This is a genomic window from Adlercreutzia aquisgranensis (genome assembly GCF_943193145.1).
Classification (GTDB): Bacteria; Actinomycetota; Coriobacteriia; order Coriobacteriales; family Eggerthellaceae; genus Xiamenia; species Xiamenia aquisgranensis.
Genome location: NZ_CALPDA010000005.1, coordinates 57,422 through 172,764 on the forward strand (window position 1 = coordinate 57,422; position 115,343 = coordinate 172,764).

39 protein-coding genes and 1 tRNA gene (2 of these 40 running past the window's edge) are annotated in these 115,343 nt (G+C 64.0%); 4 read left to right on the forward strand and 36 right to left on the reverse strand.

The features are described from left to right. From NFR41_RS04170 to NFR41_RS04205, 6 genes are all read right to left on the reverse strand, one after another. Positions 1–1,053 carry the 5' portion of a PfkB family carbohydrate kinase gene (locus NFR41_RS04170; RefSeq protein WP_251230829.1) on the reverse strand. Its footprint begins 90 nt before the window's first position, so only the first 1,053 of its 1,143 coding nucleotides appear in the window; the start codon lies at positions 1,051–1,053; its stop codon lies beyond the left edge, outside the window. A gap of 230 nt (positions 1,054–1,283) precedes the next feature. Continuing rightward, the gene (locus NFR41_RS10495) at positions 1,284–3,122 is read right to left on the reverse strand and encodes a CAP domain-containing protein (protein ID WP_285833852.1); all 1,839 of its coding nucleotides are present in this window, start codon (positions 3,120–3,122) and stop codon (positions 1,284–1,286) included. 103 nt (positions 3,123–3,225) lie between these two features. After that, a complete protein-coding gene (locus tag NFR41_RS04190; protein ID WP_251230830.1) occupies positions 3,226–4,407 on the reverse strand; it encodes a dipeptidase in 1,182 nt (393 codons plus the stop codon). An 18-nt stretch (positions 4,408–4,425) separates the two neighbouring features. Then, positions 4,426–5,757: an ATP-binding protein gene (locus NFR41_RS04195; RefSeq protein ID WP_251230831.1), complete on the reverse strand. Its 1,332-nt coding sequence runs from the start codon at positions 5,755–5,757 to the stop codon at positions 4,426–4,428. A gap of 327 nt (positions 5,758–6,084) precedes the next feature. Beyond that, positions 6,085–7,464, reverse strand: coding sequence for an N-acetylmuramoyl-L-alanine amidase family protein (locus NFR41_RS04200; RefSeq protein ID WP_432762687.1), 1,380 nt, complete (start codon positions 7,462–7,464; stop codon positions 6,085–6,087). A gap of 224 nt (positions 7,465–7,688) precedes the next feature. Beyond that, positions 7,689–80,150 carry a hypothetical protein gene (locus tag NFR41_RS04205; protein WP_251230833.1) on the reverse strand — a complete coding sequence of 24,154 codons (72,462 nt, stop codon included), beginning with the start codon at positions 80,148–80,150 and terminating at the stop codon, positions 7,689–7,691. Positions 80,151–80,735: 585 nt separating this feature from the next. Here NFR41_RS04205 and NFR41_RS04210 point away from each other — a divergent pair. Further along, a tRNA-Leu gene (locus NFR41_RS04210) sits at positions 80,736–80,819 on the forward strand. Between the two features lie 500 nt (positions 80,820–81,319). Then, entirely contained in the window at positions 81,320–82,027 is a 708-nt protein-coding gene (locus NFR41_RS04215) for a helix-turn-helix transcriptional regulator (RefSeq protein ID WP_251230834.1), read from the forward strand. Here the strand turns inward: NFR41_RS04215 and NFR41_RS04220 are convergent. The 11 genes from NFR41_RS04220 to NFR41_RS04270 form a co-directional block, all read right to left on the reverse strand. Continuing rightward, positions 82,024–82,992: an aminopeptidase gene (locus NFR41_RS04220; protein ID WP_251230835.1), complete on the reverse strand. Its 969-nt coding sequence runs from the start codon at positions 82,990–82,992 to the stop codon at positions 82,024–82,026. The genes NFR41_RS04215 and NFR41_RS04220 overlap by 4 nt on opposite strands. 120 nt (positions 82,993–83,112) lie before the next feature. Continuing rightward, positions 83,113–84,117 (reverse strand): DUF1177 domain-containing protein, encoded by a 1,005-nt coding sequence (locus NFR41_RS04225; protein WP_251230836.1) that lies wholly within the window; start codon positions 84,115–84,117, stop codon positions 83,113–83,115. A 1,107-nt stretch (positions 84,118–85,224) separates the two neighbouring features. Then, complete coding sequence (locus NFR41_RS04230; protein ID WP_251230837.1) at positions 85,225–85,920, reverse strand: indolepyruvate oxidoreductase subunit beta; 696 nt, start codon at positions 85,918–85,920, stop codon at positions 85,225–85,227. Next, a complete protein-coding gene (locus tag NFR41_RS04235; protein WP_251230883.1) occupies positions 85,914–88,232 on the reverse strand; it encodes a thiamine pyrophosphate-dependent enzyme in 2,319 nt (772 codons plus the stop codon). The genes NFR41_RS04230 and NFR41_RS04235 overlap by 7 nt, the downstream gene beginning before the upstream one ends. Positions 88,233–88,346: 114 nt before the next feature. Next, positions 88,347–88,814, reverse strand: a complete 468-nt coding sequence (gene purE / locus NFR41_RS04240) for a 5-(carboxyamino)imidazole ribonucleotide mutase (protein WP_251230838.1) — start codon at positions 88,812–88,814, stop codon at positions 88,347–88,349. Positions 88,815–88,941: 127 nt separating this feature from the next. Continuing rightward, a complete protein-coding gene (locus NFR41_RS04245) occupies positions 88,942–90,192 on the reverse strand; it encodes an MBL fold metallo-hydrolase (protein WP_251230839.1) in 1,251 nt (416 codons plus the stop codon). A gap of 419 nt (positions 90,193–90,611) precedes the next feature. Then, a complete protein-coding gene (locus NFR41_RS04250) occupies positions 90,612–91,361 on the reverse strand; it encodes an anti-sigma-I factor RsgI family protein (RefSeq protein WP_251230840.1) in 750 nt (249 codons plus the stop codon). Between the two features lie 119 nt (positions 91,362–91,480). After that, positions 91,481–91,972, reverse strand: coding sequence for an RNA polymerase sigma factor (locus tag NFR41_RS04255; protein WP_251230841.1), 492 nt, complete (start codon positions 91,970–91,972; stop codon positions 91,481–91,483). Positions 91,973–92,080: 108 nt separating this feature from the next. Beyond that, positions 92,081–92,635, reverse strand: coding sequence for a hypothetical protein (locus NFR41_RS04260; protein ID WP_251230842.1), 555 nt, complete (start codon positions 92,633–92,635; stop codon positions 92,081–92,083). A gap of 137 nt (positions 92,636–92,772) precedes the next feature. After that, entirely contained in the window at positions 92,773–94,080 is a 1,308-nt protein-coding gene (locus NFR41_RS04265) for a Na+/H+ antiporter NhaC family protein (protein WP_251230843.1), read from the reverse strand. 301 nt (positions 94,081–94,381) lie between these two features. Further along, complete coding sequence (locus NFR41_RS04270; RefSeq protein ID WP_251230844.1) at positions 94,382–97,090, reverse strand: serine/threonine-protein kinase; 2,709 nt, start codon at positions 97,088–97,090, stop codon at positions 94,382–94,384. Between the two features lie 396 nt (positions 97,091–97,486). On the opposite strand from NFR41_RS04270, the gene NFR41_RS04275 reads away from it, so the two are divergent. Further along, a complete protein-coding gene (locus NFR41_RS04275) occupies positions 97,487–98,722 on the forward strand; it encodes a phenylacetate--CoA ligase family protein (protein ID WP_251230845.1) in 1,236 nt (411 codons plus the stop codon). Between the two features lie 221 nt (positions 98,723–98,943). Here NFR41_RS04275 and NFR41_RS04280 read toward each other — a convergent pair whose 3' ends face one another. From NFR41_RS04280 to NFR41_RS04365, 19 genes are all read right to left on the reverse strand, one after another. Next, the gene (locus NFR41_RS04280) at positions 98,944–100,146 is read right to left on the reverse strand and encodes a HipA domain-containing protein (RefSeq protein WP_251230846.1); all 1,203 of its coding nucleotides are present in this window, start codon (positions 100,144–100,146) and stop codon (positions 98,944–98,946) included. Positions 100,147–100,415: 269 nt separating this feature from the next. Then, on the reverse strand, positions 100,416–100,679 hold the full coding sequence (locus NFR41_RS04285) for a TM2 domain-containing protein (RefSeq protein WP_160662075.1): 264 nt from the start codon (positions 100,677–100,679) through the stop codon (positions 100,416–100,418). Between the two features lie 558 nt (positions 100,680–101,237). Next, positions 101,238–101,990 carry a TVP38/TMEM64 family protein gene (locus NFR41_RS04290; protein WP_251230847.1) on the reverse strand — a complete coding sequence of 251 codons (753 nt, stop codon included), beginning with the start codon at positions 101,988–101,990 and terminating at the stop codon, positions 101,238–101,240. Further along, complete coding sequence (locus NFR41_RS04295) at positions 101,980–103,077, reverse strand: PRC-barrel domain-containing protein (protein ID WP_251230848.1); 1,098 nt, start codon at positions 103,075–103,077, stop codon at positions 101,980–101,982. Before NFR41_RS04295 ends, NFR41_RS04290 begins: the two co-directional genes overlap by 11 nt. 147 nt (positions 103,078–103,224) lie before the next feature. Further along, the gene (locus NFR41_RS04300; RefSeq protein WP_160213171.1) at positions 103,225–103,776 is read right to left on the reverse strand and encodes a YtxH domain-containing protein; all 552 of its coding nucleotides are present in this window, start codon (positions 103,774–103,776) and stop codon (positions 103,225–103,227) included. Between the two features lie 352 nt (positions 103,777–104,128). Further along, complete coding sequence (locus NFR41_RS04305) at positions 104,129–104,497, reverse strand: hypothetical protein (protein WP_160213172.1); 369 nt, start codon at positions 104,495–104,497, stop codon at positions 104,129–104,131. Positions 104,498–104,827: 330 nt separating this feature from the next. Further along, positions 104,828–105,094: a ribbon-helix-helix protein, CopG family gene (locus NFR41_RS04310; protein ID WP_160213173.1), complete on the reverse strand. Its 267-nt coding sequence runs from the start codon at positions 105,092–105,094 to the stop codon at positions 104,828–104,830. Positions 105,095–105,448: 354 nt separating this feature from the next. Continuing rightward, positions 105,449–105,694, reverse strand: a complete 246-nt coding sequence (locus NFR41_RS04315; RefSeq protein ID WP_251230849.1) for a PIN domain-containing protein — start codon at positions 105,692–105,694, stop codon at positions 105,449–105,451. Positions 105,695–106,651: 957 nt separating this feature from the next. Continuing rightward, positions 106,652–107,356 carry an ATP-binding cassette domain-containing protein gene (locus NFR41_RS04320; protein WP_251230850.1) on the reverse strand — a complete coding sequence of 235 codons (705 nt, stop codon included), beginning with the start codon at positions 107,354–107,356 and terminating at the stop codon, positions 106,652–106,654. A 3-nt stretch (positions 107,357–107,359) separates the two neighbouring features. Then, a complete protein-coding gene (locus NFR41_RS04325) occupies positions 107,360–108,001 on the reverse strand; it encodes a hypothetical protein (RefSeq protein ID WP_251230851.1) in 642 nt (213 codons plus the stop codon). 193 nt (positions 108,002–108,194) lie between these two features. Beyond that, positions 108,195–109,025, reverse strand: a complete 831-nt coding sequence (locus NFR41_RS04330) for a hypothetical protein (RefSeq protein ID WP_251230852.1) — start codon at positions 109,023–109,025, stop codon at positions 108,195–108,197. Further along, the gene (locus tag NFR41_RS04335; RefSeq protein WP_251230853.1) at positions 109,025–109,696 is read right to left on the reverse strand and encodes a DUF5028 domain-containing protein; all 672 of its coding nucleotides are present in this window, start codon (positions 109,694–109,696) and stop codon (positions 109,025–109,027) included. The genes NFR41_RS04330 and NFR41_RS04335 overlap by 1 nt, the downstream gene beginning before the upstream one ends. Before the next feature lie 31 nt (positions 109,697–109,727). Continuing rightward, positions 109,728–110,219, reverse strand: a complete 492-nt coding sequence (locus NFR41_RS10615) for a DUF2712 domain-containing protein (protein ID WP_490393093.1) — start codon at positions 110,217–110,219, stop codon at positions 109,728–109,730. Between the two features lie 93 nt (positions 110,220–110,312). Further along, positions 110,313–111,215: a LysR family transcriptional regulator gene (locus NFR41_RS04340; protein ID WP_251230854.1), complete on the reverse strand. Its 903-nt coding sequence runs from the start codon at positions 111,213–111,215 to the stop codon at positions 110,313–110,315. A gap of 101 nt (positions 111,216–111,316) precedes the next feature. Next, positions 111,317–111,583 (reverse strand): ribbon-helix-helix protein, CopG family, encoded by a 267-nt coding sequence (locus NFR41_RS04345; protein WP_160213173.1) that lies wholly within the window; start codon positions 111,581–111,583, stop codon positions 111,317–111,319. A gap of 354 nt (positions 111,584–111,937) precedes the next feature. After that, positions 111,938–112,393: a PIN domain-containing protein gene (locus tag NFR41_RS04350; protein ID WP_251230855.1), complete on the reverse strand. Its 456-nt coding sequence runs from the start codon at positions 112,391–112,393 to the stop codon at positions 111,938–111,940. After that, positions 112,390–112,695 (reverse strand): type II toxin-antitoxin system RelB/DinJ family antitoxin, encoded by a 306-nt coding sequence (locus NFR41_RS04355; RefSeq protein WP_251230856.1) that lies wholly within the window; start codon positions 112,693–112,695, stop codon positions 112,390–112,392. The genes NFR41_RS04350 and NFR41_RS04355 overlap by 4 nt, the downstream gene beginning before the upstream one ends. Before the next feature lie 168 nt (positions 112,696–112,863). Further along, positions 112,864–114,522 (reverse strand): radical SAM protein, encoded by a 1,659-nt coding sequence (locus NFR41_RS04360; RefSeq protein WP_251230857.1) that lies wholly within the window; start codon positions 114,520–114,522, stop codon positions 112,864–112,866. Beyond that, positions 114,519–114,836: a hypothetical protein gene (locus NFR41_RS04365; protein WP_251230858.1), complete on the reverse strand. Its 318-nt coding sequence runs from the start codon at positions 114,834–114,836 to the stop codon at positions 114,519–114,521. Before NFR41_RS04365 ends, NFR41_RS04360 begins: the two co-directional genes overlap by 4 nt. Positions 114,837–115,138: 302 nt before the next feature. Here NFR41_RS04365 and NFR41_RS04370 point away from each other — a divergent pair, with 302 nt between their 5' ends. Further along, on the forward strand, positions 115,139–115,343 hold the start of the coding sequence (locus NFR41_RS04370; RefSeq protein ID WP_251230859.1) for a DUF3990 domain-containing protein. Its footprint extends 650 nt past the window's final position; the window shows 205 of its 855 coding nt (coding positions 1–205); the start codon lies at positions 115,139–115,141; the stop codon falls past the right edge of the window.

Genomic DNA, 115,343 nt, shown 5'->3' on the forward strand with positions numbered 1-115,343 from the left:
TTTAGCGAACGCCGCAGCCAGCGCCCCCAAGTGAGTGTCGCCCGCCCCAATGGTGTCCACCACCCGATCGGACGGCACCGGGGTCGAGGGAGCGAATACAACCCGGATCGCCGGGGCGGCGGGCGAAGCGGCAATCTCGTTCGCCTCTAGGGCCCCGCAGGCCGCATTCTGCGACGATACTGCAAGCCCTAAATCCTCTGCAGCTTCCATCGCGCTCGCGCGACCGTCCAGCGCCTCAGCTACTTCCCTGCTAGCCAGGCTCCCAGCCGCGCTCGCCCGCGTAGCTGCTTCCGCCGCCGGCACGAAAGCGTAGCTGCCCTGCGCGCCTGCGGTGACGATGCACACGTTGCCCGCCTCCTGCGCAATGCGCCGACCGGCCTCCTCCACCGTCGCACACCCCGTAAATGCCAGGGCCTCCTGGTCGTTCAGGTGCCAGAGAGGATGCAGGGCGTTCAGGCGCTCGATCAGGGCCGGAGGGAACTCGGTCAGCAACGGGCCGGGCCCGAAGAACAGCGGAAGCTGCGGGTGCCGCTCGAAGAAGCGGACGATGGCCTCGCCGCCCGGGCCGCCCACCTCGAAGCCCGACGCCAAGGCGCAGGAGAAGCCGCAAGCGGGGGCAGCGTTGATCGATTCGTCGTTCAGGCCAGCGGCCGGTTCGGCGCCCTGCTCGGCATCCAACGCGACGTCCAGCTCGGCGAACCACTCGTCGCGAAAATGGCGCTCGATACCCGGCAGCGTCACCATGGTGCGCTGGCCGTCGGGCTCCACGAAGCACACGCATGCGCCGCTGTCGTAAGCCGGGCCGCCCTCCGGATCGTTTGGCCCGAATAGGGAAATCCCCAGATCGGCAAGGTGCTTTTTCGCAAAGCCGGCGAACATGCCGCGCCCCAGCGGTGCGAACAGGCAGCAATCCGCACCCGCATCCAGCACTGCAGCCGCCGCATTCAACGCGCAACCGCCCAGCGTGGCGCCCACCTGCTCCACCACCACACCCTCGCCCGAAGCTGGCAGCCGCGGCACCTGGCATACCGCATCCACCATCACCGCACCCACCGCAAGCACCGTCCGGACAGCAGACGCTTGCTGCTGGGCGGGCGCGGGCTGCCGAGACGACGCAGGCCGCGGGGCAGTCGCTAGCTGCCGGGCGGATGCAGGCTGTCGAGACAGCGCAGACACAGGCCACGGGGCCGACGCAACTGCTACCGACCCCGTGCCATTTGCCGCGTACGTTAGCTTTTTGGCGGCATCATCCCCCATGTCTTCCCTATTCAACCGCACAACACCTAGGGATTGCAGTGGCCGCAGGGGCTGAAGCCCTGCCCCACTGCGGCATCGCGCGTGCTCAGAGCCACGAGGTTCGCCGCGTCGATCTTCTTCACGTAGGCGCAGGTGCTCGCATGGAATTTCATGGTGCTGCTGTTACCCACGTAAGCGGTGGTGACGGGCTGCTGGGAGGCCGGCTCCTTCGTGCGCGACTGGTCCCACAGGCCCGAGTCGTCAACGTAGTAGTCGCCAATCCACTGGTTAGTGGCCATGGCGCCACTAACTCCTACGTAGTAATTTCCTACCCAGCGGTTGGCCGCCATGGAACCGTCGCCGTTTAGGTAGTACCAGGTGCCGCCCACGTTCTTCCAGCCCGTTGCCATGTCGCCGTCGGCGTTGAGGTAGTACCAGGTACTGCCCAGCAGCTTCCAACCCGTAGCCATATCACCGCCGCTATTCAGGTAGTACCAGGTGCCGTCCACGTTCTTCCAGCCCGTAGCCATGTCGCCGCCGGCGTTGAGATAGTACCAGGTGCCGCCAAGGTTCAGCCAGCCGGTCTGCATGTAGCCGCTACCGTCGAAGCGATACCACTTCCCGCCGATCAGCTGCCACGAGCTGGTGGGATAGGTGCCGTCAGCCCACGCGTACCACCAACGGCTACCGCTTTTCACCCACGAGTTCGCATGCCAAACGCCCGAGCTGTCGGACCAATTCCACTCGCCGTTTACCTTGTACCAGCCCGTGGCCATGGCGCCGCTGTCGTAAAGCCAGTACCAGGCGCCGCCCACCGACTTCCAACCGGTAGCCATGCGACCGCCTGCCGAAGGATCCAGGTAGTACCATTCGCCGCCCACCGGCTGCCAGCCAGTGACCATAGCATAGTCGCGATCCATCCAGTACCAACCGGTGCCGTCGTGAACCCAGCCGCGCGCCAGGTAGCCGTCGGCATTGGCATAGCACCACGCGCCGTTGGCGGACAGCCAGCCTTCCGCCGGGCTGCCATCGGCGTAGATTGCCCGGTACACGTAATCCGAGCCGCTCCACTCCATCTCGAATGACGCAGGGAGATACTTCGCCGGCAGATAGGCCTCGAGCGCCGCGCGGAACTCGGCGACGGTCATAAGGTCATCTTCGTTGCCGCCTCGAACGCCATCGAACGTCTGACCATGGGCGGTACCGTAGATCCCGCTCGTCTGCTTGGCTACCGCGAAGCCCGTGGTCTGGTAGCCGGAGGCCACGATGTTGAGGTAATGCCCAGCCGCATCGATGTCGCCCGCGTCGTAGAGCTCCTTCTCCTTGTAGTACCAGCCGTCGAAGGGGTCGTAGTAACCCCAGGCCAGGTTCTCGCCCACGTTGTAGGCCTCCGAATGGCCGATGTTGTCGCGAGACCAGTTCAGCTGCACCTCGGCGATAGCCATAAGCTCCGGATCCACCTTGAGCGTCTGCAGTTTCTCGCCCTCTTGAGGGTCGTAGCCTTCGTCAGCGCGCAGCTGGTTGCACTCGTCCATGAAGCGCAGCGTCTGCCACAGGTTGTACAGGCTGGTGGCGTCGCCCTCGGCCCCTATGTTTGTGCAGCCGGCCACCGCCGGCGCCGGGTTCTCCAACACGGCCACAGCCTTCTCGCCCGCAGCACCCAAACTCTTGAAGAAGCCGAGCGACCCTTCGTCGATACGCTGTTGAACGGTGGCCTGACTCAGCTCGGCCGCCCAGGCGCGCACCGGCCACGGGCCCACCGCCGCTCCCCCAACAGTGGCACCGGCCACTCCCTGCACCAGCGCCGCACACACCAGCGCCGCTGCCAGCAGAAACGCCAGCCTTCCTTTCACAATCGCACCGTCTTGCCGCTTCGCATCCTGCATCGCGAAACCGTCCTTTTCTCTCTCGGCCGTCCTTCCGGCCCTCTCTCTGTCGGCATTATAGACCACAACACGCAAAGCCGAAACGATGGCGCACCTGCGCGGCTCAGAGCGCACTTGCGCGGTCGAAGAAGTCCAGGGCGTTGCGGAAGAAGATGCGCTCGGCCAGGGTGCTCCCATAGGCGCGTTCCAGCAGGTCGTAGAGACCGCTCACCTTGAAGCACGGACGCAACCAGTCGGGCACGTCGCAGCCGTCGTAGTCGCTGCCCAAGGCCACGGCATGCTCCCCGGCCAGCTCAAGCATGTGCTCCACATGGCGAAGCACCTGGTCGGGCGTGGCCTGGTCGGGCGTGTCCGCCAGGAAGTCCTGGAAGCAGTTGAGACCCACAACGCCGCCGCAGCGTCCTATTTCGCGAAGCTGCCAATCGGCCAGATTGCGCGGATGGTCGCACACTGCCCGCGCGTTCGAATGGGAGGCAGCGAACGGACGGGTCGCGCATGCGCACAAGTCGGAAAACCCCTGCTCGTTCAGGTGCGAAACATCCACTGCAATGCGACGCGACTCCAGCTCGGCCACCATACGCCGACCGAACGGCGTCAGGCCGCCCGGCGTATCGTTGCCGCTGCCGAGAGCGTTCGCACCGTTCCACGTGAGCGTAACCATGGCCGCGCCCGCCTGCTCAAGAGCATCCAGCCGAGCAAGCGCCGTGCCGTCGTCCTCCAGAAACGACGCCCCTTCCACCGTAAGCACCGCCGCCGACTTCCCCTGCGCCCAAACCGCTTCCACCTGCGAGGAAAACCCGCAGCTTGCTGGGCCATCATGGCGCAGCTCGGCGCCGGGACGAGGGCGAACCTGCTCGATCCGCTCGGCATTCCGCTCAAGCTCGCGACGAAACCTCCCATTCACGCGATTGAACAGCGCCCACGCCTCAGCGCCGCGCAGCTGGTCGGGTACGAACACTGCGAAGCACTGGCACCATCGAAGGCGACGGCCAAGCGCATCGGGCTGCAAGGCCGCCGCCTCGTCGCCCCCGCGCTCCGCCGCAAGCCCCGAAGATGCGCAGGCCGCCCGTCCCTGCTCCGCCCCAAGCCCCGAAGGCGCACCGGTCGCCAGCCCACGCCCCTCCATCCCCTCCAAGGAGATGTCGGCAACATTGCGCGCCAGCCCGGCCATGTCGGCAGGCGCCACCGAAGCATCGTGGGCAGCAAATCCGCCCGGCACCGAGAAATCCCCGTAGAACTCCAGCCGGTCAAGCGTATCGCAATGCAGGTCAAACATAGAAACCATGGCAATCCCCCTCGGCTGCTACTCGGCCAGCAACCACTTCCACGCCGGGCGCACCCGTATCGTTCCTTCGGGAACGACTATATCGCGCTCGTCGTCGAAGGTGATAATGAGGCATTCTTCCCGGTCGAATCGCGCCATGGCCTCTCTCAGAGCCGACACTTCTCTCTCACAGGTCTTGGCGTCGTCCATGGCAAAGCAAACCTGCACGAGCGTAGAAACCTCGTCCACCAGCGCATCGCCTTCGACAAAATCAACTTCTTTGCCCGAAGGAAGCTTCAACATAGCAATATCGCCAAGCCTCCCACTCAACCTCCGGCGCCGCAGCTCCAGATAGACCGCCGTTTCCAGAGCGAAGCACAACCCATCGGCAGTCGCAATCGACATTGCCCAGTACAGCCCCGGATCCGCCGAAAACAGCTTCAGCCCTCCCAGCCGTATTTTCTGAACCGAGTAGCTGAACTCGAACGTCTGATAGACCAGATGAGCGTCCTCGAACGCCTCTATTAGCTGGGTCACCGTAGCCCGCCCGGGACTGTAGCCCGCCTCCCGGCTCTTGTTATCCAAGCGAGAAATCGACACGTCCCGCGCGCTCGACGTTACCGCAGTGCGGGCAAGCGAGCTCGCAAACGCCGCATTCGAGAACCCGAACCGCTCGACCACATCGCGGGCGACCGTCAGCTGCGCATAGCTTTGAAGCAACTGGGCCCGCTCCATGTCGTCGAGTCCTTGCGCTGCGGGAAAGCCGCCTTCGACCAAGTACCCTCGCAGCGCTTTCTTAAGACTGGAGCCGAGCACCCGGCTATCAAGCGACTGGCCCCATGCTGGCTCTTCCCCCCACGCACGCAGATACTCGCGAAAGCTGTACGGAAGGAGCTCGTAGGAAATGGATCGTCCCCGAAACTCGGTTGCCACATCCTCGGACAGCATCCTCGAGGACGATCCCGTCACCCACATCGCAACCTTTTCCGTATCGAGAATGCGGCGAACAACTACGTCCCAACCAGGTACGTCCTGAATCTCGTCGAAGAACAGGTAGGCACCCTCCGTTCGGGCGCTTGGATTCATCTCGAAGAAGCATTCGAGCACGTCGCTTACAAGTGTTGCCGAAAGCGGCCGTAGGCGGTCGTCGTCGAAGTTGAAATAGCAGACTCTGTTCGCGCTGACCCCGGAATCAAGGACCGCCATGATCTCTTGGTAGAGGCGAAACGTCTTTCCCGAACGCCGCATCCCCACAACAACCTTTGCCGTGGACCCGATCTTGGGCTGCTGAATCTTTCCGAGCGCAAGGTCGCGCAAAACCAGCTCTTCCCTAATCGCCGGCAAAACGTTGTCGATGAAGTCGGTGAGCATGTATCGAACGGCAGCTTTTGCATCATCCATGGCGATCCCTTCCCAATGGTTAAACTGAAAATTATTTTATCAGTTTTAGTGAAAATCTGTAATAAACTGTTACAGATTAGGTGGATACGGTTGATAAAGCAGACTTCCCCATCCGAACCCTTGCACTCTCGCCAACAGCGCGAAATGCCTGATACCGAAAAACCCAATACAGCACGAGGGCCGCCCCTTTGGACGGCCCCAGTAAACGCTCGCCTAATCTCGACTACCGCAAGCTGGCCCCTATCCGGCACGTATCGCTATCGGAAGACGGCCGCTCGCCCTCGGTGCAGCAACCCTCTACGCGGCTGCTTCCTGCCGGCGGGCCTGCGGATCGTAGACGCCATCGGACCCCACATAGTACTTGCCGCCGTCGACCCAAGCACTTGTCGCCATGGCGCCATCAGCCCCAACCCAGTAATTGCCTATCCAGCGATTCTCGGCCATGTCGCCGCCACCGTTGAGGTAGTACCAGGTATTGCCGATCTTCTTCCATCCCGTCGCCATGTCGCCCGACGAATTCAGGAAGTACCAGGCCCCGCCAACCTTTCGCCATCCGGTGGCCATATCCCCTCCGCCGTTGAGGTAGTACCACGCGCCGCCGTTGTGCAGCCATCCCGTCTGCATCACGCCCGAGCCGTTCAGGTAGTACCACGTGCCTCCAAGGCTCTTCCAGCCGGTATGCATGTCGCCGCCGTCGTTGAGGTAGTACCAAGCCCCGCCATTGTGCAGCCATCCCACCTGCATGGCTCCCGATCCGGCCAGATAGTACCAGGTGCCGCCAAGGTAAAGCCATCCCACCTGCATGTAACCGTTGGAATCGAAGTGGTACCACTCGTCACCGATAGGCTGCCAGCTGTTCTGCGCATAGGTACCGTTTCCGAAGTCGAACCACCATCCGTTGCTGTCCTGCCTCCATGCGGTTTCGTGCCATACGCCGTTGGGATCCGACCAGTACTGCTGGCCGTTCGCCCAGTAGAATCCCGTACGCATAACGCCGTTCTCGCCGAAGTAGTAGCTCTCTCCGCCTATATCCTTCCATCCTGTAGCCAGCGTACTGTCGCTGTTGACGTAATACCAGTCACCATTGCTCATCTGCAACCAGCCAGGATTCTCGTAGAGAACGCCGTCGTCACCGAAGAGATAGACTCCGTTACGGTAGGGATCGTCCAGCTGCTCCCTGTCCCTGACTTCCTGTTTTCCCGTAAGCATAGCGCCACTATCCGAAAAGTAATAAACCTTTCCGCTAATGACCATCCACCCGGTAGCACTTTTCCCGTAGGCAAGCTTCGCACTATCGGCTTCTACAACGCTCTCCCCAAAGTAATAGGTGTCACCTCCGATTGTCTTCCATCCAACTTGCACAACGCCGTATTCGTCGGCCAAATACTTTCCCCAGGCCTCATATTTCCCCGTCATCAACGCTCCTGCAGGATACGCTTCGTCCCAACGCCCCCACCCGGAATACCATACTTCTTCCGTCCTATCATCGTCGATCGCAAAGCGATAGTACTTTCCGTCGATTTTATTCAAACCCAATGCAAGCTTGCCGTCCTGGTTCACATAGCAACGCTCGCCAGTCGGCAACTGAGCCCATCCCGCCTGCGAATACCAGGCACCATCCGCACCAAAAAGATAGACCCCCTCATACTCTGGAAGATAAACAGAGCCAGTCACCATGTAACACGGGGACGACCAATATGGAGCAGTTGCGCCGGCGCTGGCGCGGTACTCGCCTTCCGTGCTCGCGGGCCCTTGCGTCGGCTAGCAAAAGAAAGCCCCCGGTTGGGGGCTTTCCAGGTTGGTCACTCTTTCGCGCTTGCGGGCTCCCTCGCGCTTGCGCGCCTTACGCGCTCGCCAACCCTTGCGCCGGCCGGGTTTGGGGGCCGGCCGGCGCTTCGGGGTTACTCTTGGGTCTGCGCCTGCTCCTCTTCCTCCTTCTTGCTGCGGCGGCGGGCCACCAGCAGCAGAATGAGGGAGCCTGCGGCCAGCACCAGCAGCCAGTTGCAGCTGTTGTCGCCGGTGATGGGCAGGTGCGGCAGCCAGACGGTTATCTCGTCCAGCGGGTCGCGGCCGGGCTTCGGCAGCGGCTTGGGACCGGTCGGGTCGTCCGGATCGGGCGTCTTGTACATACCGAAGTCCACCGGCCTGCTCACTTCGGGCACCCAGTTGTACGGGGTCAGGAAGTTGTAGGTCTGGCCGTAGGCGTTCGGCTCGGTGCGACCGGCCTGGAAGTAGCCGAGCACCGCCATGGACGCCGACGAGGCATCGGCAGCCGAGCCGCCAACCGTGTGGTACATGTCGGAGTCGTCGGCATCGTTGCTGTTGTCGCCGTGCCAGCCGTCCACCAGCTCGCCGCCCACGTTCATAGGCACCCACTCGTAGCCGTCCGGCATGGTGGTGCGCACCCGGTAGATGTAGGGACGGTTCTGGTCGTCCACCATGGGCAGGCCGTCGAAGCGGTAGTCGCCGTTCTCGTCGGTCTCCATGGAAGACACCGCCTGCCAGCCGCTCAGCGGCTCCACGCCGGCAGCGCCCAGCTCCTTCAGCGACGTGGCCACGTAATCGCGACCGTTGAAGCCGAAGCCGCCCAGCACGTTGCTGCCCGTCGGGTTGGCGGCGCTGTCCACGGCCACCGGCAGCACCATGCGCTCCAGGTACACCGTATGACCGGGCACCGGCTCCCAGGTGTCGCCCTTCAGACCGTCCTTCTCGGGGTCGATGAACACCTTGCCGCCGATGGAGGCCAGGGCGAAGGGCACCAGACCCGTATCGTTGTGCTCGGAGTCCACGCCGCTGCGGATGACCCAGGCGGTGCCGTCGGGGCCCACCAGGTACACGCCGTTGTCGGTAGCCTCGGCGTAAGCATGCTCGGTCGAGGGCTCGGCCAGCACGATCATGCCGCCCTGCGGATCGGCCGGATCCAGGATCTTGGTCATCTCGTCCAGATCGCTGTCGGCGTTGGCGTCAGAGCCCTGGTTCATGAGCGTCACGCCGTAGTTCTTCGGCAGGTCGTCCACGTACACCCGGTAGCCGTACAGCACCATGGTCTGCTTGCCGTCGATGTTGCGGCGCCCGGCCACCTCGAGGTCGTCGAAGTGCCAGTAGCCGTCGCCGTCGGTGACCGCGTTGGCCTTGAAGCCGGTGTCCAGGATCCAGCCCATGGTGCCGTCCTCGCCAGCACCCCACCAGTAGCGCTCCAAGGTGATGGGCTGGTTCGGGAACATCTGCTGCTCGCCAGCGGCCCAGATGCCGTCGTGGTTGGTGTCCTCCCAGATGTAGCCGCTGATGGACGCCCGGGCGATGCGCACCACGCCGAAGTCGTGGTACGGGCTGTTGTGCCAGTTCACCTCGGAGTATCCATTGGTGCCCACCTGGTTCATGATCTGGTCGATGCGCTCGTTGTAGGCGTTGCGCAGCGTGGTGGAACCGGTGCCGTCGTAAACCGGCTCGCCGTTCTCGTTGCGGCCCACCACGTTGCCGAAGATCAGCTGCGCCTTGCGCTGGGCGGCCTTGTCGTCGCTGTCGGGCGACAGCTCCATCAGCTGCTGGTAGGTGGCGCTGCTGATCCACTCGGGCGTAAGACCCAGGGCCGCTGCCTCGGCCAGCTTCTCCTGCTCCGCCATAGTGGACGGGTCGGTATCGGAGATGCCCAGGTCGGACAGGCGCTTCTCCACGGCCGCCTTCAGCGTGGCCGAGCCGTTTCCGTCGTAGAGCGGCTTGCCGTTGGCGTCGTCGCCGGTGTAGTTGCCGTAGATGAGCTGGCTCATGCGGGCCTTCACGGGCTCGGCGCTGTCGTGGGTGAGCGTCAGCAGCTCTTCCTTGCTCATGCCGGCGATGGCGGCCAAGCTGTAGCCCAGGGCCTCGGCCTCGGCCACCTTCTGGTTGTCGGTCATATCCTGAACCGGCGTGGTGCCGATCTTGTCCAGCTCGCCCTGCAGGTACTCGTAGCGCGCGGCGTAGGCGGCGGCCAGAGCCGTAGAGCCGTTACCGTCGAACTGCGGCTTGCCGTCCACGTCGTCGCCGGTGTGGTTGCCGAAGATCAGCTGCGACAGGCGCACCTGCACCGGGTCGGCGCTGTCATGGGCGATGGCCTGCAGCTGCGCCATGGAGGCCGCAGCCAAGCTGTCCACGGTAACGCCCAGAGCCTCGGCCTCAGCCACTTTCTCGGCCTCGGTCATGTCCGCCACGTTCTGGGTGCCGGGCTCCACGGGCTCGGCAGGCTCGGTGCCGCCCTCGCCCTCGCCGGAGCCCTCGCCAGCGCCGTCGCCCTCGGCAAAGGTGCTCACCGAGGTGCCGAAGGCGGGCATGGGGTTGCCGGCCGCCGCTGCAACCGCGGTGCGTACCGCGGCGAACAGGGCCACGCCGGCCGCGGCCGTAGCCACCGGACGCTCGCTGTCCGCCGCCGCGGCCACCTTCGCAGCCACGGTGGAGGCGCCGCCGGAGATGACGCCGTTGTTGTGCATCAGGTCGTCCAGGATGCCCGAACCCTCCAGCAGCTCGTCGGCCACTTCCATGTTCTTGTATTCCTCGTAGGGACCGGCGGTGCTCATGCCCTCGTCGGGTTGGGCCAGCGTGGTCAGGATGATCAGGTCGCCCATCTCCTCGGTGGTGTGGCTCAGCGTCACGTCGAAGTCGTTGGGCCGCAGCGAGTCGGTGGCCATATCGTAGTTCGAGTTGATATGGTCGTCCTCGCCCACGTTCTGCACCGTCGGCTCGTACACATCCTCGTCCGGGTAGCTGATGATTTCCACCCGGTAGCCGTAGAGCACCTTGAACGAGGCGCCGGAGCCCTTCACCTGATGCAGGCCCGTGCCGCTGGCCAGGAAGGCCCAGTCGCCGTTGTACACCGTGTAGTTGAACACGCTGCCGGGAATGTTCACCGTGCCGTCGGCATCCTGGCGCACGCTGACCAGCGGCACTTCGCCGCCCACCAGCGCGTCCAGCTCGGCCTGGCTGGGAACGCTCGTCAGGCCGCCGCCGCCCATGCCGCCTTCCTCGGCCAGCACGGCCACGTCGCTCTGGCTGAAGCTCCAGTCGCGACGCCACACGTTCTTCTCGTCCTCGTCGAAGTCGTTGCCCTCGGCCAGGCGGAACATCATGGTGATCAGCGCGTTCTCAACGGCCTCGTTGCCCGGATGCTCGATGACGATCTGGCCGCTGCCGTCCGGCTTGTCCAGCAGCTCGCCGTAACCGTAGATGAAGAAGTAGTGCGCCCGTTCGAAGGCCTTCAGCTCCTCGTAGGTGCGCAGCGGCTTGCCCTCGGGCTTGGGAGCCTCGGGGGTTTCGGGCGCGTCGGGGTCGGTCGGGTCGGTGCCCTCGCCGCCCTCAGCGTCGCCGCCTTCGGAGCCCTCGCCCTCGCCAGAGCCGGGCGTGCCGGGTGTGGTGCCGGCGTCGCCTTCGCCCTCGTCGCCGTCGTCGCCCTCGGCCACGGCGTTGATCCAGGCGATCATGGCCTCGGGATCGTCCTCGTCCATGTTGATGATGAAGTCCAGCACCTCCTGCGACAGCTCGGTGTCGTCCACCGACGGGATGTCATCCCATGCGTCGCTGGGCGCCGATTCCAGACTGCCGATGCCGGTGGTGTCGTACCAGTAGCGGGTCAGGCGCACCAGCGCGCCCTTGATACCGGGCTCGGATTCCTCGTCGCCCTGCAGACCATCGGCGTCCACGTCGTCCCACACGCGACCGCTCAGGTACACCGGGTGCTGCAGGATCAGGCCCGCGTTGCCGGCGTGCTTCAGGTACAAGCGGTTGGCCAGGTCGTAGACGATGCCCTTGTACTCAACCTCGTAGGAGTCGTTGGCGAACTTCTCGCCCGACTTAGACTGCTGAGCCACGACGGCGTAGGTCTCTTCCATCGTGCCGTCCTCGTTGTACTTGCCGGACATGTTGGCATCGAAGCTGTGCAGGTCGGAGTCGATAGAGCCTTCCGGCGCATCCACGTGGTAACGCGACGCCATGTACTTGCCGTCCGGGTTGATGACGCGCACGGCGTAGCCCACCAGGTAGTGGTTGGCAGTGCCGAAGGACACCTCGTCGTCGTAGACGGGAATCTTGTTGCCTTCCTCGTCCAGCACGTACTCGCCGTTCTCGTCGGTCTTCCAGCTGGCGAAGCCGTTGGTGTACAGCGGGATCTTGTGACCGTTCTCGTCCAGGACGAACTCGCCGTTCTCGTCGGTCTGGTAGCCGGCGAACACCTTGTTGTAGTCGGTGCGCGGCTGGTAGACCTTGGAGATGTCGGCACCGGGATGAGCCGGGTCGGTCACGGCGCTGTCCACCAGCACGTAGCTGGGTAGGTCGTAGAAGTTGTAGTCGCCGCCCTCGTCGGTCTTCACCACGATTTGGTGGGCGCCCAGGGTATGGGTGCGGATGGTGCCGTCGGCGTTGAGCTGCACGCGCTCCAGCTCGTCGACGGGAACGCCGTTGTCGTCCAGCTTCACGTCCACGCCGTACATCGGGTTGCCGTCGGCATCCAGCACGACGTCCTGACCGTGACCGTTGACGCCCATGACCACCGTCTCGCCGTTGCCCACCAGGTTGGTGTTCTCAACCCAGGTGCCGCTCTCGGAAAGCTTCGGCAGCGTGCCCAGCTCAAGCAGCTTCTCGTAGCTGTACACACGGTCGGCGCGGACATAGTACACGGTGCCGTCGTTGCCGGCCAGCACGCTGGTGGTAGGCGCAGCCTTCTCGAGACGCAAGCTGCTCTCGCCGGTATCCTCGTCGGTCTCCCAGTAGAACAGGTTGCCTTCCAGGTCCTCGTAGAGCTGGTGCGTACCCGAGGTGTCCAGGTTGGGCACGAAGTAGAACTGGGTCAGCACCACCGTTACATCGTCGATGGGGTTATCGTCGGTGAACAGGCCGTCGAAGTCCTCGTCCAGCCACACCTTGCCGGTGAGGTTGGTGTGGTCCGGCGGGGCGAAGCCGGCGTTCATGGCCGTCTGCTTCTGGCCGAAGGCGAAGTCGAAGTTCAGCTTCACCTGGCTCGCGCCCGTGCCGCGGGTGGCCGTCAGCTTCTGGTTCTCGTAGGTGTCGTTGTCGGCGATGCCAGCCAGCACGATCTTGCCGTCCATGATGTTCTTGGACACACCGTCGCGCGGGTAGCCCGCGGGCTTGTTGTTCACGTGACGGCCGGAACCGGTCTGCAGGTTCTCCTCATCCCACTGGATGGGATAGTTGCCGGCGGTGTAGTCCTCCCAGCCGTTCTGCTGGCCTTCCTCGGTCAGCATGGGCTGGGCCTTGGAGTTCACGGCATCCTTGGCGGTGGTGGCCCACTGATGGCTGGTCACCAGCAGCGACACCATGCCGTCGGCGCTGTTGGCGCCGTTCAGCTCCACGGTGTAGCCGGCCAGGTAGTAGGTGTAGTTGCCAGCGGCGTCCACCTTGGCGTAGGCCGTGGGCAGCTGCGTGAACTCGTAGTAGCCGTCCACGTCGTAGGTCTGGTCGTAGTCGTTGCCGTCCTCGTCCTGGGCGGTGCCGTACACCTGGGCCGGGTTGGTGCCGGTCAGCATGTTCTGGGCGGCCGGGCCGTTCTCGCGAATGGCGTCGGCGGTGTTCTCCCAGGCCAGCCACGCGCCCTTCGTGCCGTCTTCGTTCACGGCCTCGGGATCGTAGTACCACTTCTTCAGGTACACGCGCTTGCCGTTGTAGCCAGCCTCCACGTAGTTGGTCTCCACGACCGCGCCGTTGTCGTCCAGGCGATCCTGCGGATACCACTCGAACAGACCGTCGTAATCCTCGTCGGCCCACACGTAGCCGGAAATGCTGAACTTCGGCAGGCGGATAAGGCCGCCGTCGTTGTGAGCGCGGTCGTCGCTGGCCATGTAATCGTAGGCCACCAGACCCGGATGCGCGGCGCTGGTCATGGGATCGGTCAGCGTAGCGGTCTGGTCGGCGTTGTTGGAAGCCGGCGCCCAGGCGATGTTGGACACGTTAGCCACCTTGCCGTCGGGCGTCATGCCGTTCACGTCTACCTGCTCCAGCAACACGATGTACTCGTTGGCCGCGGTCAGGTAGCTGTTGCGCTGCAGGTCCGAATCAGTGGTGTAGTCCAGGTCCTCACCCTTCACGTTCAACTTCGACTTCAGCAGCTGGCCGCTCACCACCCGGCGGTCGGTCACCTTCACCTTGTAGCCGTAAACCACCTTGGTCTGGGTTCCAGCCGGGTCGATGTTGCCGGCCGCATCCAGATACACAAGACCCATGGTGTCCAGGTCGGCGAAACGGTAGTAGCCGTCCTGCATGGTGCCCGTGGCTCCCAGGGTCTGACCGCACTTCAGATCAAGCTCGCTGGGCATGCCCAAGTTACCGCCGGTGCGCCAGTAGTCGTAGTCGCTGCCGCCCGGCACCTCGGAGAGGTTCTGCTTGTGGGTTGCGGTGCCGGATGCCAGGCTGGCCTCGCTCTCCAGGTAGCGCCAGTCGGCCATGCGCTCCCAGGCGCCCTTCTTCTCGTTGTAGAAGTAGCGCTCGATGTCCACCCGGTAGCTGTTGAGGCCCTCTTCGTCGGCATCCTGGACGCCGTCGTTGTCCTCGTCGTACCACAGGATGCCCTCGATGGACTGGGTGCCCGGATGCACCAAGCCCACGTTGCCGCCGGCCAGCGGGGTCTTGGTCTTGGTGGTCACCGCGTCCTCGCCGGTGCCCGTGGTGGACACGGAGAAGGGAACGGTCAGCCAGTCGTAGCCCACCGTGCCCGTAGCCGCCGCGCCCGTGGCCTCGTTGTAGAGCAGCTGGCTGGCAGCCACGTTCACGTAGTCGCTCTTGTACTTCAGGTTCGTCTTGGTATCGCCGGCGTCGTTGTCGCCAACGCTTGCCACCACGATGCGGGCGCCGGTGCCGGTGGAGCCCACGGCGGCATCGGGCGAACCGGCGCGCACGCCGTCCTGACCGGCCAGGGTATCCTGGTCGCGCAGCGGACGGCCGCCGGCCACGCCGATGCGCTCGTCGGTGCGGACGTCGGAGTCGGCGGACTCCTTGTCCTTGCCGGTGCCCTCGTGGTAGCGGGTGAGCATCCACAGGCCGTCAAGTACACCCTTGTCGTTATCGCCATCGGTGGTGGTGGCGTCGAAGCCGCTGATCTCCACCTGGTAGCTGGTCAGCCAGTACTTGTCGCTCCAGAACTGCTGGGACCCGGTGTTGCCCAGCGTGTCCTTCATCACCAGCGAGCCGTCGGCCTGGCGCTCGTAGGTGTCGATCTCGCGCACCACGTCGTAGGTGTTCTTGGTGTTGCTGATCACCGCGGAGGGCAGACGGTTGAAGGCATAGTGGCCAAGCTCGGTGCCCTTGGTGCCGTCGGCGGTCAGGGTGGTCTTGGTGCCGAAGCCCTTTACCTGCTCCCAGGTTCCGCTGTCGCCGTTTGCACCGGCGGGGGTGTACTTCCACTGGGTGATCATCATGGTGCGATCAGCCAGGCCGGGCTCGGTCTGCTCGTTGCCGTCGGCATCCAGCCAGGTGTCGCGGATGCCGTTGTAGGCACGGGCCTTCGCTGCCAGGCTCAGCACGTCGCCGGCTTCGGCCTGGTAGGTGTCGTCCCACACGTCGCCTTCGATGGAGGTGTAGGGGATGAACACCAGGCCCGCGTCGCCGCCGTTGCGCTGCGGCACGTTGGTGGAGATGTCGTAGACGATGGAGTTGCCCTTGTTGCCGAAGTACTCCTTGCGGTATTCCTCGGCCACGGTGCCGGTCACGCTGTGGGCCACGATGACCATGCCGCCGTCCTTCACAGCCTCGGTCGGGTTGCCGTCCGGGCCGATCACGGACACGAAGTCGCGGTTCTTCATCACGAAGTTCGTCGTGGCACCATCGGCGCTACGGAACAGATCGGACTCCACGCCCAAGAGCGAGTGGTCGGTACCAGCCGCATGATTGCGGGTCAGCGTGGCGGTCACGCCGTCTTTCACGGGCATCTTCGTCACTACGATACGGTAACCGGCCAGGTAGTCCTCACCTTCCCTGTCGTCGGTGGCCGGCACGAAGTTGCCGTCGGCGTCGAAGCGGAACTTCGTGGGCATGTTGGCGGTCACGTAGCGGCCCTTGATGGTGCCGTCGGTGCCGTCCATGGTGTAGCACTTGTTCAGGCCCAGGTCCTCAAGCTGAGCCTCGTACTCCACGGCGCGCACCCAGCTCCACTTGTCGGTGCCGTCGGCGTAGGCGCCCACCTTGGTGTAGTAGTAGGGGATCACCTGGATCTCCACGCCGGCAATGCCTTCCTCGGTGTCGGAGCGGATGCCGTCGTAGTCGGCGTCCTCCCAGATCAGGCCGACGATAGGTGCCGACGGAGGCTCGATAATGCCGCCGTTCATATGGGTTTCGTTCTTCGCGTAGGTCAGGTTGAACTCGACCGCGCGGTGGAAGGCGTCGGTGCCCACGTTGTAGCTGCCCGCCGCCGGCTTGTTGCCCGTGGCGTCCACAGTGGTGGAGCCGGCCAGCACGATTACGCCGTCGATGGCGTGGGTCTTGCCGTCGGAGTTGGACAGCGGGATGGCCACGTCCTTGCCGTCGGCCCCGGTCTCGATGTGGTCGGTCAGCGTTCCGTCAGCCGCCACATGACTGGAGCGGTACAGCGGGAAGTTGCCGGCGCCGTAGCGGTTCACCAGCTTGGCGTCGCTGGCGTTGGACACAATACCGCGGGCCTTGGAGTTCCAAGCGTCAATCTCGGGATCGAAGCGCGTGTCATCCTGGGTGGTATGCACCTCTTCGAAAGTGGTGAGGCTGATAGCGTCGCCCACCACCATGGTGGTGTAGCCGGCCAGGTACTCCTTGCCGTCCACGATGACGCGCACCGGCAGGTTGGTGAACTCGAAGTAGCCGTCCTCGTGGGCGGTGCCGGAGGCCACCGCAGCGTTCTTGCCCACGGTAGCGGTACGCGAGTAGCTATAGGTGCCCGTGGAGGCGTCATCCACGCTAGAGTAGCCACCCTTGACCGTGGGCAGCCAATCGCCCTTCGTGCCCGCAGCATTCACGGCCTCGGGGTCGAAGTACCACTGGCGCAGATACACGGTCTTGGCCACCGTAGAGGTGTTGGGGTCGGTGTAGTAACCCTGCTCAGGATCATATTCCTGCGGGTTGCCGTCGTCGTCAACATAGTCGCCGCCCAGGGTATTGTAGGCGCCGTCCTTGTACTTGTTATCGGACCACACGTAGCCGCTGATGATGCCGTAGGCCGGCTTCACCTCGCCCACGTCACCGCCGGCCGCAGCCTGCGGATTGGTCCAGTGGTAGGTGGCAGCAGCAGTGCTGTCCATGGCGCTGCCTGCAGGCACCGAAGAGGTGCTCTGAGCCAGCGGCGTGACGGGAGCACCGTCGGGTGCCGTGGTGCCGGCCAGGATGACCTGGCCCTTGTTGGCGCGCAGCGGGCTCACCGCGTTGCTGTAGCGGGTCTCCACGGTGTAGGCATCCTTGATTGAGCCGGTGCCCTTGGCATCCACGTCGGTGTCGGAGTCAACGGTCCAGGCGTCCTTGCCCTTGTAGGTGCCGGTGCCGGCATGGGCTGGGGTCAGATGCCACGGGTCGTCGCTGCCGTCGCGCAGGTTCTTCGTGTGCTTCACGTCCTTAAGCTCCACGCGGTAGGCCGCCAGGAAGTACTGGTCCTCGCCGGTGGCCTCGTTAGTGCGGACCACCGCGGTGGGCAGATTGTCGAAGACGTAGCGGCCCATGTTGGTCTCGTCCGCCGTACCGTCGGCTCGGGTGGCGGCCTTCTCGGTCACCACGGCTACGGCGCTTGCGCGGCCCGCCGCGTCGGTCACGGACACGCCGCCGCTCACCTGGGGCACGCGGACGCGATCGTCGGGAGCCACGGAGCCGGTCACCACGGCCAGGGCATTGCTCGGCTGGCCCAGCATCAGGTTCTTGGCCGTGGACAGCCAGTCGCTGCCGAAGGTGGAGTTCTGCACCCAGGCACCCTGGACGTCGGCCATGCTGCCAGGCTTCACCGTGGTGGTGGAGCCGTCGGCCAGCACCCATTCCACCGTGCCGGCGTTGGCGTTGCCCGGGTTGTCGGCAAAGACCTTGCTGGAAATCTGGGCGAAGGCCGACGCGTAGGCGGCGGTGTTGGGCACGAAGTACCACTGGGTGGTAATGACCACCTGGTCGGCAATGCCGGGCTCGGCCTGGCGCAGGTTGCCGTCCTCGTCGGTGGCAAGGCCGGTGTCGCGGATGCCGTCGGGGGCCACGTTGTTGTCCTTGGCGCTGTCGTCCCACACCCAGCCGGTGATGGTGGAGGCGGGCACGCGGTACAGGCCGGTGTTCACGTTGGTGCGGTCAACCTGGTAGGCCACGTCGTAATCAACGGAAGCCTTGGAGTCGGCGTACACCGCGGTAGCGGCCGTGGAGCTGTTGGCCACCACGATGAAGCCGCTGTCCTGGGCCAGAGCGCCGTCGGGCTGCTCGCCGGTGCCCGTGAACTGCGGGTAACCGGTGACCAGCTGACCGTTCGCCGCGTTCGTGCGGTTCACGTCGCGCTTGGCGTCGGAGTCGTTCATGCCGGTGTTGGCGGCGTCGGAGCTGTGGTACACGGTCAGCACCATGCCCTCGGGCAGCTGGGGCAGCGTCACCCGGTAGGCGGCCAGGGCCAGCGCGTCGTTGGCGGCGAAGCCCTCGGAGTCGTCCGTCGCCTTGCCGGCGGCATCGGACGCCGACAGCGGCTCGCCGTCGCCCTTAGAGAACTGCACGAAGGGCAGCAGCTCGCCGAAGGAGTACTCGCCGCCGGCGTCGGTGGCGGTCACCTTGGTGCCGGTGTAGAGCTGACGACCCTGGGCGTCCTTGGCCAGGGTCTCGCCGTCGGCCTCGTAGGTCTTCTCGCCGAAGGCCGGGTTCTGGATCCACGCACCCACCACGTTGCCGGCGGCGTCCTTCACCAGTTCGAAGGTGTCGTCAGCAGCGGTGTAGGTAGTGGCAGCCCGCAGCTCGACGCCGTCGCGGGTAATCGCAGCGGCATTGAAGGTGGCGCCGTCGGCCGAAGCCGTGCCGGCCAGGTAGTACCACTGGGTCAGATTCACGGTCTGGTTGGCCACCGGCTTGTCGTCGGCGGAGGTTCCCACCAAGCCGTCGAAGTTGCCGTCGGTCCACACCTGGCCGCTCACCGTGGCGGTGCCGAAGTAGCCGAAGCCGGCGGACAGCTCGTCCTCGTCGCGGCCGGAGGTCAGGTCGAAGGCCACGGAGGCGCCGTTGCGGGTGAAGGCGCGCTCGTAGGTGCCCTGAGTGGTCGGCTGGGTGTCGCCCAAGGTATCGTCCACCTTGTTGCCGGCCAGCACGATGAAGTTGTCCAGGGTACTGGCGGACTGGTTGGTGCCGGCCACCTGGCCCGCGCCGGCAGCGGCCTGGGCCTGGCCCGTGGAGGCCTTCCACGCCAGCGGGTAGTTGGTCGCGTCGTGCAGGCGACCGTCGGCGGCCGTGTTGGCCACGGTCACCTTCGAGGCGTCGGCCGACGCCAGGGTGGTGCCGATGGCCTGGGCCTCGGAGTTGTAGGAGGCGCCGTCGGTGGCCAGCGGCTGCTCGGCCTTGGTCACCGGGAAGTTCACGGCGTCGGCGCCGGTTCCGCCCTTGACCTCCACTGTGTAGCCGGCCAGGTACTCGACGCCGTCCACGGCCACGTACACCGGCAGGTCGTTGAACTCGTAGTAGCCGTCCGCATGGTCGCGGCCAGACCCCACCGCCGTGGCGGCGGCCACGGTGTCGAAGGTAAGGGTGTAGGCCTTGCCCGGGTTCTCCTCGGTGCCGGCCACGTCGGCCAGCTGGTGCCAGGTGCCCTCGGTAGCCGCGTCGGCGCCGGGCACGAAGTACCACTGCTTCAGCGTAACGGTCTTGCCCACCAGGCCGCGCTCGCTGTAAGAACGGCCGTCGATGGAGAAGCTCACCGTGTCGGTCACGCCGTACAGCGGCAGGCGCTCCTCGTCGGTGCCCACCAGGCCGTCGTAGTTGGCGTCGGCCCACACGTAACCGGAGATGCGCTTGGTCACGATGTCCATGAGGCCGCCGTCGTTGTGCTCGCGGTTCGCCGGCTTGGCCAGGTCGTAGAGCACCCGCACCGGGCGGTCGGAGCCGCCGGCCCACGCCACGTCGGTCACGCCGCGGTTCGGGTTGGCCACCGCGTTGGCGTCCACGGAAGCATCCGTGGCCGCAGCCGGCATGCGGCCGTAGATGTCGGCGTCGTTCTGGTTCGGGTTGTAGCCGTACAGACCGCCATGGACGTTGCTCGGCTGGCTTACCTTATATATGTCGTCGGTGGTATCGCTCACGTAGTCCGCATCGTCGAACACGTTCACCAGCACCGTGTACTCGTTCTCGCCCATCAGGTAGCCGCTGTCGTGCACCAGGTCCGAATCGGTGGTGTAGGTGGTGCCGTTCAGCGTGGTCTTCAGGGTGGAGGTCACCAGGTTGCGGCTGCGGAAGGCCTCGTCGGTCACGCGCACCTTGTAGCCGTAGACCACCAGCTTGGCCGTAGCGCCAGCCGTACCGGCGGCCACCTCGTTGCCCGCGGCGTCGAAGTAGCGCGTATCGTGGCTGCGCAGGCCCTCGAAGGTGTAGACGCCCTCGTCGGGATCGCCCGCGGCCCCGGTCACAGTGTTGGCCCACTCGTTGTCGGTGATGACGCCGCCGGCCACGGTGCCCACGCCGGGCACAGTGGAGTTGGTGGCGGAGGTGTAGCCGTCGCGGTAGCCCGCCGGATTGTCGGCCCAGGCGCTATCCCACGTCCAAGTAGCGTTGGCGTCGTCGAGCACGGAGTAGTAGCGCTCCAGCGACACCTTCACGCCACCGCGCAGCGGCTCGCCGGCATCGCGCACGCCGTCGTTGTCCTCGTCGTTCCACAGAATACCGCTTACGGTCTGCAGCGTCGGCTTGATCTCGCCGATGTCGCCGCCGTAGAAGTCCACGCGGCCGGCGCCTGCCACCTCGCCCTCGATGGCCATCCAGTCGTAGCGAATGCTGTCGGAGGCGTCGAAGGTGTTGCCGGCGCCGATCACGCGCACGCCGGAATTGGTGGCGGCGTCGGCGGCGATCATCTGGGCCAGCACGATCTGGCCCTCCAGCTGGCGGTGCGAGCTCTTGGAACCGCTGCCGTCGGCCTGGGTGGCGTCGGGGTTCTGGGCCACGATGGCCAGCGTGTTGCGGCCGGCGGTGGTGCCGCCGGTGGCGAAGGCCAGCTCGTCGACCACGTCGGAGTTCAGTGCCTTGTTGGCCTCGGCCTCATCGGCGTCGTCGTGGCCGGTCTGGTAACGGGTCAGCAGCCAGTGGTCGGTGCGCTGCGTGCCGTCCACGTCGTCGGATTCGGTGTCGTTGGTCTTCACCAGCTGCACGCGATAGGCCGCCAGGAAGTAGGAGTCGCGGTCGCCGTTGGGATCGGCCACGATCTTGCCGGTGGAATCCACGCTGGCCTGGATGACGGCCACGGCGGACAGCTCGTCGAAGGTGTAGACGCCCGCACCCTCAAGGGTGACGCCGTCGGCACCCAGGGTGCCGGCGCTTGTCTTCACCTGCACAATGCCGTCTCCCAGCGCCACGCCGCCCGGGATGGCCGGGTTGGTGCCGGTCAGGTCGGTGGTGTAGCGGTCGGTGCCGAAGTTCAGGTTCTGGCGCCACTCGCCAGCCTCGGGGTTGGACGAGTCGTAGTTCGGATCGTCGGCGTCGAAGGGCGTCCAGTACCACTGGGTGATGTTCACCGCCTGGTCGGGAATGCCGGGCTCGGCCTCCTCGTCCAGAACCGTGTTGCCCTCGTCGTCGAGCTTGGTGGCCTGCAGGCCGTCGTAGTTGTTGTCCTCCCACACGCGACCGGTGATGGTGGCCTTCTTCACGGGCACCAGGCCCACGTCGCCGCCGCGCTGGGCGACCACGGTGGTCTTCGTGCCGTCGGCCTGCTCCACTTCCACCTTGAACACGCCGTCCTGGGCCATGGTGGCCGGACGCGGCACGTCGTAGTACTTGCCGTTGTAGAAGACCGCACCGGTGGCGCCGTTCATGATGTCGTCGATCTGGTACTGGCCGGCGGCGGTGGTGCCGTGGGTATCCGGCGTCTCGGCCGACAGGATGATGTAGCCGTCCATGCGGTCGGTGCCGTCGGGGCCTTCGCCCTTCATCTCCTCGGCCACGTTCACGTAGTTGCCCGAACCGCGCACGGCGTCGGAGTCGGTGTCGCGGTTGTGCGTGGTCGGGTCGTCGCTGGCGTCGCTGGGCGCGTCAGCGAGATCCACGTTGGCGCCGTAATGCGGGAAGGCGATGGCGTAGTCGGGCTCCACATCGTCCACGGTGATGCGGTAGCTGGCCATGAACAGCACGTCGCTGGTCACCTGGGCCGCCTCGGTGGCGCTGGTGAGCACGTGCTGGTTGCCGTCGCCGAAGTAGGGCTGCACGTCGCGCAGCACGGCCGTGGTCTGGCCGTCGGGCACGATGGTGTCCACGTACACGAAGGTGGGCAGCTCGGTGAACAGGTAGTTCACATCGGCATTCGGAGCCGACACGAAGGTTTCCGTACCCGTCTTGGTGTTGCTCGGGTCGGTCAGGTCGTCGAAGTAGGTGAAGCTCTTGGACTTCACCCACACGCCGCCGCGCTCGCCCGCACCGTCGGTGAAGGTGTCGATCTCGGTGGTGTTGATGTCGGCGGTTTCCACGTAGCCGGCGGCGCGCAACGAGGCCAGCAGCGGGTTGGTCACGTAGGTGCCGTCGGCATTCTGCACGTCGGGCACGAAGAACCACTGCTCCACCTGCAGGCGGCGGCCGGTCAGCGGCACGTCCGCGTCGTCGAGCTCCTGCTGGGTGGCCGTGGACGGGTCGGCAGGGTCGTACCAGCCGTTGACGTCCTTGTCCTGGAACAGCAGGCCGGCGATGGCGCTGGTGCCGAACTGGCCGAAGCCGCCGTCCAGATGGCCCTCGTCGCGGCCGCGGGTCCAGTCGAACTGGGCCAGGAAGTTGGCGTCCTCGCCGTCGAAGCCGGGGGTGCCCTGCAGGTACACGTTGGCGTTGTCCACCTTGGCCACGTAGCGGTTGTCGCTGTTGGACACCACGTCGCCGGCCAGGATCACGAAGTTATGGGCGTTGTACTTCGTGTAGGTGGCCGAGCCGAACGGGATGGAGGCCTGGTACTCGGCCTGCACCGTCGCCTCGTTCCAGCGGATCGGATAGTTGTTGTCGGTGTAGGGCGCCAGGGCCGTGCCGCCGGCGATGGCGGAAGCGGACACCTGGGCACCGGTGCCGGCGTACAGCGTCTTCTGGGCCGTGAGCGCCTGGGAGTTCAGGGCGTCGCTGGCCGGGGACTTCTGCTGGTACAGCGTGGTGGGCATGCCCTGCATGGCGTCGGCGTCGTTGCCGCCGTACACCTCCACCGTGTAGCCGGCCAGGTACTCCTTGCCGGGCTGGGCCGGCTGGCCGTCGGTACCCGGAACCAGCGGGCTGGCGTAACGGGTGGGCAGGTTCGTGAAGATGTAGCGGCCGCGCTCCTTGTAGCTGTTGATGTCGGACAGGCCCGGCACGTCGGCCACGCCGTCGTTGGTGTGCACCCAGATGCCGCCCTGGCCGTCGGACACGGACCCGGCGATCTGCACGCCGGCGGTGGCCGGGTCGGCCAGATTGCCCTCGGTGGGCTTCACCGTGGAGTTGGCCACCGTGAGCGGGGTAATGGTGCCGTCGGCAGCCATGGTGTGGGTGGCATGGGTGTAGGCGTCGGCCGCGGTGCCGAACAGCGTGTTCTGCTTCCAGATGCCCGCTTCGTCGTCGAAGTACCACTGCTTGAGCACCACGCGCTTGCCGGCCAGGCCCATCTCGCCCATGTCCTGGATGCCGTCGTAGTCGGCGTCATGCCACAGCACGCCGCTGATCTTCTGCAGCTTCGGCGCGCGCAGGCCGCCGTCGTTGCCCGAAGGCGACAGGCCGAGGGCCAAGTCGTAAGTGGGCAGCGAGCCGTCGGCGCCGTTCGCCGCGTCGTTGTTCGGGTTGTTCGGGCTGGGCGCGCTCCAGCAGTTCGAAGGCGGCTGGTCGGCGCCAGACTTCGGACGGAGCAGTACGTCGTACTCGTCGTCGGCCATCAGGTAGCCGTTGTCGTAGACCAGATCGGAGTCGACCATCCGGTCGTCGCCCTGCTTCAGCTTGGCGGTGCCGTAGTAGCGGTTCCACCAATCCAGGTTGGTCACGCGAGCCTTGTAGGCGTAGATGACGATGAAGCGCTTCTCGTCGCCGTTCTCGTCGACGCCCTTCACCACCTCCTGGCTCTTCAGGCCGGCGAAGGTGTACTGGCCACGCTCGTCGGTCTTCACGGTGCGGTCCACCATGGCCGGACCCTGCTCGTAAGCGCCGGCCGCGTCGTTCCACGCCAGGCCCACGGTGGGGTTGGCGTCGTAGGCGGCCCACTCGGCCTCGGTGGCCCACTGGGACTTCTCGGCGCCGCCGGCCAGGGTATCGGCGTTGGCGGCCCACTCGTCGTCGCGCAGCCACGTGGTCTGGCCCGAGCCGCTCACGTAGAAGTAGCGCTCCAGGGTGACGTCCATGCCCACGGCCGGTTTCTCGTCGGCAGTGGGGTCGTCGTTCAGACCGTCGCCGTCGGCATCCACCCAATCCTGGATGCCGTTGTCCTCGTCGGCCACGTCCACGCCGTCGGTGTCGTCGTCGAACCACAGCTTGCCGGTGATGGACTGCAGCGCGCCCTGCAGCTCGCCCACGTCTCCGCCGGCGAACACGGCGGCGTCGGCCGCGGTCCAGTCGTAGATGACCTCGTCGGTGGAGTCCATGGCGCTGCCGGCCTCCACGGCCACGATGGCGCGGCTGCTGCCCTGGGCCGCCGCCGCGTTGGCGCCGCTCAGGTTGGTGATGCTGGCCAGGATGACCTGGCCGTCGTTGGCGCGGGTCTGCATGGTGCCAGCGGCGGGAGCCGCGTTGTTGTAGTAGCTGCCCTTGATCATGATGCCGCCGGCCACGCCGCGCTCGGCCTGGTCGTACACGTCGTAGACGTCGGAGTCCTTGCCGCGGTTGGCCTGCAGGGCAGCGTTGTCGTCGCCCGCCACGTGGTAGCGGGTGAGCAGCCATTCGTTGTCGAAGCCGTCCACGTCCTCGGTGTGGTTCACATCGGCCAGCTCAAGACGGTACGCCGCCAGGTAGGGCATGTCGAACTCGCTCACGTACACCGTGGGCAGGTTGTCGATGCGGTAGCGGCCCAGCTGGCTGTTGTCCAGCACGGTGGTGCCGTCAACGTCGTACTGGATGGCGCCGGTGGTGGTCACCAGGGCACCGTTGTCGGCGTAATCCTCGTGATACTCCAGCGGCAGGCCGGTGTTGCCGTTCGCGGCCAGCGGGACCACCGGGTCGCCGGCGGCGCGGGCAGCGGAGTCGCGGTTCGACGTGTAGCGGTCGGAACCGAACTTCTTGTTCTGGAACCAGTGGCTGTTGTTGTCCTCCGGGTTGGTGTGGATCGGGTCGTAGTACCACTGGGTGATGTAGATCAGCTGGTCAGCGATGCCCGCCTCGGTCTCGTCGCGCAGGCCGTCGTAGGTCTTCGGGTCGCTGTGGCCCAGGGTGGCGTCGTCCCACACCACACCCTCGATGGAGGCGGTGGGGGCGCGGAACAGGCCGGCGTTGCCGCCGCGCTGGGTGCCCATGGGGTTGGGCACGTCGTAGTCCACGATGCCCGAAGCGCCCTGGCCGTAGGTCTGCTGGTAGCGATGGCCGTCGCCAGCCACGGCGTGGTTGCTGGTCAGCACGAAGCTGTCCGTGCGCCATGCCGAGGCAACGCCGTCGAAGAACTCCTCGCGGAGGACGATGGAGCCCGGGCGCTCGGTCCAGGTGGCGTCGTCGGTGTCGATGATGGTGCCGGGGCCGGAGGGGTTCTCGGGCACGCGCACCGCGTCGGAGTCGATGTCCTCGCGATTGCTGCCGTTAGTCACGCCGGTCTGGCCCGCCGCGGAGCCGGGGCGGGTGGCCACGGTCTCGGTGCGGTTCGACGTGGTGGTGTGGGTACCGTCGGCGTTCACCGTGGTGCTGTAGGTGATACCGGTCGTGCCGGCCTCCACCGAGCTGTCCACGTTGATGCCCACATGCGCCACGGTCAGGCTGAAGTCAGGCGCGATCTCGGAGAGCACCAGACGGTAGCTGACCAGGTACAGGCGGTCGGTGGTCACAGCGTCCTGGTTCTCCAGCGGCGTAGTGTCGGGCTTGTCGCCAGGCTGGTACACCTGGGCGCCCGCGCCCTGGCCCTGCTCCACGTACACGAAGCTGGGCAGGCCCTCGAAGCGGTAGTCGCCGGCCACGGTGCCCGCCGCTGCGTCGGTCTCGGCGGTGGCGGCGGTGATGGGGGCAAAGCCGGTCTTGGCGGCATCGTCGCGAGCAGGCACCTGCACCCAGGCGCCCACCACGGTGCCGGAAGCGTCGCGCACCTTGCTGATCTTCGTGGAAGCCATCAGCTGGGTGCCATCGGCCACGAAGGCGCCCTGCTCGTTGTCACGGCCGCTCACGTAGTACCACTGGGTCAGCGTCAGGCTCTTGCCGGCCAAGCCGGTCTCGGTGACGTCGAACACGCCGTTGTAGTTCTTGTCCTCCCACACGCGACCGCTGATGTCGGTGGTGCCGAACAGGCCGAAGCCGGCGTTCATGCGCAGCTCGTCGTTGGCCGCGGAGAAGTCGAAGTCCACAGCCACCGTGGCCTCTTCGCTGTCGGCCGTGGCATGGCCCTTGGCCTGCACGCGGTTGGACGGGTGGGTGGCACCGGTGGGATCGGACTCGGTCTGGGCCTGGGCGGCCAGCACGATGCGGCCGTCCAGCGTGGCCTTCGTGAAGCCCTCCGCACCGTCGGCGCCGGCCAGGGTCACCTGGGTGGTGAAGTCGTTCCAGCGCAGCGGGTAGTTGCCGTCCTGGTAGACCGAGTGGTCGGCCTGGCCCCAGGCCACGTCAACCTTGGAGTTCACCGCATCGGTGTCCACGTCGTAGGTGCTGGTCATCTTGCCGTCGGCGTTCACCTGCAGGCGCGTGGCGGGCATGCCGTTCATGGATTTCTCGTCCGGCAGGGCCGCCGCGCCGCCCGTAGCCGCCGCGCCCTGGCCGAGCACTTCCAGGGTGTAGCCGGCCAGGTACTCCTTGCCCATGGTGGAAGGCGTCACCACGCCGTCGGCCTCGGAGCCGGTGGTGTGGGCCATCACGTAGCGGGTGGGCAGGTTGTTGAAGCAGTAGTAGCCGTCCACGGTCATGCCGTCCTGCTCAAGGCTGGCGGTGGTGGTCCACACACCATGCAGGTTGGCGTCGTAGTAGGTGTCGTTCGTGGTGCCGATGACCAGGGCATCGGGAGCGTTCACCGCGTCGGTGTTGGCGAAGGCGCGGGTGTACAGCTCGTTGCCGAAGCTCTCGTTCAGGCGCCACTGGCCGGTGCCGTCGCCGGACTCGCTGGGCACCCAGTACCACTGGCGCAACAGCACCATCTTGTTGTTGTAGCCCGGATCCAGCGTCACCGTAGCGTTCTCGGCGTCGGTGGCGCGGTCAAGGCCGTCGTAGGTGGCGTCGTTGAACAGGCGGCCGGCAATCTGAGCCTTCGGGGGCATGCGCACGCCGGCGTCGTTGCTGGCGCGGTTGGCGCCCAGGCCAAGGTCGTAGGTCAGGGTCTCGGCGGTCTTGGCGGAAGCCGGCGGCGTGAAGCCGTGCTTGCCCGAACCGTCGCCCAGACCGTACAGGTCGACGTCGTTCTGGTTCTCGTTCTTGCTGCCCAGAGCCACTAGGTGGTTGGTCACCGGGCTCTCGTTGGTGATGACGTTGAGCAGTACGTCGTACTGACCGTCCTCCATGAGGTAGCCGGTGGCGGCCACCACGTCGGAATCCACCTTGTAGTCGTTGCCCTCCTGGTACTTGGCCACGCCCAGGAACTTGTCCCAGAAGCGGTAGTCCACCACGCGCAGGCGGTAGCCGTACAGGGTGATGGTCTGCGTGCCGTCCTCGGCAACCGTGCGCTGGTAGGCGGGCAGGTTGTCGAAGCTGAAGCTGCCGTCGGCGGCGGAGGTCACCTCGCGGGACAGGCCCAGGTCGTCGTTGACCAGCGGATTGGCCACCGGGTCGATGTCGTAGGCGTTCCAGTTGGTAGCCCACGTCTCGTCGCGGGTCCACTGGGCGTCGCTGGCCACGGCGAAGGAGCCGTCGGCCTGCTCGGCAGCGTCCACGGTGTAGCGCTCGATGGCGATGCGCAGGCCCTCGTAGCCGTGGTCCTTGTCGTTCTCGTCATGGATGCCGTTGCCGTTGAGGTCCACGTAGGCGCGGATGCCGTCGTTATCGGTATCGCCAAACACCATGCCCGTCACGCTGGCCAGCGGCGTACGCACCTGGCCGATGTCGCCGGCCTGCACCGGCACGGCGGTACCGGAGTCAAGGCCCAGGTTGTCGCCCTCGGTGTCGGTCACGATGCCGTCGGGGTTGCGAATCCAGTCGTAGGTCTCCACCCCGGCGCCCATGCCCTCACCGGCGGTCAGGGTCACGTAGGCGTCCTGGTTCTGGGTGTCGCCCGCGTCCACGCGGTGGGCCAGGATGATCTGGCCGTTGTTGTTGCGGGTGGTCTGCACGCCGCCGGCGTTGGTAGCGTCGGAGGCGCTGCCGATGTTGCCGGCAGCCAGCTCGTCGGCCGTGGTGTCGGCGTCGGAGCCGTCGCCTTCCTCCACCACGCGGCTGGCCACCACGATGCCGCCGGTGGTGCCGTTCTCGCCGTCGGTCTTCAGCGCGCTGGCGATGTCGGAGTCGGCCTTCACCGACCAGCTGTTGTTCACCGCGGTCACGTCGGCCGCCGCCACGTTCTCGTTGGCGGTGCGGGCCGCGTCGGAGCTGTTGTGGTAGCGGGTGGGCACCCAATAGTTGTCCGAGCCGTCCACGCTGTTGACCGCATCCTCGTGGTAGAGGTCGACGAGCTCCAGGCGGTAGGCGGCCAGGTAGTACTGGTCGTTGTCGGTCACGTACACCGTGGGCAGGTTCTCCACCAGGTAGTTGCCGTCCTGGTTGGTAGTCACCTCCAGCACGCCGTCCATGCCCTCCACCACCGCAAGCGGGGTCTTGGGCGCAGCGGCGTTGCCGTCGTAGATGTAGGGCTTCGCGTCAGCCTCGTCGGATACCAGCTCCTTGGTGGAGGTGTAGCGGTCGGCGCCGAAGGCGGTGTTGCGCACCCACTCGCCGGCGTTGGCGTCCTCTTCGGTGGGAGCCGGCACCCAGTACCACTGGGTGATGGTCAGCTTCTGACCGGCCAGGCCGCGCTCGCCCTCGTCGAAGATGCCGTTGTAACCGGTGGTGTAGTCGTAGGTGCCGGTGGTCTCGTCCAGGATGCCGTTGTCATCCCACACGGTGCCGGTCAGGCTGGTGCGCGGCACGTACACCAGGCCCGCGTCGCCGCCGCGCTGGTCGCCCATGGGCCGCGGCACGTCGTAGGACACGGTGTTGTACACCTGCTTGTACTGGTAGGTGAAGGTGGGGTTGGTGACCTCGCGCTCGGACACGATCACGTAGCCGTCCATGCGCCAGTTGGCGGCGGAGGCGGCCGAGCCGTCGCGCGGGTCGTCGGTGGACAGAATCAGGTTGCCCGCGCCGTCCTTCACATAGGTGTTGTCGAAGAACTCGGGCATGATCTGGATGAGCTTGCCGTCGGGGTCGCGCACGGCGTCGGAATCGGAGTTCTCCGGCGCATTCCCGCCGGTGGCGGTGTTCAGCGTGGCCAGATCGTTGAAGTGCTTCTGGGTGTAGTTCACGCCCACGTGGGCCGTGGTCAGGCTGAAGTCGGGGGCGACCTCTTCCATGGTCAGGCGGTAACCGGCCATGAACAGCTTGTCCACGGAGGCCGGATACGCCTCGCCGGCGGCGTTGATGGACGTATCGTTAGGCTGGAGGATCTTGAACGGATTCTCCTCGGAGCCGTCGCCCACCAGGTACACGAAGCTGGGCAGCTGGGTGAACTCGTAGGTGCCCGCCGACTGGCCCGCCACCGGGGTCATGGTGGTGGTGGACTTCGGACGGCTGAAGGTGGACACGGTGCTGTCCGCGCCGGCGCCGATGACGCGCACCCAGGCGCCGTCCTCGGTGACCTCGGGCTCGCCCGCAGCGGTGCGCACGATCACGTTCTGCACGCGGTCGATCTCGAAGATGGCGTCGCCGTTGCCGTCCACCGCAGCCTCCAGAGCGTCGATGAGCTCGGCGTCGGCGGTGTAGAACCACTGGGTGATGGACAGCGTCTTGCCGCCGAGCACTTCCTCGCCCGGGTTCAGGATGCCGTCGAAGTTCTTGTCGCGCCAGATCTTGCCGGAGATGGTGGTGTAGCCGTACTCGCCGAAGCCGCCGTGCATGCGCAGCTCGTCATGGCCGCGGCTGAAGTCGTAGTAGACCGTCTGGTCGGCGTCGGCAGCGTTCACCTCGCCGGCCATGGTTCCCACCACCGCGTTGGCGGAACCGGCAGCGGCGCCGTCGCGGGTCTCGGACACGTAGTACTGGCCCTGGGTGCCCTTGGCCTCGGCGTTGCCGGCCGCGTCCAGGGTTCCGGCCGCAGCCTCGTTGGTGGCGCGGGCCGCCAGGATGATCTTGCCGTCCAGCGTGGACTTGGCCGTAGCCGGCTCCTCGTTGGCCGTCACCTCGGTCACGCTGGGATCGGCCATCTGCTGGACGGTGAGCTCGGTCCAGCGGATCGGGTAGGTGCCGTCGGCGTAGTCGGTGAAGTTCAGCGCGGTGTTGCCGCGGGCCGCTTCTTCGCTCACGGCCTTGGAGTTCACCGAATCGCTGGCCACAGATCCCATCTGCCACAGGCTGGCGGGCAGACCGTAGATGGTCTCGCCCTTCGCGTCAGCAGCAGAGCCGCCCAACACCTCCAGGGTGTAGCCGGCCAGGTATTCGTTGGCAGGCGCGCCCAGGTTGGAGGCCACCGGGGCCACCGGCTCGATGCCGGCGTCCTCGTCGCCCTCCACGCCGTCGATAGCGCCGTGACGCGGCTCCACGTAGCGGGTGGGCAGGTTCTCGAACAGGTAGTTGCCGCCCAACGACGTGTACAGGTTCACGCCGTCGACCACGGTAAGGGCCGCGTCGTCGGTATGCAGGTACACGTAGCCGTTCTCGGCGGTGGCGCCGGGGATCACCAGGGTGCCGGCGTTGGCCACCGGGTGATCGTCGTCCACGTTCTCGCCGGCGCGCACATATATATCCTCGGTGGTGCCGAAGGCGGTGTTCTGAATCCACTGCCACGTGGTCACAGCATCCTCGCCCTCGCCCACGGTGACGGGAGCGTAGTACCACTGCTTCAGCATGACCTTCTTGTTGGCCAGGCCCTCTTCCATGCCGCTCACGGTCATGCCCGCATCGGAGGTGCTTTCCACCTGGGTGTTGTCGATGCCGTCGTAGTTGGCGTCGTGCCACAGGCGGCCGCCGATCTGCTCGGCCACCGGCATGCGCAGGCCGGCGTCGTTGCCGGCGCGGTCGGCACCGCGAGCCAGGTCGTAGTCGATGACCTCGTGATAGGTAACCGCCTCGCGGGTGGTGCCGGCAGCAGCCACGTCGGACTGCTTCTTGGAGTACACGTCGGTGTCGGACAGGTAGGGCATCTGGGCGCCGGCCTGGTCATGGCCGTAGCGGTCGTCGCTGTTCTGGTTGGCGTTGTTGGCGTTGGCCACGTCGCCGTAGTTACGGTTCGGGCTGTCGGCCTCCACCACGTTCAGCAGCACGTCGAACTCGTGGGCAACACCGTCGGCGTCGTAGGCCATCAGGTAGCCGTCGCTGTGCACCAGGTCGGAGTCGGCCTGGAAGTCGACGCTGCCGAGCGCGTAGCTGCCGCCCTGCAGATACTTGGCGCTGCCGTAGTAGCGGTTCCACCAGTCGGGCTCGGTCAGCCGTGCACGGTAAGCGAACACCACGCGCTTGGGAGTAGTCTCGGGACGCACGATGCCGGGGAAGTCGGGGTCGACGACTTCCTCTTCGCGCTCGTCGACCACGTTGCCGTCGGCGTCGAAGGCCATCCAGCCCTGGGTGCGCAGGCCGGTGAAGGTGTAGGTGCCGTCCTCGTCGGTGAGCACCGTGCGGTCGCCGCCGTCGTAGCTGGCGGTGAAGGCGCCGGTGGTGCTGTCGAAGCCCAGACCCGTGGACGGGTCGGCCTCGTAGGCGGCGTACTCGTCGTCGGTGGCCCACAACGGGTCTGCCTGCCAGCCAGCCTCCTCCTCGCCCACCACCATGTAGTAGCGCTCCAGGCTCACCTGGATGCCTTCCATGAGCGGATCGGAGTCGTCGGAGGTGCGCAGGCCGTCGTTGTCAGTATCGTTGAACACGATGCCGCTGATCTGCTGCACCGACGGGCGAATCTCGCCGGCGTCGCCGCCGTGCACCTTCTGGACCTGGGTCTCTTTCAGCTGACCGTTCTCGTCCTGTGCCAGCTCGGTGCGAGTGCGCGGGGTCAGGTAGTCGTAGGTGACCAGCACATCGCGCACGTTGGCAGCGGAAGCGGTACCGTCGGCCAGGGCGTTCTCGGTGATCACGTCGGCCAGGGGCACCGTCACGCGGGCGTCGTTGCGGTTCAGGTCGTTGGTCTCGGCGTTAGTGGGAGCGCCGGTCTCGTCCACGGCCTCGCGGGCCAGGATGATGTGGCCGCTATGGGCGCGCACGCCCTTCTGGGTCACCGAGGAGGTGGGCTCGGGAGGCATCTCGCCCAACACCGGCTCGGCATCGAAGGCGCTCGGGTCCTCTTCCCACTTCGCGTGGGCCTCTTCGTACTCGCTCTGGATCTTGGCGCACTCGGCACGCCACTTCAGGTACTCGGTGCGGAAGGCGGCGATCTGCGAAACGCTGACCACCTCGTCCTGGGCGGTGAAGGCCATGGCGCCGGCGCTCACGGCCTTCGGCGCAGCCTCCTGGGCGTTGCCGGCGTTCAGGTCGGAGTCGTCGGAGGCCTCGTAGCCTTCCTTGGCCGTCTTGTGGTAGCGGCTGATCAGCCACTGCTCGTCGTCAGTCACCGTGTCGGTGTCGAAGTCGTCGTAGAAGCCGTCGCCCATCTCCACGCGATAGCTGGCCAGGTAGTGGTTGCCGTCCTGGCTGGAGAAGGCCGCGGGCAGCTGGTCGAAGCGGTAGGTGCCCACCAGGCTCTCGTCCACGTAGGTCTCGGTGGTGAAGGTGGGGTTGCCGTCGGCGTCCACACCCTCCACCGTGCGCTCGACAGTGCCGTCGGAGGTGAGCACGGCGATGACGCCCTGCTCGCCCTCCACCTGCCACGCACCAGTGGTACGCGGCTCGTAGGTGGCGGGAGACTCCTCGGTGGCTTCGGTGACGACGTTGCCGGTGTGGCGGTCGGCGCCGAAGAAGGTGTTGCGGATCCACAGGCCCTCGACAGTGCGGTACAGGTTGGTGGTGTCCGCCTCGGCCGGCGAGGTGGCGACCACGTGGCCCTTGCTGGGCAGGCCCTCGGCCTTGGCGGCGTCGTCCATGGCCTCGAAGGCAGACAGCTCCACGTCGGTGCTCAGGTTCAGGGCCTCGTACTCCACCTTGGAAATCATGCCGGTTTCCACGGCGCGATCGAGCAGCTTCTGAGTCTTCACGGCCTGCTTGGCCTCGGCGGAAAGCTCGTCGCTGGCGTCCACCTCGTCCCAATCGGCAATGCCGTCGGAGGTGACGGGCACGAAGTACCACTGGGTCAGGCGCACTTCCTGGCCGGCGATGCCCGGCTCGATGGTCTGGGTGGTACCGGCGGGCAGCGCGTCGCCCTCGGCGGGTGCCGCCACCTCTTCGCCGTTGGCGTCAACGTAATAGGTGTCGCGGATGCCATTGTAGGAGCGCTCGTCCTCGCCCAACACGGAGTCGTCCCACACCGCGCCGTCGATCTCGGAGCGGGGAATCTTCACCAGGCCGGCGTCCCAGTTGTACAGACGGTCGGCGTCGCCCAGGTTGTACACCAGCGAGGTGCCGGTGGTGGCGTTGGGCATGAGCAGCTTGCCGGCACCGTAATCCTGCTCGGACTCGTACTCGGTCTTCTCGGTCTGGTAGTACTTGAAGGCGGCCTTGTAGTCGCTGTACTCCTTGTTCAGCTGGTCGGAGATGGCCTTGGCCACGTCGTAGCGCTCCACAGCCTGGTCGTAGCGCTTCTTCAGCTCGTTATAGATGACCAGGTAGCCGGGGAACTGCTCCGCGGTCAGCTCGACGACCGTCGGGTAGACCGTGGTCTCCTTGTCGTTGACGATCTCGGTATGAGACTCGTCGATAGAGAACTTGTAGGTGGTATCGCGGCCCGCGATGACGGTGCCGTCGTCCTTGGGCAGGCCGTAGGCGTTGGTGTAGTTCTGGATGGTCTTCTGGATGGAGCCACCGCTGTCGCGCAGGATGATGCTCTTGGTCACCAGCCACGGCTGGGCGTAGGGATCGGTAGCGGTACCAGCTCCCTCAGGGGCCACCAGCTTGTTATTCTCGTCGTAGTAGGCAAATCCCAGCACCGGCGCCCATTCCTTGCAGAAAGCCAGCCACTTGGTCCACCACAGATCTTCCTGCAGGTCGGTAATTTTGTCTTGCAGGTCGGCCTCGAGGTCGGAGTAGTTCGGCCAAACGGGGTTGCCGTCTTCGTCGTAGCGCACGGGCTTCACGCCGGCCTGACGATAGAAGTTCTCGGGCTCGAACTCGGCCGGATTGAACGCCTTGCTCTGCGGGTCCTTCAGCTTCAGCTCGTCGGGCGACGGCGGCAGCTTCGGCTCCGCGGGGATGGCGCGGCGCAGGCGGCTCGTCTGGCCCTGCAGCTCGGAGAGCACCGTCTCGGTCTCGGCGGTGTCGGTGAAGCGGTTCCCCTCGCCCAGCACCTTGCCGGTCTGCTGCACGTTGTTGCTGTCCATGTACTTGTAGGTAACCACGGGAACGCCCGCTGCCTCCAGCTGGGCCATGGTGCCGTAGAGCACGATGTCCACGGCTCCGCCCTCATGCTTGGCCAGGCCGGCCGCCGGGGTCTGAGCGCACACTTGGCCGATCTGGAAGCCAGTGGGCGGGGTCAGCATACCCTCGGTGCAGGTGACGCGGCCCACCTTCAGACCCGCAGCCTCGATCTTGGCCTTGGCATCGGCGTAGAAATCGCGAAGCACCTGCGGCGAGGTCTTCTCCGGCTTCACGCGGCTGACTTCCTGGAAGGTAATCGGATCGTAGGTGACGCGGTCCTCGTCGGCCAGAGTGCCGGCAAGAATGAACGGCAACTCGGGCTTGAGCTTTTCGATGTCGCGAATGACCTTGTGGCTGACCACGTTGGACTCGAACTCGCCGTCGCCGGAGTTGATGGCCACGGCGTGCACGATGGTCTTGGTCACCTTCTCGATCTTGTAGGTGGTGGTGATGGTCACCGACTCGCCGGGCACCAGAACCATGCCGGTCCAGGTCACCTTCTTGGTCACGTTGTGGTTGCTGTTGTGCGTGTAGCCCTTCGAGTTGGTGGCGCCCACCAGCGTCACGCCCTCGCCCGTGGGATACGGGTCGGACATGGACACCATCTGAGTGACGCCAGTCTCGTTGGTGTAGGTGGTGGTATAGGTGATGGTCTCCGGATGCTGGGTGGCCGCGTTGTCATCATCCCAGGCCTGCAGATGGCTGAAGGCGTTGGGGTTGGAGGACTGCTGGCCAATGGTGGCGATCACGATGTACTCGTCCTCGAAGGAGCCGCGCTCGCGCTGGCTGCCCTTCTCGTTCAAGTAGTAGGTACGCGTGGTCTGCTGCGTGGTGGAGCCGTCTTCCAGCTTCACCGCGTTGGTGCCGTCGGCCTTCTGGACCACCTGGCCCACGGCGGCGTTGCCGGCGCCGGTCAGCTCGGCCGGGTAGTTCTCCACCAGCACGTAGATGGGCGTGCCCGGGTTCTCCGGATCGTTCACGGCCACGTACTTGTCACCGTCGTAGGTGGCGTCGCACTCCACGTAGACGCTGCCCTCCAGGCGGAAGTACTTGTTGCCGTCCTGGGCCGCATCGATGTCGCTGTTGGCCTGACGCACCACGGTGGTGTCCACCGGCTTGGACATGGCGTCGGAATCCTTGTCGATGGCATGGCCGATGTTGCCGTTGGCATCCACCGTGTAGGAGTCGCGCAGGGTGATGGCGTAGTCGTCGCCCAGGGCGTTCAGGTCGTCCTGGTCGATGCGCAGGCGGTAGCCGGCCAGGCGCTTGACCTTGTAATCCTCTTCCACGTTGCGGGTGTCGCGCGGGTCGACCACGTAGGTGCGCACGTCGCGGAACAGGTAGGTGCCGGCGTCAGCCGCGTCGCCGGTGAAGGCTTCGCGCAGCTCGTCGCCGGGGTACAGCTGCCAGGCGTACTCTTCGGAGTCCACCAGCTGCCAGGCCATGATCGGAATCTTCTGGCCGTTCTCGTCGAGGATGTTGGTGCCGAAGACGTTCTTCTGGAAGGCGGGGTCGCCGTTCTCGTCGGTCTGCTGCACGTACTTCATCTCGGCGGAAACCGGAGCGTAGTACCAGGTCTCCATCTTCACCTTCAGGCCACCGTCAACCGCGCGCTGGCCCACGCCCTTCTCACCGGCATCCTGGATGCCGTTGTAGTTGGCGTCGTTCCACACGTAGTTGCCCAGATAGCCCTTGGTGCCGTCCACGTAGCCCAGAGCAAACTTGTTCTGGCGCTTGTAGCCCTTCCACTCGTTGGACGGATCCTCGAAGACAGCGCAGCCGTTGCTGTCCAGCGGCATGATGGCCTCGAAGGGGTAGGTGCGGGCGGAGCCGGACACATAGCGCAAGTCGTTGTCGAAAACCGGCTTGTTGGAATCGGTGTAGACCAGGGTCTCGTTCGGATAGTGCAGGGCATCCTCCACCCAAGTGACAAGGGTGGGCTTTATCAGGCGCGTGGACACCTCGTCGCTGGTAGTGATGATGTAGCCCTTGCCCGGCTGGCTGGCGCGCAAGCGGAACGTGAAGGCGCCGGTGTCGTCAGTTACCAGGGTTGCCGCCTTGTTGTCAGCATCGGTGACCAACTTGCCAATAGTGCCGTCCGCAAGATCGTACTCGTACACGTTCACGCGGATGCTCTCCAGGCGTTTCTCGGCCACGGAGGTGGCACCGGCCATCTGGCTCTCCGAGTCGGTGACGTTCTCGCCCTCGCCCACGCCCACGGAGTCCAGCAGCGAGTTGATGTTGGCGGTCTCCTCCGGCTCGCCGGTAGCCAGCACGTCGTCGCGATATACCACGCCCTCGAAGGTGATGCCCTGGGCGATGCCCAGCGACAGCGAGGTCATGCGCCTGTCATAAGCAGCATGGATGGACTCGTCGTAGGCCGGGGTGCCCATCTTGTCCACGTTGGCCGTGTCGTACTTCACCGCTTCCACGTTGAAGGGCGCGGTCGTGATCTTCAGAGCCGCGGGGACGTAGTTGCCTTCCTCGTCGTAGGAGGGCTCCACGCGCTCGACGGTCAGCGAACGGTCGTTGCTCACGTACAGTCCACCCTCGCCACTGGTCTGCTCGCCGATGGAAGCCGTGGTGGGCGAGTAGTTGTAGTACTTCTCCGGGAAGGTGAAGCGCAGCGAGTACTGGCCCGGCGCCAGGTTGGACAGGATGTAGTAGCCGGGGTTGCCGTAGTAGTCGGTGGTAGTGTAGGTGTAGTAGGGCGCACCACCGTCGGCGGGGATGTAGAAGTCGTAGGCGTCCTTCTCGGGGATGCCGGTCACGTCGTCACAGCGCACCCAACGAGGCACACCGCCGGTCTGCTCGTTCTGCACCAGGCGCACCACTTCGCCGTCGCGGTTCACAGGGTTGCCGTAGGCGTTGAGCAGCTCCACCTTCACCTTGTTCACACCGGGGTCGTCGGCCTTGGCGTCGTAGTCCAGATCCTTCAGGCGGCTTGTGCCGTCGGCGTTTACCGAGTTGTCGAAGGGCTCGGTCACCAGGCGCAGGGTGTCTACGTACTCGCGCTTCTGCAGCTCCGTCAGGTTGGAGGGAATCTCGTTGGACTTGATGTAGGTGCCGTCGGGTGTGCGAATCCAGGTCAGATGCTCGCCGTTCTCGTCGTACACGTAGCGTTCACCTCGGATGAGGTTGCGGCCGTTGACGTTCTCCTGGTAGGCGGTGGTTCCGTCGGCCGCCTCCTCCACGTCGTCGTCGGGCACGCCGGACCAGTCGGAATCCAGCCACACGTACTGGCCGATGTAGCCGCGGCCGTCGGGCGCGTCGATGAAGGCGCCGGCGCGCACGTTCTCGTACACGTTGCCGAAGGCCACTTCCTCGGCGCCGACGCGCTGCATGTAGGTGTTCCACTGGGCCACGGCGCGCATCTGGTCGGCACGGGCGATGGCGCTTTCGATCTCTTCCTCGGTCTTACCGGCGGCGGCCAGCGTGTTGCGGGACTCGTCGGTATCCTCGGCCATGTCCACGTTCACATCGTGGGTCTTGCTGCCCAGGTACTTGGGTAGGTTCAGCGGTGCCTGCAGCTCGTAGGTCAAGCGCAAGTTGCCCTTGGGAAGCACATAAATGGTCTGCTGCGGCTCGGCCCAGATGGCACGTACGGCGCGGATGAGCTTCTCCGCCTCGTCCTCCTGGCCCAGCTGCTCCAGGGAGCTCACATAGTCCTTCAGCTCGGACAGCGGAATGAGGTTGTGCTCGCGCTTCACCTCTTCGGCGGTCTTGGCGGCCACCCCAAGCTCGGCGTTGCCCTCGGTACCCAAACGCAGCTCGTTGATAGCCAGCTCGCGAGTATCCTCGTTGAGCGTGTAGTCGTCGGGGTTCTTGCCATCTTCCGGCGAACCGTAGTTCGGACCGTAGACCTCGTACTCACCCTTGTCGTAGAGCCACAGAAGGTCGTCCATGGAACCCACGGAGATGACGTCGGTGGTCTCGTCGGTGACGAAGGGGCCAACCCAGATGTTCACATCCACGCCGTTGCGCAGCTCGCGCGGACCGTCGTAGTTCAGCGCCGGCTGGGCGCTGTACTGGGTCACCTTGATGGAATCCAGGTCGGCGATGAATCCGTGCCACTGCGAGCCGCGGTAGGCCGGCTGACCATCTTGGCTGGTGTAGACCTCCATGTCGAGGGCGTCGGGCAGCGCGTCATAGAGCACAACCTTGCGGTACTCGGCCGCCTTCTTGCCATCGCCGTCAGGGTTCATGGCTGCGGAATCATAGGTGTAGTTGCTACCCTCGGGCACCGCCGCTGCACCGTTGGTGGCGGAGGTGGCGTTAGTCTCCAGCTGCGTGGTGATTACCTTGGAGGTAGTCAGGTTCGTAGAGGTAGAGAAGGTGAGCGGCTTCAGCTGCATGCGAATCATGGACTGGCTGGTGATGCCGTCCATGTTCACGTCGGAGGTGTCGGACACCAGCGAACGCGAGCTGTCGCTGTTCTCGGAGGAAGGCGTGTAGGCCTTGAAGTTGCCAGCCTTGTAGCCGAAGCCCATGGCAGTGAGCAGGTCCTCGGAGAGCAGGTCGGTCTTGGCATCGGTGATGGGCATGATCAGCTCGATCACGATGCCCTTGCCCGCCTCCAGCACGCCACGGCGGTAGCTCGGCTCGGTCTTCTGCACACCGTTCTCGTCCAGGTCGGGCGTACCATCGTCATTGTAGAGCGGACGGTCGTACTGCTGCCCGTTGAAGCTCCAGCTAGCGAACTTACGGGTGGTGGAGTCCACCACGGTCGACGACGTGCCGGCCACGCGGTCGCCCATGATGAAGGCGCTACCCAGCTCGGGGTCGTTCAAGCGCGGGGTGGAGGCGCGGTCGGAGGTGTCCACCGACTCCACTTCCAGGAAGTCCGTCATGTCGGCGATGTAGTAGGTCCACACGGGCTTCTCGGCGTCAATATTGGGAGCCGGGCGGCTGGGCGAAGGCTTGGAGGTCTCGTAACCCCAGTCGAAGTAAGCATACTTCTGCTCGCTGACCGGCAACTGCTTGTCGGCCTGCAGGTCGGCATAGCTCACATAGGAGAAATCGCCGGCCTTCAGGTCAGCGGCGGGGCCGTAGGCGTCCACCGCAGGCATAACCTGGGAAATTTGCGGATTGGAGCAGCTGTCCTGCTCATAGCCTTCGTAGCCCAGAGCCTCCATCTGCTCGTTGCTCAGGTTCGACAGGATGATCTTGTAGCGCATCATGCGCGAGGAGAGCTGGTCGATGACCGTGTTCGAGTCGGTGGTCCACTTGAAGCCCTGATTGCCCGAACCGCTAAAGTAGCCCTGGATGATCTCCAGGCCCAGCACCGGGCTCTCAGGAGTGCGGATGAAGCCGGCGCGGCTGCGCTCCGCTTCCACGAACTTGGTATCGTCGTAGCGCGGGGTAGCCGACACGAAGTGGTTCACGTGCACGTCCGGGTCGCCTTCGTCGGTGTTGATGAGTTTGGCGGTGTGGAAGCGCGAGTTACCGTAGATGGCCGGAGTGTCGGCCACCGAGGTACTCACACCAATAGCGGGGGCGTTCCTCGTGATGGTCTCAGGCATACGCACCGTGGAGGTGGGATAGTAGTGGCCCAAGGTGTCCAGGGTCATGACGCGGCCCTGATTGTTCACACGGTAGCCCCAGCCCACGTTCAGGCGCAGCGGGTCGAAGTCGTCGGCTTCCTGCTTACCCTGGCTGTTGATCACGTTACCGCGCACGTCCAGCAGCTCGCCGTCTCCGTTCTCATCCAGTTCGCGGTCGGGCATGGCGTCAACGTCCAGGCGGAAGCCATGGGGCACGGCCACCTTGTGGGACAGCTTGTCGTCGCCGTAGCCGGCGGCGGCGTCGGCGGCCTTGATGACCCAGCGAATCTGACGAACCTGGCCGTTGGGATACTTGTCCAGGAACGAATCGTCGATGGTGATGTTCTGCTTGGCCGAAATGGCGTAGCCTTCCGCAGCGCCAATTTGGATCCACTGCTGGCTGTCGGCGGTGTTGTAGTCGGTGGACTCGCCGAAGGCGTCGTCCACGTCGTCCTCGCTGTACCAGTAGTCACGGTCGGCGTCGGAACCAGCCAGGGCGAAGTTCTCGTGGTCGATGTAGCCGGTGCCGTTCTGTTCCTCGTACACGTTGCCCTCGGCATCCATGTCAAGGTCGACGATGCGAGCGAACATGAACAGGCGCAGCTGGCTCTCGGTCTCGGCTTCCTTGTTGAGCGGCTTGGCGTTGCCGGTCACGGTCTGGTAAACCACGTTGCCCTTGGCGTCGGTCACAACCTTGCCCTTGGCATCGAGCACGGGCACCTGCACGTCGCCCTGCTCATACTCGGCGCCGGGAACCTCCCACACGCCGGTGGACACTTCTGTGAACGTGGACAGCAGGCGCGCCACGGCGTAAGCGTCGGTCTCGAAGGGTGCGTTCTCGGTGGACATGGAGGTGCCGCCGGAGGTGGCCGCAGCCGTGGACCAGAAAGGCACCTGCCAGTCGAGGATGAACGAGTTCACTGCGCCGCCGGTGTTGATAGCCTGGGTGATGTAGAAGCCGTTGTTGCCCTTCAGCTGCACGTCCTGGCCGCTGTACACGTCCAGACGGTCGTTGTAGATGAGGGTACGCAGCTCCTCGGTGTCGCCTCGGACGCTCACCGACGGCTTGCGCACGCGGAACCAGCCGGAGGCGGCGGTCACGTACAGGTCGTCGAAGGAGGCGTCGTTGTCGTAGTTCGTGTTGTTGTAGTAGGCGTCGGCGGCCTTCTCGCCCGCACGGTAGAAGCGGCTCACCGTCTGCGGGTGGAAGTTCGTGCCGATGGAGTTGAGGTGGTTGGAGTTCTTCGGCTTCGTGTCGAAGGACGGATCGTCGGGGGTCTCTTCCACGTTTCCGTCATCCCACGTGGGATGATCCCAACCGTGCTCATCGTCGTCGTCGACCCACTCGAAGCCGGTTTCGTGGGCGGTCACGTACACGCGGCCCGCCTCGCCGTCCCAGCTCTTGACGGCGTTCATCTGGTCCTTGTAGCTCACCAGCACGCCGTCGTTGAACAGCGTGTCGTCGATGGCGCTGTCGCGGTCGCCCAGGTTGTCCACGCGGGTCTTCAGCTTCAGAGTCACCGACTCGCCGTGGCCCAGGTAGCCGTCGGCATGGATGCCGGCGTAGTAGGCGTTGAGCAGCGACGGGTACTTCTGGAACTCGTCGTAGGAGGCGTCGTCGGGCGTGGCCAGCTCGATGACCACCATGTCGTTGTCATGGGACAGCGGCTTGACGGTGCTGTAGGCGCCGTTGTCCGGGTTGCGGCCGTCGTGGGCTTCCTGGGTGCCGGACTTCACGTCGCTGATCAGACCGCGGGATTCCACGGTGTCGGTCAGGTCGTCCCAATCGGCCTTGCCGTAGTTGGCGTTGTTGGCCCCGCCGCGCACGGCAGAGGAGCCGGTGGTGGCGAAGGTGTCGTCGCCGTAGTCGGACTGGTAAGTCACGTTCACCGTCCAACCCTCGGCAATGAGCTGCTTGGGCGTCAGGCGCTCGAACTTGCGCACCTTCTGCTCCTGCTCCAGGTCCACGGGAAGCACGCTGGGCACGCGGGTACCGTCGGCCTCGGCCACGTACTCGCCTGCGGCCAGGTCGGCCTGGGTGGCGCCGGGCTTCTCCAGGCCGGCGGCGGTGAACACCTTCTGGCCGGCTTCCACGTCGGCATCCAGCAACGCCGGCAGCGGATCGCCATGGGCGTCGCAGATGACCTCGCCCTTCTCGTAGTCGGCCTGCTCGGCCGTGCGGTCGAAGTAGGTGCGCTCCACGTAGAAGGCGTACTCGTCGTTCTCGTAGTCGCCGATGTACTTGTACAGGCTCGGGTACGCCGCTGCCACGTCCTTGTTGGCCGTCAGCATGGTGTCCTCGTAGAAGGTCACCTGCTTGGGCAGCTGCATGGCGAAGACCAGCTTGGCATGCTTGAGGGCGCCCTCGGCCTCAAGCTTGTCGGAGTACTCGCTGGGGTCAAGCTTATCGGCGCTGTTGAGCGCCGTGGCGGCGAACCACGGCGTCTCGTTGTACTGCCACGCGCCCAAAGACGAGCTGGGCAGGAACAGCGTCTTGTGCTGCACCCAATCATTGGCCATGCCGAAGCTGTCCAGCAGCGCCGGGTCGTACTTGAAATTATTGATGGCGAAGTACGGGTCGTTGGCCGCCACCCAGTTCAGGGTACGGTCGGGCACCTTGTAGGACTCGGTGAGGATGATCTGGTTGCCCTCGTCGTCGAAGTCCGGCGACAGAATGCCCGGCGCGAAGTCCACCGAACGGGTAATCACGGTGCGGATGCTCTCGATGGTCTGGTCGGGACGGTACTGGAAGCGGTCGTAGGGATCGGGATCGGGCTCGGGCTCGGGCTCGATGTCGCGGCTCAGGTCCACGGGCACGTACTCGTCGGCGCCGTTGAGCGTCAGCTTCACGTACAGCTGGTCGGCGTACTCGTCCAGGTAGTCGTCCAGGCTGGCCGCCGGATCCACGGGCAGGTAGGCCTCTGTCACCTTCGTCTCGGTCTTGATGGTGCCGTCGGGGTTGTAGACGGGCTTGCCGTCATCGCCCAGCACCGGCGTCTCGGTCTCGGTGCGCTCGTAGGTATAGAACTGGGTGAAGGGATCGGGGGCCTGGCCCTCTTCGGGCTCGCGGTAGGACACCGGCACGATACGGCCCGGGTCGGCGATGGTGTAGCCATACTTCGTGGCCGGGTTCACCGTGTTCTTCTTGATGGTGGCTTCCTCGTAGACGGCACGGCCGTGGTCGTCGAAGGAGGCGTAGTACAGCTTCACCGGAGGAACGCCGTCGATGCTCTCGGTGTAGGTGGCGATGTTGTCCATGGTCAGGGTGACCGGCGCGTAGGTGTACACCGTCTCCATGACCGGGTTGCCGTCCTCGTCGAAGACCAAGTCGCCGTTCTCGTCCACCTTCTGCTGCTGGCTGGAGCCGGTGCGCTCGTACAGGGCCGTGGAGGTGATGGCCTGCTCGCCCACCAGGCTGCCCACGGTGAACACGTAGTCGGACAGCGGGTCGATGCCCTTGGAGACCAGCTTGGCCAGCACGTAGGTGTCCACGCCGTTGATCTCCAGCTTGATGTAGCTGTCGGGGGCGGTGGCGCTGGCCCAGCGCTCGTAGTCGCTCTCGGTCGCCAGGGTGATGGGCGTGTACTGGCCCGCCGTGGCGCCGGTAGTCCGCTGCTGGTACAGCGTCAGGCCGGTGGCCTCGCGCTGGCCCAGGTCAGGCAGACCGTAGGTGAAGTAGCTGTAGGGATCGACGTAGGGCTTCTCTACCTCGGGCAGCTTCTCCAGGTTCACGTGCACGTAGGCCTCGCCCTGGCCCACGTACAGGTCGGTCTTGTTCCGGAAGGCGTTCTCGATGGCGGCCGTGGTGTAGGGCAGCGCCGTGTAGACGGCCTCGGTCTCGTCGTCCATGTACTGCTGCTCGGTGGAGGACGCGTCGGTCACCGAGGTGATGGGCAGGAATACGTCGTTGCCGTCGCCGTCGGTGCGCTTCACGTAGATGGTGCCCTTGTAGCCGGTCTCCAGCGGCACGTAGGTGGCGGTGCGGGTGTAGAAGGTCTCGCCCACCGCGGAGACGGGATCGGCCACGCCGGACAGAACGCCGGTGGTCACGCGCTTGGTGCGCTTGTAGTTCTCGGTGAGGACGTAGCGCCCGCCGTTCTCCAGGTCGCCCATGTACAGATCGGCCTTGGTGATGTCCACCTCGCCGGTGAGCTGGCTTAGGGTGAAGGTCTTCTTCATGGACCACTCCACCTGGGTGCCGGTGGCGTCGTACTGCTTCAGCACCAGCGTGATCTTGTTGCCCACCTTGGTGCGAACGGCGGTGTTCTTGAGCACGCCGTTGATGTCGCGCTCCACAGCCACGGTGGTGGTGTCGCCGGTGGTCAGGTTCACCTGCTCGGTCACCTTCACCAGCTCGTTGCCGTCGGCGTCGTCCATGACGCGGGTGGTGGTCTGGATGTCGCCCACCACGTGGGTCTCGGGCGCATGGATGATGGAGCCGTCGGTCTTGATGATGTCGTCCTCGTGGGCGCCGGCGCCGGTGGCCTCGGTGCCCGCCATGGGCAGGCCGGTCACCGGGTCGATGAGGTTGGCGTTGCTCTTCGACAGGATGTCGCTCGGGCGGTCGGTGGGGTTGGCCTCCACTTCGAAGTCCACATTGAGCGTGGGCACCTTCGTGCGCAGCTTCACCGTGGAGTACACGCCGCCGTCGATGTGGGTCTGGGCGGCCACGCGGGCATCCTCGTCGGTGTAGTAGCGGTTGGCGAAGGGCTCAAGATGGGTAGCGTCGGCGTCCACGTCCTCGCCGGCCTGCGGGCGCACGCTGCCGCGGTTCATGGAGTTGGTGGTGGCGCTGGACAGGCCGTAGCGCATGCCGTCGTAGCTGTAGTCGCCCACCGGCAGGCCCTTGCCCTGGGTGATGGGCGTGGCGAAGAGGTTGCCGTTCTTGTCCTCAAGCGCCGTGGCCGAACCGCGCAACGGCAGGCGCGCCGGCAGTCCGGTGCCGCCCATGGCGTTGGGGATGCGCTGGGTGCCGAACAGGATGTCGGTGCCGTTGCCCTCGGTGTAGTGGCCGTTGAAGCCGATGAGGTAGTTCGTCGGCACGCTCTCGGTGGTGAAGTCGCCGGAGTTGATGTGGTTCGTGGGCACGACACCGCGCACGTTGGCCAGGGTGTCGTAGGTGGCGCCGTTGTCGCCCTTGTTGATGTAAGTGTAGAAGATGGACTGGCTGGCATCCAGGCGCTTGTCGGTCTCATGCCACCCCAGGCCGTGCAGGGTGTTGTTGTAGGTAGTCCAGCTGATGTTGCCCCATGCGCCGCTGCTGGCACGGTAGGCCAGCCAGGTCATGCGCTCCTGGCGGGTCAGCTGCGTTTCGCTGCCAACGGTGAACGGGTTCGACTTCAGCGGACCCACCACGGACATGCTGGCATCCTGGATGCCGCTCTCACGCTCGAAGTTACCGCCGGGCTGCTCGGTGCGGCCACCGTCGGTGCCGTTGGCCACGGTGATGTCCTCGTCGGTGAGGTACTTGTAGCCGTCCACCTTCGAGGTGACGAAGGTGCGGATGTTGTCGTAGGCGCGACTGGTGATGGAGGGCTCCACGCTCAGCTTCGGCTCGCCGTAGGTCATGATGTTCAGCTTGAAGGTGGCCAGGCCGTCGTTGACGATGCGGGTGACCAGGTCGGCGTCGGAGTTGTAGCCGTCGGCCTTAGGCTCGAAGCGCACCACGTAGCGGTACTCTGTCTCGCCGGTATCGGTGGTCACCGGCTCGAAGGCGTAGGTGACGTTCCAGTTGGCGTCCTTCCAGGCGTCGGACAGGTTGTCGTTGACCGAGCTCAGCGTCTGGTAGCTGGCAGGATCGCTCGGGTCCTCGTTCACTGCCGTGGTCAGGTTCGTGTAGTTGTCGGCATCGGCGCCGGTCACCAGCGAGATGTCCCAATCCTTGGCCTGAATGGTGCCCTGGGCAGGCAGAATGGCGCTCTTCTCGCCCTCGGGCAGGCTGGGCTGCTCGTACTGGTCCACGGGCAGGGCGGGCTGGCTTACGCTCTTCAGGTAGGGCGCCACGCCGAAGGGCAGCACCACGGTAATCACGGGCAGCACCAGGGTGCCCTCCTGGCCGCCGTCCACCGCGTAGTTGTTGTGGTATTTGGAGTTGTAGGTGTTGTAGCCCGCATCGGCGCCGTAGCGATGGCCAGTGTTCATGTAACGCTGGAAGTAGTAGGGCTGGTCATTGAGCCAGTAACGGTTCTCAACGTGAACGTTGAGCTGGCGGAAGTCGGTCTCGGTGTCCACGAAGTAGTCCTCGTTGACCACCTGGATGGCTTCGGAGGTGTTGCCGGTCTTGGTGCCGTCGGCGTTCACCGTGCCTTCGCTCTTGTTGTAGTCGGACACGGTGTTCCACACGCGCACGAAGGGCTTGCGCATGATGGCATGGGTACCGGTCTGCGCGTACACGGTCACGCCGTCCTTCAGAGCATCGGCCTGGTTCACCTGGCCACCGGTCCACTGCATGGCGCCGCGGGCGTCGTCGGCGCCCTCCACGTAGGTCATGCTTCCGCTGTCGGTGATGCGCAGGCCCATGTTGGACAGGCTGGCACGCAGGCTGCCGGCATCGGCCAGGTTGGCATCCTGAATCACGGAGTTGTTCATGACCGTGTAGCCGTTGATGGCCGGGAAGTTCGGGCTGCCGTAGAACTGCGCGTAGGAGGGGGCATGCACGCCCAGACGGCCCGGAGCCATGGGGGTCCAGGTGTAGTCCATGCCGTAGGGCTGCACGTTCTGGCGGCGACCCGGCACGGCGGCGTTGCCCTCGTAGAGGTCCACGTCGTAGATCTGGTAGTAGGCCGACGAATTGAAGGGCTCGGTGGCGGCCACAGCGGCCACGGCGTCGGCGGTGCGGCGGTACTTCGCCACGGCCTCGTCGGCCAGCTGGGCGGCCGTCGCCACGGCGTAGTTGCCCGTCGCCTCGTCACGCACGTACAGGGTGTCGGTCGTACCGGCCACGGCGTCCTGGGCCACAGCCTCGTAGACGGCATCGGTGCCGGCCACGCCGGAGGTGGCGCCGTCTACCCACTGGCCGCTCACCTTCTCGGTCTGCTCCAGGTTGTCCCACGGAGCGGTGAGCAGGCGGTCGTACCAGGCCTCGTCCTCGTTGTTGCCGAAGATGTGACTGCCCAGGTTCACACGCAGCTTGTAGCCACCCGCCACGTAGCAGTCGGCCATGGACGCCGGATCGGGGTCGGCGGCGTCGGCGGGGTTGGAGTCGATGGCGCGCCCGAACCACTTGCCCAGGGGCTGCTTCACCGTGATGCGCAGCACCCACGGCTGGCTGGACTGGGTGTAGCTCTTGCCCTTCATGAGCGCCGGGTCAATCGCATCGGAGCCAGCGGCCTGGCCGATCACCGACGCCTCGCCGGTGGTGGCGTTCACGGAGGCGTAAGTGGACTGCTCCAGGGTGGTGGAGTAGTCGGTGCCCAGGTTGGTGCGGTTGCCCGTGCGGTACACCGCCGGATCCTGCTTGGCGCTGGGCGCGTCGTAGCCCTGGTAGGTGCCGTAGGGCGTCTGCAGCACCTCCACCTGGATAAGGCTCTCGTCGATGTCGGCGTAGGTCTCGTCCACATAGGGCGCGGCATCGTTGGCGTGGGCGGCGTCGGAGTTCCTGCCGGTGTAGGCGCCGTTCACGCGCTTGAGCAGCTCGGCGGCCACTTCCACCTGGTAGTTTCCGTCGGCGTCGCGCACATAGTCGCCGTTCTCGTCCACCTTCAGCTGCGGCTCCACGCCGCGGGGCATGATGTAGGTGAACGACACGCCGTCCAGGTTGCGGTCGCCGTAGTTGTAGGCCGTCAGCTGACTCGTGTAGTTCTGGCCGAACTCCAGGGCGTCGTCGTACTGGCCGAACTCGATGGTGGGATCGGCCGCGTACTGCCAGTGGGTCAGGTAGTTGGCGCCGCTGTCGTAGGAGTCCTTGTTCGGGTCGGTGTAGTTCGGGTCGGCCTCGGTGTTGAAGGCCGTGACGCCGAACAGGCTGCCGTTGGACAGGCTGGTGCCGTGGTTGTAGATGCGGGAGGCCTGGTAGTCATCGTTCGCGTTGCCCGCGCCGTACTCGTCGTCGAACTCGGTCACCATCTCGCTGGTGGTGGCAAGCCACGCCTTCTGCATGTGAACGCGGGTCTCGGACCACAGCAGCGGCGTCTTCGACAGGGCCGCCGCGCCGGTGGTGCTATTCGCGGTGCCGGTGGCGCTCATGGCCACGGTGAGGTCCTGGGTCTTGGTGGCGCGGCCCGGCGTGGCGTCGGCCTTGGTGGCCAGGGCGTCGGCGATGCGGGTGGCGGTGACGAAGCGGAAGTAGTCGCGCACCAGGTAGCCGGAATCGGTGCTGCCCTTGATGGCGGTGCTGCCCGCCGTCACGAAGGAGTAGGACAGCGGCAGCTCGGTCTTGGCCTTCAGCACGGAGCCGTCAAGGGGCGTGCCGGTCAGCAGGTAGGTGACCTTCTGCTTGTTGTTGGAGGTCATCACGTCGGCGTCCACCAGCTGGTTGTCGGAACCGCTGGAGCCGTAGTTGTTCGCCTGCTCCCAACCGTTGGTGTTGGTCACCGACTCGCCGATGGCGCCCGAGCCGTTCTTGCGGGCGTTGCTGGCGGTGCCGGGGATGAAGGTGTAGGCGCGGTTGAACATCTCGTAGGTGTCAACGTGCTTGGGCTTGTCGGTGGTCACCGCGGCCTCGCGCAGCAGCGAATCCATGTCCAGCATCACGTTCTGGTTCTGGATGCGCATGGTGCCCGTCAGGTTGTTGGACAGGTTGAAGTCCGACACGCCGGGGCCGGGGCTGATGAAGAAGTTGCCGGCAGCGCAGCCGGTGTGGCCGCAGTGCAGGTGGTAGCCACTGTAGTAGTACTCGCCCAGACGCGGCATGAAGGCCGGCTCCAGGCCCGAGGTGTTCGGGGTGCCGTCGGCGTTCTTGGCCGTAGAAGTGGAGGTGTTCAGGTTCTTGTACACCTGGGGCAGGTTCTCGGTAGCGGCGCGCACCGGGATGGCGATGCTCACGGTGTCGCCCACTTCCACCACGTTGGAGGTGTAGTCGGGACGGTCCACCGGACGCAGGGCCGTGTTGATGTTGTCCAGGTCGGAACCGGTGTTCAGCTCGTTGTCGGGCAGGAAGCGGCTCTCGCCCTGGGGCAGGGTCACTACGGTGCCATTCTCCACCTTGGTCTCGCCCGGGTCGGTGATGTAGCCGCCGGCCACGGACTCGTCCACAACCCATTCGATGCGGAACAGGCCGTAGGTGGTGGTGTTGGATACGCCTTCGGCGCGCGGGTTGATGTCGCTGTAGGTCTTGCCGCTGGTGTAGACCGACGTGCCGCCGTAGAGGCAGGGCTGGTTGGCGCTCACGTAGGTGCACACGCCTAGTGCGTCGGACTTGTAGTTCATCGATCCGCCGTAGTCGGGCGCCTCGGTGGTGCCCTCCAGGGTGACCTTCAGCTTCAGGCCGCGGGTGCGCTCGGCGGTCACGTTCTTCTGGAAGCGGTCCATCCAGGCGATATTCTTCAGGTTGCCGTTCTCGTCGCGGTCGTTGAGCACCGCTTCAAGGTAGGCCACGTCGATATCGGTGCCGTTCTTGGCCGACTGGGTGGCCATGTCGTCGTAGGCGTAGGCTGCGGCCTGCTTCAGGTAGTCCAGCGGGATGCGCTCGTAGAACACGGCGTTGTACAGCTCGCCTTCGCCGGCGGACTGCTCCTGGGTGCCCTGGACGGTCACCGTGGTCATGGTCTTCTCGGTGCCGGGGATGAGGTTGCCCTCGTCGTCCACGTCTCCGGTGCCGGGGATCTTGTCGCCCACGGCGATGTCGCCGGGCACCACGCCGCCCGAGGTGCCGGTGGAGGCCACGCCGTCGGCCACGGAGATGCCGCGGATCTGGGCCAGGTCCTCGCCACGGTTGACGCTGCCGTCCTTGGCGTACCAGAAGTGCACGCGGTAATTGCCCGGGGTCAGCGTGTAAGTCATGGTGGTCCAGCCGTACTCGCCGGAGTAGCCGCCCAAGGTGGAGCCTACCACGCCGTCGCGGTCGAAGCGCCAGTACAGGCGGTCGTAACCGCTTTCGGAGGACACGCGGAACTGGAAGGTCATGGTGGTGTCGGCGTACACGGTGAAGTCGGTGTACATGGCCGAGCTGGACCCATGGCCGTGGTTGGTGGAGGTGAAGGTGCCGTTGCCGTTGTTCGCCCACTGGTAGCCCTGGGTCTTCGGCGCCGTGGCTGTAGCGGCCAGGCTGGCGTTCACCAGGGTGTCGCGGTACCAGAAGGTCTCGCCGGCAACGTAGCCGCTCTTCTGGGTAGCGTTCTCGTTATAGGCGCTCGTGGCCTCGTCGTGAGTCTGGAACACCTGGCTCTGGAACTGCACGTTGGGGCTGCGGCGGTAGACCGTCATGTTGTTGGAGGTCTTCCACTGGTTCTGCTTCGTGCGCCACTCGCCGTGCTCGATGGCGTCGGCGGGCTCGCTGTACAGCGTGCCGTTGAAGTCCAGCTTGGTGGCCTCGTTGTGATGATGGGTGTAGGCCACGTCCACGGCCAGGTTGCCGGTCACGGAGTTGGCGATGTCGGACCAGTTGGACAGCAGGTTGCGGGTGTCGGTGAAGCGGCCCACGCCGTTCAGGGTGACGTTGGGCAGCGTGAAGGCCGCGTAGCCGTCGCTGGTGGCCGGGATGTCGAAGTAGGTCCAGCGCATAGCCTGGGCCTCGCGGTACAAGTTGATGTTGTACACGCCGCGGCTACCGTCGGTGTAGTCGTTGGCGGTGCCTTCCACGGTGTGGGCACGGCCGGCCATGAAGCGGGTCAGCGCGTCCCGGTCCTGGTCCTCGGAAAGCCACGCGCCCACGATCTGGGGCTCGGGCTCGGGCTCGACGACCTCGCCGCCGTCGCCTTCGCCATCAGCGCCGTCAGCATCGGCGGCAGCGGCAGTTGCGGCCTTGTCGTAGACGAAGTCCACGGCGTCGGCGCCCAGGGCGTCGAAGATCTCCTGGGCCTTCGCCACGTCGGCAGCGGTGTCCAGGGCCACGTAGTACTCCACCTTGATGTTCTGGCGGCCGGCGCTGGTTTCCTGCAGCTCGCGACCGTCGGCGGAGGTCACCGGGTCGGTACCCCCGAAAGCCTCCACCATGCGCTTGCCCAAAGCAGGCGTGATGCCGCTAGTGGTGTTGTCGGGCAGGTCGGCCGGGTAGGAGATGTCATGGCCGTACATCTCGAAGATCTGCAGGCCGTAGGGACGCTGGGTGGCAGCGTCGAAGTTCTTGGTGAAGCGCACGGTCACGCGCACGTCGTTGGTGTGCCAGGTGGGGTTGGCCAGGTTGGAAACCGTCACGTTCATGGGGTTGCCGTCCTGGTCGGCCTGCTTGCGGCGCGTGGTGGAGTCGTGCACCCAGTCAGCCTTGATGTTCACGTCCGCAGCGTGGTTGTCGGCCACGGCGGTCATGCGCTGCCCCACGTTGGTGGCCAGCGGCGCGTCGTAGGCCGGATAGGTGCGCTGGTTGTCGGAGCCGAAGTTCGTGAAGCCGGCCACCAGCTGGTCGTTCACGTCACGCAGGGCCGGGTAGTGCAGCAGCTGCATGGTGGAGCCGGCTGCAGCGCCCGCGGCGTCGTCGGCCACCTCGTCAGCGGCACGGTTTGCCAGCGCCGCGTGGGTGCCGCCCTCGTTCTTGTAGAACTTCACCGTGGACTCGATCTCGGCGCCGTACTGGGCGCGGTTCGAGGCGTTGGCGCGGATGTCGTTCTTGTGGTAGAAGCGGATGCCGTCCAAGCCCTCGTCGTAGAGGGTCTTGTACACGCCCTCGCCGTTGTTGTCCGAACGCTCCACGCGGTACTGGGTGTAGCCGTGCAGCGGCAGAGCCGTGGCAGCGAAGGTTGCCTTCACCGTGTCAGCGGAGTAGCTGGGGCGGTCCGCGTCGTTGTTGAAGGCCAGGTTGTCCGTGCTGTTGTAGTTCTCGGCAGCCTCAAGCTCGTCGGTCATCTGGGTGATGACGCGAATGTAGACGCCCTCGCCCGGGTAGCTCAGCTGGGTACGAGAGCCAACGGAGAACACCAGGGTGCGGTTCTCGGACACGTACTCGCCCTCGGCGTTGGGCTGGTAGGTGACAGGCACGCTCACGTAGGAGTCGGCCTCGTCCAGCTCGCCCTCCTCGGGCTGCTGCACCGGCAGGTTCGCGTAGCCGGTGCGGGTAACGCCGGGCAGGTCGCGGGTCAGGTCGGTGGACGCCGGAGCGTTGGCCATGGTGACGAAGCGGCCGGTCTGCTGCTGGTCGCCGGCCTCGTCGAGCACCGGGTTGCCGTCGGCATCGTAGCTGAAGGTGTAGGTAGTTTCGTCGCCGAACATCATGGCGGTCACTTCGGCGTTGGTGCGGCCGGGGATGACCTTGCCATCCTCGTCGGTGACGTGGTTGCCCGAGCCCACAGCGCCGGCGCCCGAGGTGCCGATGGTATTCAGCTCGCGCACGGTGCCGTCGGCGTCGCGCTCGGTCACCACTTCCCAACCGACGATGCGCTGGCCGGGCTGCACGGTGAAGCGGGCGTCGAAGTGCTGCATGGGCAGCAGGCTATCGCTCTTGGCGCCCACGTACAGCGTGTACTCCAGGTAGTCGCCGGCGTACAGGGCACCGTCGGGGATGTCGTTGACCGCGTTGGGCAGCGTGTAGCTGAACGGGTTGGTCATCGAGGTGTTGTCCTGGGCATCGTAGGCGAACACGCTGCTCTTCTTCGCCGGGCTCACCGTGGTCACGGCCCCGTCGCCCTCGCCCGTCGTGGTGGTGAGGGTGCCGTAGTTGATGGAGGGCTCCACGTCGCGGCCACGCACGTAGCCCACTTCCATGGTGCCGATCTTGTGGCTCAGGCGGTAGGTGGCCACCGGGTCGGTGATGCCGTTGAGCAGCTCGGTGTTGGGATCCTTCGCCTTCACCGTGACGGTCAGCTTGTGGCGCGCGTCGGTGCCGGTGTAGGCCGAGGACATCTTGCCGAAGGTGGGCGTGGAGTCGTAATCCCAGTTGCCGGGATTCGTGCGCTCCTTGTCCTCGTCGGTAGCACCGATGGTGTAGCTGGGATCCAGCGGGCTGTTGCCGGTGAGGCTGGCCGTGGCGGCCTTGGCGGACAGGAAGTTCTCCACCGGGCGGTCGACGAAGGTGCCGTCGTACTTGAAGGCGTAGTTGATCATGAGGTTGCTGGCGTCAGCCGTGCTGGTGGAGCCTTTCTCAACCTCGGACTTGCGGGTCAGCCACTGGCCGGAGTCCAGCAGCGTGTTCGTGAAGCGACGGTGGGCGTTGGGCGCCTCGAAGGTGATGGACACCTTCGTGAACAGTGCCTTGGCGATCTCCTTGTCGGTCTCCATGACGTTGGCCCAGCCGCCGATGGTATTGGTGTTGGTGGCATCGGTGCTCATGAAGGTGGGGAAGCTGATGCCTTCGGGAGCCACCACGTTGCCGTCGGCGTCGGTGAGCGGCTTGCCGTTGGCGCCCATCAGCTGGTCGTGGGCCACCGAGGACACGTAGGTAACGTTGCCGTCGGCATCGGTCACGGGCACGCAGTCGCGCAGGAAGCTCTCCACGTCGATGATGTAGTCGCCGTCGGCGTTGGCGGCGTAGCCCGCGGCGTTCTCGGCGCGGGTGACCGGCTTGCCGGTGGTCTTGTTGGCGTAGATGGGCAGGCCGTCGGTATCGTAAATCACCTTGGCGGTATCGGGGTCGATGGCCCACGGACCGCTCACGCGACCAGCCGCCACCAGCTCGTCCCAGGTGGTGGTGATGGTGCGCTCCTGGTTGTTCTTGTCGATGTAGGTGAACACGAACTTGGTGGCGCCGAACCAGCCGCCGTCGCACTCCACGCAGCGCACGTGCTCGTCGCCGCCGGTGCAGGCTTCGGCCTGGAAGAAGGCCCGCGGCGTGCCGGTGGTGTCGGAGGGGTCGTAGGCCTCCTTGGTGAAGCTGTCGCCGGTCACCGACAGGTAGATCGGCTTGCCGTTGGCGTTGGAGCCATCGCCCAGCGGATGCGCGCCGGCAGGATCGTCGGCCAGTTGGTACTTGCCCTCGCCATCCAGCTTGCGCGCGCCGTCGTAGGGATAGTACACGCCGTCGGTGCCCATCACGTAGCAGGTGTACTGGTAGTCCACGCAGGTGCCGGCCACATGGTCGTCGCACACCTCCTGGCCGTCCTGGCCCTCAAGGCCGCCGGTCACCAGGTAGGCGGGCACGTAGACGTTCTGCAGGCGGAAGGCCTTGGAGGCCGGGTTCGCAATGTTCTCGTCGAAGGCGCTGGTCAGCGTCACGCGGGACAGGTGCGCCGCACGCTTCTGGTTGTCCACACCCTCCTGCAGGTCCTTGGTGTTCTGGAAGCGCACCTCGTAGGTGGCGCGGGTGGGCGTCAGGTTGTCGGTGGTGTCGCCGTCGCCGTAGTCGTAGACCGGCTTGATGTCGTTGTAGCGGGTCACGTTCTCGTTGGTGGTGGCGTTGTCGCCGTCGGCGGGCTTGGTGTAGTAGCCGCCGTTGTACCCGAAGCTGTTGCGGTCGTAGTAGTTCACCACGTCGTAAGGCTCGGAGAGCACGTTGCCGTTGGTGTTGGCCGTGGTGGTGCCGTTGTTCTCGGTCTGGATGCCGGTGTCGTAACCATAGCGCACCTTGTAGCCCACCATCCACGCGGTGTCGGTGGCGGACATGCTGGGCACCCTGCTGTAGGACGCGCCGCTGCCGGAGTAGCGGTTCAAGTAGTTGAACTCCTTGGTGCGCCCGTCGATGATGCGGTAGTTGTTGTTGTAGTAGGTGGCTTTATCACTGCTCGTCAACCAGGTGTTCGCAGCGAAGAAACGCTTGAACTGCACCGTGGTGGTGGACAGGGCGTTGTTGATATAGTCCTGATAGACTCGTTCGGGCTGACCGGCCAGGTCGGCGCGGGACGAGTTGTACAACTTGTTGTTCTGGCCCTTGTAGATGTAGGGACGGCCCAGCACCTGCACGTCGGATATCTGCTTGCCCGAGCCGCGGTCGCCGTCGTAGATGCGCGCGGTTTCCGCGGTGGCGTCGGCATCGCCGCCGTAGGGGCCCAAATCCAGCGTGTACTTGGTCACGAACTCGCCGTCGGGCAGGTTGATGGTGAGCGGGTTGTGGTCGGCGTACATTCCGGTGAGCGTGAACACGTCGCCGGTCTTGGTGTAGCTGTACTCGGGGGCGCTGGCCCAGTTGGCGCGCTCCATGAAGTCGGGCGTGTAGTCAGAAGGACGCTTGAAGTAGATGACCGCGTCGCCCTGGGCGTTCAGGCCCTTGGTGAACAGGTAGCTCAAACCAGGGCTGGCGGACTCGGCCAGCACCTTGTTCAAGTTGGAGTCCACCATGGTCTCCTGGTACACCACATCCCCCGCCTTGGCGGTGAGCACCTGGTAGCCGTCGGCCTTGTAGTACTTCTGGCCCAGGTTCGTGGAAGCGTTGTAGTCGGCGCTCAGCGTCACCGGCTCCACCAGGTACATGGCGTTCTCGCGAATGCGGATGATGCGCCCGCCCGTGGGGTCCTTCAGCCAGCCGTTGTCCGTGGCCGCCTTCAGCTCGGTCCACGAGGAATCCAGGTTCCACTTCGACGTGTACAGCGTGACGAACACGTCCTTGAAGTTCTTGGTCTGTTTGATGCCGTTCTTGTCGTAGGCGTAGTTGGTCTCGGGGTTCAGGTGCGCCCACACGTTCGACGCCGTGAGCGACGTCATGTGGCTTTCCAGGTTGGCCGTGTTCGCCGCCGAGGTGCGCAGGAACTTCAGGCCCGTGCCTAGGAAGCCGTAGTACTCGATGTCCTGGTCGGGGTAGATGGTGGGCAGCGTATCGGTCAGCTTCATGTTGTCGGTGGCGGACACGTTGGCAGCGCCCCACGGCTTGTAGTCGTGGTCGGCGTAGTTGTTGTTCACCGAGCCGGGCTCCATACGGTACAGCGACACGTAGTAGCCCTCGTCACCGGCGAACGAGCTCTGGTCGGTGTGGTTGGCGGACACGTTGGTGCGGCCGTCCCAGCCCAGGCTGCCGTTGTCGCGGACCACGGACTGCTGCGTGTAGTTGCGGCTCTCGTACACGTTGATGGAGCTGGAGGTGCGCAGGTGGCGCATCTTGCCCTCATCGAAGGTCTCGTAGTGATAGTGATGGTAGCTGCCCCAGTGGCAGGCGCCGGTGCGGTGGTAGTTCTTGTAGGACCACAGGCCACGGCCGTCGCCGTCGGGCGTGTCGTAGCGCATGGCCGCCTTGTGCACGTAGTTCTCGCCGGCGTAGTCGCCGCCGATGGTCATGTTGATGTTGGTGGTGGAGGTCACCGTGTTCTCGGCCGTGGCGCTGGTGCTGCCGTCGGTCTTGGTGAAGCGGCCGGTCACCTCGAAGGACATGGCCTTGGTCCACTCGGCGCTGTTGGAGTCCAGGCTCTCGGCGAACCACTGGCCGTAGTCGGGCACGCGCGGGTTGCCGTCGCGGTCCACCGTGCCCTGGTTGATGGTCACGTCGTAGACGATGGACTTCACGCGGAAGATCTTGGTGTTCTCGTCGTACTCGGCGAAGGAGTCGCGGTAGGCGTACTCGTCATGCACGCCGAAGTCGGCCACGTGGTTGCCGGCATCGTCGGTCTTCATGAGGTTCAGGCGGAAGTAGTAGTAGCCGTCGGCGTCGGTCTCCAGGCGCGTGGGCTTGGTGCTGCCGGTCTTGGAGTCAACACCGTTGTCCAGCTGCACCGAGGTGCGGCCGTCGGGGTTGGTGGCCGGGTTCAGCTCGTTGTAGTACCACTGGCGGATGTCCTCGCCGTCAACCACCATGGACTTGCCGTCGTCGAAGTTCACCGTCACCTTGTTCAGGTACTGCAACGCCTGCTTCTTCACCTTGATGTAGTAGGCGTCGAAGCTGTCGCCGGAGAGGTTCTGAACCATCTGCAGGTGAGCACCGGTGTTGTAGGTGTAGGAGCCTACGGTGTTGTAGCGGGCCTGGCCGCGGCTGTAGATGGCGTTGTTGCCACCGCCCAGGTAGTAGATGGAGCCGGTGGTGTTGTCGTCCAGGCTGCCGTAGGCGTAGCGGGTGGTGGAGTAGGCGCCCCAGCTGGTGTGCCAGCCGCAGCCGTTGTGGTACCAGTTGTTGTAGTAGTGGCCGGGGCAGCGATAGGTCCAGTCGTTGGAGAAGCCCTGCTCCATGTAGCTGGTGAACTCAGGATACACCGTGCCAGTGCTGGAGGAACGGGCACCCAGAGCCGGCGGCGTGGTGTCCACCTGGCGGAAGTCCACCAGGAACGAGCCTTGGGCCTTGTAACCTATGGCCAAGGAACCGGAGGTCTCGTCGATGGTGGAGCCCCAGCAACCGCTGTGGCCGTAGTGGTGGCTGTCGTTGGAGCCGTCGGACCAGTGGGTGAAGCGCGTGTCGGAGCGCGTGCCCTGGTTCACGTCAAGGTTGGTGTAGTCGATGCCGGAGCCGCCGCCGGTGCCGGTGCCGCCGGAGATGCTTCCGCTCTCGCCGTTGCCCAGGCCGGTGGACACGATCAGGCGCACCTTCTTCAGATCCAGCGGCACGTCGTTGCCCACCACTACCTGCTCGAAGGTCTCGGTCTTGTGGGTGCCGTCGGCGTTGAGCACCGGGTTGCCGTTCTCGTCGAGCACGTCCTGGGTCACGGTCTGGATGATGCCCACGCAGATGACGGTGCCCTCGGGGAAGGCCGCAACGCCCTTGGTCGGGTCGGTTTCCGGATTGCCGTCGGCGTCCAGGATCAGATTGCCCTCGCCGTCGATGAGCGCGCCGTCGGCGTTGCGCAGCGGCTCGCTTGCCTGCAAGTCGGTCTGGGTATCCACCTGGTAGCCGGCGTCGGTCAGCTTCTGGGTGGCCGTCTCGGCGTTGGTGATGCCATCGGCGATCTCGTTGAACAGCTTGGCGCGCTGGGCCTTCTCGGACAGGCCCATGGACACGGTGATGATAATCTTGCTGGTATGGTCCTCGCCGTAATCGCCCACACGCTCCACGGAGATGACCTCGCCGGCGGTGGCCACGGTGTCGGAGAGCGTCTCCTCAATGGTGATGTTCTCCTCCAGGTAGCCGGCGGCCAGGAGCGCCGCCTTCACGTCGTCGACGTTGCCCTTCATGGCGGCCAGCGTATCGCTCTCGATGGCGCCGGGGCTCTTGCCGGCGCACACGGTCAGGCGCACCTTGGCCTTGTGGTGCACGGTCGTAGTGGTGGGCTCGCCGCCGTCCTCGGTCGGCGGCACGGTAACCACCTCGTCATAGGCCTCGCTCAGAAGCTCGATGTCCATGAGGTCGCCCGCGGCGAGCGTGCCGGTGTCGTCGAATGCCTCGGCGTAGGGGGTCTCTACGTCGTAGTCGTCGGCACCCAGGGCGGCAACGGCCTGAGCCACGGTCATGGCGCGGTAGTCGGCGAAGCGATCCTCGCCCCTGGACACCACCAGGTCGACCACGCCGCGGGTGGTAATGGTCACGTTGTCGTCGTCGTACTTGGGCTCTTCCACGCGAGTGGCGCTGATGACCAGGCCTTCCTTCACCGTGGTGCTGAACTGGTAGGTGACGTTGACGTCGTAGCCCTTGGACTCGATGAAAGCCTTGGCCTCGGCCTCGGTCTTGCCCACCTGCTCGTCCTCGATCTCGTCCACCACAACGGTGGGGCCAAGGCTGATGACCACGTCGACCACAGCCTTGGAGGTGGCGGTGGCGGGGGTGCGCACCGCGCAGCTGATCACGTGGCCCTTGGGCACGCCCGGCACGGTGTTGCCGTCGGGGTCCAGCGTGTCGTCGCTGTTCTCGTAGCTGGCCTTGATGATGAAGTCGTTGTTGCGCAGGATGTACTTGGCCGTCTGCTGCTCGGCGGTGCTGGGATCGATCGGGTGGCCCGCAGCGTCCACGTACCAGAAGGTGGTCACGGACGGCGAGGTCACGGTGCCGCCGTCGTCGCGCACCTCGTCGGACACTTCCACGAACACCGGCACGTAGGCGCCGTCCTTGCGCACGTAGATCTGCTGGGCATCACGGCCGGCGGCCGGGCTCTGCTCGGTCATGAGGTCGCTCACGGGCACCTGGCGGTACTCGTCGTGCACCAAGCTCTCGTCGATATGCGCGAAGGTCTCGCCCGCGGCGTCGTGCTCGGTGCCGTCGGCCAGGCGGTAGACCATGTTGCCGTCGGGATCCTTGAACAGGTCCACCTTGGTGTAGGTGGGCTTGCCGTCGTTGCTGCCCACCAGATACACCTGGTCGTCGTTGGACTTCTGCGGCTCGGGCAGCACGATAGTGGTGGCGAAGTCGGCCACGGTGATGCCCTCGGTGGCGGTCAGGCTGTCGATGGTGCTGTACACCTCGAAGTCGTCGCCGGTCATGTCGTCGTGCATGATGCGCTTCACGTAGAAGCTCACGCCGGCGGCCGGATGGTCGGTAGGCGCGTAGGCGTCCACGTCGTCGGGACGAGTGGTGGGCGCCACGGGGGCGGGCTCGCCGTTCAGGTAGTAGAACAGCTCGCCGGTCTCGTCAACGCGAACCAACTTCACCGGCTCCCAATAGCTGCCGGCCTCGGGGTTGGCCGGGTCGTCGGGCACGTCGATGTACACCGTCTCGGTTTGGCTGGGCGCCGTGTCGATAGCAGGCTTCACCAGCTGGGCGCGGTCAAGCATCTCGTCGGTGGTCAGCGTCACGTAGCCGTCGTTCTTCACCGACATATCGCGCACGAAGAACTCGTAGCCGTCAACCGTGGGGTCGGCGCCACCTTCCAGCTCGAACAGCTTGCCCACCACCTGCTCGACGATGGGCTTGTTCACGTCGTTGGGGTCGTCGCCGGGGGTGACGGGCTCGCCGCTGTTCACGTCGGCGTAGGCGGTGCGGCTCACGGCGTCGTAGTACATCTTCGACACGAAGTACAGCGAGCGGTCCTCGCGCTCCATGGAGTAGGCGTCGTCCACGTTGTTGATCACGGTGTCTCCGTTGCTGTACTTGCCGCCGTCGATGACGGGCAGGTCCAGCGGCTTCTCGCGGAAGCCGTCCAGGTGGTTGGTGGTCTTCACCGTGATGCAGCGCTGGCGCTCGAAGTAGGTGTCGGTGTAGCCCTGGATGAAGATCTGCTGGTCCGCAGCCCCCTTGGCCGAGTCAAGCTCGTCCATGTCCTTCCAGGAGTACAGCTGGAACTGGGTGGGCACTTCGATGCCCATGGCGTAGAGCTGCTCCTCGGTCAGGTAGAAGCTGCCGTCGTCCTGCAGCGGGATGCGGTAGCCGTCAACGGTGCCGGCCACGGTGTTGCCGCCGCTGACGAAGGGCTTGCCGGTCACGGCCTTGGCGTGCAGGTTCGTGGCGGTCTTGCCGTCGGTGATCTGCGCCGCGGTCTTGCCGGTGGTGTACTCCATCTCGAAGCCGGCCAGGGTGGTCTTGGTGTCGTCGGTGTAGTAGGGACGCAGCACCACCTTGCGCGTGGCGTCGGGCTTGGTGCCCGAGGTGGCCAGCTTCATCTGGTCGGGCGAGTAGCCGGTGATGCGGATCTTGCCCACCTTGTCATCGGGGAAGCAGCTGATCAGGCTTGCGTAGATGCGGTAGTTGATGGCGTGGAAGCCGGTGTAGCCGTAGGCCGTGGTCTGCAGCGCGCCGTTGCCCGCCTGGTTCACCGACGGGTTCGTGCGCCAGCTCTCCCACTCCAGCGGGAAGTTGATGTCCACATCGATGTCGTCCAGCTTCGAGATGTTGGTCTCGTTCTCGAAGGTGGCCCAGAAGTTGAAGGTCTTGGCGTAGGGCACCGAAACCTCCGTGCGGTTGCCGTCGGAGGCGTAGGTGATGGAGTCGCCCACGGTGGCGCCGGTATAGTTGGCCTTGTTGCCGTAGCGCACGTAGCTGTGGGTTTCCAGGTAGGGGCGCACCACGGAGAGGGCCGCGCACTTGCGCACGGTGTCGAAGCGGTTCACGCTGGTGGAAGCCACGTCGGCGTCCACCAGGTAGCCCACGTTGCCGTTGGCGTCGGTGCGACCGCCGCGAGTGTCATAGCGGCCCACCTGCTTCAGCGCCAAGCGGGCATGCAGGGTGTTGTCATGCGGGTAGTAGTAGTCGTACCAGTTGCTGGAGCTGTTGGAGCGCGCAATGCTGTACGCGTCGGAGCAGGGGGTGCGGGTGCTGTCGGTGCTGTTCACCAAACGGCCGCCGTAGTTCCAGCTGGGGAGGTTCCAGTGGCTGTCGCCGTGGGTTGCGGTGTTGCCCGTGGAATCGTACCAGTCGGAGTTGCCGGTAGCGGTCACCTTCAGCAGGCTGGCCGCGTCGGCAGCGTCGGAGGCGACGTTGTCGTTGTCGGTCACGCCGTTGTTGGCAGCGCTGGTTCCCAGGCGAGCGGCGGCGCGCCACGAAGGCTCCAGCGACTTGTAGTTGAAGTCCACGCGCTGCAGGTAGCAGTCGTTGATGGTGTACTTCAGCGTGTTGTAGTTGGAAACCGGGGCAGCGCCGAACTTCACGCGCACGTTGTCATCGGAAGCGTCGGAGGCGTTAGCGCCCAGGTCCTGCACGTCGGAGACCAGCAGCTTGTCGGTACCGTCGGCCTTCTCGCCCCACAGGGCGTCGAAGTTCAGCACGTAGCGGCCGTCGGCGTCGGGCACCAGCACGTTGGAGGTGCGCGGCAGGGTGAGGGTCACCTTGCGGCCGTCGGGCTGCAGGAAGATCAGGTCGATGCTGTCCAGGTAGCCCATGGTCTTCAGGGCGCCGGAGATGTCCAGCTGCTTGGTCTTGAAGCCGCGAACCACGCCACGGTTGATGAAGTAGCCGTTGGTGTCCAGGTCGTCCTCGGCGTAGGCGCCGGTGAGCATGGTGCGGGCCTTCATGGACACCGATTCTATAACCAGCGACACCGTGGCCTCGTCGGAGCGGGCGCGGGTGGTGTTGCGCACGCTGAACTCGTAGCCGGTGCCGTCCTGCTTGTTGGCCACGGTTACCTTGGCCTGGTTGGCGGCGTTGGACAGGTCGGCGTTGGTAACGTATTCGGGCGTCTTGCTCCCCTGCACCGCCGTGCCGTCCTGAGTGGTCGCGTTGTTGGCGCCCGTGGGACGGCTGGCCGCGTTCTTGAAGGCCAGCGACGAGGAGACACCGGCGTACTGCGCCACGGTCACTTCCTTGTCGCTCTGACGGTCGATGTTGCCGTAGAAGCTGGACAGCGGGAAGTAGTACATGCTCGACGACATCTTGTGGTCGTAGGACGTGTTCAGGTCGGCGCCCACCTTGGTGTAGGTGCCGTGGGTGCGCACGTCGCCGTAGATGCGGGCCGTGAAGGTGGTGTTGCTACCGGCCTTGGTGGGATCAAGGCCGTCGGCGGGATAGGACTCGTACAGCTCGGCGCTCATGGTCTGGTAGATGGCGCGCAACGTCTCGGGTTCCATGAAGGTCTTGCCCGAAGCGTAGGTCACCGAGGTGCCGGTCACCACGGCGTCGCGCAGCGCCACCACCGGTTGGCCGTCCTCGTCGACGGTGCCGGCGAAGGCCATGGCCAGCGCCTCGATGTCGTCCTTGGCAAGGCCCATGGACAGCATGACCTCGCCCGCGGCGTCGAAGTCCACAGCGCCGGCGGTGGTCTTGGTCAGCAGGTACTCGATCACCTCGTCGGTCAGCTGCACCTTCAGCATGGGGGCGGTACGGGACACCTCGGTGCGGGTAGATCCGTTCACGCGCGACTTCACCACTTCGCCGGTGTTCTTGTCCACCGAGTACTCGTAGGTGACGGAGCTCTCCACCACGGTGTCGAGCGCCTTGTGGGGTACGTAGGTGTCGTAGTCGTAGAACCACAGCGTGGGGATGACGCCGCCGCGGTTGGTCCAGGCGTAGCTCTTGGACGGGTCGATGTTGGCCGGCAGCACCTTGGTGCGGCGGCTGTCGCCCACCAGGTAACGGTAGTAGCCGTCGATCTGCAGCTCCTTGCCGATGAAGCCGCGGGTCTGCGTAGCCAGCTTGTCGTCGCCGGCAGCGAAGCGGGTCATGTTGTTCAGCGCCAGGTCAAGGTAGCCGTCCTCGGCCGTGGAGCGGCTGGCGTTGGTGAGGATGTACTCGAACCATGCCTCCTCCAGCGGGTTGTCGGCCGACCAGCCAGCGTCCTCGGCCGCAGCCTGGGCGTCGCCCTCGCCCCAACGGTAGGGCACGCTGGTCACGGTGTACTTCTGAGTGCCGTCGGCGTTGCGCAGCGGCAGGTGGGTGTCGCGGTCGGTTTCCAGATGGGCCTCGCCGTCAAGCGGGTGGCCGTCCTTGCCGGCATTGCTCACCACGGTGCCCGAAGCATTCAGCGTGCGGCCGCCGTCCCAGTTGAAGTAGGTGGTGATGTCGGGCTCGGCCGTGAGCGGCAGCATCTTGGCGAAGTCGCCGTCCACGGTGCGGCTGGTGGTGTTGCCGTTCCAGCTGTTGGTCTTGTAGTCGGTGGAGAACACGGCGTTCAGGGCCATGGTGGTGGCGCGGGTGGGCGTGCCGTGCACGTCGATGAAGGCGCTCGTGCCGGCGGCCTGGCTGCCCTGGGCCACGTTGGCGGCGAAACCGGGCAGGTGGAACACCACGCGCACCACGTACTGGGTGTTCAGGCAGTTGGTGTAGCCGCTCTCGCCGGGCTTGGGATGGTTGGCGCCGTTCTGGTGCGTGCAGTCGTCGGTGTGCTCGTACCACGCCTCGCAGGGAACCGAAACCACCCAGCGGCCGGCATCGTTCTTCTTCACGTAGTCCGACAGGTACAGCTTCATGGGCTTGTACAGCGGGTCGTTGGGCACGTCCACCACGGTGACGGTCTCGGTGGCGTACGTGTTGTTGCCCTGCAGGCGGCGCACCTGCACGTCGTGGGAGTAGGTGGTGTCGCTGCTGCCCACGGAGTAGATGTCAACGGTGTAGGCGCGCTCGGCCAGCTCGGCGGCCACGATGGCGGCGGCTTCGTCGGCGCTCACGGCATCGTCGCCGCTGGTGAGCTCGGCGGTGCGGTTGGAAATGTAGGCCTGCTTGTCGGCGGCGCTGCGGAAGCCGTCCAGGATGGCCTTGATGTCGGCTTCGGACAGCGCGCTCACTGCGGCGTCGTCGGCGATGGCATGCAGACGGTTGGTCTTGGACTCAAGGCCGTCGGTCTCGAAGGGCCCCATGCCCACCAGGGCGTCGAAGGGCTCGCCGGTGGTGTCGGCCAGCTCGTCCACCTTCTGGGCCAGCATGCTGGACACCAGCTCGTCGTTGAGGAACAGCTCGTTGATCTCGAAGCCGCGCCACTGGCCGTCCACCAGCTCGCCGTAGATAGCCGGGCCGCCGTCGTAGTTGTGCACGCGGTTCTGGTCGGTCCAGGTGCCGATAGTGCCCTTGTCGCCGTCGAACATGGTGGCGGTAGATCCGCCCGAAGCGTACTGGTACTCGTCGGTGGAGGTGTAGGCCTGCCAACCGCTCTTCAGCGTGCCGTTGTTGTTCAGGGCGCTGCGGTCGCCGCCGATGACCACGCGGCTGGAGTCCATGGCGTAGTCGGAGTTGTTGAACAACGTGAAGCGCCAGCCGGAGTTCATAGAGCCCATGAGGGTTTCCAAGATGTAGTCCGGGCTGGTGCCATGGTTGCCCGGAGCGGTCTCGGCCTTCCAGTTGTCGCCAGTCTTGTTGCCGGCGGCATCGCGTACGTCGCTGGAGAACTGCATGTCGGAGCTGTACTGGCCGGCTTCGTCGGCGTACAGGAAGGTTTGGGCCTCCACCTGCGGGCGGATGGGATCGATGCGGGCCACCAGGCGGGCGGCGTCGGTGATGTCCATGCCGTTGCTGCGGGTGACGATGCCGTTGGTGCGGTCCAGCGGGATGTTGCCGTTCAGGTCGCGGGCGGCGTTCCAGGCCACATCGTCCACGGTGGGGTTGACGCCGTTGGTGCCCCACACGCCATTCTTGTGCTCGGCGTCCCACAGGCCGTAGGTGTCGGAGGTGTGGTCCCAGGTGCCGTTGTTCACGGCGTTGTCCAGGTAGCCGGTGGTGTCGTAGCAGGTGGTGAACGTGGAGGACAGGTCGATGTTGGTCTCGGACACGTCCACGGCGCCCAGCACGTCAATGGTGGCGGCGTCTATCTCGTGCACGCCGGCGTTGAAGTGAGCCAGGTCCACCCGGGCGTCCATGAAGTAGCCCTTGTTCCACAGGGTGTTGGGCAACACCAGGTTGCCCGCGGCGTCGTAGGTGGCGCCGGCGGCCACAACCTGATCCAGAGTGTAGACGAAGGTGGTGCTGATATAGGGGTCCACGCCAGCCGTGGGCACGGCCTTCTCGCGCGTGATGACGATGCCATCGGCGCTCTCGACGCGGGTCACCTTTTCAGCGGTGCTGCCGGTTCCCTCCACGGTGACGGTAACGGTGGGACCGGCTGGGTCGGCGTCGGCGTCATCACCGCTTCCGCCCTCGCCCGACTCATCGTCGGCTTCGGGAATGTCGGGTCGGCTGCCCGCCGGGATATTCGCCGTCAGGGTGATGGTCTTCACCGCGTTGCCGGTGCCTTCGCCGTTCACGCGGCTAGCTGCCCAAGAGGGACGATTCGTCCAGGTGGCCGCCTTCAGCAGGCCGGCGGACAGGCGCAGGTACTTGGCGTCGTAGTCGCGCACGGTGTTCTGGTAGTCGTCGGCCTCGTTGTCCGGCACCTTGACGCTGGGCATCACGCCCACGCGGATGTAGCTGTCGTACAGCTCGTAGTCGCGGTCGTACACGTTGGCGTCGCGGTTCCACACGCTCTTGTTGTTGCCGGTGTAGCCGTAGGTGGGACCGGCGATGTTGTAGTTGTTGTTGGACAGGATGGTGGTGGGGTTGGCGTAGTTGGTGTAGGTGAAGCGCCAGCCGGAACCGTAGTAGTCCATCCAGGCCGTGGTGCTGTAGTTCAGATCGCCCGCGGCCAGAGTGCGCAGATTCGCGCTGTTGGTCAGGTCGCCGGAGCTCACGGAATACAACGGCGCGGCGTTGGCGGCGCCAGCGTCGATGAAGTAGCTGTTGGCGCGCACCTTCTGGCTGGACGCCGGCATGTGGGCGTACAGGTTGCCGTAGTCGGTGGTGCGAGTGAGCTCGCCGTAGCGGTTGGCCTGGTAGGTGGCGTGCCCGATGGCCGCCTCTTCCACGTTCAGGCCGCCGTTGCCGCTGTCGTCGCCGTTGGCGGATCCCTTGTACAGCATGTTCCACGAAGGCACGTCGTAGTCGGCACGGAAGTCGGAGGCCAGCTGCACCTTCACGTACTTCCAATCCCACGACTGCACCACGGACGGGCCGTCGTTGCCTTCCCAGCCCTCGTTGTAGCACCAGGTGTCGCGGTACTCGGTGCGCTTGGTCACGTCGGGCGAGTCGGTGGTGTAGCCGAACAGGTCCACGTAGGCGGCGCGGTCGCTGTGCAGGTTCTGGAAGTAGCCGTAGTTGATGAGGATGCCGCACAGATCGCCGCCGTTCCACAGATCGTCGGTGAGCACGGCGTCCTTGTAGCGGGGACGGCCGCTGGCGTCGGTGCCATTGGCCTGGAACAGGTCGGCCACCTCGGCGGCGGTCAGGGTCTTCTTGTGCAGGGTCTTATCGGAGGTGACCAGGCTGCCGTCGCCGGCCAGCACGTTACCAAACTTGTCGGTGGTGGTGCTCAGCGGAGGCGCGCCCAGCACGCTTCCCACCGTGGCCTTGGCGATGGCACCGGCGTCGTACCAGTAGATGGTGATGTTCTCCACCATGTTGTCGTAGCCGGTGATGGCGCCGGCGTCGTTGGTGACCGGCTTCTGGCCCACAGCGAACATGGCGCCGGACAGCGTCAGGCTGGAGGCATGGAAGCCCAGGTTCTGCAGCAGGCCCGGGGCGTCAACGCTGGAGATGGGGCGCATGTCGGAGGGGTTGTTGCCCGGCGACAGCGTCTTCTCCACGTTGCCGATGGCAATGCGTGCGCCGTGGGTCATGGAATAGATGGAGTTGTTGGTGACGAAGGCGCGATAGCCCACCGACTCGCTGCCGAAGTAGGCGCGGGGCTCGGTGTTGAAGCTGGCGTTGCGCGTGTTCACCACGGTGGTGCGCTCGGGGCGCGTGTTCTCGGTCACGGTCAGGTTGCCGGCGATGGTGCCGTTGCTGCCGTAGGACAGACCCGGCGTGTCGTACACGGTGCCGTTGCTGTTCACGTTGGTCAGGTTGATGGCGCTGTTGGCCGCGGCGGCGTCCTTGTAGGAGTACATCTCGATGACCGGGCGCGACGGCGGCAGCACCACGTTCAGGCGGGCGCCGGCCACGGCGGTGTAGGAGGCATTGGCGCCGGCCTTCTGGGCGGTCTTGTCGTTGTAGTGCACCTTGGTGGCCTTGGAGTTCTGCACGAAGGCCTCGCCCATGGGCGCGTCGGCGTTCAGCGGGTAGCTCAGCCACTGCTTCATGCCGGTGGTGGACAGGTAGTAGCTGTTGTTCCAGTTGGTGCGCCAGCTCCAGCCGCGGTTGTCGGCGTACACGTTGTAGGTGGTGGCCTCGGCGTTGTAGTGGGTAGTGCTGTACCACGTGCCGTTGGACCCCTGGTAGCGGTAGGTGAACGCCGTGGTGGGGAACGCGTTGGAGTTCGTGCCGCCGATGTCGTAGAGGTTCGCCACGTTGCCGTTGCCGTCGTAGTTGTCGAAGTTCTTGATGCCTACGTTGGCGCGGGCCGAGGTGCCCACGTAGTTCTTGCTGGTGGCGCTGATGCCCGACGGGGCGTTGTTGAAGTAGTCGAAGTTCAGGCGCACGGCCCCGATGGCGGAACCGCTGCCGTTGGTAGCGTTCTTGATGTCGTCGGCGGTGTTGTTGGTGTTCCACCAATCGGTCACCCAGTCGGTGCGGAAGGTGCCGTAGACGGTCTTGTCCACCCAGCGGTTCGAGCCGTAGCCGTAGAACTCCACGAAAGCGTTCTTCGTGGCGTCGGCGTCCTTGGTCATGCCGCCCTTGAAGTGGTTCAGGTGCATCTGCACGTTGCGGAAGAAGTGACCGCCCCAGGCCGCGCGGTTGATGACGATGTTGCCCTCGGCGCTCACCTTGATGGTGGCGTTGCCATCCTCGTCGATGCCCTTGATGTTCGGGTCGTTGAAGTTCATGGTGCGCGAGTCGCCGCCCTTGTACAGCTCCAAGATCTCGTCGCTGGTGAGGGTGACGGACTTGTCCAGGCTGGCGTCGTTGAACTTCGCCGGGTCGGCATTGGCGTCGTAGGGCCTGAAGTAGATGGTGAAGTCCTTGATGTTGGTGCGAATGGCGTTGGCGTGGGCCAGGTCGGTGGGCGCAAAGACCAGCGACTGCTCCAGCAGCGCCTTGGACAGAACCACGTCGGTGGTGGTGAAGTTCACGTACTCGCCGGACTTCACCAGCTCGTCGGTCTCGATCATGGCGCCGGTTTCGACCTCTTTGATCTCGGTCTTGGGGGTGACGCCGTCTTCCTCGTAGACGATGTTGCCGTTCTCGTCGGTAACCTCCACCTCTTTCTTGACGACCTCGGCCACCTTCTTGCGCACCATGTTCTCCACGAAGGGAATGGGCTCCGTGGCGAAGTAGGCCTTGCGCATGTCGTACTGGTTGACGGCGTTGGGGTTGTCGTTGGTCAGCGTGAAGCGGTAGCCCGAGCCGTCCTCTTCGTAGTAGCTGCCCGTGGTGCCGCCCACGCCGCTGGCGGTCAGAGGCTTGCCGGTTTCCTTCACGCCGGTGGTGGCGTTTAGCGCCCAGCTGGTGTTGCCGCCGGGGTTCTCGGAGCGCATGAACGTTTCCACGGACACGCCCTCGTTCACGTTGTAGGGGCGTCCGTAGATGTAGCTGGTCACGGTACCGGCCGAGGCCACGTTGCCGCCCACCCACATATCCTGGTAGTTGGCAACCTGGCGCTCCATCTGAGGCATGTAGCGCTTGTCGTAGCTGCTTTCGGGAAGCTTCTTGTCATACACCGGCGGCGTGTAGCCGTCCACGGAGGACACGTACTTCACGAAGTCGCCCACGCGGGTGTAGCCGCTGGTCCAGGTACGGCCGTTGTAGTCCGCCGTGCCGTTGGGCCAGGAGTTGCACCAGGTGCCGTAGGCGTAGTTCGCGCGATTGGTGCCGTAGGGCCAGGTAGGCTCGTTCTTGGAGTAGTGGTAGCCCTCTTCGGGATAGGTGCAGCCGAACCAGGCGTTCAGCGGCATGTCGCGCACGTCGGTGGCCTCGCCCCACACATCCACGAAGGCGCTGCCGTCGACGGAGCCGTCGGAATCCACGCCCAGGTTCACGCCTATACGGTTGAAGCGCACCACGGCGTTGGTGAAGTAGCCCTGGCCCCACGCGGTCCAGGGAATGACCACCGCGCCGTTGAGCTGGCGGTAGGCCTGCACGTCGGAGGCGCTCAGGGTGATGCGCTCCGGTACGGGGATTTGAGCCAAAGGCAGGCTGGATCCGGCTGCCGGGCGGGGGAAGTAGGTGATCTCGATTTCCTTGATGTCGGCACCGGCCACCAAGTCGGGGGACAGCATCAGTCGCTTGGTCTGGAAGCCGCGCACGGCGTTCTCGTAGATCTCAACCTCTTCGTCGGTGGGAACCATGGGCACCGCCGAGTAGGCCACGCTGCCGCCAGGCAACGTATGGCTGGGATTGTAGCTGCCGTCCTCGTAGGTGTAGTCCTTGGTATCGTAATCGGCCACGATGGTGCCATCGGCCAGCGTGAGCGTCTTTTCGGCGGTACGGGATTTCGTGCCGATGCGCAGCTCGCTCTCGAACATGAGGCGGCCGGAGTTGCCCAGCTGGAAACGGTAGGCCGCGCCGTCCTCGCCCCAGAAGGCCTTGGCCCCAGCGCCGTCCAGGCCGGCGGGGTTGACGGCCCCGGCAGATTCGACGTCGGACTTGTCGGGATCGAAGTAGGCCGTGGCGTTCAGGCGCACCACCGGCTTGCCGGCGATGGCGTACAGGTTCGCCTTGTCCTCGGACACGGTCATCTCGCCGGACACCGGATCCAGGCTCTGGTTGATCACCACGCGCTTGGCCACGCCGTGGTCGATGACGGTCTTGGTGATCTGGCCGCCGCCGTTTTTGATCAGACGGCTGTCGGACCAGCTCTGCTTCGGCAGAATGGCCTGCAGGCGGCTGGTCAGCTCGATCACGTCGTAGTAGTTGGACACGTAGGCCTTGAAGCCACGGTAGTGGATGTCGGTCCAACGGCCAGCGCCGGTGCAGCCCCAGGAGTGGTCGGTGCCGTAGTGAGCCAGGTCGTACTCGTCCTTCTCGGGCCACAGGTCCGAAGACTCGCCGTAGTAGGGGTCGGTGGCGTTGGTCACGCGGCACGAGTCGATGGAGTAGCCGAACAGGTCAACGTAGGCGTCGTCCTCTTCGGTCAGGTTCGCCGGCACGTTGTTCAGACGGAACTCTATATAGTAGATGTCCACGTTGTTGTCGGCCAGGCCGTCGATGATGTCGCTCGGCTTCAGAATGACGTCGGAGCCGTCGCCCATGCCGTCGCTGCCCAGCTTGCCGGAATCCACCAGGTCCTGCCACTTGAGCACCGAGGTGAAGCCGCTCACCTGCAAGGCGCCGCTGACCACGTTCACGGTCTGGTGGCCCGCATCGCCCAGCGCCGGGTTGTAGGGCAGGTATTTCACCTTCACCGAGGCGATGTCGGCGTTCTGCAGGAAGCCGGCGGACAGGGTGATGTCGTTCATGTGGAAGCCCAGGTTCTGCTTCAGGGCGCGGCCGGGCATGGACCCGTTGCTGAGGGTCTGCTTGTCCCAGCGCGGCTTCAGGTCGCCCAGGGTGAACAGGGCGCCGGAGCTCATGGGATAGTTGGACTTGTTGGTCACCCAGGCGCGGTAACCGGAGTTCTCCTCCAGGCGGTAGGCCACAGGCGCCTCGCCCTGGCCTTGCACGTTCAGCCCGATCTCGTCGTTGACGATGGAGTAGTTGTCCATCATCTCGCGAAGCTCCTGAGGCGTGGAGGGATACTGCCCCCAGTACTCCGAGGGGCTTGCCATCTCCTCTTCGTAGGTGGCCGACTTCACGTCCAGGGTGTCGTAGTTCACGTGGCGGATGGTGGAGCGCGTGATGGCGGAGGAGTTGGGGGCGGTGGCCCCTTCCTCGTAGCCGTAGGCGCCGATGTTGGTCTGCGGGCGGATGGGGGCGAACAGCGAGTTCAGCTTCACCGAGCTGGTCCAGCTGCGGGTCCAGTCCTCGATGGCCTGCTTGGTCTTGAACTTCGCGTCCAGCTGGTTCACGTCGTGGTTGGTGGTTCGGCCCCACAGCTCGATGTAGGCGCCCGTCTCCTGGGACAGCCAGTTGCTGTAGTGGGAGTAGTCGAACACCACCTGGGACACGTAGCCGTCGGTGGTGGTGCCGTCGTCGTTGGTGATGCGCCAGGCGGACCAGTCGATGGACACGTTGCCGTCGGCGTCCACTTCCACCACTTCGCGAACCTTGTTGCCTTCCTTGTCCAGCACGGCGGCCGCAGCCCAGGCCGGCTTCGTGGTCACCGGCTTGCTGGTGTCGATCTTGCCGTTGGCATCGATCTCGAACCCGTAGAGCCACTCGAACAGGTCGGTGATGTCCAGGACGCGCTTCTGCGCATCACCGTTGGTAACCAGCGGCGGGAATGCCGACTTGTCCAGGCCGGGCAAGTCGGACTGGTTGGCAATATCGATGGGGAAGTACTCGATGTAGGCGCGGCCCACGGTGCCGGCATGGCTGGACACACGATAGTCCTTACCGTTGGCGTCCTGCTTCACCGTATAACTGGTGGAATTGTCGCCGGCATTGGCCCCGGTCTTACTGTAGGTGGGGCTGATGTAGGTCTGGCGGGTAAAGTTCACCTGCTCAGTCTGGAAACCCACGATATGCCACGGCTGCGAACTCAAAGCAGAACCGGTCAGCCACGAGTCGGACCCCATGAGGTCGGTGCGCTCGTCCTGAATGAACTCCATGTTCACCGGGCCGACGGTCATGGTACCGCCCAGGCTCATGGCGTACTTCGTGTTGTTGTTCATGAATACACGGTAAGCCGAGTTGTAGTCGTAGTAGGCGTTCTGCGACGGAACCTTGTTGGAACTGTTGATGATGGTCTGGTCGTAACCCATGGAGGAGGCTGTGCGGATGCCGAAGACATTCTGCTTCTCGAAGCCCAGGTTGGGGTCGTAGGGCACCGTGGGCACCTTCTGGGTAGCATTCAGGTCGGCCAGGGCCTGCACGTCGGGCGAGCCGTTGGCCGGGTACGGAACCGCATCCACCACGCCTTCGGAATCAACGTAGTCGTTCCACTTGCGCTTGGCGAAGTTGGTGGAGAACACCGCACCTACGTGCATCTCGTCTTGGTTCACGCAGGTGCCGTACAGGTCGATGAATGCGTCGTCTTCCTGGGTCAACCCCGCGCCGAAGTTCAGGAACTCCTGGTTGAAGCCCACCAGATACTTGGTGGTGCTACCGGCGTTGGAGGACCACTGGGAGCAAGCAGCCAAGTCTACCACCAGATAAGGCTCGCCGTCGTCGCCCACAGCCACCTTGATGCCGGCTGCAGCCACCTGGGAGGCAACGCTGCCGGGGTCGGCCACGTAGGGCTTCGGGAAGTCTTCCAGCTTCGGCTCGGGGACGCTGTAGCTGGGGTCCTGCTGCTTATTCATACGCCACTCGTAGAGCGCGTCCTCGTACTCCTCAACCCGGTAGTCCTCGTCCTTATCCCAGTAGATGGTCTCACCGCTGTAGCTTACCAGGGCCGCGCGGAACAGGTAACCGGGCACCGTGAGGGTCTTCACGGTGTAGTCGCTCTTCAGCTGCGTGCTGTTGGCCGGATCCTTCACCGGGTTGCCGTTCGCGTCCAGCTGCACGTCGTAGTACTTGAGCACCAGGTTGTCCACCTTGCCGCCCTTGACCACCTTCTCCTCAAGCGGGTTGCCGGCGTCGTCGGTGGCCTGAACCATTTTCACCGAACCGTCGGGGTTCAGCACCAGGTTGCCGTTCTCGTCCACCTGCTCCACCATGACCGGCTCCATGGTGTACTGCCACAGAGCCGGGCTCATGATGATATGGCTGGCGTCGAAGTCGGTGCGGCCGTCCTTCTGGAAGGGAACCAGCTTGTCCTTGGTGGGGATGGCGATGTTCTCCTTGTCGGCGCTGGACTCGCTGTCCTGCTCCGCCTTGGACAGCAGCTGCTGGCCCACCATGATCACGGCCTTGCCTACCTGGTATTCCGTGGGGTTGGACACCACGGTGCGCCAGCCGGTGCCCGGGTCGCCGATGTAGCCCTCGAACAGCTTGTCAGTGCCGTCGTCGTTCTTCTCGATCAGCGGACGGCCGGAGGGATCGGTCTTGATGGTGCCATCATCTTCGCGCTCGTATTCCCAGTTGCCGGTGAGGGCGGTGGGATCGCCGTAGTACTCGCTCTCGCGCATGCCGGTGGTGGTCACCTGCAGGGCGTAGGGGGCCTTGCGGGAAGTGAAGCTAGCCGTGGCCTTGGCCGTGGCGTTGCGGGAGCGGTGCTCGGCGCCGTACTTCTCGTAGTTCGTGGTGAAGGTGCCGGTCAGCTCCATGGTGTCCACTTCGTGGGGCGTACCCTGCACTTCCACGTACATGCGGTCGGAAGAGGAAATCTCCTGGCGTCCCACAAACTCGTCGAAGTTGATGGTCATATTGATAAAGTAACCCTTCAGCCAGTCCTGGGGCACCAGGGTCACGCCGTTGGGATAGCTGGTCACGGTGCCATCGTCGTTGGTATGGGTGACCGTTTCGGCACGCTTGGCCAGCAGCTCTTTCAGGGCGTCGCCGCTATAGACGGCGGTACGGCGCTCGAAGGCCGGCTTCAGCGGATCGGTGGAGGTGTTCAGGCTGTAGACGATTTCTATGCTGGAAATCTTGGAGTTGTCCAGCAGGTCCTGGGAGATGCCCACCTTGTCCACCTCGAAGCCCTCGCTCTCGGCGGCGCCGTACATGTTGGACAGCGAGAAGGAGGCGGGCTCCATCTTCGAGTAGTTGGTGTTGTTCAGCTGGAAGCGCCAGCCCGCGCCGGAGCGCTCCATGATGGGCTGACGACGCGCATCGGTTGAGCTGATGGCGAAGCGATCGCCGTACAACGACGTAGCCATGGCGATGGCCGTGGCAGTAACGGTGGGGGTAGGCTTGATAGCACGGTTGAAGCCGGCGATGGAGGCTTCGGAGTACTCGGAGTTAGTCATGTAGTGCTCGGTCACGCTGTTCCACGTACGGGTACCAGACACGAGAGTGGCCGTGTTGCGGTAATCGGCCAGGGGCAGCGTCATGGAGCCGTTCACGCGCACCGTCACCGGCAGCTCGGCGCCCTCGTCCAAGGGGCTCTTCATGACGATGCGAATGTTGCCGTTGAAGCGGTAGGAGGCGTCGTTCTCTTCGTCGCCGCTGTTCTGCACGATGCCCGGCACGGGGCTGATGCCGCGCTGTTCCAGCTGGTAAGCGATGGACGGCGTACCGATGATGCCGTTCTCGTCGACGCCGTCCTTGGTGGTGCCGCCCATGCGGTAGGTATGGGTGTACACGTCGTGGTAGATCTTGTTGCCGTCCTTGTCCACGGCGTCTTCCATGACGGGAGTAAGGCCGTCTTCCTCGTACACGAGAGAGCCGTTCTCGTCCTTCTTCTGGACGCGGACCACCTCGCTCACCGGACCGGTCATGCCCACGTAGGAGGGAACTCCCGCGTTCACCCAGTAGTAGGTATCCTCGGGCTCCTCGCCGTCCTCGCCGTCGCCTTCCTGCTGACCGGGCTGAGTCACCTGGAGCTGCATGATGTTGCCGGTCTTCTGGTTGCCATCCTTCAGGTCGTCCGTGAAGTCTTCCTGGCGCACGTCGAACCACTCTCTCAGAGCGGTTTCGGCATCGCTGCTCTCGCTCTTCACCTCAAGCTCTATGTTGTACAAGTAGAAGTAGTTCGGCAATGTATCTTGAATCTCGGGGCCGGCCGTGTTGGAATCGGCGTTCTGACCGTACAGAGGCATGTTGCCACGAGTTTTGATGTTCTGGATGACGTAGGTGACCGGGTAACCCACGTAAGAGAAGTTCGTGGAGCCCACCAGCAGACCTCCGTCGGTGCGAGGCACGGTCTGGCCGGTGGCGGTGGTCTGGTAGGTTTCCAGGGCCTGCTTCTCGGCCTCGGCCTCGGCCTTGGGGATGCCGAAGCGGCTGGCGAAGGGGCTGGTGTTATCGGACCAGGTGTAGTCCTTGCCCTTGCCCAGCTTACCGAAGCTGATGGTGGTCAGCGGGTCCAGCGTGACGTAGTAGCCCTCGCCCTCCGAACCGCTGGTCATGGTGATGTTGGTGGTGTACGGAATGGCGATGATGTAGCTGAAGTGGTCGCGGGCCACCTTGCCCAGCGGCGTGATCTCGCCGGTAATGGGATCGGTTTCGGGGATGAGGCGGTTCTCGGGGAACAGGCGGCCGCTCTTCGAGTTTGCGCCCAGGTAGCCGTAGTGACCGTCGGTAGCGTTGGTGAAGTTCTCGTCCTCCATCATGAAGTTGACCATACCGGACTGGCCGTTAGTCTGATAGGGGATGGACACCGTCTCGATGATGGGGTTGCCGTCAGCGTCCTTCTCGGACTCCACGATGGGCCATTTTGCGTCCTGCGTGGTGTCAATTTCCAGATGGTAGTCGCCGGTCGGCACGGTCTCGCCCGCGTCGTTTACTATGGTGTTGGCCACGAACTCCTTGGGGCGCATGTAGGAGCGGTGCATGATGGAGTCCAGGTTGCTGAACGTGCACATGTCCAGCTCGGCGTAGTCCTTGTCCTGCCAGTCGGTGGTGTTGTAGATGAGCACGCCGCCCTGGTTGGGAACGCCCTGGTACTTCACCGAGGTGGTGCCGTCGGGGCCTGCGGGAGCACTGCCGCCGTCGTCGTAGTACTTGCCGTTGTGGATGGGGTCGGCGATGTTGTTGGGGTCGTGGTACCAGGCCTCCAGGTCTTTGGGGATGATGCCCTGGCTGTTGTTCTCTGCCGTGTTGAACACGTTCATGAAGTACTCCAGGAAGTCGATTTCCGACGTACCCGTGGAAATGTTCTTGGTGTCCACACGGTAGACCATGTAGTTGTAGCGGTCGTACATAACGTTGTTGGAAATCTTGGTGTAGGTGGATTCCCAACGCAGGTTGGTCTTAAGCACCTTGATCTCGCGGACCGAGCCGTTGTAGCCCACGCCCACCTTGGCATCCAGCACGTTGCCGCGGCCGCCGGCCGGGTAGTAGTACTTGCCGCCCTGGCTCATGATGTGGGCAGTACCGCCCACCTGCAGCGTACCGCCGGAGTTCTCGGGGATGTTGCCCAGCACCGACAGCGTGAAGTTCGGGTAGTGGGCGGTAAGGCCCTGGATGTCCATGCGCTCCAGGTAGCCGGTAGCGGTGCTGGAATCCAGGCGGCCGTGCCACACGAAGTGGATGGTGCCGGTAATGCCGTTCTTGAAGTTCAAGGTGGGCTGGCCGGCCTCGGCGGCGATCTTCTGCATCTCCGCGTCGTTGTAGCCGTTCTCGATGAGCGCATCCAGCGAAATCAGCTTGTTGTCCTTGTAGGACTGGTAATACACCGACCAGTTGCCGGTCAGCTGCTTGGCCGTGGTGCCGAAGTTGATGCCGTAAGCGGGGCACTTGCTCGGATTGAGCGCGGAGCCGTCTTCCGCATAGCCGCCGCTGTTGGAAACCCAGGTATCGTAGTCGTAGGTGGACTCCAGGCCGCCCTGCTCGGTGGTGTACATGAAGGGAACGTTTAGGATCAGCGACGTGCTCATGGCCTTGTAGCCATCGAAGTCCTTCTGGGCGTTGTACTCGATGATCTTGTCGTACTCATCGGTGGCCGTGGTGGTGTAGTGGTCCGTACCCTCCGCGTAGGCGATGGCCGAGGCGGCGTCGGGGAACCCGCCCGCGCCAGGGACGAAGTTGCCGGAGTCGTCGTAGCTGCCGTACCACGAATCACCGTACAGGCTGTAGCCGCCGAAGAAGCCCAACGTGCCCCTGGTACCGATCTGCAGCGTGAACTGAGGAGTCATGGCGTCGTTGATGAGGAAGGTATTGTTACCCAAGTCCGAGGTGTAGCCCGACGTGAACTGCAGGGACGGGTTGAAGTGGCGCTCGGTCAGGGTGGCGCCTGCCGTGCCGTTCGGAGCCATGGCATAAGTGCTGATGCCCGTCGAGCGAGCGAACAGCACGTTGCCGTAGGCCAACGATGCCTGCAGCGGGTCGACGCCGCCGAAGTCCACGGTGCCGTCGACGAGACTTTCCGCAGAGCTAATGCCCAGCTCGTCCACCAAATCCTGGCTGGCGTCCACTCCCTGCTGGCCCAGCACGCCGGCCCCCTGCTTGCTGGGGTCGATGCCGTCGGCGGGCTTGGAGCCCAGGATGTTCTGCACGATGTCGCCGTTGCCCTCGGGCAGCGTGGGCGCGGGGACGGTATCCTCGGGCTGGGTGGCGTCCGGGGTGTCGGCGTTGCTCGGATCGTTGGTGCCGGGCTCGGGCGTTTCCGGCTCGGTGGTATCTCCGCCCTGCTCCGGCTCGTCGCTGGGGTTGCTGTCGGAGGGCTCGTTCTCGGTCGCCTCCTGGAACGCCACGGTCTGGTCGGGCAGCGCCAGCGGGATCTGGAAGGTCTCCTCGTCGTAGTTGGCGCTGTTGGTGGGCGCGCGGCGGGCGGCGGCGATGCCGGCCACGGTCTGGGCGCGGTAGTTGTCGGCGGTCTCGGATGCTTCGGCGGCCTGGGACACGGCGCGGTCGCTTGCGGTCTGGGCGTCCACGGAGCTGAACAGCTTCGCCTTGCCGTTCACCGTCACCTGCATGGACAACACCGTTTCGGCGAACTTCACCGCGTCGTCGTCGCTGGCCAGGCTGTTCCCGCTATAGGGGACGGCCACGTAGAAGACGCGCTGGTTGCGGGCGCCTTCGGTATTGGTGGCGTCTTCGCTGTCGTCGCTCGCGTTCAGGGTACGGGCAGATTCGGCCACGTCGTTGCCGTCAGCGTCCTTGGTAAGGTCGATGGCGGCCTCGCCGATGCCGGGAGCGGTTTCGCTCGCCACCACCGGGGTACCGAAGGCTTCCAGGGCGCTCAGATCGGCCGGATCGGATTCGGCCAGCTGGGCGCGCTGCTCCAGGGTAAGGGAGGTGACGTCCATCACGCGGATGTCCTGAGCGGTCAGGCCGCCCTCGTCCTTGAAGTTGGGCAGGTCGGCGAAGCGCAGACCGTAGCCCTCTTCCACGAAAGAGCCCTGGGTGGGCGTCACGGTAACCAGGAAGGCGGCGAATCCGGCCTGAGCAGCCAGGCCCGTGCGGTTCATGATGGGGGTACCCACGGGAGTCACGGAAGCTTCCGCCTGGATGTCGTCGATGGCGTTCTCCAGCCACACGCGGGCGACGTCTTCCTCTTCCAGCTGGTAGGCCACGGCGTCGGCCACCTTGTCGTCCTTGTCGCGACCGGGGGTGAGGCTGCACACCGTGTAACCTGCGGTGATAGCCAGCGGATGGTACGCCGGGATGTTGCCCTGCAGGCCCGCCTGCAGCTGCGGCAGCTCGGCATCGGCGGCAAGGCGACCGCGGGTTTCCTTCACAGTTACGCCGTGCTCGTCCTGGGCGCCTTCATAGCGGAACACGATGGTGCCGGAAAGACCCGCCTGCAGATCGCCCTTGGTGCGCTTCTGGTACTTGCCGTCGTGCTCGGTCCACACGGTCCAACCTGCGGGGATGTCGCTTGCGGACAGCGTGGCGCGCATGCCCTGGATCGACTCGTCCACGTCGGCGGTCTCAAGCTTCCACTCTTCCTCGGACAGCGTCTCCACCAGGTTGCCTTCGGCGTCGACGTACAGGAAGGGAGCGGTGAAGGTAAGGGCCACCACGTCGGTGGACTCCATGCCGCCCAGGTAGCCGCCGTCCAGCAGCTGCGCCGACAGGTTGCCGAAGTCAGCGTTCACGTTCACGCTGGTGATGGGCAGGCGGTAGTCGGTGTCGTTGGCTACGGCGCGCTCGGCAGCATCGTAGCGGTCGTCGGCGTCCTGGGCCACCAGCTTGCCGTTGGCGTCGGTGGCAGCCACGTGGAAGCTGCCATCGCTGGCCAGCAGGGCGCCGGAGGTGCGCAGGTTCAGCTGCAGGGCGTCGGCCAGGGCCTCGGCCAGGTCGTCCTCAGAGGTGTTGGCCAGGTTCTTCAGCTTGGCCTCGGCCTCGGGGGCGTCCTTGGCCAGCTCGTCGGAGATCTTGGGGAGCACCTCGTCGGCCTCCACCAGGTTCTCCGGCAGGTAGGCGGCCAGGGCGTCGGCGCGGGGGTCGGTGGGCTCGTCCTCAGCCGGGTCGTCGGCCTCCGGGTCCTCCGTGTCCGCCTCGTCGCCCGGATCGGCGCCGTCAGGGTCGTCGGTCACAGCCGAGTCGTCGGTTTCATCAGGGTTTTCGCCATTTTCGGGGGTGGTGTCGTCGGTGTCGGCGTTGGCGTCGGCGTCGTTCTGGTTGTCACCTTGCTCGTCATCCTGCGAGGCGGACGGAGCAGGCACGTTGGCGTTCGGGCCCAGAATCATCTCGCGGGCCTCGGCGATGGAGACCTCGTTCCAGGTCATCAGGCACAGCGAGAAGGCCAGGGTCACGCAGACGAACTTCTGCAGCAGCGAGGTGCGGTCGGCCAGGGTCTTGCCGGTGTAAGCCACGGCCTGCTGCTGGCCCACCAGGTTCTTCAGCGCGTCGTCGTCGATCACTGCGGGGCGGCTGGCCTCAACGGCCGCCTCGGGAGCCTTGGGAGCCTCGTCGCAAAGCGGCTCCTTCGTGCTGGCGGCAGCCGAGACAGCGTCGTCCGAAAGGGCTGCGACGCTGTTGGCCTCGTCGTCGGCGCCTACCGCGGCGCTCGTAGCAACAGCTTCGGCTTCGTCGGACGGCTCGTCCGAAGCGGCCCCATCGGGCGCAGCCGCGCGCTCGCGCGTATAAAAAATAGGGGCAACCTCATCATCGCAACCAAAATCGCTGGTCAGGTCAGCGTTTTCGGCATCATTTTCAGCATCGTCATTGACGGCCGGAGCGGAGGCCGTAGAAACCACGAATGCCGAGCGGTTAGGCTCGGCTTCAGCAGTGCAGGATATGTTGGCGCAGGCTTCGGTTTCGGGTACCTCGATTCGCAGATCCTCGAGCTCCGCGACTTCAACCGATACGCGGTTTGCAGCTTCTTCGGATGCGGCAGCTGCTGCCTCACCCGCAGAAAGCTGCACCTCTTTCTGCTTCTTCCGTTTCCTGAGCCAACCAAGGTCCATGTTTCTCAACCTCACGTCTCTCGCCGTCCCCGCCTCTGCCAGCCCGCTCCGGCGGCAGAGCTTCAACGACTTTTGCCTGACTTTTCCAGTGCGGCTATTCGGACAGAGCACCGAAAGCAGCACTAAAACCCCTCCTTACGTAAGCCAAACCATTGTAACCATACCGATACCTGATATCAACCTATTTGGCACCTTTTATTCACTCTTTTTCGCCATGCGTATAGGCTGTTTGTTTAGGTGTTTTGTCAACTTGAGGCTCCAGATTTCCCCGCTTTTCAGGTTATGGTTTTCCACGTTGCAAACTCATGGTTCACAATCACGTTCAGCACATGCTTTCAGCCCGTACCAAAGCTCCTGCATTCCCCAACCCTACAGCAGCAGTAGACATTTGCACCCGCCAAGCCGCAGCATTCGCACCCCCTCGCCTAGCCGCGCCTTTCGAACGCATGGAGGCGCAACCGGTTCCGCGCGGGGCAATGTGCACTTGCCGAATAAAGCGGCTTCGTCTATAGTGCTTCGTTACGCGCTAGCGCTTCTTCGCGCGCCCGGGTGGCGGAATGGCAGACGCGTCGGTCTCAAAAACCGATACCGCAAGGTGTGTGGGTTCGAGTCCCACTCCGGGTACCACCGAAATTAGGCTCCCTTCGGGGAGCTTCTTCTTTTTCAGCACCCCCAGCCACGGGACACCCGGCCTCCTGCCCGGCGTCTCCCCGCCGACTGCAGCTCGCCCGGCACCGTCATGCCATCATCCCCGTCCCCCTGACATGCGCACGACATGCCATCACCCCCGTCGCCGCGTCCCCCCGACATGCGCACGACATGCGCATCACCCCCGTCGCCGCGGCACCCGGCGTCTCCCCGCCGACTGCAGCGCGCCCGGCACCGTCATGCCATCATCCCCGTCCCCCTGACATAGGCTAAATATGAGTATTCGAATCGAAATGGATGCACCAGCCCGAAACTACGGCTTGATTTGTTGCGCAACATACTACAATGCACACGTACGCTCTCATCCAGCTAAGCCCGCGCGACGCAGGAATGCGCCACGAGAGCCCAATCAGCCCGCAGGCGGAACGCGCCTGGCCGGCACTGACCTGTTGGACTAACGCAAAGCGAAGGACCCTGCCATGACAGCCAACTCGCAGGCGAAGCTGAAGCTCCTACGCATCACGCAGATGCTGCAAGACGAAACAGACGCCACCCAGGGCCTCTCCATGAGCGATATCATCCAGCGCCTGAACGAGCAGGGGATCCAGGCAGAGCGCAAAAGCGTCTACCGCGACCTTGACCTTCTGCGGCAGTTCGGACTGGACGTGAGAACCTTCCAGCGCAACCCCGTGCAGTACGCCATCGTGAAGCGCAGCTTCTCGCTACCCGAGCTGAAGATCCTGGTAGACACCGTACAGGCCTGCCCGTTCGTCACGCAGCGCCAGGCCGACGCGCTCGTGCGCACCATCCGCGAGATGGCCTCTCCGTCGCAGCGCAGCCAACTTGCGCGGCCGGTGCACGTAAGCAACCGCGTGCGCCAGAAAAGCGAGAGCGTGCTGGGCAACGTCGACCTTGCGCATAGGGCGCTCGCCGCGAAAAGCCAGGTGACGTTCGACTACGCAGCCCCGTCGCCCGAAGGCGGGGCGGAAACCGCAGGCGAGTCGACGTCTCACACCCACACGCCCGTGGCCATCGCATACGCCGAGGGCACCTACCACCTCGCCTGCTGGAACGAAGCCGATGAGCGCTTCGACACCTTCCGCATGGACCGCATGGAGAATCTCGAAATATCCGAGCGGCCCGCCGTGCGCAGCGACGCTATCCGCAGCTTCTCCTTCGACAGCTAAGCGACGAACTCCCCCTCCTGGATGACCAACGTGTCGTCCAGATACAGCGTGGGCTTCAGGATGATGCCGTCGTAGTGGCAGTCCGCATGGGTTACCCCGCCGAACGAGGCGTTGGTGCCGAAGGCCAGGTGCACGGTACCGTAGAGCTTCTCGTCCTCAAGGATGATGCCGGAAAGCTTCGCCTGCTCGTTGGTGCCGATGCCCAGCTCGGCGATGGTTCCGTTCTCCGGCTTTGCGAACAGCACCTGCAAGCGCTCGGCGTAGGGGCCCAGGTTGTCGCCGCCTTCGACGGACATCAGCCGACCTGCCTCGACCGTGAGCGTAAGCGGGCAGCCCGGCGTGAGCGCGCCGATGCCCACCATGGAGCCGTCTACCACCATGGTACCGTGCGCGCCGTCCTCAACAGGGGCGATGTAAGCTTCTCCGGAAGGAAAGTTGCCCGAAGCGCCCGGGGTCCGATACACCCCGGGGCTGGCCACGCCCGGGCGCCCGGCCAGCGAGAGCACCATCTCGTGGCCGTCCTTCAGGATACGCGCCGTACTCGCTTCCGTCAGCATGGCCGACACCGCCGCCGTTCGCGCCTCCACCTGGGAGTAGTCAGCGCAGGACGCTCCCTCGCGCAGCATGTCCATGGTCACGCCGGGCATGGTGACCACCCGCGTTCCCTGGGCCGCGGCGTTGATGCGGGCCTGCGTATGGGTGATGGACTTGCTGGTGGGACACAGGGCCACGTCGGCCGCAGCCATGGCGACAGCCACCACGGCCGGAGGCTCCTGGCCGGCCACCTTGCCTTCGGGCATGATGATCAGCTGCACGTCGTGGCCCATGGCCTCCGCCGCATCGTAGAACAGCTTGCCCACTTCCCGCGTGATGTCGTCGGCCACCACTAGCAGCGACTCCTCCGGCTTAAGCGCCAGATTCACTGCAATAATCTGCCGCGCCCGCGCCAGCAATCCCTGATCCATTGTCGCGTCCTCCTCCGCAGCGCCGCCAGACGGCGCCTTCCTGTGTTGCTTTCCGCACGATCGCCTGCGCGCACCGCAGCGCCTCGTGCGCCCCATGCGCCTTGCGGCCGAAGCCCTGCCCTACGCGTTGGGATTCTCCGCCGGAAGGGCGCCCATGCCCTGCAGCACGGTGAACTCGCCGTAGCGCTTGTGGAACAGGGCCAGCTCGTCTTCATCGTAGAAACGGCAGTCGCCGGCGCCGAAGGCCTTCGCCGCCTCGATCATGAACGTGCCCGCCTCGGCAACGTCGGACAGATGAGTAGCGCCCGTCGCGCAACCGGGAACAGCCGTTTCGGTGGTGATGGCCACTCCCACCACCGGCGCATAGGTGGCCGTGGCCGGCTGCAGGATGGAGTTCAGATGGTAGAGCCCGTTGCCGTAGGGCGTAATGTCGAACTGCGACAACGGGAACGTGCGGGCGGGGCGGCCGGTGGCGATCTCCATGAGGGTGACCAGGTCGTCGGCCACAGGCAAGATGCAGCCGTCCTTCACCGTGGGCGAAATCATGAAACCGCGATGGTTCATGATGCGGTTGCCCTTGGTGGTGTCTACGGACAGGATGGCGTCCAGGGGCCACTGTCCTGCGGCGCCGGAGGATCCCTGCGAAGCCACGGCGCTTCCGGCCACTTCCTCGCGGTTCACTTCCGCCATGGAAACCGGCGAGCCCATGAACGGCACAGGCTTATGCGGCGCGGTGGGGGCGTGAGGGCACACGTGGGTGGAGACGAACACGTCGCCGGGGAGCACGTCGCCCTTGGCATGCATGTCGATAAGCTTCGCCGCGCAAGCCAGAGCACACAGGGCCCCGTCGCCGTCGGACACGAAGCCGATGCGCTCGGGCCGCGCACCCAGACCGCCCAAACGGCCCAACAGCCCCATAGTGGGCGCGCTGCCGCCAGACGCACGTCCGCAAGAACCTGGGATGCGCACGCGGACCATGTCCGTGGAGCCCTTCTCGCCGGTAAGCGTGTAGGTTTCCGCATCGCAGGCGGGGTCGATGGTGCGGAGGTAGTCGACGACGGCCTGGCCGCTAGCCGCGGGGCTGTCCAGAATATCAAACAGGTCGAGCAACTGGCGATAGATCATAGGACTGTCCTTTCCATTTCGCCTCATGGCCGCAATCAGGTTGGGCGGGCGGCGCAGCGGCTGCGTTGGGTCGCTAAGGCGTCGGTCGCATCGGGTCTCGGCTGCGTTGGGCATCGGCTGCGCTGGGCCGCCGGAGTCTTGGTCGCGCTGGGCTGCCGAGATGGCTTGCCTCCCGTGCAACGCGCCAGCAGCGCGTCACACTGGAGCCATGCCATGCGAATGCCGCTTTCCAGCCTGCAGCTTTTTCGAGTGCCATTATGACGCTTTCGCCCAGCATGAGAAAAGCCGCCGGCCCAAAAGCGACAAATCGGCACGGTGTTAGGGGCGCCCGGTGCAGACAGCGTCCAGCGACTCGGGCTGGCCGTTGCAGCCGACGGCGGACAGCAGCCAGGGCGGCCGAACCAACCAACGCAGCCGACAGCGATCGGCAGGCCCGACGGGCCACCACGACCAACGCCCCCGCGAGGCCCGACAGCGCAGCGCGGTCGACGCAGCCCGCGAAGCCCGACAGCCCAGCGCAGTCGACGCAGCCCGCGCGAAGCTCGACAGCCTAACGCAGTCGATGCCCCCCCGCGAAGCCCGACAGCCTAACGCAGTCGATGCCCCCCGCGAGGCCCGACAGCGCAGCCGATGCTGCATGAGCCGCTCGATGTAACGGATGACGGTTGTGGCAAAAAACACTGTAACGGATGACGGTTGTGTACGATTTTTTGTAACGGAAGACGTTTATGGCAAGACTCGGCTGCCACAAACGTCTTCCGTTACATCAAGCGCAAGCGCATCGACCCTCAACCGCAAAGCGCGGCTTGCAACCGCATGCCGCATCGTCTGCGCCTCAGCGAATGCGATCGCAGCAGGTCGCCGCTAGAGGATGCGGGTCGGACCGCAGCGCCCGCGATTAACGCGCTGCATGATGCGCGGCCGACGCGAACCGCAGGGCTTGCAGCTAGGCAGCGTGCGCCGCTCGGGGAAGGGGCCAACTGCAGCACCCGCAGCTGGGCGAATCGCAACGTCCGCTGTTGCAAGCACAGTGACCGCGCCGTCCGCCTGAGCCGACCGCCGCAGCTGGGCAAGTTGCAGCGTCCGCTGCCGCAGCCGGCAGCGACCCTACGCCATGCCAAGGGCTATGGCCTGCTCGTTCAATGCGACGAACTGCGGCTTCACCAACTGGGCCATGGCTCTGACAAGCTCTTCCGCGGTAAAGGGGAGCGCCCCTATGCTGGCCGCACGTCCCAGCAGCACCATGTTGAGCGCCTTGCGCGTGCCCAATTGCTGGCAGAGCGTCTTGTCGTCGACCACGGCGAGCCGGGACGAACGCGCCGACCGTCCATGATCGCCCAATCGGGTTGCGCCGTCCGAGGCGCTTGCGCCAACCGAGCACGCCGCGGCAGCCAGGCAAGGAGCGTCAACCGAGCCGTCCTCGCCCAAGCGTGCGCGCAAGCAATCCAGCGCATCCTGGGCGCGGTAGGGGTGCTTCGACAAGGCAGCGGACACCGGCTGAATCGCCGTGCAGGCCGTAACCACCCTGCCGTCGGGCGCCAGGTACGGAAGCACGCGCACCGCCTCGGCCGGCTCGAACGCGATGATGGCGTCAGCACTCCCTTTCGCCACCAGAGGCCCGTGAACCGCCTCGCCCTGAGTGCCCATGCGCACATGGGACACCACGCTGCCGCCGCGCTGGGCCATGCCGATAGTCTCGGCCGTACGCACCTGCCATCCCTTCCGCAGCGCAGCCTGGGCCAACACCTTCGCAGCCAGCACGGTGCCTTGGCCACCAACGCCGGTGAGCAGGACCTCTAGCATGGAGCACCGCCTTTCGTCGATGCGGAGGCCTCGGAGCGATCCGCCGCCGCAAGGGCCTGCGCCTGCCCGAGCGCCGCGCTGTTGCGCCCAGAAGCCGACGGCGCGTCAAACGGACCGTCCGCATCCGATGCGGAACGCGGCACCTGGCTCTGCAGCTCAAAGGGCGCTGCCCCGGTCACGGCGGCGTCGGCGAGGCGGGTCGCCGGTCCCAGCGCATCCGCAGGGCACAGCGATACGCAGAGCCCGCAGCCCGTGCACAGCGACTCGTCCACGATCGCCTGCCCGCGCTTGCCGCTGCGCGCTCCTGCGATTTCCGAATCGAACCCGATGGCCGGACATCCGATAGACATGATGCAGCGCTTGCAGCCGGTGCAGCGCTCGGCGTCGACCGCAAGCGGATTGCCCGCAGGCGCCAGCTGGATGCAGGGGGAAACGAACAGGACGGCGGACGGCCCGGGAAACTCCAGCGCTTCCCGTGCCGCCGCTGCGGCCTCGTCCAGCTGCAGCGGGTTCGCTTCCACGATGCAGGACACACCAATAGCTTCCAGCACCCGCCGAATCTGGACGGGGTCGTGGCGCTGGCCCATAAGCGTGACGCCGGTGCCCGGGTGAGGCTGGCTTCCGGTCATAGCCGTAGTAGCGTTGTCCAGCACCACCAGCGTGATGTCGTGATTGTTGTACACGGCGTTCACCATGCCGGGCAAACCACTGGCGAAGAATGTGGAGTCGCCCACGAACGCAACGGCTTTCTTCTGCGGCTCAGCCACGGCGAAGCCCTGGGCCATGGTGATGCCGGCCCCCATGCACAGGCACGTGTCCACCGCGTCCAGAGGCTGGGCGTTTCCCAGGGTGTAGCAGCCGATGTCGCCGCAGAGCACCGCATCGCGCTTGCCCAAGGCCCGTTTCACCGCGAAGAAACTGCCCCGGTGCGGGCATCCGGCGCACAGCACCGGCGGACGCACGGGCGGGTCGAACCCGCACGCACCATCGCCGGCCTTCAGGGGGGCCGTCTGAACGCAAGCCCGAGAGCTACCGGCCTCGGCGACTTCGATTGCCGGCGTAGAGGGCAGCCCGCTTTCGGCCGAATCAGCCGCTTCGGCCCGGCCATCCCCGCTTCGGTCGACAGGGCCGTCCTGCAACGGAGTCGCATCCTCCCCCGCGCCCCCCGCGCTCAGAAAGCGCGCAAGTCGTTCGGCGATGTCGTTTACGTCGTTCTCGCCGCGGTCGCGGGCATGGCCGGTCAGCCTCCCGCACACGGCAACCGGGCGGCCGGTCTGCCCGACCCGCACAAGCAGCGCGTCTTCCAGCACGTGGTCGAGCTCTTCCAGCACCAGCACCCGGTCAAGCCCCTCAAGGAACTTGTCGGCCAGCGTGCTGGGGAACGGGTAGGGCGTGCCCACTTGCCAGAAGCGGTAAGGCGACAGCTGCCTGCCCGCGCGCACCGCCTGCTGCTCCAGCATGCGCAGCGCTTCCCGAGCATAGGCCGCCGACACGCCGCCGGCAACGATGCCCATCCGCGGACGCAGCGAACCATCCGCTTCGGTCGTGCCGAGCGCCGCCGATATGTCATCATCCCCGTCCCCTGACAGAGCCCATGGCCTGTCTTCCATGGGGTTGAAGGCCATCAGCTCCGGATCGGTAGCGAACAGCTCGGCTATCTGGCGCAGGCGCTCGTTGATCTCGCCGTGGGCCTGAAACGCGCGCTTCGGGAAGATGACCCAGCGCGGGTCTTTCTGGAAACCTTCCGGGGGAACCGGCAGCGCTCGGGTGGTTTCCTCTACGTCGAAGAACGTAGAAGCATGGCAAACACGCGTGGTGGGGCGCACGATCACCGGCGTGCCGAAGCGTTCGGATAGCTCGAAGGCAGCCTGCATCATGGAAAAGCCCTGCTCGGGCGTGGCGGGGTCGAGCACGGGAACTTTTGCGAAGGCGGCGAACCGACGGGTGTCCTGCTCGGTCTGGGACGAGATGGGGCCTGGATCGTCGGCCACGAACAGCACCATGCCGCCCTTCACTCCCACGTAGTTCAGGCTCATGAGCGCATCGCTTGCCACGTTCAGCCCCACCTGTTTGCAGGTAAAGAGCGTACGCGCGCCGGCGTAGGAGGCGCCGGCCAACAGCTCCAGCGCGCATTTCTCGTTCGTGGACCATTCCACATACACGCCCTCGGCCTTCCCCGCGGCGCGCAGCTTCGCGACGGTTTCGATCACCTCGGAAGACGGCGTCCCCGGGTAGCCGGCCACCACGGCCACGCCCGCCTGCAGCGCGCTTTGGGCGAAGGCCTCGTTGCCCATCAGCAGTTTCTTCGTCATCATCTCTCTCGCTTCTGCCCTAGCAATCCGCCAGCGCGGCGCTTGCGCCACCACGGCGGCCCGTTGACAGCATGGGCTGCGGGAATGGCGGGCGCCGCACAGCGAACACGCGCCCTAGGCCTCGGCCATGGCCGCCTTGAAATCGACGATCTTCTGGCGCGCCTCGTCGCAGCCGGTTCCCAGCATCTGCACCGCCAGAATGGCCGCGTTCTTCGCGCCGTTGATGGCCACGCACGCGACCGGCACGCCGCTGGGCATCTGCACCATGGACAGCAGCGAATCCAAGCCGCCCAAATCGCTCGTCTTCATGGGCACCGCAATAACCGGGCACGGCGTGTACGCAGCCACCACGCCGCCCAGGTGCGCAGCCTTGCCCGCCGCTGCCACGATGACGCGGATACCGCGACCAGCCGCCGTAGAGGCCCACTCGTGCACCTGCGCCGGCTTGCGGTGAGCGCTGGCGACCACCACCTCGTAGGGAACGCCGAACTCGTCGAGCTGAGCCATGCAGGGCTCCATCGCCGCCATATCGGACTGCGACCCCATGATGATGCCGACAACCGGTGTGCTCTCGCAAGCCATAGCAATTCCTTTCCGCAGGGTTGTTCGATGCTGCCGACCAGTGTAGCGCTCCCGCCGTCACCAGGCGACGAGCCGGGATGTTTCACGTGAAACATCCCGGGAGAAGGCAGCGCGCTCCTGCCTTTGCCTACGGGTTGCAGCGCTTGCAGGGGACCATGCCGGCGCTCACGGCTTCGTCGCGCGAAGAGAAGTACACGCGGTTATGCTCGGCCGGAAGCGACGAGCAGCTGGGCAGGTGGAACTTCTTCGAGTTCTTGTTGCCGATGTAAATCCCCGCGGCGCTGTTGGAGTCGTCGGAGCCTTCGTTGACGGCAGCACTGGCGCCGTTACCGCCCGACGAACCGCCCGCAGCACCCAAGCCCCCTCCTGGGCCCGCAACTAGCGTGTCGACATCGGCGTTGCGCGCAACGGACATGGTGACCGCAGTGCCATCGCTTTCCGCCACGATGTCTCCCTGCATGTCGGTGCGGTAAACCGCGGTGCCGCAATCCCGCAAGCGAGAAAGGGCGTCGTCGGTGGGATGACCGTAAGAGTTGTCGTTGCTGCAGCTGATCACCGCGTTCTTCGGCAGAGCAGCACGCAAAAAAGCGTAGCAGCTTGAGCCTGCAGACCCATGATGGGCCACCTTCAGCACGTCGCAACCGTCCAAGAAGGTTGCTGCCCCCTTTTCCTCGTTGGAATCAGCGTCGCCCGCGAACACGAACACCGTCTGGCCGTAAGTAATCTTCAGCATGATGGAGTCATTATTCGCGTCGCCATCGTCAGTGCGGGTCACGGGGCCGATGACCTGCACAAGCGCGCTACCCAATTCCCACGAATCTCCCACTTCGGGCACTTCCAGCGAAACGCCTTGGCTGCTCAGGCGGTCGGCCATGGCGTTGAACGAGCGTTGCTCGGCCTGGGTCGCCGAGCAGAACGCCCGACCCGCCGTGGCAACCTCCAAAGCGCCGGCTATGCCCCCGGTGTGGTCGGTATCGGGATGGGTTGCCACCACGTAATCCAAATAGGAGATGCCTTCGCGGCTAAGCGCCGAGTACAGCAGGCTGGAAGCGCTAGGCGGGCCGCCGTCGATCAGCAGGTAGGCCCCATCGCACTGCACTAGGGCCGCATCCCCCTGGCCAACGTCGAAGTAGGTAACGGAGAAGGTGGAGCCATCGGGAACCTCCGGCGCTGCCGCAGCCTGGTCCGACCCTCCTGCGGCACTGGACGTGTCAGCGTCGCCCTTAAAAGATTCCGCCTTGCTGGCAGAATCGCCCGGCCGCGCAACGTTCCCGTTGGTGTCAGCAACACCGTTCTTTTCAGCAATCGACAGCGACCCCTCCGGGCTAGACGCGCTCGAGTTCGCCTTCCCCGCGCCCTCCCCCGCCGAATCCGCCACCCCTTGAGCCTGCGCCACCGTGGAAGGCCCGCCGTTATCAGCTTTCTCCCCAGCCTGCGAGCCAGAGCAAGCGCACAGCGTAACCGCCAACACCGCCAACGTCATAAAGGTAAGAGCCGAAACTCCCGCCCGCCTCAAACCAACCAAGCAATGCCGCGACCAGCCCATATCGCACCCCGAATCCGCCCTTCGGAAAGCATGATCCTTCCCTCGTTTTGGCTCATAATACCCCATGGCCCTGCAGCAGCTCAACACCCGCACAGGACGGTTTCCCTGGCAGAAGCAATGGCCGGCAAGCCAAAAGTCCACGCGTACTTTCCGCAATGCAGGGGTAAACAACAGCAACCGCAATTGGGAAGCTGACGGCAACATGAAAAGGTATTGCTGCGAACGGGGAACGTCCAGTCTTTCTCGGACCCTTATCCTCCATGTCGCTCGCGCCCGCCGCGCCCGTGGCCGCCACCCAGTCCCTGACCGTGATGGTTGCCGGCAGCCTGGTCGGCAGCTGCCTCCCCCTCCTCGCCACTTCCGGCCGGCGACTCCTCGTCTGCCGTCTCCGTCATCTCGTAGGCGGCAATGCGGTCTCGTAGCTCGCGCATGGACAGGGCGGCGCAATCTTCCATAGTGAGACTGGAATCCAAAGCCAGAAGCTCCCGGGCAGCCTGATAGCGAGCAACACCCATGCCGTGGCTATGGGCTTCGTGACGATCCTCGTCGCTCGCATGGCTGCACGTGCCGTGGCAGGGCATTTCCTCGATGAAACGGTCGCCCTGGATGCACAGATGCTGGGTTTGCGCCTCGTTGTCGGAGCTGATCGTTATCTCCATGACGGCGGCCGATTCCACAGAGGCGCGAAACGCTTCGCTTTTGCCCAGCAGCTCCAAAGCCTCGTCAAAGGACCTGTAGAGCAGCGGCGCTTGCTGAAGCACCGCCTCGCCGTCCTCGTTGATGCCACGAACCTCCACCACTATGTCGAACCGGTTAACCCCCAGCTCGATGGACGGATTCACGTCTATGCCCACATAGGCGGTTGGCTCGAAGTAGAGCTTGCACCCCACACCCAGCACGCCCACAAGAGCCAGCGCAACGCACGCCGCCGCCAGCCCCACGCGCCATGTCCGACCGCAGGAGCGAATGACCCGGAAGTCCTTGCTGGAAGCTGGTTCCACGCTCCGCGACGCCTCTTCCTGCGTCCGCAGCTGCTCGATACGCTGAAGAGTTGCGTCAATGGCGGCTCGAGGGGCGTGAAGCTGCTCGAAGGCCTGCCTCACTTGCTGTTCGCTGAAGCTCATGACAGTACCTCCCTCAGCTGCTGCTTGCCCCGGGCAATCCACGAGTACACCGTGTTCACCGGCGCGGCAACTACTTCCGCAATCTCCGGAGCCGTATACCCTTCGCACAGCGAGAGGTACAACGGCGTGCGCGGCGGATCGTCGAGAGAGCGCAGGGCCTCAGCCACCTCGAACAGCACGGACCCTGGCTGCACCACGCCGTCGGATGAGACCAGTTCGACTGTCGCAACCGTTTCATCCAAAGACACGTCCGAGCGCGACCGGGCGCGAAGCATGTCTTTGCACTGATTTATAGCCACGCGAAGCAACCAGGCCTTGCGATGCTCGTCATCCGCAAACATCGTGCCGTCAGCCTGGGCATACTTGATGAATGTCTCCTGAAACGCATCCTGAACGTCGGCTTGGGAGGCGCAATGCAAGGCACAGGCGCGCCATACCGCATCGGCATGCGCCGTCATGGCCCCTTCTATGTCCTTCGCCGACCTCATATTCCCCTCAACGCCACTCGCCGCTTGTGACAGCCTCTCTAAACCCGCTATCAGCAGGAACGCCCTGGTCGTCTAGCCGGTTCTTCTCCCAGCCCCTACGACCGCCTCTTACCAGCAGCGACCATGATTGCCGCCGTGGCCGTGACCGTGGCCTGCACCCCGGCCGTTACCGACGCTGGCACCAGAACCATAACCGTGGCCACCGCCTAGGCAAACACCCTCTTCCCAACGGTCACAAACGCCATCGTTGTCAGCGTCCGCATAGCCACTGCCGCAGCCATAGTCGCCCTGGTCATTGCCGCACCAGTGCTCGGACGGGCAAGCGCCTGCCTCCCAATGGTCGCAGATGCCATCGCCGTCTGCATCCTCGAATCCGGGACATGCTGCAACCGGAGCAGCGGTCTGCGGCTCTTCCGTCTGGCCGGATGCCCGCTCGCCCGCTTGACCAGCTGCATCATCGATGCGCTGAGATAGCTCCAGCTTTCCTAACTGTGCCTGGGTTTTTCCCAGCTCCACAACTTGCGGAACCTCCTCACACGACCATCCGCTGCCACGGGCTGGACCGTTCACAGACCAGCCGGCAGCGCCGAACGCCAGAACCGGCACCACGGCCACGGCCACCACCGCTGCTGCAACTACAACGCCAATCGAACGCTTCTTCATCAGTCGTCTCCTTGAATCTTCGGTTGTCCTCTACCAGCAACACGATTCAGAATGCCGATTCCTTGCAATCGAGTTAGCGCTTCACCTTTTCGCCACAATCCGCAACGGGCACGCCCATAGCACAGGTACCCCCGTTTTTAACGGCGCTCGGGTATGAAGAAGATGAACACAAGCGAGCTTATCAGCAGGAAGAACGGGTAGAACAGGAAGGGAATCACCTGGAAGGCCGAAACGCCCACTCCCAGCTCGGCGCACGCGGCAAGGGCCACCAGCATCTGCGCGCCGTAGGGAATCACGCCTTGGCTGATACAAGAGAACGTGTCCAGTAGGCTGGCCGTCTTACTGGACGAAATGCCGTAAGTTTGGGCCATGTCCTTCGCAATCGGGTTCGCCATAACGATGGCCACGGTGTTGTTGGCGGTGGCCACATCCATGCACAGAACCAGCAGCCCCATGCCCAACTGGCCGCCTTTCTTGCTCTTGAACATGCCTTTTATCCCATTCAGCAGGGCAGCAAAGCCGCCGTTCTCGCGAATGAGGGCACAAATGGCGCTCACCAGCACGGCCACCATGGTGGTCTCGAACATGCCCGCTGCGCCACTGCCCATGTTCGCAAGCAAATCGGTGGGGGCCGTTGCGCCCGTGGCCACCATGATGACAGAGCCCGACACGATGCCCAGCAACAGCACCACGAACACGTTCACGCCCACGATGCCGCCTATCAGCACGATCAGGTACGGCACCAGCTGGATGAGGTCGTAGTCGCTGGTCACCGCGCCGGCGGGCGGCTGGCTGAGGCTCAGGACCAGAATGACCACCAGTGTCACCAAAGCAGCCGGCATGGCGATACGGAAGTTCTCACGGAATTTATCGCGCATGGGAACCCCCTGGCCCTGGCATGCGGCGATGGTAGTATCCGAGATGAAGGACAGGTTATCGCCGAACATGGCGCCGCCCATGACGCTGCCCACGCACAGCGGCAAGCTGAAACCCGAAGCGTTCGACACCGCGATGGCGATGGGAGTGATAAGCGTGATGGTGCCCACCGACGTGCCCATGGAAAGCGACACGAAGCAACTGACCACGAAAAGCACCGCCACGGAAAACTCTGGCGGAATGATAGTGAGCATGAAATAGGCCACACTCTCGGCGCTGTCGCGGCCTACAGTTCCCACGAACACGCCGGCTGCCATGAAGATGAGAATCATGGTGACGATGGTCTTCTCGCCCACGCCGGTGCCCATGATCTCGAGCTTGCGGTCGAAGGAAAGCGACCGGTTCTGGAAGCACGCCACCATAAGCGCTATCAGAAAGATAACCACAATGGGAATGTTGTAGAAGCCCATGGAGATGCCCATGCCGTACTCGAAAAGCACGCCCAGTCCCAAATACAGTACCAGGAACACCCCGATGGGCAGCAAGGCCTTCACGTTACCCTTCTGCATGCAGACTCCTCCCGCCGGTTCGCAACTTACGAATCACCGCGCTCGCACGGCGACGATCAAATGAAACGCAATCATAGCACCGCCAAGAGAACGCAGCTCCGCGCATGCGCCACAGGGGCCACTGCGCCGACGAGGGGCAACGGGCCGCGTCTGCAACGCCCGCGAGTGCAAGCCGGCGAAAGTGGCTGGAAGAACCCGGACGAAGGCGGCGCCGACAACGGAGACGGCGGCGCGAGAGGCGGCAGAGACGACGACGCAAGCAGGCGGCGGAAGCAACGCCTCGGGCAACGACTTGCTCCCGCTATTCGGCAGACTTCTCCACCTCTGCGTCTTCGGGAACGTCGGCATCGTCGGTATAGCTGTACGCGGGAATGGCGGCGCAAGCCACCAGCATGACCGCCACGCATCCCACCAAGGACGCCATGGACCAGGGCGAGGGCATGGTGCTCCTACCCCCGGCCGCCAAAAACGCCGCAGCGCAAATACCTACGCCCAACACCACGGCAGCAGCCGCCACGCCGGTAACGGCCGCAGCCCGGGAGCGACGCAGCCGCACGAGCGACAGAAGTACGGCCGCCGCAAGCCACGATACCACCACGGCCCACATCTGCGGGGCTGTCAGCTGGGCAAACACCGCCCCTTGAATGTCGCAGGGAACAACGCTTCCCACCGTAGGAGCAACCTGCAGCCCCGTCGCCGCGGCGCTTGAATCCGTTCCTTCTGCCTGGCGCTTCTCCGGGAGCTGAGTGCTGCCGCCAGCCTGTTTCGTCACCGTTGCCGCGCTTAACGCGGCTGGAAGGTCGTAGCTCTCGAACGGCAGTTCCGGCGCCTCCACCGCAAAGCCCCCCGCGCCGTCGCCGTCACCGGCGGCGTCCACCGCCAATCCTATGGAGGAAAGAGTCAGCGCCAGCAAGCACGAGAAAGCTGCTGTAGCCAACGCGCGCAGCGGCCGGGCGGTGAAGCCGGCCATCAAGGGGGCCAGCATGCCGAAGCCCGCCCATCCCGCCAGCGGAAACGTTAGCCCCGCATTGGCTTGGGCCGACGAATCGCGCCCGCAGTACAGGCCCCACGCAACGGCTGCGGCCACCACAACCACGCCAAGGGCCGGAGCGTTGGCGATCACCAGGCCCACCCCCAGCACCACGCAGGCGATGAGCGCTCCCACCCACGGAGACAGGGCGCCCACCAACGCCACCAAGCCGGACAACCCCCAGAACAGCGGGTTTGCAAACCCGCTAGTCATATCCATAAGAGACCATCCGCAGGCGGCGAGCACACCGCTGCCGGCAGCCCCCGCAACCGCGGCGCCTACGGCCCGATGCCACGGCGTGATGCGATAGCACAGGGGCAACCCGGGCTCGCGCGACGGCCAGCCCGCCTCAACGGGAAGCTCGTCTTCGAACTGCGGCTCCTCTTCTTCAACGTCGCCTCGCAGTTCGGCATCCACCAGCTCGGCCAGCTGCTTTTTGCCCTTCTTCGCGCTGCCCAGAAACGGCTTCAGCGCTTTGGCGAACTCCTGAACGCTGTCGAATCGCTCGTCCACCTCTGGGTCGAGCGCCTGGAACACCACGTCGTCCAGCTCTGGCGCCATATCCTCCCAGCACAGCGACGGAAGCACCAGCTCGGCGTTCTCGATTGCCGCCTCGGCGCCCTTCAGATCGCGCGCCAGGAAAGGGTTCGAGCCAGCTAGCAACCAGTACATCATGGAGGCAAGCGCCCATTCGTCGCATCGCACGTCGAGCGGCTGCTGACGCATCTGCTCCAGAGGCATATAGCCGATGGTTCCACCGCCCGCGACTCCCTGCCCTGCAGCGTCGGCCAAGGTCGCAAGACCGAAATCGGTTACTTTGACCTGGCCTTTCGCATTAATCAATACGTTATCCGGCTTGATGTCAAGGTGCAGAACGCCGTTCTCGTGCGCCACGCCCAACGCCCGCGACACCGCTTGCAGCACCGCCGCAATCATGTCCAGGGTCAACGTGCTGTCGTATACGCTGACAAACTGGGTGAGAGTTAGGCCCTCCACGTACTCCATGATGAGGTAGGCCGTGGCATCACGAATCTCGAAGTCGTAAACGCCTACGATGCTCTCGTCGTTGAGGGTGGCCGCCGTACGCGCCTCGTCCAAGCCGGGCACGTGGGCGAGCGCCCTCACCAAAGGCTGCCCGTCGGGCCCCAGCTCGGGCTCTTGGGCTGCCGCCGCGCGAAGCGCCGCCTCGCGCGGGTCGAGCCCTTCGTCGCTCTCGTCGTCAGCGACGCCTCGCTCGCGCTCCATGACCAACGTCCCAGGAATTCGCGCGCCAGACGCATCGTAGCCCCATGGCGCCTCGTCGTCGGAAGGCCCGCTGGGCAAGTCGGCCACCGCCGGCTCCGCAGCAGGCGCGACGGCAACCACGCGACCGCCCTCAACCATCACAGTTCCCTCGGCGGCTGCCCAGGTCAAAGGAGCATCGGCCAGAAGATCGCCGATAGCCGGGCCGCCCTCCAACGCTCCGTAGGCCGCTTCCGGCACCTGCATAGAGTAACGACCGGGCCGAGGAAGCGATGCGGACATCACAGCCGGAGACTGTGACTCACCTGCCTCAACTGAGCCCGCAGCAGATTCCGCGTGCGCGCCTTGGCTTTCCGAACCGCCATCCGCACTCGCAGCCCGGGCCGCTGCGGTTTTTCCCGCCTCTGCATCCTCAGGGCCCTCTGCGAGTATCCGGCGTCGGTACTCGTCGTCGCTCTCCCACGGGAGCTGCTCGGCGGATCCGCCATAAGCTCCGGCGATTCCATCGGCTGCCGCTGCCTGCGATGCGCCCTGCCGCTGCGGCGCAAACCGCTCGCTCACCGCATCGGCCCCTGGAAGAGCAGCCCGGGCCACATCGCGCTCGGACAGCTGAATGGTCTTGATAGCCACCTTGCGCTGAATACGCGTATCCCACGCCACCACCACAGAGCCGAACCCCCCGCTTCCCGCATGGGAAAGCGGCTTGTAGCGATTCAATATGAGCTGGTCGTTGGTCATGGGCGTATTATAGCCGCTCGCGTCCGCATGGGCTGTTCGCTGCTCTTCCTTTGCTCACCCTGCACATACCCGCAGGCTGCCATCCGAAAACTCGACGGAGCTGCGCGCGACTCTTTTCTCTGCCTCGAGAACCTGCTCGTATGTCAGCATCTCGCGCGCCTCCTCCACCCAGGGGCCGTCGGAATTCGCATCTTCAACATGTTCCTGAATAACCTGCGTGAGCTCGTCGCTTACCGTCCCGTTGTGAATGTATTCTAGCAAATCGCGAAGCGACCTGTCAGGCAGCGGGCCGCATGCGACTGCTCGCAGTCGCGTGTAGTGCTATGATGACCCCGAGAGACTTCGCATCCGAGAGCGTGCGCCCCTGCGCCGCCCTCCCACCACGAAAGGTCCGCCATGCAATTCACCGACGAGCAGTTCTCCCTGCTCACCAAGCAGCTGCGCAACCTCAAGCAGCGCAGCCCCTTCTACGCGAAGAAGTTCGCCGACATCAATCTGGACGACATCCGCACCCAAGCCGACTTCGAGCGCCTGCCCTTCTCGGAAAAGGACGATCTGCGCGCCGCCTACCCGCTGGGACTGCAGGCGGTTCCTGACCAGGACGTGGTGCGCATCCACAGCTCCAGCGGCACCACGGGCACGCCGGTCATCATCCCCTACACCCAGAAAGACGTGGACGACTGGGCCATCCAGTTCGCGCGTTGCTACCGAATGGCCGGGCTCACCAACACTGATCGCATCCAGATCACTCCTGGTTACGGCCTATGGACCGCCGGCATCGGCTTTCAGCTAGGTGCCGAGCGCATGGGCATGATGGCCATCCCCATGGGACCCGGCAACACCGACAAGCAACTGCAGATGATGGAGGACCTGGGCGCCACCGCTTTGGGCGCCACCAGCTCCTACGCCCTACTGCTGGCCGAGGAGATCGAGCGGCGCGGGCTGCGCGACAGGCTGAAGCTGCGCAAGGGCATCATCGGCAGCGAGCGCTGGGGCGAGAAGATGCGCAACCGCATAGCCAACGAGCTGGGCATCCAGATCTACGACATCTACGGGCTCACGGAAATCTACGGCCCGGGCATCGGCATCTCCTGCGACGAGCACGCCGGCATGCACATCTGGAGCGACTACGTCTACATCGAGGTGGTGGACCCCGACACCGGCCAGCCGCTGCCCGACGGCGAAGTAGGCGAGCTGGTGCTGACCACGCTGCAGAAGGAGGGCGCACCGCTCATCCGCTACCGCACCCACGACCTCACCCGCATCATCCCCGGCACCTGCGCCTGCGGAAGCCCGCATCCGCGCATCGACACGCTGGTGGGCCGCACCGACGACATGTTCAAGGTGAAGGGCTGCAACATGTTCCCCGCCCAGGTGGAAGAAGTCATCAAGTGCACCGACGGCACCAGCAGCGAGTACCAGGTGATGATCGAGAACATCTCGGGCAAGGACGTGCTCACGGTGCTGTTCGAAACACCGCTCGAAGGCGATGCGAAAGCCCGCTGCGAGGAAGAGCTGGCCATGATCTTCAAAGCGAAGCTAGGCTGCACGCCGGATGCGAAGGGCGTGCCCATGGGCGAGCTGCCGCGGTCGGAGAAAAAGACCAAGCGCATCTTCGACAGTCGCTACTAAACAACAGCGCACACCCGAAGCTGCCCCCATCGGGCCGCCGACAGTGCACACCCAAAACTCCCCCATCGGGCCGCCGACAGTGCACGACAAGGGGGTTCTGCACGATTTCCCGCAGAACCCTCCCGCTGTGCACTGCCAAGGGCCCGGAAGGAGACTGCTCGCGCCACCGCTGTGCACCGCCGAAAGCCGGAAGAGGGCCGCTCGCAGCACTGCTGCGCCAGCTACCCCGCAATCACCTTCAGCACGCGCGCCTTCTCGGCCACGGCCTTCATCACCGTCTCGATACGGCGTTCGGGAATGTTGGGATTCTTGGCCAGGATGTCGCGCACCGCTTCGGGATAGCCCTCCAGCGAATCGCCGTCGAACCAGCCGAAACGCCCCTCGAACAGGCGCACCTGGGCGGCCGGCTCCATGCCGTTGTACTTGAACGGCTTCGCTCGGTACAGAAAATCGCCCGGCACTTCCAAAAACTCGGCGTTGGACCATAAGCACGACCCTGTGTCGAACACCGGCGCCAGCCGCGTGACCCGCAGCGTCTCCACGTTGCGGACCACGCCGAAGTTGCGATAGTGACGGTCGCGGTTGGCCAGCACGAAATCGGCGGCAAACATCTTGGCGAGCCCTTCCATCACCTCGTCGCGGTCCAAACCCACATCCACGCAACGCTTCACGTAGAACTGCAGGTCGGAAAGGTTGTTCGGCTGCTTCACGTTGCGGATGAGGTCCCACGCGGCCACCAGCTCCTCGTCGGGCCCCAGCAGGTTCTCGCAGGCAGAATACACACGGCGCCCGTCCTCGAACAGCGTGTAGGGGGTGTACTCGCCCTCGCGCATCAGGCGGCGGTGCAGCTCTGTCGCGGCCACCTCGTTGTACGGCTCCTGATTGACGAAGCCGTAGCCCGCCTTCAGCAGCACGCGCTTGCCGTTCACGATCTTCCACTTCTTCTGCAAGTCGCCGCCGAGCGTGCTGTTCGGGGACGACAGCGTTACGGTCGTGTAGTCGGGCGCTTCGGGCGAAGAGCCTCCCTGATCCTGCCCGAGCGTGAGAAATCCCAGGTCGTCGGTGAAATCATTGTCGAAGAAGTTCACGGCGTCCCACGTGGTGGGGCAATCCTGGTCGTTAAGCCAGTAGCGGTCGGAAAGCGACAGCCCGAAGCTCTTCTCGGCAAGCACCAGCGTGCTCTCCAAGCTGAGGTTCTCCAGCAACCGCTTCACCTGGTCGCGCGACGCCGGAATGGCACGGTGGCGCCACCACGAGTTCAGCTCGTGCTTCGAGATCTCGCCATGGCGATCAGCCATGCCCAGGGGAGCGAACTCGAGGTTGTGTCGCTCGGTGATGCGCAGCACCTGATGCTCTCCCAGGTCGTATTCGAAAGAGAGCACAGGCGTGTTCTTGTTCATGAGCGTGTAGTGCGCGTGAGCCATGCCTGTCTCCTTCTCTGCGATCAGCCGGCCAAGGTCACCCCGCGCCGAGGTCGTGCGCTCCGGCGGGTGCGCCCATTATACTCGACGGCTCGCAACCGTTCGACAGCCGCTACTAAACGACAGCGCACGACAAGGGGGTTCTGCACGATTTCCCGCAGAACCCTCCCGCTGTGCACTGCCAAGGGTCCGGCGACAACCAGCCGGCACCGCACGCCGCGAGCGGCATCCAGCCACAGCGCAACAGGCAGCCTGCGAGCAGCTTTTGCCCGCTAGAACCACTCGCGACGATTCGCCACGTAGGTCTGGTAGAACTGCGCCTGCGACTTGGTAAGGTAGATTACGCCCTCGACAATAGCCACGACCCATACCGCCCAGCTCATCAGGGGCAGCGACACGAAACCGCCCAGCAATGTGATACCCAGCATCAAGAAGGCGGGCACGTAGTAGCGCAGATAGAACTTGTGCACGCCGAAGGCGCCGAACAGAATAGCCAGCACCGCCGCCACGTTGCGGTCAGCGGCGTTCGGGGGCACTGCAGATGCCGAAGGTACCGGTAACGGGGGGGGTGTCGCAGGCGAAACGTACGCGGCGTAAGCCGAAGGAGGCGCAGGGGCCTCGGAAGACGCAGCAGACGCAGGCTGCCAAGGGCCGCCGCCATCCTCCCACGGCGCGTACCTCATCGCAGGATCAGGGCCAGGAACAGGCGAAACCGAGGAAGCGGGCACGCGCGCCGACGATGCAGGGGGCGCCTCGTGAGGACGGTAGCCTTCGGGGGGGATGGGCGAGGCATCGGGACCCGGACCGTACAGCACCTCCTGGGTAGGCGGCTCGGGCGGACGGAACGACCCGGTAGCCGACACGCCGCCAGCGGAGATCGAATAGGGGACCCATCGGAGCGGCTCGGAGCAGCCATCAACGGCAGCGCCGCCGCCCCTCACAACCGACGGCCCCGACACCGCCGCAGAGGACGGCTCGGCTTTGCCCGTCGAAGTCGCCTGCTCCGGCGCCTCTGCGTCCTGTGCCCGAGCAGCACGCTCTTCGGCATCGGTGCCCTGCTGACCGCCTTCTATGACCACGTACCCTGTCACCTTCTACTTCTTCCCGCTCAGCAGCGCAATCAGCTTGTCCTTCAGCAGGATGGCCACCACGGCGATCACCGCCAGCACCACGAACAGCACCACGCTCTCCATCACGCGTCCGTCCAGCAGCCCGTCGGCCGCATAAGTGGACACCACCACGCCAGGGATACGGCCAATGGTGGTGAGCAGCAGAAACGTTCGCAGGGGCATGTCGGTCAGCGGCACGATGTAGGTGAACACGTCCTTGGGCATGCCGGGAATGAGGAACAGGATGAAGACGATGCTGTTCAGCTTGCCGGTTTTCTCGAACTCGCGAAACTTGTCCATGTACTTGACGGGCACCATGGACTGCACGAACGGGGCTCCCAGGCGGTTGACCAGCTCGTAGATGAACGCGCTGGAGATCACGCAGCCGATCAGGATGAGCAGCGCCCCCAGCCACGGGCCGTACATCATGCCGGCCGCCAGCTGCACCACCTCGCCAGGGATGAACGCCACAACCACCTGCAGAAACTGCAGGCCCAGCAGGATAAGGAACCCAATCGGGCCGGCATTGCGCACATCGGCGATAACCCGGTCCACACCGCCCGGCTCGAAGATCTCGGCCACGTAGGGCCACACCAGCAGGCATACCGCCACCACGATGGCGAAGAACGCTATCAGGCCGCCGAACTTCACCAGGTCGCCCTTGGGCATGGTGCGCCCGAAAATCGTGACGGTCGGCTGGGTCTGGGTGGGATGGTCCTGCTGTTGTTTAGTCGTCATGGCGCGCCTTATCGTATTCTTCCTTGAACGCTTCGAACATGTTCTTCTTGGGCGGCTGCTTCTTGGGAGCCGCCTTCTTCGCAGTGCCGGCAGCTTTCGCCGCACCAGCGGGCTTTTTGGTAGCGGCAGCCTTCTTCGCGGCGGTGCCAGCGGGCTTTGCCGCCGACGAGGACTTCTTCGCCCCGCCGGAAGCGCCCTTCTTCGCCGCCGAGGACGTAGATGCCCCCGCAGACTTCTTGGCGCCGGCGGCCGGCTTCTTCGCGGCCGCCTTCTTCCCCGAAGCCTTGTCGTACTCTTCCTTGAAATCGGAGAACATGGTCTTCGACTTCGCAATCTGCTCGCCCGTGGCCCGCGCGCCGGCGTTGATGGCCTCGCCGGCCGCCTTCGCCGCGTCGCTCACCACCGGCTTCGCCTTGTCCACTGCCTTGTCCACGGTCTTGTGCACCTTGTCCACGGCCACCGCCGTCGCCTTGCCGGCCGCCTCGGCCACGCCGCCTTCGGCGTTCAGAGTCGCCGCTGCGTCGGTCACCACGATGGCGCCCAGCTCCACGGAGCCCTCCTCCTGCTGCACGCCTTCGCTTCCCACCTCGGCCAGCGCCACGCCCACGCCTTTCCGGAATCCCAATATCTCGTCGGCGGGGATGGTGCGCTTGCCCAAGATGGCATTGGCCGTAGCCCCGCTGTCGGTGGTCAGCGATTCCACCAGGCCCGTGCGCTGGTTGAACATGACGTCGCCCACGATGCCCAGCGACTCGCCGCTTTCGGTCACCACGGGAAGCCCCAGCCACAGCACGCATTCGTCCCAGTTCAGGCCCATGGCCTTGATGGCTCCGCGGTCGGCGGCGTCGGGCTCGTTGCGCACCACGATACGGCCGTCCACCCAGTCGAAGCCCTTGATGGACACGAACATGTCCTTGCGGCGGAACATCCACAGCACGTCGGGGCGCTTCACCAGAAAGCCGATGCAGCGCTTGGCCCGGGGCGCGAACACGAAACGGCGCACCTTGCCGATGCGCTTCGTGCCGTTCTTGCCCCCCAGCACGCGAGTGCCTTCAAGTTCGTGGGTGGTGATGAGTTGAGTGGCCATGTCCGTTTCCTCCGGTTGCGCCTTCGCGCCCGACGACTATAGCAAAAAGCGGCTTTCCCCACGCACACGCGCTGACGGGTAAGCCGCTTCTTGCGTATTCCTTTAGGTTATCTCAAGGATTGTGCGAGTTCGCACGCCTGCGGAAGCTTACTTGTGCTGAGCGTCCTTGGCGGCTTCGTCGACCTTGTCGGCCACCTTCTCGCCGGCCTTGGCAGCGGCGTCGGTAGCGTCCTTGGCCACCTCGGCGGCCTTGTCCACGGCGCTGCTCACCTGAGTGGCGGCCACGGGAATAGCGGACTCGGCGGCAGCCTGGGCCTCTTCGGCGTTCTTGGCTACCTGGGAGGCGATGCGGGCGCGGGCGGCGTCGATCTTGTCGCGCAGCTCGTCGTTCTTCTGGGAGAACGCCGGCTTCACCTGCTCGGCCACCTCCTGAACACGGCTAGCGGCCTGGCCATACACTTCCTGGCCCTTGGCCTGAGCGGCCTGAGCGAACTCCTGACCCTTGGCCTGAGCCTGCTCGGCGACCTGCTTGATCTGCTCGGCGGCCTGAGCGCCGAACTCCTGGGTCTCGCCCCAGGCGGTGTTCACCTTCTCGCACACCAGAGCGCGGGTCTCCTGGCCGGCGCGAGGCGCGTACAGAAGCGCCAGACCAGCACCCAGAAGGCCACCTGCTAGAAAGAAACCGAGTTTGTTCGCCATAACGTCCTCCTTGGCTTGTTGCAGTACCCGATAGTAAACATCTTGCTTGTTTCCGCAGGCTGCAGCTTCATCCGCAAACGCCTGCAACTTGTCACCTGCCCCAGCTCGCGGGTTGCCGCCCGCGCTCCCGCCGCCGCTACCGTCTGCGCTGCAGGCTTGTCCGAGTTTTCCAAGCCCGCCGCTCAGCCAGTATGTCGAGCAGCGCCAAGCAATCGGTCAGCGAATCCGCAGCCTTTTGCAGGTCCGTTTATTATACGTTGTGCGCCCATAATTGCTTCCGAAAACACAGCCGTTCTACGATTCGTTTTCGCACCGTTAGATTTCAGTTGCGCATCAGGGAGCTTGCCGAAACCTATTGGTCTAAACCCATCTCCAGCTTGAGAGCCGCCAGCTCTTGATCCACCTTGGCGCGGACGTCCACGTTGGAGGCTTGCACGCCGTCGGCGCCCTTCACCTGCACCACCGAAGAGCCATCCGACGGACCGTCGAACTCGCCTTCGACCGGCTTGCCTGCCGCCGCAGCCGCGCGATCGGCGTCGTAGTTCTCCTGCTCGCCGATGGCCGCAGCTTCCGCGCGGGCCTTCTGCTCCAGGTACTGGCGCGCCAGGTCCTCTTCTCCCGCGCTCAGCGCTTCGCGGGCCAGCTTCGCGTACTTCGCCTCCACGCCTAGCTCGTAGTCGGTCGCCTGCTCGTCCAGCTGGACCTTCTTCGCTTCTGCCATGATAAGCTCCTTACCCCGAAACCACCTGGCAGCACCGGTAGACGCTTCACCGCGCCGACGGTGCAGCGGACCACGCCGTCAGTCGCACTGACGGCTACATCAGCCCATCGGCTCACCGGCGCCAGGAAGTCCTGATGACTTGTTCAATCATCGTATCACCAGAACAGAAGCGCATTTCGCAAACAGCACCGCCGCAGCTAACCATTGACCAACCTGTTGCGATTCCGTCAAGCGCCCCAGACTAGCAACCAAGAAAAGCAGCTTTTGGCAGCGGCAAATTCCGAGCGCTTCTCGTAGCCCGTTCTGCGTATGCTTGAATCTCGGAGAATATCAGCCTAAGGCAATCAGTTCCCTGTCGATTGCGCGCCGGAAGAACTCGGACTTGCTGATGCCGCACCGCTTCGATACCGCCTCTACCGCCTCGATGCGCGAACACGGTATCCGAAACGACACGGTTTCCATTTCCTCGTCAAACAGCTTCGGCCGGCCCAAAGTCACCTTGCCGCAACCCTCCCAGGAACCGTTCTCGTATTCTTCCGCCATCTTGTCGAAATCCGCATCGGTGAGGATGGTTCCATCTGCAGTTTTAAACTCCATAGCTCTACCTCCCCATCCCAAGCTCTCCAAGCGTTCTTGCCGAAGGCGGCGTCATCGCATGGTATATCAGCCAATGCCCATTCACGCCCCGTACGGCAACCATTTCCAGAAGCCGCCCGTTGCCGTCGAAACCGACTGCAACATACTCGTCGCGGTCTTTCTGCAGCCTCGGGCTCGAAGCGATAACTCCCTTCCACGCAGCAAGCACATCGTCTTCGCTCAGCTCCGGATGGCGCAAGCAAACTCTAGGATGAACGCCAGTCGAAGCCACCGGGACTCCTTTCTGCGACTATTGTATTGCAAAACCCGTGAACGCCCAAGCAACATTTGGGTACATCGACCGACACCCCAGCTCTACAGGAGCATCTCCTCGTAGACCAGGCCCTTTTCCTGTTCCAGGTAGTCGAAGAATTCGGCACAGGTGAGCACGGGAATGCGCGAGCGCTCGAAGTCCTTCCCGTTGCGCGTGATGATGACGTCGGGCTTCACCTGAAGCGCGCACTGATACAGGCACGCGTCTTCGAAGTCGTCCCACGACGACCGCAATGCAGCATCAATCACGTCTTCGCCCATCAGCCCAACGTGGGCGAACTTCCTCACCGTGGCAAGCCTGCTTCTTCTCCGCCAAACGCCCGGTTCGCCCCGAGGCGGGCGCATTGCAGCATCTAGACACAGCAATGCCTGGGTGCTACCGACAAGACAAGCGGCGAAGAAGCACCCATCCTACTAGCACCGCGCCTCCACCAACGATCAGGGCTGCACCAGCGGCAACGGTAACGTCCACACCCCCCGAAATCACTAAAGCACTACGATACGCCATACCGTAATCACCTAGTAGCCACGGAGAAGGATAATAGGTCGAAAAGACTGTATAAAGAAGAACGACGGAAAACGCCGGGATACGCTCGATCACCAGGGATAGTAACATGCACGTCATGCTTAGAGCCGTTATCCAAAGCGTCGCTATTGCCGCAAGCCCGCAAACCCATCCGAAGTCTACCTGATACACAGCAGAATCTTCTGGCAGGCTCGTCCCACCTGCACTTAACAACAAAGCGTCTTGCGGGACAACTCCCGTAGCCGGCAGCCCAAAAGAGGCACCGCAAAACAAAGCGATAACCACTGTGCACAGCAGCGCATAGCACCCGTATAGACATGTAAGAATCGCCGCCGCCATACAGCTAGAGGCAAACCGAAGGGATCGACTACCTGCTAGAGCGTCAATAGACGACGCCCGCCCTCCCAAAGAGCACCCTGCTCCGCTAATTACAGCAAACACAGGAAGCACGGTCAGCAGAATCCACCCCATAGGAAGAGTAAATGCTCTGTATAAAGAAGGCGCAAAAGGAAACCCGCCACCCACCAGCGACAACAGAGTAGCAGCCTCGGAACGATGCACCCCAACCCCGCCCGTAGGGGCTCCCGCCGAGAGCACTAACCCAAACCCATCAGGCCCTAAGCAAAACGCTATGGGATAAACCAGCGCAATTAGCCAGACCCATCGCGCGTCGATAATAGTCCGAAAGACCTGATATTTCACAAGAGCCGAAAAGCGCTTCAGACGGAACATGTGTCGATTGCTTCCCATTCGCCAGGCGCACCCGAGGGTCGCCCTCTCATCACTTCCTCATAGCCAATCAATCGTCCCTTATCCATGGTCAACACGCAGTCCTGCACAAGCTCGAGCTCATACTTATCATGAGTAGCAACTATAATCGTGACCCCCCGCGCTCTCTCCTGATCGAGAATTTCGCAGGTTTGGGCTATACCAGAAGCATCTAATGCATTGAAAGGCTCATCTAAAAGCAACAGACCCGGCTTCTCCATGATGGCGCAGGCTATACCTAAGCGCTGCTTCATGCCAAGCGAATACTGAGAGAAACGGCGGCGATCATCCGGGTCCAACCCACAGCGCATCAACGACTCTCGAATCTCCTCACCGCCGATGCGACCACGAATCGAAGCCAGCAACTCTAGGTTACGAAAGCCAGTAAGCGTCCCAATAAACGCTGGCTCCTCAATGAGTAGACCCATATCTTGCGGAAATTCTACGTCTTTGCCCACCTGCAAGCCATCAACGGTCACAAAACCAGAAGTTGGAAGAATCAAACCGGCAATGGCCCTCAGCAACATTGTCTTGCCCGATCCGTTCTGACCTCGAATAGCGTAAACACGTCCCGCCGAGAACAAACAACTCACGTCGTCGAGCACGATCCGTTTTCTCATAACTTTCCGAAAGGCAGAAACCTCTACTAATGCCATATTCTAGCTCTCCCTCCGATAAAGCCACGAACCCCCGAAAGTACACCCGAAGGAAACCAACAACGCAAACACAGGGTTGGCAAAATACCCATCCAGGAAGAAATGAACCCCGAACCCGCATACCTGTGCCAAACAAATCAACTTAGAGCAAAGAAGAAACACTCCCAAGACGACAGCGAGCGAAATGGCAAACCTCTTCGTAAGCGCAAAGACACCTGCAAAAAGCACTCCCTCCATTGCAACCGCGAAAAAGCAATTCGCCCACGCTAGCGACACAGAAAGCATCATGAGCGTCCATTGGCGCCTAGCGAGCAACCAACCCAAGCCAGCTTCTTCTCCTAGTCCGAACTGACGAAGCAAAGTAGTTCCCACCTTGTTCCCACTAGGTGCACCAAAACACTGCACAGCCAGCAAGAATACATAAAGGAACGAGACCACCACGGCTACGACGCCAAACAGATAGAGCATTTTTGCCAGCGACTCTCCGTCGCCCATGCGAGTCCTCCATGGGTACATCTCATCGCTCTTGCAAACCTCGTACACCACGACAATGGCCAGGGGGCCTGCGACAAGCTCAGGCAACGAAAACGAGGTGATAGCATTCGAGGAAAACACTAAAATATAGTCCGCTGCGGTGAAACGCATGCCTGTCGCCTCCCCCACGGCCCTTATCATAATAAGCCCCAGGGCAATGGACACAGCCATCCCTACCACTAAGCTAACCAGCATACCGGGTCGTGACTCTGCCTGATACAGCAATGATTTAATCCAGCTACATCTGAGAGCACCCTTACCGCGACCCCGATCCGGTTCGGGTAGTGCTGCGGACCCTCCGCGTCTAGATTCCCACATCGTCGCTTCTCCAAACCCAGGCAATCCCCATCCCCACCGCGAGAGCCAGCAGCAACAGCGTCACGCATATATCGCTGAAGGAGGTATACATAAACGGCTGATCGGGGCGCATAAAAGACATGGGGGAAAATCCAGCCGTGTAGTTCCGGCCAAACAGATAGTTCAAAATGACACATATAAAAAAGGACGAGCACACCAACAGAGGGCGATTTGACAGCATCTTGGAGAGAGCCAAAGGAAGACAAGCCAACAAGCCACACGTCGTTGCAATCAGCGCCATATAGCGCAGGTTGTACACTAGGGGGTCTGCATAGTACAAATCGTGCCAGAGCGACTCATTGAAAATAGGAAAAAGGCCAGATGCGACGCTTGGCTGAACAAGCGGCAGAAACATGCAGGTTAGGTAAAAATCTAACACCAGAGGAACACATGCCACTATGACACCCATCGAAAACACGATCAGAACCTTTGCCCCATAGTATGCTGCTCGAGAGCTGCGTATCGTCACTTGATTTGCCCAACCCGTCTTTTTGTCTAGGTAAAGAGTATCGGAATAGGGAACGCACACAAGCAAGGGCAGAAAGAAAAAGAAGATCGTGGGAAACACCGTGCCAAACCACCCTCCAAGCCAGCGGTTATATACAGAGAGCGGGTACCCCCACTGCAATATGTACATTGCCTGTTCCGTAGCTTCTGGAACTACAAACAGAACAATGTGACAAACAACGAAGATCACTCCGATAATCATCGTCGCTAGGAAGCGTCCGGAGGAAAAAGCACGTCGAGACTCAAGAGCCAGCACCCTTATGAAACCCATCAGTTCACCTCGATCACGATTTCAGTAGGATAGTCCAGCATGACCAACTCGAATGGCAAATCTCGGGCTTGCCTGCTTGCAACGTTATCAAGCACGTTAGAGGGAATATCGTACACAAGTACATATGATTTAGACTCGCCAGGCAATACACTGATTGTTGCCCCGGCTTCCAAATCGTTGAAATAGAAAATGTTGCTGGGACTATAGATGGACTTCCATACACCCGATTTCAGGTATATAGGAGGCAACGACACCTCTTCAGATGACTCGTTCTTCAGAAGAAGGTCAACCATGAGATACTGGGCACGATTCGACTCTCTATCCACAGAGCCGAGGGGAACCCATCCATCATGCAGTTCCATCAACTCACGCTCCCCGTAAAACCGAGGATTGCTAATTTCAATGCTTACCCCTTGGGGGAGAACTTTTTTGTCCGGTTTGATACCCGAAAGATCAACAGACTCGCCCAGTTGAAAAGTCCGCCGCTCAGTTTCTGCGATAGATCCTTCAGACCTCGAGGTTTCCTCCCGCCCTTCTGTTTGCCTCTGAACCACAAGGTCACGAACCTCCTTGTTCACCTGCTGAACCCTGGCGAAGGAGAGCCCCGCGGCCAATACTAACATCACCGCACAACACAATACGATGGCGCGACGCCCTCCTCGCCCGATCATACTGGCCTCCTAAAATGAGACGTTCTTTCCCTTAGACGCTATCGGGGCTCCACAGACCCGCCGTATACATCGTACCGTTGTAGCTGTCGTTCCGAAATTGCAGCTGACAATAGGCTGTAACATTTGTTTGGGGCCTGTTCTCCCAAATATAGTTTGTCAAGTATTGCGTTGATCCTCGTCCTACAGGAATCCAAGCGCTCCAAGCATATGCAACGCCTTTCTGGACGCCAATAGCTCGAACAGTAGGTATACCTGCCGTACAGGTGTCGCAATGCACGTACACGGATGTTGCATCGTACTTTGCCCGCTGCTCCGTGTAGGCGCTCTGGTTATACGAGAGGTTGAAAGCATACGGGGTGTCGGCGCTGTTTCCCGCAAACGCCAACACCGTCGGACACAGGGCAGCAGCAAAAGCAGCGCATAGACCTACAGAAAAGACTTTCTGTAAAAACTTTCTCATGGCGACAATCCTTTCATTCAAAGGAGTATATACGCCGGCGCATGGAAAGGGTAGCACGACCATGCCCGACGAGGCCGCCTTCTCGAACACACTTTTTTCTCCTGGCGTGAAGAAAAAATGATACCTTATTACTTTAATCAGATATTACTCTTCTCTTCATAACTCATGCCTTTGACTAAGCAACGTCTCCAACACTTCGAGACACGCAATTCTTTCTTCGCCTCTCTTTCGCACCACATAGAGAGGAAATGAGAGTCGCTCATCTAGCTCAACGAGCCCTAGGTCGCGACTGGTCGCATCTCTATTACCCACAAGCAAGATACCGTTTCTAACGCAAAAGTCATTGTTACTCTCTGTCTGCAATCCAAGGCGAAAAAACTTCGCATGCAGCCCTACCGCTTGAAATCGTTGCTCGACGTGGTCCTGAACCGAGGGATTACACAGCCCCGCCAAAGGATAGCAACACACGTCCGCCAGTGTGACGCCGCTTCTTCCAACCAAAGGATGGTCAGGCACCGCCACAGCATACAAGGGACAGTGCGACAAGACATGATAGACGAGATTCCCTGCGCACATGACTGAAGGCGTCACAGCCAAATCTACCGCACCCCTTTCAAGAGCACTTAAGCACGCCTCATCAGGATAAGAATAAATTCGAACTCCCAGACAAGGGGCAGTTGATAGCATTTTCTCCCTTGTCGTCTCCAGCCAACTGCCCAGACCTGAAACATTGCTTGTTGCCGCAACACGCACCGTTTCCGCGTAGCCGTTTTCCCTCGACGTCTGGCGTTTCGACCCAACACCGCCCTGGGAAGCCAGGTCAAACCTCCCATAGGCTGTAATAACATCATCGATCAGAGGCATTAACTCCAATGCGTACTTCGTGGGCAACAGTTTTCCTCTACGATTTAGTAATAGGGGTCGGCCGACATATCGCTGCAGAGAGTCTACTGCCTTTTTCACTGCTTGTGGAGTAACTCGCTCCCTGTTGGCAGCTTTCGCATATCCCCCCATCTCTATAACCGCCTTAAAGTATGCCAGGTGGTTGGGATTAATCACGCTACCTCCCTACAGATCCGTCTTCGCGTCGAAAGCGGTGGGGATGGTAAGGCCCGCTCGCTTCGTAGCCCTTTCTGCGCCTAATCGAATCTCGGAGAATATTAGCCTAAGGCAATCAGTTCCCTGTCGATTGCGCGCCGGAAGAACTCGGACTTACTGATACCGCACCGCTTCGATACCGCCTCTACCGCCTCAATTCGAGAACACGGTATTCGAAACGACACGGTTTCCATTTCCTCGTCAAACAGCTTCGGCCGGCCCAAAGTCACCTTGCCGCAACCCTCCCAGGAACCGTTCTCGTATTCTTCCGCCATCTTGTCGAAATCCGCATCGGTGAGGATGGTTCCATCTGCAGTTTTAAACTCCATAGCTCTACCTCCCCATCCCAAGCTCTCCAAGCGTTCTTGCCGAAGGCGGCGTCATCGCATGGTATATCAGCCAATGCCCATTCACGCCCCGTACGGCAACCATTTCCAGAAGCCGCCCGTTGCCGTCGAAACCGACTGCAACATACTCGTCGCGGTCTTTCTGCAGCCTCGGGCTCGAAGCGATAACTCCCTTCCACGCAGCAAGCACATCGTCTTCGCTCAGCTCCGGATGGCGCAAGCAAACTCTAGGATGAACGCCAGTCGAAGCCACCGGGACTCCTTTCCGCGACTATTGTATTGCAAAAATCGCAAACACCCAAGCAACATTTGGGTACACCAGTCATCACCCCAGCTCTACAGAAGCAGCTCCTCGTAGACCAGGCCCTTTTCCTGTTCCAGGTAGTCGAAGAATTCGGCACAGGTGAGCACGGGAATGCGCGAGCGCTCGAAATCCTTCCCGTTACGCGTAACGATGACGTCGGGCTTCACCTGAAGCGCGCACTGGTACAAGCACGCATCTTCGAAATCATCCCACGGCGACCGCAACGCAGCATCGATTACGTCCTCGCCCATCAGCCCCACGTGGACGAACTTCCTCACCGTGGCAAGCCTGCTTTTCGCCTCTGCAGCCAAACGAGACTTCCCCCCGTCGGTGAGCAGGTAAAACAGATCTGTAAGTTGAGTCGGGCAAAGCCAGAGCTCTACCTCGTTGATCGCACCCAGGATGAGGAGCTTGCGCGCATCCGCCGCGAACGGCTGCCGGTCCGCCATGCAGTCGAGCACGATGTTTGTGTCGACAAAAACTCTCATACCAGCGCCTTTCGCCCGTCCCCCAACCTCACGCGCTTAACATCCTTGAGAGACAGACCGGCGAAACGGCTCGGTTCCGACATGCGAAGGCTATCGACCAGAGCAGCAGCCTCCGCAAGCTCCTCAGCCGTATGACGACCAGCCGCCCCGCGCCCCTCGAACGGAAGCGCGCGGTTCTCGATCACGTAGTCGTACAGCCGATTCACCACCTGCGAGGCATTCGTGCCCAGCTCCTCGAATACGCGATTGCCCGCCTGCTTCTTCTCCGCCGTCATGCGCGCTGTAACCATAGCTTCCGCCATAAGCAGCTCCCTCATATATGTTGTACGTTGTACAATATCATGAGGAAGCAACTCCGTCAAGCGCCCAGCATGCCTCGAAACGACCGCACTGCAGCACCTAGGTGCTCACTTCTTCTTTCGGTTGCCCTGTGCGACATACAACAACACGCAGCACGCCACGGCCGTGCTCTACAGGTCGGCCTTCACGTCGAAGGTGGCGGGGGTGGTGAGGTCCACCCGCAGCTCGCGCAGGACGGGGCCTTCCTCGCGCTGCTCGCGCAGAGCGTAGGCGATAGCCACCTCCATGTTCGGGAATGCCGAGGCCAGAAGCGACAGGTTGCCGGGATGAAGCGTGAGCGCGTCGTTTTCCGGGTCGTCCTGGAAGGGGATGCGCAGGGTGGTCAGCAACTGACGCACCGGAGCGCGGTCGGCGCCGAACACTTTCGCCGTCTTCAGGAAGTGGTCCTGGGGCGACAGCGCGTACAGCGGGTACTGCCTCGCGTAAGGCGTGTTGGCCAGGTACACTTCGCCGGTATGCTTGTTCTCCATGGAGCAGTAGTGCACACCCAGCCTCAGGTCGCGCTGGGCGGCGAAGGCGAGCAGCTCCAAACACGCCTGCTCGCTACCCTGCACCGGCAGACCGCCAGCGTAAGCGTAGTCGTAGAGCACGCGGTAGGGCGAGGGCTTCAGCAGGTAGCCGCGGCGGGCGAACTCGTCGGCGTTGAAGAAGGGGTAGCCCAGCTCCAGCAAGTTGATGCCGCGCGCCCCGATGGCGTCCAGGCGCACCAGCAGCGCCTTCATGAGTTCCAGCTGGTCGGGCAGCACCGGCATCTCCACCATGACGTCGGGGATGTAGCGGGTGGCCAGCGCCATCTGAGCCAGCGTCTCCTCGATGGCCGGAGGGAACATGGGCGCGCAGGGGCTTGGGCCATTCGCGGCATCGGGGGATCCCGCAGCGCTTGCACCCTCGCCGGCTGCTTCGCCCTGAGGGGCGCTACCCGTCGCCGGCACATCGCCCTCCGCTTCCGCTTCCGCGCTCGGCCATGGCACGTCCTCGGTCTTTACGGAGAAGCGAATCTCGTTCAGCCCGGCGTCCCGCAGTGCCTCAAGCGTCGGCTCGTCGACACCGAATCCGCTGGTGTACAGGCGCGTGTGCACGTTGGGGTACAGCTCGCGGGCGCGTTTGAAGAAGGCGACGGCCTGGTCCTTGTGCAGCAGCGGTTCGCCGCCCGTAAGCGCGAGGTGAGTGTAGCGCACGCCCTGGCTATGACGCTCTTCCAGCTGGCCCACCACGTCGTGGAGCACGCCATCGCGCCCGTCGAAATTCGCCTGGTTGGGGTTGAAGCAGAAGAAGCAGCGCTTCGGGCAACGCGTCGAGGTGATGAACGTCTCGGTACCGATCCCCACATTGCACGCCGCGCACGCCGACGAACGCCAGCCGCGCAGCAGGCTCTTCCCGTCATTGAGGATTTCGACGCTACTATTTATATAACTACGTAGTTTATTAGGCAATGGAGAGACAGCGTCGCGCTCGCTCATGAACTGGGGACTTTCGGCCTCACGCGTGTTGGCCGCCACAACTTCGCTAGCCGACTCGCCGCCTATCGCTTCCGGCACCCGCTCGGCACGAAGCTCCTCGTCACCGTCTGCCGCGTCACCCTCTGTCGCGTCGAGCGCAGCCATGCCGTCCGGCGCGTTGCCACCAGCGACGGGTTCCGCAAACGGCAGCCCCAACCCCGCTACGCTTTCCGCGAAAGAGCGTTCGATGTCCACATAACATTCCGCATACGCGCGCAGCGACGGGTTCTGCACCTCGTCCAGCACGCCAGCCATAATCTTTCGAATCATAAGCCCTGCTCCTCGCCCTCGCTGGCCACCTCACCGGTTTCCTCCGAAACCGTCACAGCAACGGAATCAACACTTGCGTAAGGCCTGGCTGCGACGCACCGCAGTATCTCCTCGATCGAGCGCTCGATGGATGCTAGCCGCTCGGAAGAATCGCCGGCGTTTTGATCGGCGCTCTGCAGGCCAAGGCGGAGAAAATGCAGGAACGCTTCGGTCCTGGTCACTCCGGCTTCCTGGGCGTATTCCGAAACCAGCTCCACCTCGCGGCGAGGCAAGCGCATGGTAACGGGAAGCCTTGTCTCCGCACAGCCAGCCATGGCCCGTCCTTTCGTATCGCAAATGCATCGCAAATTGTATCACGTTTGCAATACGATTGCAGCCGCACGCCCACCGCCTCCCGAAAACAACCCAAGCCAAGCTTCCGGCAAAGCACGCACCTTGGGCCGCCAACGCCAACATGCAGAAGCAGCACAAACAGCAAAATCGTACATAGCGAACGTGTTCGTACACTTTTTCGTGCGAACATGCCTGATATGCACGATTTGACGAAACCCAGCCACGTGTGTAAACTTATACATAACATATGTTATGTATAAGTTTTCTTCACTGGAGATTCCAAATGAACTTCCGCGTCGCCGAGGACATAGAGCTCGTCAAGCATCTCCGCGGATGCACCGTCCAGGAGCTAGCCGACTCTTGCGGCACTACGCCTATGAGCTTTAGCCGATGGGCCCGCGGGGCAGTGCAACCCTCCCACGAGCTGCTCGATTCTTTCTACAACGACGCCTTTAACCGCGGGATTCACCTTAACCAGATTAAAACCC

Bases quoted from the DNA above. Each gene is read 5' to 3' on its own strand.
- NFR41_RS10495 (WP_285833852.1), bottom strand. From the start codon at position 3,122: ATGCAGGATGCGAAGCGGCAAGACGGTGCGATTGTGAAAGGAAGGCTG.
- NFR41_RS04190 (WP_251230830.1), bottom strand. From the start codon at position 4,407: ATGGTTTCTATGTTTGACCTGCATTGCGATACGCTTGACCGGCTGGAG.
- NFR41_RS04195 (WP_251230831.1), bottom strand. From the start codon at position 5,757: ATGCTCACCGACTTCATCGACAACGTTTTGCCGGCGATTAGGGAAGAG.
- NFR41_RS04200 (WP_432762687.1), bottom strand. From the start codon at position 7,464: ATGGTGACTGGCTCTGTTTATCTTCCAGAGTATGAGGGGGTCTATCTT.
- NFR41_RS04215 (WP_251230834.1), top strand. From the start codon at position 81,320: ATGACAGCCAACTCGCAGGCGAAGCTGAAGCTCCTACGCATCACGCAG.
- NFR41_RS04220 (WP_251230835.1), bottom strand. From the start codon at position 82,992: ATGGATCAGGGATTGCTGGCGCGGGCGCGGCAGATTATTGCAGTGAAT.
- NFR41_RS04225 (WP_251230836.1), bottom strand. From the start codon at position 84,117: ATGATCTATCGCCAGTTGCTCGACCTGTTTGATATTCTGGACAGCCCC.
- NFR41_RS04230 (WP_251230837.1), bottom strand. From the start codon at position 85,920: ATGCTAGAGGTCCTGCTCACCGGCGTTGGTGGCCAAGGCACCGTGCTG.
- NFR41_RS04235 (WP_251230883.1), bottom strand. From the start codon at position 88,232: ATGACGAAGAAACTGCTGATGGGCAACGAGGCCTTCGCCCAAAGCGCG.
- purE (WP_251230838.1), bottom strand. From the start codon at position 88,814: ATGGCTTGCGAGAGCACACCGGTTGTCGGCATCATCATGGGGTCGCAG.
- NFR41_RS04255 (WP_251230841.1), bottom strand. From the start codon at position 91,972: ATGAGGTCGGCGAAGGACATAGAAGGGGCCATGACGGCGCATGCCGAT.
- NFR41_RS04260 (WP_251230842.1), bottom strand. From the start codon at position 92,635: ATGAAGAAGCGTTCGATTGGCGTTGTAGTTGCAGCAGCGGTGGTGGCC.
- NFR41_RS04265 (WP_251230843.1), bottom strand. From the start codon at position 94,080: ATGCAGAAGGGTAACGTGAAGGCCTTGCTGCCCATCGGGGTGTTCCTG.
- NFR41_RS04270 (WP_251230844.1), bottom strand. From the start codon at position 97,090: ATGACCAACGACCAGCTCATATTGAATCGCTACAAGCCGCTTTCCCAT.
- NFR41_RS04275 (WP_251230845.1), top strand. From the start codon at position 97,487: ATGCAATTCACCGACGAGCAGTTCTCCCTGCTCACCAAGCAGCTGCGC.
- NFR41_RS04280 (WP_251230846.1), bottom strand. From the start codon at position 100,146: ATGGCTCACGCGCACTACACGCTCATGAACAAGAACACGCCTGTGCTC.
- NFR41_RS04290 (WP_251230847.1), bottom strand. From the start codon at position 101,990: ATGACGACTAAACAACAGCAGGACCATCCCACCCAGACCCAGCCGACC.
- NFR41_RS04295 (WP_251230848.1), bottom strand. From the start codon at position 103,077: ATGGCCACTCAACTCATCACCACCCACGAACTTGAAGGCACTCGCGTG.
- NFR41_RS04300 (WP_160213171.1), bottom strand. From the start codon at position 103,776: ATGGCGAACAAACTCGGTTTCTTTCTAGCAGGTGGCCTTCTGGGTGCT.
- NFR41_RS04305 (WP_160213172.1), bottom strand. From the start codon at position 104,497: ATGGCAGAAGCGAAGAAGGTCCAGCTGGACGAGCAGGCGACCGACTAC.
- NFR41_RS04310 (WP_160213173.1), bottom strand. From the start codon at position 105,094: ATGGAGTTTAAAACTGCAGATGGAACCATCCTCACCGATGCGGATTTC.
- NFR41_RS04320 (WP_251230850.1), bottom strand. From the start codon at position 107,356: ATGGCATTAGTAGAGGTTTCTGCCTTTCGGAAAGTTATGAGAAAACGG.
- NFR41_RS04325 (WP_251230851.1), bottom strand. From the start codon at position 108,001: ATGCGTTTCACCGCAGCGGACTATATTTTAGTGTTTTCCTCGAATGCT.
- NFR41_RS04330 (WP_251230852.1), bottom strand. From the start codon at position 109,025: ATGGGTTTCATAAGGGTGCTGGCTCTTGAGTCTCGACGTGCTTTTTCC.
- NFR41_RS04335 (WP_251230853.1), bottom strand. From the start codon at position 109,696: ATGATCGGGCGAGGAGGGCGTCGCGCCATCGTATTGTGTTGTGCGGTG.
- NFR41_RS10615 (WP_490393093.1), bottom strand. From the start codon at position 110,219: ATGGTCGTGCTACCCTTTCCATGCGCCGGCGTATATACTCCTTTGAAT.
- NFR41_RS04345 (WP_160213173.1), bottom strand. From the start codon at position 111,583: ATGGAGTTTAAAACTGCAGATGGAACCATCCTCACCGATGCGGATTTC.
- NFR41_RS04350 (WP_251230855.1), bottom strand. From the start codon at position 112,393: ATGAGAGTTTTTGTCGACACAAACATCGTGCTCGACTGCATGGCGGAC.
- NFR41_RS04355 (WP_251230856.1), bottom strand. From the start codon at position 112,695: ATGGCGGAAGCTATGGTTACAGCGCGCATGACGGCGGAGAAGAAGCAG.
- NFR41_RS04360 (WP_251230857.1), bottom strand. From the start codon at position 114,522: ATGATTCGAAAGATTATGGCTGGCGTGCTGGACGAGGTGCAGAACCCG.
- NFR41_RS04365 (WP_251230858.1), bottom strand. From the start codon at position 114,836: ATGGCTGGCTGTGCGGAGACAAGGCTTCCCGTTACCATGCGCTTGCCT.